The sequence below is a fragment of the Brevibacterium sp. HMSC07C04 genome (assembly GCF_001815905.1).
Taxonomy (GTDB): domain Bacteria; phylum Actinomycetota; class Actinomycetes; order Actinomycetales; family Brevibacteriaceae; genus Brevibacterium.
In genome coordinates, this window is the sequence record NZ_KV823255.1 from 57,672 (window position 1) to 161,187 (window position 103,516).

At 62.8% G+C, this 103,516-nt stretch carries 100 protein-coding genes (1 of these 100 running past the window's edge); 79 read left to right on the forward strand and 21 right to left on the reverse strand.

Going from position 1 to position 103,516, the window contains the following annotated elements; genetic code table 11:
- Positions 1-202 carry the end of an ABC transporter ATP-binding protein gene (locus tag HMPREF3162_RS05220; RefSeq protein ID WP_070777128.1) on the forward strand. It extends 1,295 nt beyond the left edge of the window, so only the last 202 of its 1,497 coding nucleotides appear in the window; its start codon lies off the left edge, out of view; its stop codon occupies positions 200-202.
- Positions 192-929: an alpha/beta fold hydrolase gene (locus tag HMPREF3162_RS05225; protein ID WP_070777129.1), complete on the forward strand. Its 738-nt coding sequence runs from the start codon at positions 192-194 to the stop codon at positions 927-929. Before HMPREF3162_RS05220 ends, HMPREF3162_RS05225 begins: the two co-directional genes overlap by 11 nt.
- A 184-nt stretch (positions 930-1,113) precedes the next feature.
- Here HMPREF3162_RS05225 and HMPREF3162_RS05230 read toward each other — a convergent pair whose 3' ends face one another.
- Positions 1,114-2,580, reverse strand: coding sequence for a salicylate synthase (locus HMPREF3162_RS05230; protein WP_371089264.1), 1,467 nt, complete (start codon positions 2,578-2,580; stop codon positions 1,114-1,116).
- A 629-nt stretch (positions 2,581-3,209) separates the two neighbouring features.
- Between HMPREF3162_RS05230 and HMPREF3162_RS11355 the strand changes: the two genes are divergently transcribed.
- Genes HMPREF3162_RS11355 through HMPREF3162_RS05245 form a run of 3 tightly spaced genes read left to right on the forward strand, consistent with a single transcriptional unit; the run spans position 3,210 to position 6,020 of the window.
- On the forward strand, positions 3,210-3,830 hold the full coding sequence (locus tag HMPREF3162_RS11355; protein WP_371089263.1) for an ATP-binding protein: 621 nt from the start codon (positions 3,210-3,212) through the stop codon (positions 3,828-3,830).
- Positions 3,827-5,035, forward strand: coding sequence for a DNA-processing protein DprA (dprA, locus tag HMPREF3162_RS05240; protein WP_070777131.1), 1,209 nt, complete (start codon positions 3,827-3,829; stop codon positions 5,033-5,035). Before HMPREF3162_RS11355 ends, dprA begins: the two co-directional genes overlap by 4 nt.
- A 22-nt stretch (positions 5,036-5,057) precedes the next feature.
- Positions 5,058-6,020 (forward strand): tyrosine recombinase XerC, encoded by a 963-nt coding sequence (locus HMPREF3162_RS05245; protein WP_070777132.1) that lies wholly within the window; start codon positions 5,058-5,060, stop codon positions 6,018-6,020.
- Between the two features lie 20 nt (positions 6,021-6,040).
- On the opposite strand, the gene HMPREF3162_RS05250 is transcribed toward HMPREF3162_RS05245, so the two are convergent.
- Positions 6,041-7,051 (reverse strand): peptidoglycan DD-metalloendopeptidase family protein, encoded by a 1,011-nt coding sequence (locus tag HMPREF3162_RS05250; protein WP_070777133.1) that lies wholly within the window; start codon positions 7,049-7,051, stop codon positions 6,041-6,043.
- 393 nt (positions 7,052-7,444) lie between these two features.
- Between HMPREF3162_RS05250 and rpsB the strand changes: the two genes are divergently transcribed.
- Positions 7,445-8,302: a 30S ribosomal protein S2 gene (gene rpsB, locus HMPREF3162_RS05255; RefSeq protein ID WP_070777134.1), complete on the forward strand. Its 858-nt coding sequence runs from the start codon at positions 7,445-7,447 to the stop codon at positions 8,300-8,302.
- A 41-nt stretch (positions 8,303-8,343) separates the two neighbouring features.
- A complete protein-coding gene (gene tsf / locus HMPREF3162_RS05260; protein WP_070574257.1) occupies positions 8,344-9,171 on the forward strand; it encodes a translation elongation factor Ts in 828 nt (275 codons plus the stop codon).
- 148 nt (positions 9,172-9,319) lie between these two features.
- On the opposite strand, the gene HMPREF3162_RS05265 is transcribed toward tsf, so the two are convergent.
- Entirely contained in the window at positions 9,320-10,342 is a 1,023-nt protein-coding gene (locus tag HMPREF3162_RS05265) for a YeiH family protein (protein WP_070777135.1), read from the reverse strand.
- Positions 10,343-10,507: 165 nt separating this feature from the next.
- Here HMPREF3162_RS05265 and pyrH point away from each other — a divergent pair, with 165 nt between their 5' ends.
- From pyrH to HMPREF3162_RS05295, 6 genes are all read left to right on the forward strand, one after another.
- Positions 10,508-11,251 carry a UMP kinase gene (pyrH, locus tag HMPREF3162_RS05270; RefSeq protein ID WP_070574261.1) on the forward strand — a complete coding sequence of 248 codons (744 nt, stop codon included), beginning with the start codon at positions 10,508-10,510 and terminating at the stop codon, positions 11,249-11,251.
- Positions 11,252-11,278: 27 nt separating this feature from the next.
- Complete coding sequence (gene frr / locus HMPREF3162_RS05275; protein ID WP_070574263.1) at positions 11,279-11,836, forward strand: ribosome recycling factor; 558 nt, start codon at positions 11,279-11,281, stop codon at positions 11,834-11,836.
- Position 11,837: 1 nt separating this feature from the next.
- A complete protein-coding gene (locus tag HMPREF3162_RS05280) occupies positions 11,838-12,755 on the forward strand; it encodes a phosphatidate cytidylyltransferase (RefSeq protein ID WP_070777136.1) in 918 nt (305 codons plus the stop codon).
- A gap of 66 nt (positions 12,756-12,821) precedes the next feature.
- Positions 12,822-14,150 carry a 23S rRNA (adenine(2503)-C(2))-methyltransferase RlmN gene (gene rlmN / locus HMPREF3162_RS05285; protein ID WP_070777137.1) on the forward strand — a complete coding sequence of 443 codons (1,329 nt, stop codon included), beginning with the start codon at positions 12,822-12,824 and terminating at the stop codon, positions 14,148-14,150.
- A 41-nt stretch (positions 14,151-14,191) separates the two neighbouring features.
- A complete protein-coding gene (locus HMPREF3162_RS05290) occupies positions 14,192-14,749 on the forward strand; it encodes a DivIVA domain-containing protein (RefSeq protein ID WP_070574268.1) in 558 nt (185 codons plus the stop codon).
- Between the two features lie 10 nt (positions 14,750-14,759).
- On the forward strand, positions 14,760-15,410 hold the full coding sequence (locus HMPREF3162_RS05295) for an acyl-CoA synthetase family protein (protein WP_070777138.1): 651 nt from the start codon (positions 14,760-14,762) through the stop codon (positions 15,408-15,410).
- Between the two features lie 126 nt (positions 15,411-15,536).
- Here HMPREF3162_RS05295 and HMPREF3162_RS05300 read toward each other — a convergent pair whose 3' ends face one another.
- On the reverse strand, positions 15,537-16,733 hold the full coding sequence (locus HMPREF3162_RS05300) for an acyl-CoA dehydrogenase family protein (protein ID WP_070574272.1): 1,197 nt from the start codon (positions 16,731-16,733) through the stop codon (positions 15,537-15,539).
- 130 nt (positions 16,734-16,863) lie between these two features.
- Here HMPREF3162_RS05300 and dxr point away from each other — a divergent pair, with 130 nt between their 5' ends.
- The 6 genes from dxr (at position 16,864) to HMPREF3162_RS05330 (ending at position 24,931) form a co-directional block, all read left to right on the forward strand.
- Positions 16,864-18,069 (forward strand): 1-deoxy-D-xylulose-5-phosphate reductoisomerase, encoded by a 1,206-nt coding sequence (gene dxr, locus HMPREF3162_RS05305; RefSeq protein ID WP_070777139.1) that lies wholly within the window; start codon positions 16,864-16,866, stop codon positions 18,067-18,069.
- Positions 18,066-19,499, forward strand: coding sequence for a M50 family metallopeptidase (locus HMPREF3162_RS05310; RefSeq protein ID WP_070777140.1), 1,434 nt, complete (start codon positions 18,066-18,068; stop codon positions 19,497-19,499). Before dxr ends, HMPREF3162_RS05310 begins: the two co-directional genes overlap by 4 nt.
- A 171-nt stretch (positions 19,500-19,670) precedes the next feature.
- Positions 19,671-20,675, forward strand: a complete 1,005-nt coding sequence (locus HMPREF3162_RS05315) for a TAXI family TRAP transporter solute-binding subunit (protein WP_070777141.1) — start codon at positions 19,671-19,673, stop codon at positions 20,673-20,675.
- 94 nt (positions 20,676-20,769) lie between these two features.
- Positions 20,770-22,821, forward strand: a complete 2,052-nt coding sequence (locus HMPREF3162_RS05320; protein WP_083318918.1) for a TRAP transporter permease — start codon at positions 20,770-20,772, stop codon at positions 22,819-22,821.
- Between the two features lie 83 nt (positions 22,822-22,904).
- Positions 22,905-24,053, forward strand: coding sequence for a flavodoxin-dependent (E)-4-hydroxy-3-methylbut-2-enyl-diphosphate synthase (gene ispG, locus HMPREF3162_RS05325; protein WP_070574448.1), 1,149 nt, complete (start codon positions 22,905-22,907; stop codon positions 24,051-24,053).
- The gene (locus HMPREF3162_RS05330; RefSeq protein ID WP_070574280.1) at positions 24,050-24,931 is read left to right on the forward strand and encodes a GNAT family N-acetyltransferase; all 882 of its coding nucleotides are present in this window, start codon (positions 24,050-24,052) and stop codon (positions 24,929-24,931) included. Before ispG ends, HMPREF3162_RS05330 begins: the two co-directional genes overlap by 4 nt.
- A 76-nt stretch (positions 24,932-25,007) precedes the next feature.
- On the opposite strand, the gene HMPREF3162_RS05335 is transcribed toward HMPREF3162_RS05330, so the two are convergent.
- Entirely contained in the window at positions 25,008-25,400 is a 393-nt protein-coding gene (locus HMPREF3162_RS05335; RefSeq protein WP_070574282.1) for an RNA-binding S4 domain-containing protein, read from the reverse strand.
- 102 nt (positions 25,401-25,502) lie between these two features.
- Here HMPREF3162_RS05335 and HMPREF3162_RS05340 point away from each other — a divergent pair, with 102 nt between their 5' ends.
- Positions 25,503-27,326: a proline--tRNA ligase gene (locus tag HMPREF3162_RS05340; protein ID WP_070574283.1), complete on the forward strand. Its 1,824-nt coding sequence runs from the start codon at positions 25,503-25,505 to the stop codon at positions 27,324-27,326.
- A 97-nt stretch (positions 27,327-27,423) separates the two neighbouring features.
- Here HMPREF3162_RS05340 and HMPREF3162_RS05345 read toward each other — a convergent pair whose 3' ends face one another.
- Positions 27,424-28,443: an aminoglycoside phosphotransferase family protein gene (locus tag HMPREF3162_RS05345; protein ID WP_070574285.1), complete on the reverse strand. Its 1,020-nt coding sequence runs from the start codon at positions 28,441-28,443 to the stop codon at positions 27,424-27,426.
- Positions 28,440-29,327, reverse strand: coding sequence for a DUF4439 domain-containing protein (locus HMPREF3162_RS05350; protein WP_070777142.1), 888 nt, complete (start codon positions 29,325-29,327; stop codon positions 28,440-28,442). The genes HMPREF3162_RS05345 and HMPREF3162_RS05350 overlap by 4 nt, the downstream gene beginning before the upstream one ends.
- Before the next feature lie 107 nt (positions 29,328-29,434).
- Here HMPREF3162_RS05350 and rimP point away from each other — a divergent pair, with 107 nt between their 5' ends.
- The 10 genes from rimP (at position 29,435) to HMPREF3162_RS05400 (ending at position 38,667) form a co-directional block, all read left to right on the forward strand.
- Positions 29,435-29,902: a ribosome maturation factor RimP gene (rimP, locus tag HMPREF3162_RS05355; protein ID WP_070574289.1), complete on the forward strand. Its 468-nt coding sequence runs from the start codon at positions 29,435-29,437 to the stop codon at positions 29,900-29,902.
- 64 nt (positions 29,903-29,966) lie between these two features.
- Positions 29,967-30,926, forward strand: coding sequence for a transcription termination factor NusA (gene nusA / locus HMPREF3162_RS05360; RefSeq protein WP_070574291.1), 960 nt, complete (start codon positions 29,967-29,969; stop codon positions 30,924-30,926).
- A gap of 71 nt (positions 30,927-30,997) precedes the next feature.
- Positions 30,998-31,249 carry a YlxR family protein gene (locus tag HMPREF3162_RS12125; protein ID WP_226829380.1) on the forward strand — a complete coding sequence of 84 codons (252 nt, stop codon included), beginning with the start codon at positions 30,998-31,000 and terminating at the stop codon, positions 31,247-31,249.
- Between the two features lie 110 nt (positions 31,250-31,359).
- Entirely contained in the window at positions 31,360-34,266 is a 2,907-nt protein-coding gene (infB, locus tag HMPREF3162_RS05370) for a translation initiation factor IF-2 (protein WP_070777143.1), read from the forward strand.
- Between the two features lie 23 nt (positions 34,267-34,289).
- A complete protein-coding gene (gene rbfA / locus HMPREF3162_RS05375) occupies positions 34,290-34,745 on the forward strand; it encodes a 30S ribosome-binding factor RbfA (protein WP_070574297.1) in 456 nt (151 codons plus the stop codon).
- A gap of 103 nt (positions 34,746-34,848) precedes the next feature.
- Positions 34,849-35,685: a VldE C-terminal domain-containing protein gene (locus HMPREF3162_RS12005; protein ID WP_070777144.1), complete on the forward strand. Its 837-nt coding sequence runs from the start codon at positions 34,849-34,851 to the stop codon at positions 35,683-35,685.
- Positions 35,682-36,614, forward strand: a complete 933-nt coding sequence (gene truB / locus HMPREF3162_RS05385; protein ID WP_070777145.1) for a tRNA pseudouridine(55) synthase TruB — start codon at positions 35,682-35,684, stop codon at positions 36,612-36,614. The genes HMPREF3162_RS12005 and truB overlap by 4 nt, the downstream gene beginning before the upstream one ends.
- 67 nt (positions 36,615-36,681) lie before the next feature.
- Entirely contained in the window at positions 36,682-37,263 is a 582-nt protein-coding gene (locus HMPREF3162_RS05390) for a hypothetical protein (protein ID WP_070574303.1), read from the forward strand.
- The gene (locus tag HMPREF3162_RS05395; RefSeq protein WP_070574305.1) at positions 37,256-37,654 is read left to right on the forward strand and encodes a hypothetical protein; all 399 of its coding nucleotides are present in this window, start codon (positions 37,256-37,258) and stop codon (positions 37,652-37,654) included. The genes HMPREF3162_RS05390 and HMPREF3162_RS05395 overlap by 8 nt, the downstream gene beginning before the upstream one ends.
- Before the next feature lie 29 nt (positions 37,655-37,683).
- Complete coding sequence (locus HMPREF3162_RS05400; RefSeq protein WP_370919388.1) at positions 37,684-38,667, forward strand: bifunctional riboflavin kinase/FAD synthetase; 984 nt, start codon at positions 37,684-37,686, stop codon at positions 38,665-38,667.
- Here the strand turns inward: HMPREF3162_RS05400 and mtnN are convergent.
- Positions 38,596-39,339, reverse strand: a complete 744-nt coding sequence (gene mtnN / locus HMPREF3162_RS05405; protein WP_070777146.1) for a 5'-methylthioadenosine/S-adenosylhomocysteine nucleosidase — start codon at positions 39,337-39,339, stop codon at positions 38,596-38,598. The genes HMPREF3162_RS05400 and mtnN overlap by 72 nt on opposite strands.
- Positions 39,339-39,797, reverse strand: a complete 459-nt coding sequence (locus tag HMPREF3162_RS05410; RefSeq protein WP_070574308.1) for an S-ribosylhomocysteine lyase — start codon at positions 39,795-39,797, stop codon at positions 39,339-39,341. The genes mtnN and HMPREF3162_RS05410 overlap by 1 nt, the downstream gene beginning before the upstream one ends.
- A 124-nt stretch (positions 39,798-39,921) precedes the next feature.
- On the opposite strand from HMPREF3162_RS05410, the gene rpsO reads away from it, so the two are divergent.
- The 5 genes from rpsO (at position 39,922) to HMPREF3162_RS05435 (ending at position 46,334) form a co-directional block, all read left to right on the forward strand.
- Positions 39,922-40,191, forward strand: coding sequence for a 30S ribosomal protein S15 (rpsO, locus tag HMPREF3162_RS05415; RefSeq protein ID WP_070777147.1), 270 nt, complete (start codon positions 39,922-39,924; stop codon positions 40,189-40,191).
- 192 nt (positions 40,192-40,383) lie between these two features.
- The gene (locus HMPREF3162_RS05420; protein WP_070777148.1) at positions 40,384-42,597 is read left to right on the forward strand and encodes a polyribonucleotide nucleotidyltransferase; all 2,214 of its coding nucleotides are present in this window, start codon (positions 40,384-40,386) and stop codon (positions 42,595-42,597) included.
- 8 nt (positions 42,598-42,605) lie between these two features.
- A complete protein-coding gene (locus HMPREF3162_RS05425) occupies positions 42,606-43,886 on the forward strand; it encodes a M16 family metallopeptidase (protein ID WP_070777149.1) in 1,281 nt (426 codons plus the stop codon).
- 66 nt (positions 43,887-43,952) lie between these two features.
- Positions 43,953-45,611: a thiamine pyrophosphate-binding protein gene (locus HMPREF3162_RS05430; protein WP_070777150.1), complete on the forward strand. Its 1,659-nt coding sequence runs from the start codon at positions 43,953-43,955 to the stop codon at positions 45,609-45,611.
- A 96-nt stretch (positions 45,612-45,707) separates the two neighbouring features.
- Positions 45,708-46,334, forward strand: coding sequence for a superoxide dismutase (locus HMPREF3162_RS05435; protein WP_070574318.1), 627 nt, complete (start codon positions 45,708-45,710; stop codon positions 46,332-46,334).
- Between the two features lie 116 nt (positions 46,335-46,450).
- Here HMPREF3162_RS05435 and HMPREF3162_RS05440 read toward each other — a convergent pair whose 3' ends face one another.
- Positions 46,451-47,944 (reverse strand): DUF1846 domain-containing protein, encoded by a 1,494-nt coding sequence (locus tag HMPREF3162_RS05440; RefSeq protein WP_070574320.1) that lies wholly within the window; start codon positions 47,942-47,944, stop codon positions 46,451-46,453.
- Between the two features lie 63 nt (positions 47,945-48,007).
- On the opposite strand from HMPREF3162_RS05440, the gene dapB reads away from it, so the two are divergent.
- Together dapB and HMPREF3162_RS05450 are read left to right on the forward strand one after the other, a co-directional pair.
- Positions 48,008-48,748: a 4-hydroxy-tetrahydrodipicolinate reductase gene (dapB, locus tag HMPREF3162_RS05445; RefSeq protein WP_083304137.1), complete on the forward strand. Its 741-nt coding sequence runs from the start codon at positions 48,008-48,010 to the stop codon at positions 48,746-48,748.
- Complete coding sequence (locus HMPREF3162_RS05450) at positions 48,748-49,197, forward strand: hypothetical protein (RefSeq protein ID WP_070574321.1); 450 nt, start codon at positions 48,748-48,750, stop codon at positions 49,195-49,197. Before dapB ends, HMPREF3162_RS05450 begins: the two co-directional genes overlap by 1 nt.
- A 66-nt stretch (positions 49,198-49,263) precedes the next feature.
- Here the strand turns inward: HMPREF3162_RS05450 and HMPREF3162_RS05455 are convergent, their stop codons facing one another.
- Complete coding sequence (locus HMPREF3162_RS05455; RefSeq protein ID WP_070777172.1) at positions 49,264-50,403, reverse strand: heparan-alpha-glucosaminide N-acetyltransferase domain-containing protein; 1,140 nt, start codon at positions 50,401-50,403, stop codon at positions 49,264-49,266.
- Between the two features lie 73 nt (positions 50,404-50,476).
- Between HMPREF3162_RS05455 and dapA the strand changes: the two genes are divergently transcribed.
- Positions 50,477-51,394 carry a 4-hydroxy-tetrahydrodipicolinate synthase gene (gene dapA, locus HMPREF3162_RS05460; RefSeq protein ID WP_070574325.1) on the forward strand — a complete coding sequence of 306 codons (918 nt, stop codon included), beginning with the start codon at positions 50,477-50,479 and terminating at the stop codon, positions 51,392-51,394.
- Complete coding sequence (locus HMPREF3162_RS05465; protein ID WP_070574326.1) at positions 51,391-53,091, forward strand: ribonuclease J; 1,701 nt, start codon at positions 51,391-51,393, stop codon at positions 53,089-53,091. The genes dapA and HMPREF3162_RS05465 overlap by 4 nt, the downstream gene beginning before the upstream one ends.
- A gap of 82 nt (positions 53,092-53,173) precedes the next feature.
- Here HMPREF3162_RS05465 and HMPREF3162_RS05470 read toward each other — a convergent pair whose 3' ends face one another.
- Positions 53,174-53,902, reverse strand: a complete 729-nt coding sequence (locus HMPREF3162_RS05470) for an IclR family transcriptional regulator (protein ID WP_070777151.1) — start codon at positions 53,900-53,902, stop codon at positions 53,174-53,176.
- Positions 53,903-54,047: 145 nt separating this feature from the next.
- Here HMPREF3162_RS05470 and HMPREF3162_RS05475 point away from each other — a divergent pair, with 145 nt between their 5' ends.
- A complete protein-coding gene (locus HMPREF3162_RS05475) occupies positions 54,048-55,433 on the forward strand; it encodes an FAD-binding oxidoreductase (RefSeq protein ID WP_070574330.1) in 1,386 nt (461 codons plus the stop codon).
- Positions 55,434-55,553: 120 nt separating this feature from the next.
- On the forward strand, positions 55,554-57,152 hold the full coding sequence (gene aceB, locus HMPREF3162_RS05480; RefSeq protein WP_070574331.1) for a malate synthase A: 1,599 nt from the start codon (positions 55,554-55,556) through the stop codon (positions 57,150-57,152).
- Positions 57,153-57,269: 117 nt separating this feature from the next.
- Here the strand turns inward: aceB and HMPREF3162_RS05485 are convergent, their stop codons facing one another.
- Together HMPREF3162_RS05485 and HMPREF3162_RS05490 are read right to left on the reverse strand one after the other, a co-directional pair.
- Positions 57,270-58,040, reverse strand: coding sequence for a fructosamine kinase family protein (locus HMPREF3162_RS05485; protein ID WP_070574333.1), 771 nt, complete (start codon positions 58,038-58,040; stop codon positions 57,270-57,272).
- A 21-nt stretch (positions 58,041-58,061) separates the two neighbouring features.
- Entirely contained in the window at positions 58,062-58,478 is a 417-nt protein-coding gene (locus tag HMPREF3162_RS05490; RefSeq protein ID WP_070777152.1) for a hypothetical protein, read from the reverse strand.
- A gap of 49 nt (positions 58,479-58,527) precedes the next feature.
- On the opposite strand from HMPREF3162_RS05490, the gene HMPREF3162_RS12010 reads away from it, so the two are divergent.
- From HMPREF3162_RS12010 to HMPREF3162_RS05535, 10 genes are all read left to right on the forward strand, one after another.
- Entirely contained in the window at positions 58,528-58,653 is a 126-nt protein-coding gene (locus HMPREF3162_RS12010; protein WP_256278278.1) for a hypothetical protein, read from the forward strand.
- Positions 58,654-58,846: 193 nt separating this feature from the next.
- Positions 58,847-61,576: an FtsK/SpoIIIE family DNA translocase gene (locus tag HMPREF3162_RS05495; RefSeq protein ID WP_070777173.1), complete on the forward strand. Its 2,730-nt coding sequence runs from the start codon at positions 58,847-58,849 to the stop codon at positions 61,574-61,576.
- Between the two features lie 17 nt (positions 61,577-61,593).
- Entirely contained in the window at positions 61,594-62,202 is a 609-nt protein-coding gene (gene pgsA / locus HMPREF3162_RS05500) for a CDP-diacylglycerol--glycerol-3-phosphate 3-phosphatidyltransferase (protein ID WP_070574458.1), read from the forward strand.
- A 5-nt stretch (positions 62,203-62,207) separates the two neighbouring features.
- Positions 62,208-62,819 carry a CinA family protein gene (locus tag HMPREF3162_RS05505; RefSeq protein WP_083304140.1) on the forward strand — a complete coding sequence of 204 codons (612 nt, stop codon included), beginning with the start codon at positions 62,208-62,210 and terminating at the stop codon, positions 62,817-62,819.
- A 163-nt stretch (positions 62,820-62,982) separates the two neighbouring features.
- On the forward strand, positions 62,983-63,297 hold the full coding sequence (locus tag HMPREF3162_RS05510) for a helix-turn-helix domain-containing protein (RefSeq protein ID WP_070574337.1): 315 nt from the start codon (positions 62,983-62,985) through the stop codon (positions 63,295-63,297).
- 10 nt (positions 63,298-63,307) lie between these two features.
- The gene (locus tag HMPREF3162_RS05515; RefSeq protein ID WP_070574339.1) at positions 63,308-63,535 is read left to right on the forward strand and encodes a DUF3046 domain-containing protein; all 228 of its coding nucleotides are present in this window, start codon (positions 63,308-63,310) and stop codon (positions 63,533-63,535) included.
- 292 nt (positions 63,536-63,827) lie between these two features.
- The gene (locus tag HMPREF3162_RS05520; protein WP_141759550.1) at positions 63,828-64,412 is read left to right on the forward strand and encodes a hypothetical protein; all 585 of its coding nucleotides are present in this window, start codon (positions 63,828-63,830) and stop codon (positions 64,410-64,412) included.
- Between the two features lie 461 nt (positions 64,413-64,873).
- Complete coding sequence (locus HMPREF3162_RS05525) at positions 64,874-65,299, forward strand: PKD domain-containing protein (RefSeq protein WP_070574344.1); 426 nt, start codon at positions 64,874-64,876, stop codon at positions 65,297-65,299.
- Positions 65,300-65,544: 245 nt separating this feature from the next.
- Entirely contained in the window at positions 65,545-66,621 is a 1,077-nt protein-coding gene (gene recA / locus HMPREF3162_RS05530; RefSeq protein ID WP_070777154.1) for a recombinase RecA, read from the forward strand.
- On the forward strand, positions 66,614-67,183 hold the full coding sequence (locus tag HMPREF3162_RS05535) for a regulatory protein RecX (RefSeq protein ID WP_070777155.1): 570 nt from the start codon (positions 66,614-66,616) through the stop codon (positions 67,181-67,183). Before recA ends, HMPREF3162_RS05535 begins: the two co-directional genes overlap by 8 nt.
- Before the next feature lie 40 nt (positions 67,184-67,223).
- On the opposite strand, the gene HMPREF3162_RS11360 is transcribed toward HMPREF3162_RS05535, so the two are convergent.
- On the reverse strand, positions 67,224-68,738 hold the full coding sequence (locus HMPREF3162_RS11360; protein ID WP_083318921.1) for a phytoene desaturase family protein: 1,515 nt from the start codon (positions 68,736-68,738) through the stop codon (positions 67,224-67,226).
- An 86-nt stretch (positions 68,739-68,824) separates the two neighbouring features.
- Between HMPREF3162_RS11360 and miaB the strand changes: the two genes are divergently transcribed.
- The 4 genes from miaB to dapF are packed head-to-tail and all read left to right on the forward strand — an operon-like array spanning position 68,825 to position 72,790.
- The gene (gene miaB / locus HMPREF3162_RS05545) at positions 68,825-70,315 is read left to right on the forward strand and encodes a tRNA (N6-isopentenyl adenosine(37)-C2)-methylthiotransferase MiaB (protein WP_070777157.1); all 1,491 of its coding nucleotides are present in this window, start codon (positions 68,825-68,827) and stop codon (positions 70,313-70,315) included.
- A 47-nt stretch (positions 70,316-70,362) separates the two neighbouring features.
- Positions 70,363-70,965, forward strand: a complete 603-nt coding sequence (locus HMPREF3162_RS05550) for a hypothetical protein (protein WP_141759551.1) — start codon at positions 70,363-70,365, stop codon at positions 70,963-70,965.
- Entirely contained in the window at positions 70,962-71,885 is a 924-nt protein-coding gene (miaA, locus tag HMPREF3162_RS05555; RefSeq protein WP_070777159.1) for a tRNA (adenosine(37)-N6)-dimethylallyltransferase MiaA, read from the forward strand. Before HMPREF3162_RS05550 ends, miaA begins: the two co-directional genes overlap by 4 nt.
- Complete coding sequence (dapF, locus tag HMPREF3162_RS05560) at positions 71,882-72,790, forward strand: diaminopimelate epimerase (protein ID WP_070777160.1); 909 nt, start codon at positions 71,882-71,884, stop codon at positions 72,788-72,790. Before miaA ends, dapF begins: the two co-directional genes overlap by 4 nt.
- Before the next feature lie 44 nt (positions 72,791-72,834).
- Here dapF and HMPREF3162_RS05565 read toward each other — a convergent pair whose 3' ends face one another.
- Positions 72,835-73,452 (reverse strand): class I SAM-dependent methyltransferase, encoded by a 618-nt coding sequence (locus tag HMPREF3162_RS05565; protein ID WP_070777161.1) that lies wholly within the window; start codon positions 73,450-73,452, stop codon positions 72,835-72,837.
- Between the two features lie 61 nt (positions 73,453-73,513).
- Here HMPREF3162_RS05565 and hflX point away from each other — a divergent pair, with 61 nt between their 5' ends.
- Together hflX and HMPREF3162_RS05575 are read left to right on the forward strand one after the other, a co-directional pair.
- Entirely contained in the window at positions 73,514-75,202 is a 1,689-nt protein-coding gene (gene hflX / locus HMPREF3162_RS05570) for a GTPase HflX (RefSeq protein WP_070777162.1), read from the forward strand.
- Positions 75,199-77,166, forward strand: a complete 1,968-nt coding sequence (locus HMPREF3162_RS05575) for an ATP-dependent DNA helicase (protein WP_083318922.1) — start codon at positions 75,199-75,201, stop codon at positions 77,164-77,166. The genes hflX and HMPREF3162_RS05575 overlap by 4 nt, the downstream gene beginning before the upstream one ends.
- Here HMPREF3162_RS05575 and lexA read toward each other — a convergent pair.
- The gene (gene lexA, locus HMPREF3162_RS05580) at positions 77,163-77,915 is read right to left on the reverse strand and encodes a transcriptional repressor LexA (protein WP_070574365.1); all 753 of its coding nucleotides are present in this window, start codon (positions 77,913-77,915) and stop codon (positions 77,163-77,165) included. The two genes, HMPREF3162_RS05575 and lexA, sit on opposite strands and share 4 nt — an antisense overlap.
- A gap of 269 nt (positions 77,916-78,184) precedes the next feature.
- Between lexA and HMPREF3162_RS05585 the strand changes: the two genes are divergently transcribed.
- The 6 genes from HMPREF3162_RS05585 to HMPREF3162_RS05610 are packed head-to-tail and all read left to right on the forward strand — an operon-like array spanning position 78,185 to position 81,990.
- The gene (locus HMPREF3162_RS05585) at positions 78,185-78,517 is read left to right on the forward strand and encodes a LysM peptidoglycan-binding domain-containing protein (RefSeq protein WP_070574367.1); all 333 of its coding nucleotides are present in this window, start codon (positions 78,185-78,187) and stop codon (positions 78,515-78,517) included.
- A 54-nt stretch (positions 78,518-78,571) separates the two neighbouring features.
- A complete protein-coding gene (hisB, locus tag HMPREF3162_RS05590) occupies positions 78,572-79,177 on the forward strand; it encodes an imidazoleglycerol-phosphate dehydratase HisB (protein ID WP_070574369.1) in 606 nt (201 codons plus the stop codon).
- A complete protein-coding gene (locus HMPREF3162_RS05595) occupies positions 79,174-79,770 on the forward strand; it encodes a hypothetical protein (RefSeq protein ID WP_070574371.1) in 597 nt (198 codons plus the stop codon). Before hisB ends, HMPREF3162_RS05595 begins: the two co-directional genes overlap by 4 nt.
- Positions 79,767-80,387 (forward strand): imidazole glycerol phosphate synthase subunit HisH, encoded by a 621-nt coding sequence (gene hisH / locus HMPREF3162_RS05600; protein ID WP_070574373.1) that lies wholly within the window; start codon positions 79,767-79,769, stop codon positions 80,385-80,387. Before HMPREF3162_RS05595 ends, hisH begins: the two co-directional genes overlap by 4 nt.
- An 8-nt stretch (positions 80,388-80,395) precedes the next feature.
- Positions 80,396-81,133 carry a bifunctional 1-(5-phosphoribosyl)-5-((5-phosphoribosylamino)methylideneamino)imidazole-4-carboxamide isomerase/phosphoribosylanthranilate isomerase PriA gene (gene priA / locus HMPREF3162_RS05605; protein ID WP_070574375.1) on the forward strand — a complete coding sequence of 246 codons (738 nt, stop codon included), beginning with the start codon at positions 80,396-80,398 and terminating at the stop codon, positions 81,131-81,133.
- Positions 81,130-81,990 carry an SseB family protein gene (locus HMPREF3162_RS05610; RefSeq protein ID WP_070574377.1) on the forward strand — a complete coding sequence of 287 codons (861 nt, stop codon included), beginning with the start codon at positions 81,130-81,132 and terminating at the stop codon, positions 81,988-81,990. The genes priA and HMPREF3162_RS05610 overlap by 4 nt, the downstream gene beginning before the upstream one ends.
- A gap of 520 nt (positions 81,991-82,510) precedes the next feature.
- Here the strand turns inward: HMPREF3162_RS05610 and HMPREF3162_RS05615 are convergent.
- From HMPREF3162_RS05615 to HMPREF3162_RS05625, 3 genes are all read right to left on the reverse strand, one after another.
- Positions 82,511-84,010: a catalase gene (locus HMPREF3162_RS05615; protein ID WP_070574379.1), complete on the reverse strand. Its 1,500-nt coding sequence runs from the start codon at positions 84,008-84,010 to the stop codon at positions 82,511-82,513.
- A gap of 22 nt (positions 84,011-84,032) precedes the next feature.
- The gene (locus tag HMPREF3162_RS05620; RefSeq protein ID WP_070574381.1) at positions 84,033-84,464 is read right to left on the reverse strand and encodes a Fur family transcriptional regulator; all 432 of its coding nucleotides are present in this window, start codon (positions 84,462-84,464) and stop codon (positions 84,033-84,035) included.
- A gap of 133 nt (positions 84,465-84,597) precedes the next feature.
- Positions 84,598-84,996, reverse strand: coding sequence for a DUF1844 domain-containing protein (locus HMPREF3162_RS05625; RefSeq protein WP_070574383.1), 399 nt, complete (start codon positions 84,994-84,996; stop codon positions 84,598-84,600).
- A 272-nt stretch (positions 84,997-85,268) separates the two neighbouring features.
- Between HMPREF3162_RS05625 and infC the strand changes: the two genes are divergently transcribed.
- The 7 genes from infC to HMPREF3162_RS05660 all read left to right on the forward strand — a co-directional run bounded on the left by infC (position 85,269) and on the right by HMPREF3162_RS05660 (position 92,078).
- Entirely contained in the window at positions 85,269-85,904 is a 636-nt protein-coding gene (infC, locus tag HMPREF3162_RS05630) for a translation initiation factor IF-3 (RefSeq protein ID WP_070574385.1), read from the forward strand.
- 82 nt (positions 85,905-85,986) lie between these two features.
- Entirely contained in the window at positions 85,987-86,187 is a 201-nt protein-coding gene (gene rpmI / locus HMPREF3162_RS05635; protein ID WP_019174918.1) for a 50S ribosomal protein L35, read from the forward strand.
- 51 nt (positions 86,188-86,238) lie between these two features.
- The gene (rplT, locus tag HMPREF3162_RS05640) at positions 86,239-86,628 is read left to right on the forward strand and encodes a 50S ribosomal protein L20 (protein ID WP_070574386.1); all 390 of its coding nucleotides are present in this window, start codon (positions 86,239-86,241) and stop codon (positions 86,626-86,628) included.
- Between the two features lie 96 nt (positions 86,629-86,724).
- Positions 86,725-87,636 carry a TrmH family RNA methyltransferase gene (locus HMPREF3162_RS05645; RefSeq protein WP_070574387.1) on the forward strand — a complete coding sequence of 304 codons (912 nt, stop codon included), beginning with the start codon at positions 86,725-86,727 and terminating at the stop codon, positions 87,634-87,636.
- A 50-nt stretch (positions 87,637-87,686) separates the two neighbouring features.
- Positions 87,687-88,727, forward strand: coding sequence for a phenylalanine--tRNA ligase subunit alpha (gene pheS, locus HMPREF3162_RS05650; RefSeq protein WP_070574388.1), 1,041 nt, complete (start codon positions 87,687-87,689; stop codon positions 88,725-88,727).
- Positions 88,727-91,255 (forward strand): phenylalanine--tRNA ligase subunit beta, encoded by a 2,529-nt coding sequence (pheT, locus tag HMPREF3162_RS05655; protein ID WP_070777163.1) that lies wholly within the window; start codon positions 88,727-88,729, stop codon positions 91,253-91,255. Before pheS ends, pheT begins: the two co-directional genes overlap by 1 nt.
- 10 nt (positions 91,256-91,265) lie before the next feature.
- Positions 91,266-92,078, forward strand: coding sequence for an SDR family NAD(P)-dependent oxidoreductase (locus HMPREF3162_RS05660; RefSeq protein WP_070777164.1), 813 nt, complete (start codon positions 91,266-91,268; stop codon positions 92,076-92,078).
- Positions 92,079-92,147: 69 nt separating this feature from the next.
- Here HMPREF3162_RS05660 and HMPREF3162_RS05665 read toward each other — a convergent pair whose 3' ends face one another.
- Positions 92,148-93,119 carry a quinone oxidoreductase family protein gene (locus tag HMPREF3162_RS05665; RefSeq protein ID WP_070777165.1) on the reverse strand — a complete coding sequence of 324 codons (972 nt, stop codon included), beginning with the start codon at positions 93,117-93,119 and terminating at the stop codon, positions 92,148-92,150.
- A 73-nt stretch (positions 93,120-93,192) separates the two neighbouring features.
- Between HMPREF3162_RS05665 and argC the strand changes: the two genes are divergently transcribed.
- The 9 genes from argC (at position 93,193) to tyrS (ending at position 103,158) form a co-directional block, all read left to right on the forward strand.
- Positions 93,193-94,290, forward strand: coding sequence for an N-acetyl-gamma-glutamyl-phosphate reductase (gene argC, locus HMPREF3162_RS05670; protein ID WP_083318924.1), 1,098 nt, complete (start codon positions 93,193-93,195; stop codon positions 94,288-94,290).
- Entirely contained in the window at positions 94,287-95,438 is a 1,152-nt protein-coding gene (argJ, locus tag HMPREF3162_RS05675; RefSeq protein WP_070574397.1) for a bifunctional glutamate N-acetyltransferase/amino-acid acetyltransferase ArgJ, read from the forward strand. Before argC ends, argJ begins: the two co-directional genes overlap by 4 nt.
- The gene (gene argB / locus HMPREF3162_RS11365; protein WP_083304143.1) at positions 95,435-96,370 is read left to right on the forward strand and encodes an acetylglutamate kinase; all 936 of its coding nucleotides are present in this window, start codon (positions 95,435-95,437) and stop codon (positions 96,368-96,370) included. The genes argJ and argB overlap by 4 nt, the downstream gene beginning before the upstream one ends.
- Positions 96,363-97,559: an acetylornithine transaminase gene (locus HMPREF3162_RS05680; protein ID WP_083304144.1), complete on the forward strand. Its 1,197-nt coding sequence runs from the start codon at positions 96,363-96,365 to the stop codon at positions 97,557-97,559. Before argB ends, HMPREF3162_RS05680 begins: the two co-directional genes overlap by 8 nt.
- Positions 97,556-98,494: an ornithine carbamoyltransferase gene (argF, locus tag HMPREF3162_RS05685; RefSeq protein WP_070574401.1), complete on the forward strand. Its 939-nt coding sequence runs from the start codon at positions 97,556-97,558 to the stop codon at positions 98,492-98,494. The genes HMPREF3162_RS05680 and argF overlap by 4 nt, the downstream gene beginning before the upstream one ends.
- Positions 98,491-99,012, forward strand: a complete 522-nt coding sequence (locus HMPREF3162_RS05690) for an arginine repressor (RefSeq protein ID WP_070574403.1) — start codon at positions 98,491-98,493, stop codon at positions 99,010-99,012. Before argF ends, HMPREF3162_RS05690 begins: the two co-directional genes overlap by 4 nt.
- 44 nt (positions 99,013-99,056) lie before the next feature.
- Entirely contained in the window at positions 99,057-100,265 is a 1,209-nt protein-coding gene (locus HMPREF3162_RS05695) for an argininosuccinate synthase (protein WP_070777167.1), read from the forward strand.
- An 83-nt stretch (positions 100,266-100,348) separates the two neighbouring features.
- Positions 100,349-101,758: an argininosuccinate lyase gene (argH, locus tag HMPREF3162_RS05700; protein ID WP_070777168.1), complete on the forward strand. Its 1,410-nt coding sequence runs from the start codon at positions 100,349-100,351 to the stop codon at positions 101,756-101,758.
- Between the two features lie 110 nt (positions 101,759-101,868).
- A complete protein-coding gene (gene tyrS / locus HMPREF3162_RS05705) occupies positions 101,869-103,158 on the forward strand; it encodes a tyrosine--tRNA ligase (protein WP_070777169.1) in 1,290 nt (429 codons plus the stop codon).
- Positions 103,159-103,516 lie beyond the last annotated feature (358 nt).

Here is a 103,516-nt window from a genome sequence, read left to right on the forward strand (position 1 = left end):
CGTCGACTGCATCACCGAACAGGCCGAGCGCGATAAAACGATCCTGGTGATCACTCACGACCCGGAATTCATCCGGAAGGCCTGCACCAGAATGCTCCTGGTCCGAGATCAAACCCTCGCAGCAGACATCCCAATCGAACCAGACAAATTTGGACTCGTCTTAGACCATCTCACAGGGAAGACGGCCAGACATGACGAGTAGTTTCGCTCTGCTCCTTCACGGCGGCATGCACGGGGCTTGGTGCTGGGAGAGGGTGATCCCACATCTGCGGCATCGGACGATTGCCATCGACTTGCCTGGCCGACCCGGGGCCGGAAAGCAACCACCGACACTAGACGGATTTGCCGAAACCGTCGTCGACGCCATCAACGATGAACCAGGAGACGCTGTTATCGTTGCCCATTCACTGGCCGGGATAGTCGCATTGGCGGCCGCCGAACGGGCTCCGGGGAAGATCAGGAAGATCATCTTCGTTTCTGCAGTAGTTCCGCCATCGGGCTCGTGCTTCTGGGATATGCTGCCTGCGCCTCTGCGGTGGTTCGGCAGGTTCCTTCTTAGCGGAGATAGAACATCGATAATGCCCCGCTGGATGGCTCGAGCAGTGTTCTGCAATGACTTGTCGCGCGAGGACCAAGACCGATTGCTTGATCGTCTTGTTCCTGAACCAGTAAAGATACTCGATACTGAACTGCACTACAAGATTCCAGAGAATATCGGAGTCAGCTATGTTCTCACGACCCGCGATCGAGCTATCCGACCGCGAACGCAAGAAGAATACATGAACTCGCTCCCCAAGCGGACGCGTCACTTCACCTTAGATAGTGGCCACAGCGCTTGGTACTCCCGTCCGACCGAGCTTGCCGAAATCATCAATGCAGAGATTGAAGACGATGATTCTTCAATCCCACCCGGGTTCATGCGAAGCTGAAATAGGCCGATCGTGTGGTGCTGTCGAGCCGCGGAGCTTGAAAATCACCGGGTCCACGGACGGATGCTGCACAGCGAATGGTCGCTCAGGGGTCCGGTGCTGTGGATGTATGCGAGTGCCGGCGACGGTACGCGTCCGGGGCCCAGCCACCAACGTTCTTCGCCGCGCCGAGGAGGATCTGGACTCACATTCGGGGTCCACGAAGATAGGGAGCGATACTGCGCAGCTTTTCGCAGGTTTCTTCCCACTCGCGTTCGGGCGTGGACTGGCCCATGACACCCGCACCGGCACGAAGCCAGCTTCGTCCGTCGCGCTGGAAGACGGTGCGAAGTGTCAGCGCGGCATCCAGTTGACCCTGGGTGTCGGCCATGATGACCGCTCCGCCATAAAGGCCGCGTTCCTCGCCCTCGAGCTCTCGGATGACTCGCAACGCGGCCGCCTTGGGCACCCCGGTAACGGTCACGGCCGGGAAGAGCGCTGCGAAGGCCGACCAAGACGACATGTTCTCTTGCAGCTGTCCCGTGACGCGAGAGGCGATATGCTGCACCGACCCACGTTCCTCCACGTCCATGAACTCTGTAACGGCCACCGAGCCCGGTATGCTCACCGATCGGGTTTCGTCGAGAGCGAGCCGGACAGAGATCGCGTGTTCATGCACTTCCTTCGCGTCACTGAGTAACTCTGAACGCAAGCGACTATCCGTTTCGCGATGGTGGTGCAGTGCGCGAGTACCAGCCAACGGCTGTGTGCGGACACGGCCAGTGGGGTCAACCTCTACAATGGTCTCAGGACTGAATCCAGTTGCCTTCCACCCGCCGACGTTAAGAAGGAATGAACGCGCTGGCGTGTTCGCGCGGCGACCTGACAGATAAGTCTGCGGCAAGTCGATCTCGGGCCCAGCGGGAAGGGGCACAACCCTCGAGAGAACTACCTTGTCCAAGGCACGACTCTTGATCTCACCGATTGCCTTATTGACCATTTTCTGATATCTGGCAAAATCGGGTTCCTCGATCGAGATCGGGGTGGCGTCGGACGTAATAGGTTCGGCGCGAAGCAACGCTGTGATCCGAGCAAGTATTCCCGGAATTGAGGTGCGGGTATGAACTGCATTTCCGTCGAGCTGCACTTCGACCTCAGGCAACATGAGATGGATGAGTGTGTCCGATCCTGTGTTGGTCCGGTCCTCGTACAGTAAGAACGCCAACTCGAAAGTAGCCCACCCGTAGCACCGTGATGGTCCATGCCTGCTAAGGGATGCTAGTGCCGTTGCGACAGCTTCAACGGGATCGTCTACAGGGACACTCCGGTGCCATTGGCCGACCCGCAGGTGTAGTGTGTCGCTGCTGACGCTCACCTCAGCAGCAGGTCCGGCGGCAAAATACCATGTTCCCGCTCTCTCGTAGACGAGATACTGTTCCCCAATGCCTCCTTGTGCGAGCTTGATCGCAGCACTTGCTGGATCGAATCTCAGGGCAGTGTGCGCCTCGTGGGCGAGTTTCGGTGTTCGCGAAGCCCAGTCCTCAAGGGCTTCGGCGAGTCCGTCACCGAGGGTGTCGTCAAGTCGTTGATCGTTGGCCAGTGGGTCTCTCATCGGGCTTGGACCTTCCCTCCAGTGTCCGCTCATCGAACGGTCTGCGCAGCACCTGGCCATGCGGAAGAGGCCCGTCTGTGCGGCGCACAAATATGAGGTAAGTATAGCCTTACCCGGTTCGTCCGTTCAATCGGCAGCGGGTCCCAGCCCGGAATCGGCTCCGGCTTCTATGAGGCGGGCCCTTGTGATCGAGCGCCGCGTTCTCCTTGCGGGATCGAGTGTCACGCGGCTGTTCGTGCTGACCATACAAATTCTTGGGTTCGATCACCTGGTCGGTGACCGTCAATCGCCCAAGGCGAGGTCGCGTGAGAGTGCTTGTGTGGTTCCCGTCGCCGGGCCACGGGAGGTGGCGGTACGGCCCTGCGACAGCAGCTATCGCACTGACGATGAAACAAGGCCGGAGAACGCCCTGGTCGGGCATGGCCGTGCCCGACCAGGTACGCTACCAAGCTGCACCATAGCCCGTTATTCAGTTTTCGGCTGGTGACTGGGGCTTAAGTCATCTAACCCCCAGTTAGACGAGGTCAATGGTGCAGGCCTTGCCGGAGCGTAGCTGCGTCACGTGGGTCTCCTCGGGCCAGGGTGGCGTGCCATGCCGGTGATGCCACGACCGCATTGAGGCTGGTCAGAACCTGGAGGGTGTCAGCCGGGCGGTGCCAGCGCTACACTGGAAGTCCACACCAACGTAGGTGTACTTTCCATTCCTCGACGAAGCGCCCGAGTTCAGCCGCGATGTCCTTGAAGCCATGCGACAGCCTTTGGAAAGCGGGGTGTGCAGTATTCACAGGGCGTGGGGTTCGGTTGATCTTCCGGCACAGTTTCAGCTAGTTCTGGCAGCCAATCCGTGTCCGTGCGGAGGCTCGACGGGCAGGCAGTGCATGTGCAGTCCCACTGAGAAAAGGCGCTACCGGGCCAAGCTGTCCGGGCCGCTGATGGACCGTGTGGATATTCAGCTGACGGTCCAGCCGATCAGTCCGGCGGACCTGCACAGAAAAGAAAAGCGAGAAGGCTCGGCAGAAGTCGCGCGGCGGGTAGCTGAAGCACGGCGGGTGCAGGCGCAGCGGTATCGCGATGACGGCTTTGCACTCAATGCGCGCGCTCCCGGCAGTCGGCTCCGTGAGATCTTCCGCTTTACCCCGCAGGAAACAGCACACCTGGACACCGCTTTGGAACGCGGAACGCTCTCCATGCGCGGCTATGACCGGGTGCTGCGCATCGCCGCGACAATTGCCGACTTGCGCAGCATTGATCGGCCGGGCCGTGATGAGCTCATGGCGGCAGCCGCGCTGAGAACCCAGGAGCAGCTATGACCGACCCAGCCGAACTGAGAGCCGCGGCCAATCTCATGCGCACCGCTGAACCGACTGACCGGATGCTCGCGGTGTGCATACGCGCGGAAGGACTGACCGAAACGTGGCGCGCCCTCAGCAGCACCGCCCGCGACGACGGTCCCGATAACAGCAGGGCACGAAGCTTCATAGCAAGCTGCGCGGCCGACTTCGGCATCACCGTGAGCACAGAAGCGGTGACGAAAGCCGCCGAGCGGTGGAAAACCAGAATCACCGGACAGGACTGTGATGCTGACCGCGACCTGCGGATTATGGAACGGCTGGGCGCTCGCCTCATTGCACCGGGCTGTGCCGAATGGCCACAACAGCTGGACGATCTCGGCCTGGACGCTCCCACGGCCCTGTGGGCGCGGGGGCCGGGAAACCTGAACGACCTGACTTCTGTTTCGTGTGCCCTCGTTGGTGCGCGCGCGGCGACCGGCTACGGAACCGCGCTTGCCAAGAACACGGCGTTCGAACTGGCCCGTGACCGGGCGACCGTCATTTCCGGCGGTGCCTTCGGCATCGACGCGGCAGCCCACGCCGGAGCCCTTGCCGCATCGGCCGGGCGGTCCTCAACAATTGCGCTTATGGCCGGGGGAGTGGACCGCATGTACCCGCGCGGCAATGCCGATCTGCTGGAAGAACTGTGCCGCAATCACCTGGTGGTCTCAGAGTGCCCGCCGGGTGCGACTCCCATGCGGCACAGGTTCCTTGCCCGCAACAGGCTGATAGCAGCCCTGTCAACTGCGGTTGTGGTTGTTGAAGCGGGGTGGCGTTCCGGTGCGATCAACACCGCGCACCATGCGGCTGAACTCTGTCGACCCCTGGGTGCTTTTCCCGGACGGGCCTCCGATGCTGAGTCCGCCGGATGCCACAGGCTCATTCGGGAAGGAGGCGCTGTGCTCGTGGCCGAACCAGACCACGTGCGCGAACTGCTCGGCACCGCAGATGTTGCAGAACTGTTCAGTCGCGAAAGTGCCCGAGCGCAGCGCGAACCGGCTGACGGGCTGAGCGATGCTGAGCTCAAAGTGTTCTCCGCGCTTCCCGTACAGCGCGGAGTCGACTGCTCAACCCTCGCGGTACGCGCAGGGCTGGACCCGCAGAGCACACGGGCTGCGCTCGCCGCACTCGAACTTGCCGGACTGGCACACCGCAGCGGTGACGCGTGGCAGAAGGGTCGCTGACCCAAGCCGCTATCCTGGGCCTATGACCTCGAACCTTCCCCACGAGGCACTGCCGACCGAGTACGCCTCGGCGCTGGAGGACTACGAATCCGAACTCACGGTCCACCAGACAGTGTCCGAGCACACGCGGCGTGCTTACTGTGCAGATGCGCGTTCCGTTCTCGAATTCCTTGTGCGCGCAGCCGGCGGTCAGCCGATCGCCCTGTGTGACGTCGAACTGGCAAACCTGCGCCAGTGGCTCATGGAGATCCACGAACACGGAGCTTCTGCCAGCACAGCGGCACGCCGCATAGCGGGAGTCAGGTCGTTCTTCACCTTTTTGCGCCGCAGTGGCCGCATCGAAGCATCGCCCGCCGAGCGCCTGCAGGCACCCAAGAAGCCCGGCCGCCTGCCGGCGGTGCTCAAACAGCGCGCTGCGGAAACCGTACTTGCCAACACTGGGCAGACAGCTGGTGAAGACTCGGAGCAGGCATCGGATCTGAACCCGGTTCAGCTGCGTGACCGTGCCATGGTCGAACTGCTCTATGCCACGGGCATGCGCGTATCTGAGCTGACGAGCCTCAACCTGGACTCCGTTGACTTCGCAAACAAGCTCATCACGGTGCTCGGCAAGGGCCGCAAAGAACGCCGGGTGCCTTTCGGCGGTCCATCAGAAGCAGCGCTGAACGCATGGCTGGACGAGGGGCGGGAAGCTCTGGCTGCAGAGCCTGAAGCCCTGTTCGTCGGTGTGCGCGGAAAGCGCATTGACCCGCGCCAAGTTCGCGAAGTCGTGAGCAGGGCAACGGCCGGCTACAGTGATTCCCCGCGGCTGTCACCACACGGACTGCGGCACTCTGCGGCCACGCACATGGTGGAAAACGGAGCTGACATTCGCCAAGTGCAGGAAATGCTGGGGCACGCCAGTCTGAGCTCCACCCAGATCTATACCCACGTTTCCCTGCAGCGGCTCAAAGACACCTACCGGCAGGCCCACCCGCGCGCATAAGAACCGGAACCAGGTGGAGGTCAGCCCGCGCGGAACTCCCAATGCCACGGTTCAGGCAGCGAACCCGACGGCTGGGCCCAGGGCGGGTGCACCCACCCGAACCGGGATGCGTTCGCCTTCATCCACTTATGCTGCGCGGTGCCGAAGCTGTTGATGCCTGAGCCTAGGTCCACAGCCAATGCCCACCCGTGGTTGGAACGCCCAGGGGTTGCCGCCCACTTGCCCTTGCGTGCTTTCAGCGTCACCTGTGTCTGGTAGTCGCGGTAGGAATCTGTCACCGAAATCGGATGGCCGAACCTCTGGGCAAATGCCGCAGAGAGTGCATCGAAGCCTTTTGCGGCATCACACCGCAGGCGGTGGCCGGGCGCTGACCGCAGCGGGCACAGAGCCACAGTGGGAATGCGGCCGTTGCTGTAGCCGCCCCACGCGCCGGCCCCTGACTTTGCGACCGAGCCTCCCGGCGCCGCGGCAGGCAGGCGGTCAGGTGCTTGCGCCTCGGGCAGCAAGATTGAGGCATCGGAAACAAAGAAACCAGCCGGATTCACATAGTCCTTAGCCCGGTCCGCCTTCCAGACCCCGACGTGCACACAGCCGTCAGCGCAGTGTGACGTATCCGCAACAGTGCCGATCACCTGCCCTGCAGCAACCTGATCGCCCTTGCGCACAGTGCCCGCGACGGGTTCGAACGACACTGCGTAGCCGCCCACCTCGAGACTGATAACCGGTTTGTCCGCGACTTTCCCGACAAACCGGACTGTGCCGGCAGCGGGGGAGCGGATCGACTCACCGACTGCTGCGGCAACATCGATCCCACGGTGGCCCGCATTCCAGTTCTGTGCGGGCTTGTCAAAAGCCCGCACAATCTGCAGACCCGGAACGGGGGTCAGCCAACGGTGCGCAGCGTCGACTTCGGCGCCGTCGGTGTTCTGCGCGTAGGCAGAATGTGGCCCACCCACCACGATCAGTGCGGCAAACACAGAAGCTATGGCAACAGAAACAGCAGCAGATAGAGCAGAGGTGATGACTTTCATGCGGACAGTTCAGCGCGCATCATGCCCTACCCGCGAGACCCGGAAGACAGCTGTGGGAAACCCCGCCGCAATCCCCAGACACGAGAACGGGAGTCACATTCACCTCTGAATTCCCCCTCGCGAGCCTCTGCACTCAGCAGCCCGTTTTGCCCAGGTTGAGCGACACCGTAGAATAGAACCAGCAGAAGCGTGTCTGCTTCTGACTTCGCGCATCCGATTGAACCGATCTGCCGCAGGTGCGCGCTGTCCACACCCAATGGATTCCAAGTCCAGTGGAAAGCGCGTCGGCAGGTCCGCGGGTGCCAGGACCAACCGAAACCCGTTCCGCGATCGAGTCCCAAAGCTCACCGCAGGAACCCTAGGCGCGCAAGCGCACAGAAAGGAGACCACGGCATGGCCGTCGTCACCGTTCGCCAGCTGCTCGAATCCGGCGTTCACTTTGGTCACCAGACCCGCCGGTGGAACCCGAAGATGAAGCGCTTCATCTTCACCGAGCGCAACGGCATCTACATCATCGACCTGCAGAAGTCGCTGGGCTACATCGACACCGCCTACGACTTCGTGAAGGAAACCGTCGCCCACGGCGGTTCGATCCTCTTCGTCGGCACGAAGAAGCAGGCCCAGGAAGCAATCGCAGAACAGGCAGCGCGCGTGGGCCAGCCCTACGTCAACCAGCGCTGGCTCGGCGGTATGCTCACCAACTTCCAGACGATCGCCGGTCGTCTGCGCCGCCTGAAAGAACTCGAAGAAATCGACTTCGAGGACGCCGCGGGCGAAGGCCGCACCAAGAAGGAACTGCTCATCCTGTCCCGCGAAAAGGACAAGCTCGAGCGCACCCTCGGCGGCATCCGCGACATGCAGCGCACCCCGTCAGCAGTGTGGGTTGTCGACACCAAGAAGGAACAGCTGGCCGTTGACGAAGCTCGCAAGCTCGGCATTCCGGTCATCGCCATCCTCGACACCAACTGCGACCCCGACGTTGTCGACTACCCGATCCCGGGCAACGACGACTCGATCCGCTCCGTCAAGCTGCTGACCCGCGTGGTTGCAGACGCAGTCGCCGAAGGCCTCATCAAGCGCCACGGCGGCAGCGAAGAGGGCGAAAAGAACGTTTCCGCCGTCGAACCGATGCCCGAATGGGAGCGCGAACTCCTTGAAGGCAAGTCCGAGGGCGCCGCAGACAAGGCCGAAGCTGACAAGGCTGAAGCTGAAAAGTCCGAAGACAAGGCCGCTGACAAGCCCGAAGCCTGACCCCACGTCCCTTCGACCCCGTATCTTCCAAAGGAGATTCCATGGCGAACTACACCACAGCTGACATCAAGGAGCTGCGCGAAAAGACCGGCGCAGGCATGATGGACGTCAAGAAGGCACTCGACGAAGCCGAAGGCGACAAGGCCAAGGCCGTTGAGATCCTCCGCGTCAAGGGCCTGCAGGGCGCTGCCAAGCGCGAAGGCCGTTCCACCTCGGACGGCGTTGTGTTGGCCCGCGTTGAAAACGGCGTCGGCACCATGATCGAGTTCAACTCCGAAACCGACTTCGTCGCCAAGTCCGACACCTTCAGCAAGCTCGCTGAAGAGGTTCTCGACCTGGCCGTGTCGAACAACGCCGACAACGCTGAGACCCTGCTGAACACCGAAATCGACGGCAAGCCGGTTTCGCAGATCATCACCGAAGGCGGGGCATCGCTCGGCGAGAAGGTCGACCTGCGCCGCGTGGGCCGTATCGAAGCTCCTTCGATCGCGCAGTACATGCACCGCACCAACAAGGACCTGCCCCCGCAGGTCGGCGTTCTCTTCGCCTACGAAGGCGGAGACGACCAGGTTGCACACGATGTCGCAGTGCACATCGCAGCCATGTCGCCGAAGTACTTCTCGCGCGAAGACGTCCCGGCTGAGATTGTCGAAAAGGAGCGCGAAGTCGCCCTGGAGACCGCCAAGAACGAAGGCAAGCCGGAACGGGCCATCCCGAACATCGTGGAAGGCCGCGTGAACGCATTCTTCAAGGACAACTGCCTGCTGGACCAGGGCTTTGCCAAGGAGCCCAAGACTCCGGTCTCGGCTGTTCTGAAGGACGCCGGTATCGACGCTCAGGGCTTCCTGCGCTTCCGCGTGGGCGTCTGATCGTCTGAACTGCTGAAGAAATGCCCCTCGGCTGACTGCCGAGGGGCATTTCTGCGTCTGCGGTTCTTCTGTCCGGTGGTCGGCAGGATAAGCGGGGAAGACTCACGAGGTGCCGCTTGCCTGCCGCTGCTTCTTCCCGCAGTACCTCTCAGGCCACGAGAAGCGCGCCGCCCAGCGCGGCTGAGGCGACCCCCAGGGTCACGAGGGCTGCCAGAATCAGAGGACGCAGGCCCATGCGAACAAGGGACCGGAAATGAACACCGAGGCCCAAACCAAACATGGCCGCGGTCAGAAAGATCTTCTGGACCCAGTCGGCGCCGGTGAGGAACCATCCGGGCAGAGGCAGGAACGTTGTCGTGACAGCCGCGACGATGAACAGCGCGACCCACAGCGGAACGAGAGGGGGACGTTCGGAAGATTCCCTGCTGTCGGAAGCTCCGCCTCGCACCATCCAGCGGCCCAGGAAGAACACGACCGGAGCGAGCATGAGCACCCGGGCGAGTTTGACGATGACCGCGGGTTCAAGGGCTGCCGGCCCCAGAATGCCGCCGATCGCAGCGACCTGCGCGACTTCGTGCACACCGGCCCCCGTCCAAATGCCCGCTGTGCGAGGGGCAAGGTCCCACAGACCGACAAGCGGGGGCACCACACCGATCATGATGGTTCCGAACAGAACCACGAGCGCGACGGCAGCCGCCGTGTCTTCTTTCCGAGAGCGCAGAGTGCTCTGCGCGCCGGCGACTGCTGCTGCACCGCAGATCGAGAAACCGCAGCCTATCAGCATTGACAGGTCACGGCCCACTCCCAGCAGTCGGCCCAAGCCGACGCTTAAGAAGAAGCCTCCCGCAACAAGCACTATGACCAGCACGATCACGAGAGGGCCCAAGGCTGCGATGTCCTTCAGCGACAGCTGAAAGCCCAGGGCGATGATTGCCGCGCGCAGCAGCGGTTTCGACGCAAAGGCAACCCCGGGGTCAAAGCGCGCCGGCAGCGCAGGCAGCAGGTTGCGCACCAGCACGCCCAGAACAATGGCCATGAGAACCGAACCCGTGTGCGGAATTGCAGCGGCTAATGCGAAAGCAATACCTGCGGCAAGGCCGCACAGCAGAAGACCCGGCAGCAGCTTCAACAGCGCGGACGGTGAGGGGAGTGAGTCGACGGATGTATTCACGCCCTCTACTATGCTCCCCGCGGGTGTCGGCACCGCACTCGGCCCGGTGGATTCGGACGCTGAGAGCGGCTGCGGGGCGCCTGTCTGCGTGCCACAAGGCGGAATGCAGAATCGGCAGGCGCGGATGGGTAGACTGGGAGCGATCCAAACGAAGGAAGGAAGCAGATGCCGCACACCGTGAGTGAGAGTCCGAAGCCCGAAGCCACACATCGGCGCAGGGTCCTGCTCAAACTCTCCGGCGAAGTGTTCGGCGGCGGCTCGGTCGGCGTGAACCCCGATGTCGTCGCATCTGTCGCTCGTGAAATCGCGCCCACTGTCGGCGAAGTCGAAATGTCGATTGTCGTCGGCGGCGGCAACTTCTTCCGCGGGGCCGAACTGCAGAACGGCGGCATGGACCGCACGCGCGCTGACTACATGGGCATGCTCGGCACCGTCATGAACTGCCTCGCACTGCAGGACTTCCTGGAACAGCTCGATGTGGACACCCGCGTGCAGACGGCGATCCCCATGCCGCAGGTCGCTGAAAGCTACATTCCGCGCCGAGCCATGCGACACATGCAGAAAGATCGCGTCGTCATCTTCGGCGCCGGTGCGGGCCTGCCGTTCTTCTCAACCGACACCGTCGCCGCTCAGCGCGCGCTGGAAATCCACGCGGACGAAGTTCTCGTGGCCAAGAACGGAGTCGACGGCGTCTACACGGCCGATCCCAAATCAGATCCGACGGCGCAGAAGCTCGACAGCATCTCCTACCAGGACGCTCTGCAGCGCGGGCTCAAAGTCGTCGACGCGACAGCTTTCAGCCTGTGCATGGACAACAACGTCGCTATGCGCGTCTTCGGTATGGAAGGCGAAGGAAATCTGCGCTCGGCCATCATGGGCGAGAACATCGGCACCGTGCTCTCTGCCTGAGAGCCAGCACTATTCATAGGAGACACAATGATCGATTCTGAGCTCAAGGACGCACGCGGCCGCATGGACGGCGCCGTAGAGGCCACCCAGGAGAACTTCGGTTCCGTGCGCACCGGCCGCGCGAACCCGCAGCTGTTCGCCAATATTCAGGTTGAGTACTACGGAGTGCCGACCCCGCTGCAGCAGCTGGCCTCCTTCCAGGTGCCCGAAGCCCGCACCCTCCTGATTTCACCGTTCGACCAGTCGGCACTGGGCAACATCGAGACCGCCCTGCGCAACTCCGATATCGGCGCCAACCCCGCCAACGACGGCAACGTCATCCGCGTGGTCCTGCCGGAGCTGACCGAAGAACGCCGCCGCGAGTACGTCAAGATTGTGCGCGGCTACGCGGAAGACGGCAAAGTCGCCATCCGCAATGTCCGCCGCCGCACCAAGGACACCCTCGAGAAGTTCCAGAAAGACGGCGACCTCGGCGAAGACGAAGTCCGGGCGGGCCTGGCCGAACTCGACGAGCTCACGAAGCGCAAGACCGACGAAATCGACACGCTTCTTGCGGCCAAAGAAAAAGACCTGATGGAAGTCTGACTTGACTGCTCAATCACCCTTGACTTCCTCAGACGACAGCGCGGAAGCACAGCAGACGCCGTCGCCTGAGGAAGTCACCCCTCCGGCGGAAAAAGACTACGGAAAAGCAGGACGGAACCTGCCTGCCGCAATCGGGGTCGGCGTGGGCATCGGCGGGACCGTGCTGGTCAGCCTCCTCGTCTACCCTCCGGCGTTCCTTGCCATCGCCATCATCGGGGTTCTCGCCGCCACGTGGGAACTGTCCACCGCGCTGTCTCGCTCCGGGGCAGATGTCTACCGGCCGCTGACCATGACCGCAGCTGCCGGCCTCGTGCTGTCGAGCTGGTTCGGCGGGCGCGAAGCCGTATGGGTCGCATTCACCCTTTCAACGGGCATCATCATGCTCGTCTCGCTTATGACCGGGCGGCCCAATCCGGTCAAAGAAGTGTCCCTGTCGCTGTTCGCCCTGACCTATGTCGGGCTCATGGCGGCGTTCATCGTCTACATCCTCCACCAGCCGCAGGGCAATCTTCTGCTCATCACGTTCCTGGCCCTGGCCGTGTCCTCTGACACCGGGGGATACGTGTTCGGCGTGCTGTGGGGCAAGCACCCCATCGCCCCGAAGATCTCACCGAAGAAATCCTGGGAGGGGTATGCAGGTTCGACCGTGTTCGCCGTGACCGTCGGAATCTGCATGGCCGTTTTCGCCTTCCACGTGCCCTGGTGGGAAGGTGCTGTTCTCGGTCTGGTGATCCCAGCCTTCGCAACGCTCGGGGACTTTTCGGAATCCATGATCAAACGCGATCTGGACCTCAAAGACATGGGCAATCTGCTGCCGGGCCACGGTGGTGTCATGGACCGATTGGACTCGATCCTGCCCAGCGCCCCCGTCGTTCTCGTGCTCTACACAATTCTGCCGGGGTTCATCACCACAGGCTGATGAGGACGACGATCACACGCTCCCCTCGGGCCACTGGCGCGGGAGCTTTGGAATAATAGGGGAGTCATGAGCAACACGCGTCGCAAACAGGTCCGCCCCGTCGTCGAACACGAAGACGGCTCAACATCCAAGACGCCTACCCGCGATGGCCGCCCGCTGCTGAACTTTCGCGCACCGCGCGTGACCCAGCCGCCGCGGCACTTCGCCGACATGTCGATGGAGGAACGACAGGACGCCGTGCGCGAACTCGGTCTGCCTGCCTTCCGCGCCAAGCAGCTGTCCAATCACTACTTCCAGCGCAACATCACCGATCCTGCGCTCATGACAGACATCCCGGCCGATAAGCGCGATGCTCTTGCCGAAGCCTTCTTCCCACCGCTGCTGAGCGAGGTCCACCGGCTGAAGACCAAGAACGGCGACACCATCAAATTCCTGTGGCGTCTGTTTGACGGCGCACTCGTCGAATCCGTTCTCATGCGCTACCGCAATCGCATCACCCTGTGTGTGTCGTCCCAGTGCGGCTGCGGTATGAACTGCCCGTTCTGCGCCACCGGCCAGCAGGGGCTCACCCGCAACATGTCAACAGCCGAAATCGTCGAACAGGTCATCCGAGCCAACCAGGCCATCGCCGCAGGGGAACTCGCACCGACCGCGGAGCCGGACATCAACATGCTCGGCGAACAGGCAGCCGCGGTCGGCGACGAATCCGGCGAATCCGACGCAGGCGCTCAGCCCGGTGCGCACACCAGCGCTGGCGCCAAACCCTCTGCCACCCAAACACCCGCTGGCCAAGAGCGGGTGACGAACATCGTGTTCATGGGAATGGGCGAACCCCTAGCCAACTACAAACGCGTCATGAACGCCATCCGCCGCTTCACCGACGCCGCCCCGCACGGCCTGGGAATGTCGCCGCGGCGCATAACGGTTTCAACGGTGGGGTTGGTGCCGGGCATCCGCAAACTCATGAGCGAAGACATTCCCGTCACATTCGCCCTGAGCCTGCACGCACCCGATGACGGCCTGCGCAATGAGATGATTCCGGTCAACACACGCTGGAATGCCGACGAGGCGATTGACGCCGCCTATGACTACTACCGCACAACGGGCCGCAGGGTGTCGATTGAATATGCCCTCATCAAAGACATGAACGACCACGCGTGGCGGGCAGACCTTTTGGCAAAGAAGCTCAATGCCCGAGGCCGGGGCTGGGTGCACGTCAACCCGATTCCCCTCAACCCCACTCCGGGCTCGGTGTGGACCGCATCTGAACCGCAGGTTGCCCAGGAATTTGTAGACCGCCTGGTTTCGGCCGGAATTCCCACCACCATTCGCGACACCCGCGGACAGGACATCGACGGTGCCTGCGGTCAGCTGGCAGCGTCCGGCGAGGACTGAGACAAGCCGAACACAGCACGCATCACCTAAGAGGAGACCACATGGAGAAGAGCTTCCCCAGGATGTCGGGGTGGAAGTCCGGCTATGATCCCGGACAGGTTGACAGCTTCTTCAAGCGAGCCCGCGAATCCTATGAGCGCGAACAGCCCGGCCCGGGTGATCTCGATGCTCGCGCAGTGCGCACCGTTGGCTTCGATTTGGTGCGCCGCGGCTACCACGTCGGTGTTGTCGACGCGGCTCTCGACCGTTTGGAGGACGCTTTTGCCAAATCGTCTCGCGAACGGCTGATTGCCGAAGAGGGCGAAAAGGCGTGGATGGACAGACTGTCTTCTGCAGCCGGGTCGCTGCAGGCCCGTTTGGAGCGTCCTCGCGGTGAGCGGTTCGAACTTGCCGCCGACCGCACCATCGGCTATGACCTCGCTGAGGTCGACGAACTGTGCGACAAGATCAGCGCCTACTTCACACAGGGCCGGGCGATGAGCGTCGACGAGGTGCGCCGAGTTCTGTTCCGCACCCGCCGCGGTGAGCGAGCCTACGATGAAGACGAGGTCGATGCGTTCATCGACCGTGTCGTGGAAGTCATGGCCTCTGTCGACTGAGGGGATCTCTGTGAACGCCGATCTGCATTGGTTCCGCAAGCCTGCGACCAACGGTCCACAGGACAAGGGGACGTTCAACCCTGTCGTCGAACTGCTTGACCACCCGATTGCTTTGGGCCGCGGTGGGGAGGCATTTGCCTCTGGCGAGTGCGAACTGAGCTATGAGGACGCATTGGATCGCGCTGCGAAGTTCGCCGGGATTTTGCGCGCTGTGTCCGAACCGGCCCCGCAGATGCTCATTGTTGAAGACGGGCTGAAGCCGACAGCTCTGATGCTGGCTGTTCTCGGGGCAATGCGCGTGGGCACGTGCGCTGTCATCGGTTCAAAGGGACTGACTCCGCGGCAGAAAGCAGAAGCGCCGATTCTGCGGTCGGCATCTTCTGCAGCCGTGCAGCATCAGGCGCAGACCGCCGCTGAATCGCAGGCGCGCGCTGGAATGCACACTGCCACTCGGTCACTCGATACGCACTTTGAGGGTGCGGAGCTGCTGGCCGATGGGCCGGACAGCGCACCGTCTGCCGTAGACACGCTCATGAAGCAGGCGGCCTTCAAACACGCGGCCGCCGAGCCGCTGGGACCCGGACGTACGCTCATGCTCCTTGACGGCATTGAGGTCACGGCCTTGGAAAGCCTCGAAGCAGTGCGCACTCTGCTGCGCTGATCAGAGCGAACCGAACTCACAGCAGGCGGCCTGGCTGTCGCCGCATCAGCCCGCACAACCGCGAGAAGGCCCCGCTCCCTGTTTGGAAGTGGGGCCTTCTCGCGTTAGCAGTGCCTCAGCTGTGGATCAGGCGAAGGCGTTGATGCCGGTGAGCGCACGGCCCAGCGTGAGCTGGTGAACTTCGTGTGTGCCTTCGTAGGTCAGCACGGTTTCGAGGTTGATGGCGTGGCGCAGCGGCGAGTATTCGCTGGTGATGCCCGAACCGCCGAAGAGTGCGCGCAGGTCGCGGGCGATGTTCATAGCGGTGTCGACGTTGTTCATCTTGCCAAGCGAAATCTGCTCGGGGCGCACGCCGTCCTTCGAGTCCTTGAGATCGCCGAGGTGTGACGCAAGCAGGGTGATGTTCGAGTACTGGCCGAAGGCCTTCGCCAGTTTCTGCTGCGAAATCTGGAAAGCGGCCAGCGGCTTGTCGAACTGGATGCGGCTGCCGGTGTACATGAGTGCCTGTTCCAGGGAGTCGCGAGCAGCACCGGTGACACCCCAGACGATGCCGTAGCGGGCTTCTGAAAGGCAGGACAGGGGTCCCTTGAGTCCCTCTGCCTTCGGCATGACGGCCGAACCGGGCAGGCGGACGTTGTCCAGGACGATTTCACCGGTGATGGAGGCCCGCAGTGACAGCTTGCGCTGGACGGTGGGGGTTTCCACGCCGGGGGTGTCGGTGGGAACCACGAAGCCGCGGATCATGGGACGGCCCTTGGCATCGGTTTCGTCGGTCTTGGCCCACACGACGGCGACGTCTGCGACGGGGGAGTTGGTGATCCACATCTTAGCGCCGTTGAGGATCCAGTCGTCGCCGTCGCGCTTGGCGGTGGTGCGCATGTTCGACGGGTCCGATCCGACATCCGGTTCGGTCAGGCCGAAGCATCCGATGGCCTTGCCTTCGCCCATGCGGGGCAGCCATTCTTCCTTCTGCTCTTCCGAGCCCCAGTGGTGAATGGCGAACATCGCCAGCGAACCCTGGACTGAGACGAGCGAGCGCAGGCCCGAGTCGACTGCTTCGAGTTCACGGCAGGCGATGCCGTACATGCGGGCAGAAGCGCCTGGCAGCGTGTAGCCGTCCAGGTGCATGCCGAGCAGGCCGAGCTCACCGAGGCCTTCAGCGAGTTCACGCGCGGGAATGGTGCCTTCGAGGTACCAGTCGCCGATTTTTTCGCGCACGTTTTCATCCAGCCAGCTGCGGACGATGCCAGCCCATTCGCGCTCTTCTTTCGAGAAGAGGTGATTGAGTCCGAGGATTTCGTCCGGGTGTGAGGTCTTGGCCATTTCACTCCTTTGTTCAGAGGGCTCAGGGAGGACTTCCAAAAAAGAGTATAGCCGAGATATGTATTTTCTGTGACGAATATCCCCTGGTCCCTCTGAGCGCGGGTTCAGCGACGTCTGCCAAGATAGCCGGGTGCTTCACATCTCAGTTCTCGGCTCGACCGGTTCCGTTGGGACGCAGACCCTCGACGTCGTCAGCGCCCACCCTGACCGCTTTCAGGTAGTCGGTCTCGTCTGCCACACGAATATTGCCGCCGCAGCCGCGCAGGCCGTTCGCTTTCGCGCAACTGCCCTGGGTGCTGTCGGTGCCGCATCGGCTGACGAGGTGGAGCGGGCCGTCGCATCTGCCGCGGCCGCCGCTGGGGTTGCGAACCCCGTGGAGCGGGTGTTCGTCGGGCCGCGGGCAGCTGACGATGTTGCGAAGCTCGAAGCCGATACGGTCCTCAACGCCATCACGGGTGCCGCCGGTCTGACGGCGACTCTGGCTGCCCTTGAGCGCGGCACAGATGTCGCGCTGGCAAACAAAGAGTCGCTCATCATCGGCGGCGATGTCGTCATGGAAGTCGCTGCGCGAACGGGTGCGCGCCTGCTTCCGGTCGATTCTGAGCACTCTGCCGTGTGGCAGGCCCTACGGTCTGGCCGCCGCGAAGAAGTCAGCCGTTTGGTGATCACGGCAAGCGGGGGGCCCTTCCGCGGGATGACGGAGTCTGAACTTGAGGCGGTCACACCGCAGCAGGCGCTGCAACACCCCACGTGGGACATGGGCAAGGTCATCACGACGAATTCGGCAACGCTTGTCAATAAGGGTTTGGAGGTCATTGAGGCGCATCTGCTCTTCGACATTCCCTACGAACAGATCAGTGTGGTCGTCCACCCGCAGTCGCAGATTCACTCCATGGTCGAATATGTCGACGGCTCCACGATCGCGCAGGTCAGCCCGCCGGATATGAAGCTGCCGATCGCCTACGCCCTCGGCTATGAGGAACGGCTGTCGAACATCACGGCACCCAACCGCTGGGACGAGCCGACACAGTGGACATTCGAACCGGTTGACCACGATGCGTTCCCCGCCTTGCGCTTGGCCGTGCGCGCCGGCCGGATCGGCAGCACCGCACCGGCGGTCTACAACGCGGCAAACGAAATCCTGGTGGATGCCTTCCACGATGGGAAGGTCTCCTTTCTCGACATCAGCAGGGGGCTGAGTGCAGCACTCGATGCGCACACACCGCACAACGGGAAGCTGACGGCCGAGCTTGTCTTGGCGGCTGATGGCGAGGCCCGCACGTTCGCCCAGCAGTGGGTGGCCGAACGGGCAGCGCACGGGGGAGAGCATTCATGACCGCCCTGCTGTACGCATTGGGAATCGTCTTCATGCTCGCAGTCGTCGGGCTGTCCATTGGGCTGCACGAACTGGGACACCTGGTGCCCGCCAAGCGCTTTGGGGTGAAGGTCACCCACTTCATGATCGGCTTCGGGCCGACCCTGTTTTCGTTTAAGCGCGGTGAAACCCGCTACGGCATCAAACTGCTGCCGCTGGGCGGCTTCATCGCCATGCCGGGCATGTATCCGCCGAAGCAGGCGGTTCACGCTCGGGCTGAGGAGCTGCGCGGGGTCGAATCAGCACACGACATTGTGGAGGCCGACGCCCAGCGCCGGGCGGTTGAAGGCGTCTGCGGGCAACAGGGCGCCGGACGAAAACGCCTGTTCGAACAGAGCGCGGAGGACGCCCGAGAATTCTCCAATCGAGGAATCGCACCGGGAGAAGAAGGCCGCACCTTCTACGCCCTGTCGGTTCCCAAGCGCTTGACCGTCATGTTCGGCGGGCCCGCCGTCAACCTCGTCCTCGGGATCGTCTTCTTGGGCATTGTGCTCATGGGCATCGGCGTTCCGGGACTGTCCACCCAGCTGTCCGGGGTTGTTGAATGTGCCGTCGACGCCGAAACCGCACAGAAGCGCGGGCCCGATGCCGAATGCCAGCCGGGTGATACTCCCGCCCCGGCAAAGGCTGTCGGTCTCAAACCGGGAGACACGATAACCGCCGTCGACGGTACGCGGGTAGACACCTGGGAGCAGGTGCAGAAGATCATTGCCGACAGCGCCGGCAGAACCGTCACCGTGGCTTACGAACGCGGCGGCGGTGAGCACACTGTGCAGGTGCCCATCATCGAAACTGAGCGCGCGGTCTACGACGACAATGGAAAACAGAAGTTCACTGCCGACGGAAAGCCGGAAACCGCCACCGTCGGCTTCTTGGGGGTCTCACCGCAGAAGAAGCACTACCCGCTGTCACCGGCGCGGTTCCCGGCCGAAGCGGGCAAGGCACTCGGGCAGACCTTCACCGCGCTGGCGACTCTGCCGGTCAAACTCGTTCAGATCGGGAATGTCGCTCTCGGGGGAGCGGAGCGCGACCCCAACGGGCCGATGGGCATGGTCGGTGTGGGCCGAGTTGCCGGCGAAATCGTGTCGGCAGACGCTTTCGCGGTGGTCGACAAGGTGCAGCTGGGCCTGAGCCTGGCCGCATCGCTCAATCTGTTCCTGTTCGCGTTCAACATGGTTCCGCTTCTTCCTCTGGACGGCGGGCACATCGCGGTCGCCCTCTACGAAGGAGCTCGCCGCAGGACCAACCTCTCTCGCGGTCGAGGACTCATCGGCCCGTTCGACACCGCAAAGCTGCTTCCCCTGACCTACGGGGTCGTGGGAATTCTGCTGTGCATGACAGCACTGCTCGTCTACGTCGACATCGTCAAGCCCGTCAGGCTGTTCGGCTGACACCTGCGGCTGAGCCCCGGGGCTGGAGAACTACCGGCAGAAAGCTTGTCTGAGCGCCCGCTGAGGGATTTCTGGCAGTGCGCCCAGAAGATGCGCTATTCTTCTCACAGCCATTTGGACGTATGACCTGCCGCACGTTTCTGCGTCGGCGGGCCCAGACATAGGAGCCTCATGAAGAAGAGCGTTCTTCTCAAGATTGCAGCTGCCGCAAGCGCAGCCGCTCTCGTACTCACCGGATGTGAGCGCGGCGGAGCCGAGGGCGGCTCGGCGGCACCGGAAGAGAACTTCACCAAGGACCTGACGTTCGGCACCGGCGGCACCGCGGGCGTCTACTACCCGCTGGGCAACGAATACGCCCGCCTCCTGCAGGACACGGACGCAGACCTGAAGGTCAACGCCGTCGAAACCGACGGTTCTGTCGACAACCTGGGCCGCATTGCCAAGGGCGACGCTCAGCTGGGCTTCACCCAGTCGAACACCGCAAACGACGCCGTGCGCGGAACCGGCGATTTCGAAGAGGTCGGCAAGCTCAGCAACGTCGGCTGGATGGGCCAGCTGTACCCGGAAGCCGCCCAGATCATCACGCTTGAGAAGAGCGGCTTCGACTCGGTTGAAGACCTCAAGGGCAAGAAGATCGCCGTCGGCGCACCCGGTTCCGGCACCGCCGCGGTTGCCAAGCTCATCCTCGACGCCTACGGCTTCAAGGAAGGCGACTACGAACCCTACGAAGAGAGCTTCGCGGATGCCCGCTCCAAGGTGCAGGACGGCAACATCGACGCCTCTATCGAAATCCTCGGCGTCCCGGCTGCCGCGCTGTCGGAACTGTCTGCCAACGCCGACGTCAAGCTCCTTCCCATCGACAAGGACAAAGCCGAGAAGATCGCAGCTGAATCCGAATACGAAAGCTACGAAATCCCCGGCGGCTCCTACGACTTCGCCAAGGACCCGGTCCAGACGGTGACCGTGTTCGCAACGATCGTCGGCTCGACCAACCAGATCAGCGAAGAAGACGGCTACGCCATCACCAAGTCGCTGTACGAAGACGCCGGCAAGATCTCGCTGGCGCAGGGCAAGCTCATCAAAGCCGAAGACGCTCTGCTCGGCCGCGGCGATGTCCCGCTTCACCCCGGCGCTAAGAAGTACTTCGAAGAAGAGGGCATCGAGGACCAGAACTGATCCCCTCACCCTCGGCTGACAACCGCGGCGACGGCGCGCTGAGCGCCGTCGCCGCGTGGGCCGTCTAGACCATCCCCACGACAGGCAGAAGATCATGACTCCCTCCGATACCGCCAAAAACCCGGACCCAAGTCCCGTCGCTGACACGGCGCCCATGGACCAGAAACAAGCGCAGGACCTCGCAGACAAGGTCATGCGCGACCTGGACAGCGCTTCGCGTCACCGCATCAACTCCGACATGGGGCCGTGGCGCATTGCCGTCTTCGTCCTGTCTGTCGCACTGACCGTCTTTCAGCTGTACACAGCGCTCTTCGGCACTCGACCCACACTGATCCAGGGCTCGATCCACGTCGGCGGGGCCATGGGCATCATCTTCCTGCTGTACCCGCTGCACAGGAGCCTGTGCCTGAAATCTGATAAGAACCGCAAGGCCTACTACACGGCTCTCTCCGTTGACACTGTGCTGTCGCTGCTGGCAATGGGAACCTCCGTTTACCTGCTTGCCAACTACACCTATCTGACGGGTGTCGGCGTGCAGATCCACGGCTATTCGACTCTCGACACGATCGTCGCGCTTGTTGCGATCCTCCTGATCCTCGAAGCCACCCGCCGCTGCGTGGGCCTGCCGATCGTGATCATCGCCGTTGTTGCGCTGCTGTACTTCTGGCTGGGCAACTACTCGCCGATCATGCGCTACCACGGCACCACGTGGCAGAACATGGTGCAGCAGACCTACTATTCGTCGCGCTCGATCTTCGGCGTGCCGATCCAGGTGTCCTCGAGCTTCATCTTCCTGTTCCTGTTCTTCGGCGTCATTCTGGTGCGCACCGACATCGGCGCCTACTTCAATTCGCTTGCATTCCGCCTGACCGGCCGCTTCGCCGGCGGCCCGGCAAAGGCTGCAGTCGTCGCCTCGGCAATGCAGGGAACCGTGACCGGCTCATCGGTCGCCAACGCTGTGACGTCCGGTTCTTTCACGATTCCGCTGATGAAGAAGGTCGGCTTCAGCCCGAAGTTTGCCGCTGCGGTCGAAGCAACCGCGTCGACCGGTGGTCAGATCATGCCGCCCGTTATGGGTGCGGCCGTGTTCATCATGGCCGAGTACACGGGTGTTCCCTACTCGCACATCATCCTCATTGCGATTGTCCCGGCGTTCCTCTACTTTGCCGGCGTGATGCTTGCGGTGCACTTCGAAGCGCGCCGTCTGCGCATCGAAGGCTACTCAAAGGACGAACTGCCGCGCTGGAAGATGCTGCTCAAGCGCCTTGACCAGCTGCTGCCGCTGGGCGTGATCATCGTGACGCTTCTGGCTGGCACCACGCCGCAGAAAGCCGCACTGTGGGGCATTCTCATTGCCTTCGTCATCAGCCTTCTGCGCGCCAGCACTCGCCTGGGCTTCAAGGACACGATCCTGCTGCTGGAAGAGGGCGCAAAGACCGCTCTGCCCGTCATTGCCGCCTGTGCGACTGCGGGTATGGTCGCAGGCATTGTGACCGCCACCGGTCTGGGCGGCCGTCTGGCCGACGGCATCCTCACCGCCGCGGGCGAGAACTTCTTCCTCGTCATGTTCTTCACCATGATCGCCTGCCTGGTGCTCGGCATGGGCTTGCCGACCACCGCCAACTATGTCGTCACGGCCACCGTGGCAGCGCCGATCCTCATTTCGAATTTCGATGTGCCGATTCTGGCTGCGCACCTGTTCGTGTTCTACTTCGGTCTGCTTGCCGATGTGACCCCGCCGGTCTGCCTTGCTGCCTACGCGGCTTCGGGCATTGCCGGTTCGAACCCGCTGAAGTCCGGTGTCACGGCGCTCAAGGTGGCTGTCGCCGGCTTCCTCGTGCCCTATGTCTTCGTGATGGAGCCGGTGCTGCTGTTCCAGGGCGACCAGAATCCGCTCATGTTCATCCCGGTGTTTGCGACAGCGCTGCTGGGCATGGCTGTGCTTTCAGCGGCTGTCGCAGGGTTCTACTTCCGCAAACTCGTTGCGTGGGAATCCGTCATCCTGGCACTTGCAGGCCTTCTCCTTGTCTACCCGGTCATCGCAATGTCGCTTCTCGGCCTGGCCATTGCGGTCGTCATGGCCATCTACCAGCGGATGACCGAGCGAAAGAAGACTCTCGGCGCATCCACAGGAGCCGGGGTCTAGAATCGTTCTGCGGGCCGCAGGCTACGGTCCCGGCCCGCAGAACTGTGCACATCCCCGCAGCCTCGTTCGAAAGGGAACCGCCTGTGACATCGGTCAATCTGGGAATGCCGAAACCACCCCCGCCTGTTCTGGCTCCCCGCCGCAAGACCCGGCAGATCAAGGTCGGAAGCGTCGGAGTGGGATCGGAATCCCCGGTCAGCATCCAGTCGATGACGACCACCAAGACCACTGACATCAACGGCACGCTGCAGCAGATCGCTGAGCTCACCGCTGCCGGCTGCGACATTGTGCGCGTAGCCTGCCCGTCTGCTGATGACGCCGAAGCGCTTCCCGCGATCGCCCAGAAGTCGAAGATCCCGGTCATCGCCGACATCCACTTCCAGCCGAAGTACGTCTACGCGGCCATCGACGCTGGCTGTGCCGGTGTGCGCGTCAATCCCGGCAACATCCGCAAGTTCGATGACCAGGTCAAGGAGATCTCCAAAGCCGCCGCGGACGCCGGAGTGTCGCTGCGCATCGGCGTCAACGCCGGTTCGCTCGATAAGCGGATCATGGAAAAGTACGGTTCGGCCACCCCGGAAGCCCTCGTTGAGTCCGCAGTGTGGGAAGCGAGCCTTTTCGAAGAGCACGATTTCCACGACTTCAAGATCTCGGTCAAGCACCACGACCCCGTCGTCATGGTGCAGGCCTACGAAATGCTCGCCGAGCGCGGCGACTGGCCGCTGCACCTGGGCGTGACCGAAGCCGGTCCGGCATTCCAGGGCACGATTAAGTCTGCAACCGCCTTCGGCGCCCTGCTCTCCAAGGGCATCGGCGACACCATCCGCGTGTCGCTGTCCGCACCGCCGGTTGAAGAGGTCAAGGTCGGCGAACAGATTCTGCAGTCGCTCAATCTGCGTCCGCGCAAGCTTGAAATCGTGTCGTGTCCGTCCTGTGGGCGCGCTCAGGTTGATGTTTTCGAACTTGCAGAAAAGGTCACGGCCGGCCTTGAGGGCATGGAGATTCCGCTGCGCGTGGCCGTTATGGGCTGTGTTGTCAACGGCCCGGGCGAGGCTCGCGAAGCCGACCTCGGTGTTGCCTCCGGCAACGGCAAAGGCCAGATTTTCGTCAAGGGCGAAGTCATCCGCACCGTACCGGAATCGAAGATCGTCGAAACGCTCATCGAAGAGGCCCACCGCATTGCCGAAGAGTCCGATCAGCCTTCCGGTCCGCCCGAGGTCATCGTCGGGTGACGACGCTTGCAGCCCCGCTGCTGCATGAGCACACCGACTGGTTCGCCGCGGAGATCGCCCGTGATCCCGCGGCGAACGTCTTCCTGCAGGCACTGCTGGAACGCTCGCGCACAGTGGAGATAGCCAGTCCCGCGGGCCGGATGGTGGGGTGTTTTCGCGACGGACGGCCGGTTGCCGCCTACTGGCTGGGCAACACGATAGTTCCCCTGGGCGCGGATCCTGAGAGCAATTGCGTTATGGCTGGAATCCTCAACCATGAGGGGCGCAGGCCGTCGTCTTTTGTCGGGCCCGCCGAGCAGATTCTGGATCTGACCTCCCGGCTGAACTGGGGCCCGCCCCGGGACCGCAGGCCCAACCAGCCGCTGCTCAGTGCGCTTGCCGCCCCGACCGCTGTGCCGGACCCCCTGGTCCGGCAGTTCTCCCCGTACGAGGCGGAGGTCGTGTTTCCGGCGTCTGTCGCCATGTACGAAGAAGAGGTGGGTCACTCACCTCTGGAAGGCGGAAGCACGGGCTATCGCAGGCGGGTCGAGTCTCTCATTGCCGGGGGTCTGTCGCTTGGCTACACGGCACGCACCGGGCCCACCGGGCAGCCTATGCCTCTGTGGCCCAACCGAATGTCTGACGAACAGGTCGTCTTCAAGGCCGATATCGGGATCGGCTCGGGTGTGTCAGTTCAGGTGCAGGGTGTGTGGGTGCACCCCGAGTATCGCGGCAGGGGACTCGCTTCGCGCGCCATGGCTGCTGCAACCGCTCTCATTCGGCGTCGCTTTGCTCCGACAGTCACGCTGTACGCCAACAGCCACAACGTGCCGGCCCTGCGCGCATATGCAAAAGCCGGGTTCGTTCCCGTGGGCACATTCGCGACAGTCAACTACTGAGATCCAAGCGGGTCTGCTTTCGTGAGAAGCCGGTGCAGGCGAGCAGACAGCGGGACCGGGGCGGCACCTCGTGAGTTCAGCGGGAAGTGCGGCCGCGCAGCCGGTCCCAGGCCCGGCGGTCTTTTTTCGTGGGTCGACCGGCGCCCTTTTCGCGCTTGGGCACCGGGGCGCGCAGCAGGGGGTTCGGCGGGGGAGACGTGTCGATGTAGCAGGCCGCGGCCATAGAAGCCGGTCCTCGAGTGTCGAGAAAGCCCTGCACCGTGAGCACTCGCTCAGCGCCCGGTCTGCGGATGACGACAACTTGGCCGATCTTAACCTTGTCCGCGGGTTTGGCGCGGTCGCCGTCAATGCGCACGTGCCCGGATTTGATCTGCTTCTGCGCCAAAGACCGGGTTTTGAACGCGCGGACGGCCCAGAGCCACACATCGATCCGCTGGCTTGCACCGGCGTCAAAGTTCAGCTCGGGCATAGGCCTCCTTCCGCTGTGGTCGACCGGGTGGTGAAGATGCTGCGAACAACTGTAGCGCCGGTGATAATCTTGCCCCGATACCTGCCCGATAAAGGAGCCCACATGACCCTGCGGCTGTCGAATCTGTTCGTCCGGACACTGAAAGAAGATCCGGCCGATGCCGAAATCAAAAGCCACAAACTGCTGCACCGCGCCGGCTATATTCGCCGAACCTCGCCCGGTATCTTCTCGTGGCTGCCGCTGGGCCTGAAAGTCCTTGAACGCGTCGAAGCGATTGTCCGTGAAGAAATGGAGCGGGCAGGAAGCCAGGAAGTCCACTTCCCGGCGCTGCTGCCGGCTGAACCCTATGAACAGTCCGGCCGCTGGTCCGCGTTCGGCGAGGGCATATTCCGGCTCAAGGACCGCCGTGAGCACGACTACCTCCTGGCTCCGACCCACGAAGAGGTGTTCACCATGCTGGTGTCCGACCTCTACTCGTCCTACAAGGACCTCCCGTTGAGCCTGTACCAGGTTCAGACTAAGTACCGCGATGAAGCTCGCCCGCGAGCGGGCCTGCTGCGCGGGCGCGAATTCATCATGAAGGATGCCTACTCCTTCGACATCGACGACGCAGGCCTCGACGTTTCCTACGAAGCCATGCGCCGGGCCTACATCAACGTCTTCACGCGTCTGGGACTGCCCTACGTCGTGGTTGAAGCAACCCCGGGTGCGATGGGCGGTTCCGGCACTCACGAATTCCTCTACCCGACGGAGGTCGGTGAAGACACCTACGTCCGCTCTGAAGGCGGCTACACCGCCAATGTCGAGGCTGTCACCACGCCGCTGGCCGCCCCGGTGCCCTTTGACGGTCTGCCAGAAGCGCAGGTCATCGAAACGCCGGATTCGCGCACCATCGAAACTCTCGTTGCAAGTGCGAACGAAGTCTTCCCGCGCGCCGAGGGCCCGTGGACGGCGGCGGATACGCTCAAGAACGTCGTGTGCGCTCTCATCCACCCCGACGGCGAACGCGAAGTCATCGTCATCGGCCTGCCCGGCGACCGTGCGGTCGACCTCGACCGCGCTGCCGGAACCGGTCTACTCGGCGATGGTGAAATCGACCTTGAACCGGCAACCGAAGACGATCTCAAAAAGCATCCGGGCCTCGTGGCCGGGTACATTGGCCCCGGAAACTCGCTGGACGCCGCTGTTCTGGGTGCGGAGAGCTCGACGGGCATCCGCTACTTCCTCGACCCCCGGGTCTCCGAGGGCACGCAGTGGATCACCGGAGCGAACGAAGACCGCAAGCATGTCTTCAACCTCACCGCCGGCCGCGACTTCACCGCAGACGGCTATATCGAGGCGGCTGAGATTCGCGAGGGCGACCCCGCCCCGGACGGCTCGGGTCCGCTGCAGTTGGCCCGCGGTGTTGAAATCGGCCAGATCTTCAAACTGGGCACCCGCTACGCAGAAGCTCTCGGCTTGAACGTGCTTGATGAAAACGGCAAGTCCCGTGTTGTCACAATGGGCAGCTACGGCATCGGCGTCACCCGTGTTCTCGCCTGTCTGGTCGAAGAGTTCGCCGATGACAAGGGTCTGCTGTGGCCGGTGCACTTGGCTCCGGCGGACGTTCACATTGTTGCCACCGGCAAGGGCGACGAACCCCTGGAAGCTGCTGAGAAGCTCACCGCGGCCATCGAAGAAGCCGGTTTCCGGGTTCTGCTCGATGACCGTCCGAAGGTTTCACCGGGCATGAAGTTCGGCGACGCCGAACTGCTGGGCGTGCCGAACGTGCTCGTCGCAGGCCGCGGCCTGGCAGAAGGGCTCGTAGAGCTGCGCGATCGCTTCACGGGCGAATCGACCGAACTGCCTGTTGACCAGGCAGCCGACGCAGTCATCGCCCGTCTGCGGCAGCAGTACGCCGAACAGGACGCCATCGAACTTCTGTAGCCGTCACGTGCTGGCACTCGAAGCGTCAGCTGCAGGCCAACGCCCGCGCCCCACGCGAAAAGGCTGGGCCACCGGCGTTGGCTCTGTGATCGGCGGCTCAGCCCAGCGGTTTGAGCTGCTGAGCGGTGATTCCCTGCACGCTGACTCCGGTGAGCGCGCGGGCAACCCACAGCGAGCGCTCTGCGTCTTCGAGCAGCCGGGGACTGCCCTCTGAGGCAGCGCGCAGATACCAGAACATGTTCTGGACTTCGCGAGCGACGGACGCGCCCATCGCCCCGCTGGGATTGATCTGTGCGCAGTGCGATAGCTCTGCAGCGAAGCCGCGCAGCCAATCAGCCTGCCCTTCGGGATCTGCCCCTGGGATTTCGCCCAGCCGGTTCCACATGAGCGGAGCAAGCATGTATTCGGTGGGGCCTGTCAGCGGCTGAGGGTCGATGGCCTTCCACGTGGCGATTCCGGCGGCATCGGGATTGCCTGCAAGGATGTTGTAGTAGTGCAGGTCGGCGTGCAGCAGCCAGCTGTCGGCAGCGCCGGCGAGCTCTTTGGTCCACGACAGGGCCGTAGCGATCACCTGTTGGTCGGCGGGTGTGAAGGCGGGGAAGTCCTCAACCAGGCGGACATCGACATCAAAGCGCTTGAGCCACGCCGCGGCAATGTCCTGCACGCGCACGAATCCGCTGGTGCCGGGCACCCGCAGCGCCTGCACAAGCTGGCCCCAGATGGGTGCTACGGCGTGCAGCGGTTCTGTCGACAGATTGACTTCGGTGCGCAGCCTTTCCTGCAGGGTGGCGCGCAGGGACGGGTCGTCTTCGATGATGCGCACGGCACCGTGTCCGCCCCAGGCGCGCAGCGCCCGAATGGTCTGTTCGTGCACGGTCGGATTGTCGGCGTTCGGGGCGGCTATGCGCAGTGCGGCGGGAAAGCCGTCGTGCAGCCGAACCGGAATGACGAGGCTTTCAGCGCCCGCCCAGGGTGAGCCTGGCTGGGGGTCCGCCGTGAGCTTCCACCGGTCGAACAGCTCGAACACGATGTGGTCCAGCGCCGCAGCCCAGGCCTGTGCGCGTTCTTCGCCTTGGGTCTGCGTTGCCGAATTGAGCAGCACTGCGGGCACTTTCACTGGGCTTCTCCTTCGTAGCGCAGCAGCTGGGAGCCGCCGAAGCCGATGCGAGCGTCAGCACTCGCTTTGAGTTCGCGGCTGGCCAGGGACACCGCAGCGGGGTCTTCGAACACCCCGAACAGCGCGGCAGCGACGGTGTCTTCCAGTTGTTGGGCGAGTTTCCGCGCTGATGCCGGATCAGACGGATTGTGCGGCAGGCGCCACGCGGGCCGGTTTGCGGCTTCTTCGCGTTCGGCCTGCTTCAGGAGCGTGTTGGCGTCTGCGGCGGCGTTGGCCAGTGCTTCCATGCGGGTGGTTGCCAATGTGCGCTCGCGGCTGTCGGGTTTCACTGCAAGGGCCGCCTGGGAATAGCCGTAGGAGGCTTTGAACGCGGCCTTGGCGAATTCGCGCAGGGGGTCGGTGCCGCCGTCGGGGCGGTATGTCGGTCGGTTTGAGAGTTCCGGGAAGCCCTGTGCGGGAAGCTTGGCGAAGCGCTCCTGGATTGGCTTCCATTCCGGTACGAGGTTCGATGCGCCGACTGCCACGTCGATGATGATTGCCGTCTGCGGGCCGCCGAGTGTGTGAATGTCGCGCAGCACGAGGTCGACGATGGAGTGCATGGCTGAAACAAAGCTCTGCGGCTGTGGAGTCTCTGCGGAATCGGCTCTGTCTGAAGACCACGGCGGACCGATCGCGGCGGTGAGCCTGGTGCGCTCTTCTTGGTGGTCGTGGTCGTCTATGGAGGACAGCACTGCGGCAATCCGGCCGCGGGAGGACTCTTCGGCTTCTGCCTGCATGCGGTCTTCTGGCGAGCCCAGGCGCAGGCCGCATCCCGACAGCGCAGCAGTCGCGCTGAGCACGAGGAATGCGCGCCTGCTGGTGTGCTTTGGACGGGTGTTGGCCATCTGCTCATCCTACTCGCCGCGCGTGCCCAGCTGTGAAGTGAAAGCCCGTCCGCGGCCTGTCGGAGGGTGCGTTGTCCCTGTGTTCGGCGTGCAGCAAGAATAGGGGCATGGCTTATTCAGAAGACGACATCGCCCAGGCAGCCGCGGGCCCCCTGGAAGAACTGGGCTTGTTGGTGGAAGAAGTGAAAATGCACGCCGCGGGTGTTCACCGGCGATTGACGGTCACAGTGGATCTTGCAGGCGACACGACTGAGGCCGTCTCTTCGGATCTCATCGAACAGGCCACTCGCGCCATTTCCGATGTGATCGATCCGCTCCCGCTGTTCAACGACAAGCCCTATGAACTCGAAGTGTCGTCCCCGGGCGCGCTGCGACCCCTGACCGAACCGCGTCACTTTCGCCGCAACGTCGGACGCACCATCGAAGTAAGGCCTGTTGGTGGAAGGAAAACAGCCGGTGTTCTGACCGCGGTGACCGGATTGGGCATTGTGCTCGAACCCGGTTCGGGCCGTGAACCGGTGGAGTTCTCATTCGACGGAATTGAAAAAGCCCAGGTGGTTCTCAAGTTCCGCTGATGCGGCACTGCGCCAGCATGAACTAGGGTTGAACAGGACCGACAGGACAGAAGAGGAGCGGGCAGTGGACATCGATCTTGGCGCACTGAGGCTGATTGAAAGCGAGCGCGAAATCCCGATGACGACGCTGGTGGGCCTGATTGAGCAGGCTCTGCTGAGCGCGTACCACAACATGGAGGGCCACTACCCGGACTCCCGTGCGGACATCGACCTGACAACCGGCAAAGCCACCATCTGGGCCACGGAGTTCGACGCTGATGACAACCCCATCGGAGAGTTTGACGACACACCTGAGGACTTCGGTCGGATTGCCGCTATGACGGCCCGCAATGTTATCCACCAGCGTCTGCGGGCAGTTGAAGACGAAGGCGTGCTCGGATCGTTCCGCGACAAAGAGGGCGAAATCGCCTCCGGCATCATCCAACAGGGACGCAACGCCGCCATGATCCAGGTGGACCTGGGTGAAGTCGAAGCTCTGCTGCCGCCGCACGAACAGGTTCCGGGCGAAGACTATCCGCACGGACGGCGCATCCGCGTGTTCATCGCTGACGTTCGCCCTGGAAACAAGGGGCCGTCGATTACGGTTTCGCGTACGCACCCGAACCTGGTGCGCAAGCTGTTCGCCCACGAAGTTCCCCAGATCGCCGACGGTTCGGTGGAGATCGTCTCGGTTGCGCGCGAAGCCGGGCATCGCACCAAACTCGCCGTGCGGGCGACCGTGCCGGGGCTGAACGCCAAAGGCGCCTGCATCGGGGAAATGGGCACTCGAGTGCGCGCGGTGATGAATGAGCTCGGTGCAGAGAAGATCGACATCGTCGACTACAGCGAAGACCCGTGCGCCTTCATCGCCAACGCTTTGAGCCCGGCAGAAGTCGAGCGGGTCGAAGTCCTGGACGCCGACTCGAAGATGGCACGAGCCTATGTGCGGCCGGACCTTCTGTCGCTTGCAATCGGCAAGGAAGGACAGAACGCCCGCCTGGCCGCCAAGCTGACAGGGTGGAAGATCGACATCGTCGAAGCCTAGTGCCCACAGGCTGGCCGAGCCCGTGCTGTAGACTGAACGACGTGGTCTCTTCAAACAGCGCGCCCGAACGCATGTGCATCGGGTGCCGTGCAAGAGCACCGCAGAACGACCTCCTCCGTCTGGTGCTGCAAACCGAGCCCCTTCGGATTGCAGTCGATGAAGACCGAGCGCTTCCCGGTAGGGGCGCTTGGATTCATCCGCAGGCAGACTGCCTTGAAAAGGCAGTGAAGAAGAGCGCATTCGCAGCTGCCTTCAAGCAGAGAATCCCGCGCAGCGCATACGAAGATCACGGAAAGTGGTTGCAGAAGATGGATAACAAGTAGTGAGTGCTCAGAAATGACACCCAAGACTTACGGACGTGGACAGTGAAATGAGCACTGTTCCGACTCGATGAGGTTCTCTCCTGTCTGGAGGGGACCCGGACAGGAGAAAAGTGGCTAAGCCCCGTGTTCACCAGCTTGCAAAAGAGCTGGGAACGACAAGCAAAGAAGTGCTTGCGAAGCTTCAGGAAATGGGCGAGTTCGTAACATCGGCATCGTCAACCCTGGAAGCTCCCGTCGTGCGCAAGGTCCGCGAGGCCTTTGACGGTGCAGACAAGCCCGCAGCCGACGCAGCGTCGGCTGCTGAGAAACCGGCGGCGAAGAAGCCCGCCGCGAAGTCGGCCAGCACAAAATCGACGGCAGGCAAAAAGCCGGCAGCCAAGCCGACCCCAGCAAAGGCGACAACTGCTGAATCGACGGCCGCTGAGAAGCCGGCAGCGAAGTCGACCGCCGCGAAACCGGCTGCCCCCAAACCCGCACCCAAGTCGGCAGCTCCCAAGCCCGCCGCACCCAAGCCGTCGGCCCCGGCTGCCAAGAAGCCCGCGGCTCCCAAACCAGCTCCCAAGCCCGCAGCGAAGCCCGCTTCCAAGTCGGCGGCAAAGAGCGAAGAAGCCCCGGCACCTCGTCCGGCAGCACCTCGGCCCGGTGGCTCACGCCCCGGCAACAACCCCTTCGCTCCCAAGCAGGGCATGCCCACGCCCGGTCCTCGTCCGGGGGGTCCCCGCCCTGGCCCGCGGCCCGGTGGCTCACGCCCCGGCAACAACCCCTTCGCTCCCAAGCAGGGAATGCCGAAGGGCGACCAGCGTCCCGGCGGGCAGGGCGGCAAGCCCGGACCGAAGCCCGGCGGCGGTCGCCCCGGTCCTCGTCCCGGTGCTCCTCGCCCCAACCCGGCGATGCTCAAAAACTCAGCGCTCAACCAGCCCGCACCCGGTCGCGGCCGCGGCGGGCAGGGCGGTCCCGGAGGCCCCGGCGGTCCCGGTGCACCCGGTGCTGGTCGTCCGGGCGGTCCTCCGCGCGGCGGCGGTCGTCCCGGCGGCGGTCGTCCCGGCGGAGGCCGTCGCGGTCCCGGCCGCGGTGGAACACAGGGTGCTTTCGGACGCGGTGGCCCCTCCGGTCGCCGGCGCAAGTCCAAGAGGGCTAAGCGTCAGGAAATGGAGGAAATGCAGGCGCCGTCAGTCGGCGGCGTCAAGGTTCCCCGCGGTGACGGCTCCACACCGCTGCGTCTGCGCCGCGGTGCGTCGCTGGCGGACTTCGCCGAGCGCATCGAAACCGATCCCACAAACCTGGTGACGATTCTGTTCCACCTGGGTGAGATGGCGACTATCACGCAGTCGCTGGATGAAGACACCTTCAAGGTGCTGGGCGAAGAGCTCGGCTACAGGATCGAAATCGTCTCGCCCGAAGACGAAGACCGCGAACTGCTCGAAAGCTTCGGCTATGACCTCGAAGCAGAAGAGGCTGAAGACGAAGACGACGACCTCCTGCAGCCTCGCCCGCCGGTGGTCACCGTCATGGGTCACGTCGACCACGGTAAGACGCGCACGCTGGATGCGATCCGCAAGACGAACGTCATTGACCGTGAGTCCGGCGGCATCACCCAGCACATCGGCGCCTACCAGGTTACGGTCGAACACGAAGGCGAAGAGCGCAAGATGACCTTCCTCGACACCCCGGGCCACGAAGCCTTCACGGCTATGCGTGCTCGCGGTGCGAAGGCCACCGACGTCGCGGTCCTCGTTGTGGCAGCCGACGACGGCGTTATGCCGCAGACCATCGAAGCGCTCAACCACGCGCAGTCCGCCGGTGTGCCGATTGTCGTGGCGGTCAACAAGGTCGACAAGCCCGAGGCCAACCCGGACAAGGTCATGCAGCAGCTGACCGAGTACAACCTCATTGCCGAAGAGTACGGCGGTGACACCATGTTCGTGAAGATCTCGGCAAAGCAGGGCACCGGGATCGACGAACTGCTCGAATCCGTGCTGCTGACCACCGACGCCGCCTTGGACCTGCAGGCCAACCCGGACCGGGAAGCACGTGGTGTCGCCATCGAAGCGAAGCTCGACCGCGGTCGCGGTGCTGTCGCAACCGTGCTCGTCGACTCCGGAACCCTGCGCCAGGGCGATGCGATCGTCTGCGGATCCAGCCACGGCCGCGTTCGGGCCATGTTCGATGAAAACGGCAACACGGTAGAAGAAGCCGGTCCGTCGCGTCCCGTGCAGGTGCTCGGTCTGTCGAGCGTGCCGCGGGCAGGCGATTCGTTCATGGTCGTCGGCGATGACCGCACGGCGCGTCAGATTGCTGAGAAGCGCGACGCTCTTGAGCGCAACGCGGCAGCTGCGCGCAGCCGCAAGCGCATCAGCCTCGAAGACTTCACGAAGGCGATCGAAGAGGGCAAGATCGACATGCTCAACCTCATCCTCAAGGGTGATGTGTCGGGTGCTGTCGAAGCTCTCGAAGACTCGCTGATGAACATCGAGGTCGGCGACGGCGATGAAGTCGGCCTGCGAATCATCCACCGCGGTGTCGGTGCAATCACCGAAAACGACATCAACCTCGCAACGGTCGACAACGCAATCGTCATCGGCTTCAATGTCCGCCCCGAAGCCAACGCTCGCGACCTCGCAGATGCCGAAGGCGTTGACGTTCGCTACTACTCGGTGATCTACGACGCGATCGATGACATCGAAGCAGCACTCAAGGGCATGCTCAAGCCGGAATACGAAGAGGTGCACATCGGTTCTGCCGAGATCCGCGAAGTGTTCCGCTCCTCGAAGTTCGGCAACATCGCCGGTTCGATCATTCGCGACGGCTCCATCAAGCGCAACGCAAAGGTTCGTCTGACCCGCGACGGTGTCGTCATCGGCGACAACCTCTCCGTCGAATCGCTGCGCCGCTTCAAGGATGACGTCACGGAAGTCCGCGAGGGCTACGAATGCGGTATCGGTTTGGGCAAGTTCAATGACATCCGCGAAGGTGACATCCTCGAAGCCTTCGAGATGCAGGAAAAGCCCCGCGACTGAGACTGGAATAAGGAGCCTCTGACATGAGTGATCCCACACGCGCCCGCAAGATTGCCGACCGGATCAAAGTCATCGTGGCTGAAACTCTCGAAACCCGGGTGAAGGATCCGCGGTTGGGCTTCATCACGATTACGGACGTCCGCGTAACCGGCGACCTGCAGAATGCAACCGTGTTCTACACCGTCTTCGGGGACGACGAGCAGCTGGCATCAACGCAGGCGGCGCTGGAATCAGCACGCGGTCTTATCCGCTCGGCAGTGGGCAAGGGGCTGGGCATTCGCCTGACCCCGACTCTCGAGTTCACTGCCGACGCGGTTCCGCAGGCCGCCGAGGACATTGAAAATCTCCTGGCGAAAGCCCAGGCTCGCGATGCCGAAATCGCTGCCGCATCGAAGGGCGCTGTTCCGGCGGGAGACGAAGACCCCTACCGCAAGCCCAGGGAACGCCAGCCGAAAGACGAATTCGATTTCGACGGCTGACCGAGTGTGACGAAACTCGTAGGGGGCGGCTTTGCATTGTGCAAAGTCGCCCCCTATGCTTTTATAAAGCTTCGGTAACGTTGATAAAGGATTGGAAACATCAGTGGGTAAACACTCGGCACCTAAGAAGAGCGCTTTCGCTGACGTCGCTGATCTTTTCGGAGCGCTTCGCCCCTCCAAGCCCGGCCGTCGATCGGCCCGTCATGACACAGAGCCCCTGACGTCCGCCGGAATTCTCAGCAAGATCAACCGCCGGCCAGTGCTCTCGGCCATCGCCGTCCCTGTTGCAGCCAGCGCCGCAATTGCAACATCCGCGGCCGTTATGACTTCCAAGGGCTCCGGCGAAGACAATCCGGCCGCGTTTGCGTCGAAGCTCGCGCCGGAAGCTGAGACCGTTTCTGCCGAGGCTCCCAAGGACGCCGACAAGGACGTAGGGCCCGGCGCGGTCTCCATTGCCGAACCGGTCCAGGAGAGTTCTGACGAGCCCGCGGGCTCCAACGGCGAAACCTCGAGCAGTGCATCCTCCGGCAGCAAGGGTTCCTCCGGCAAAGCCTCATCCGGTGGTTCCGCTGCGGCTTCGGGCAGCGTGTCCGGCGAGAAGTGCTCCGTGTCCTCGTCGATTGAAGGTGGACTCACTCCCAACGCGATTTCCGTCTACCGTGCTGTCTGCGCCGAGTTCCCGCAGGTGAAGTCCTACGGCGGTCGCCGCAATGACCCCGGTTCGGACCACAACTCCGGTAACGCCGTTGACATTATGATCACCGGTTCGACCGGCGACGCCATTTCCGACTACCTCATCAAGAACTCCTCTAAGCTCAACGTCAAGTACATCATCTGGGAGCAGCGCATCTGGATGCCCGGCCGCGGCTGGAAGCAGATGGAAGACCGCGGCGGAGCGACCGCGAACCACTTCGATCACGTTCACGTTTCGGTGAAGTGACGAAACCCGCTTCTGGTCCCACCGGCCTTCTGCTGATTGACAAGCCCGGCGGGATCACCAGCCACGACGCGGTTGCGCGCACTCGTCGCTGGTATGGCACCCGCAAGGTAGGCCACGCCGGAACTCTTGACCCGATGGCCACGGGCCTTCTCGTGCTGGGCTTGGGGCAGGGGACCAAACTGCTGACCTATGTTGTCGGGGCTGACAAAACGTATACCGCGACTGTGCGCTTGGGCTCTTCGACGCCCAGCGACGATGCCGATTCTTCACCCGACCGCTTCGCGGACCCCGCAGTTCTGGCTGCGGTGACCGAGGCAGACGTCAAGGAAGCAGTTGCCAGGCAGACCGGGTCTGTTCAGCAGGTGCCATCGGCCGTTTCGGCTGTGAAGATTGCGGGCAGAAAAGCCTATGAGCTTGTGCGAGCCGGCGAAGAGGTCGAACTCAAAGCCCGCTCTGTGACGGTTTCGCGCTTTGATATTCACGATGTCCGGCGAAGTGAGTCGCACATTGACGTTGATGTTTCCGTGGACTGCTCCACGGGAACCTATGTTCGCGCTTTGGCCCGCGATATCGGCGAGGACCTTGGCGTCTACGGTCACCTGACCGCGTTGCGCCGGACGCGGATCGGCCCTTTCTCTGTTGAGGACGCTCATCGCCTGCCGGACCGCGACCGGGTTGACGAGGTGCCTCCGCCGCAGCTGATTGACCTCGGTTCGGGTGCGTCTGCACTTATGCCCGCGGTGACGATTGATGCGGCAGCGGCCCGGGGGCTGCTGCAGGGGCGCTTTCTGCCGATTGCGGGGGCTGATTCGTCTGTGGAGAGGTGTGCGGCGATCGCTGACGGGAGACTTGTGGGAATTGTCGAGCCTCGGCAGGGCCTCTGGAAGATTGCGGTGGGCACAGCATCTCTCGATGAGTACAAGCGCTAACAGCTTGTAAAAGCATAAACAAGTTATTTCGCTTGTTCGTTCAGCTCCCTATTGCAATACTGTAGGTATGTTCGTCATCAACGCCGACCAACGCAGCTCTCGCACTGAAGCAGACCGTGTTCCGCAGCTGCTTACGGCCGCTGCGGACTGTGCGGCTGCTTTGCCCTTTGAGCGGACAGTCGGCGACGAGGTCCAGGGTGTGTTCGCCAGCGGAGCGGACGTACTGGCCGCCTTGGAGATCATTCTTCGCAGCGGTCGCTGGTCTGTCGGGATCGGCATCGGCGCCGCGCAGCTTGCTGATCGGCCTTCAGCTTCCAGGGGAAGCGCTTTCATCGCTGCACGTGATGCAGTTGAAATCGCAAAGAACCGCTGGCAGGAAATCGCCGTGTGCTCACCGAATGGCACTGTGGAGCCAGCGCAGACGCTTGCCTGCTTGACCGGTCATTGGATCGAGAGGGCCAGTGAAAGGCAGTGGTCCGTTCTGCGCTTGGCTCGAAACCACACTCAGAGGCAAGTCGCCGCACAGCTGCAGATTTCGCAGCAGGCTGTATCCGACTCTCTGCGAGCTTCAAAGGCTGCGGCGATCGACGAGGGGATGACGCAGCTGGAGGTGCTTCTCGACCGAGAGGACGGACGCTGTGATGTATGAACTGCTCGCCGCTTTGGCTGCGGGTGTTGCCGCGTCGCTTATCGGCTGGCCGGTGACATCGCTCATTCTGCGGGCTGCTGCAAGCAGGCGGGAGCAGCCGGGCCTGGACATCAGGGAAGAGCCGACACTGCAGGACACACCGGCTATTGACTCTCCGGGCCTGCTGCGAGGGGGACTGTGGATTGGCCTGCTTGAAAGGTTCACTGCGGCAGTCGCCATTGCGCTGGGCCAGCCCGAGATTCTCGCCGTTATCGTCGCGCTCAAGGGGCTCGGGCGCTTTCCCGAACTGCGTGCATCCCGCGCCGCCGGGGAGCGGTTCATCATCGGCAGCCTGGCATCGCTGGCGGTGGCCGGTGTGCTGGGTGAAACAGCCCGCTTTCTCGTGCGCTAGGCTTAGCCCGTCCCAAAGAAAGGAGCGTCGTGGAGATTTTCCGGTCGACAGCAGAATTTGCTGCCGGGCCCAAGCGCCTGCAGACGGCTAATGCCGTGACGATCGGCAATTTCGACGGTGTTCACCGAGGTCACCGGTTGGTGCTGGGCGAACTGGCCGCCGCGGCTGAACGACTTGACGTTCCCTCCGTCGTGCTGACTTTCGATCCGCACCCGGCGGCCGTGCACAGTCCCGAACACGCTCCGAAGCTCATTATGGGACTGCACGAGAAGCTTGAGAAGATTGCCGAAACAGGCGTTGATGCGGTTCTCGTCCAGCACTATACGCTCGACTTCGCGCAGGCGAGCCCTGAGGAGTTCATCCGCGACTATCTGGTCGGGCAGCTGCACGCCAGCGCTGTTGTCGTCGGCAGCGACGTGCGCTTCGGCCAAGGAAACTCGGGCGACCTCGAAACACTGCGCACCTACGGAAGACAGTGCGGAATCGACACCGTCATCGGCCTTGACGACCTCGGCGATGACGGTGGGCGGTACTCCTCGACGGAGATCCGCGCGCTCATCGACGCAGGCGATGTCGAAGCTGCAGCCGGCATCCTGGGTGAGCCGCATTCGGTGACGGGAACGGTCGTCCACGGCAATGCCCGCGGGCGCGAACTCGGCTTTCCCACGGCCAACCTGGGTTTGGTCGACGGCATGATTCCCGCAGACGGGGTCTATGCGGGCTGGACTCGCTTCAACGGCGGCGAGCGCATGCCCACGGCAATATCTGTGGGATCGAACCCCACGTTCTACGGTGACGACCGGCGGGTGGAAGCGCACATCATCGGCGTGGACTTCGCAGACCTGGATGTCTACGGCGAAGAGGCCGAAGTCGAATTCACCCATCGCATTCGCGGCCAGGTTGTCTTCAGCGGTCTGGATCAGCTGATCGAGCAGATTGCCCTAGACGTCCGCGATATCTGTACAGCGCTGGGAATTGAATGCCCGCAGCAGGCCGAGAGTCGCTTGGGCTGATATGCGGGCAGCCTCGTCGAGGCTGAGAGAAAAGTCCTGGCCGGCCTTGGGTCCGCACAGATCAGAAACCGCCCGCACCCCGGCAAAGGGAATGCCGAAGGTGTGGGCCGTCTGCGCTATGGCAGCTGTTTCCATGTCCGTGCTCAGTGCTGCGGGGAACGTGGTGCGCATATGGCCGATATTGGCTTCCGTGATGAACGACGCGCCGGATAGGGCTTCGCCGAACTTCACATGGCCTTTGCCGTCAGCCCACTGCCGAGCCGCGGTCAGCAGGCGGGCATCTGCCGGATAGTCGGTCGGCATATTCGGCACCTGGCCGGGTGCGTAGCCGAAAGCCGTCGCATCAGAATCGTGGAAGCGAACGCTGTCGGCCACCACGACATCGCCCACAGAAGTGTCTTCTCCGACCCCGCCTGCCGAACCGGCTGAAAGAACAGCGCTGGGTCGGTAGAGCATGGCGGCCTGGGTCGTCGCGGTCGCCGCATTTGCAAGGCCGATGCCGCTGCGAACGAGCACGGCCGTTCCGAAGTCAAAGCCCAGCAGCTGAAAATCTGCTGGGCCCTGCGTGCGCAGATGCTCGTGGGATTCTGCCGCAGCCAAAAAAGGTACGGCCTCTTGGTCCATGGCCACCTGAATGACAAAAGCGTCGTTCGGCGACTGGCGTGAGATCATCAGGCAAACACCCGGTCCCAATCGCTGCGCTTGGCGAGGAAGTCCCGCACTGCGGTCTTAGCGCCGTCAAGAGAATGGCTGGCTGCCCAACCGCACTGCTTTTCATTTGCAGCCGGCACCGAATCGGCTTCGAGGAGGTCGTCGAACGCCTTTTCGAGGATGGGAAGGAACGCATCCGGTTCGAGGCCGTTGGTCAGCGCGTAGAAGCCGGTCTGGCAGCCCATGGGGGAGAAGTCAACGAGCGCGTCGGTGTGATTGCGCATGTGGTGGGCCGTCATGTGCTCAATCGAGTGAATCGTCGCCATGTCCAGGTGTTCCCTGTTGGGCTGGCAGAATCGGACGTCGTATTTGATGAGTTCGACTCCGCCGGGAAATTCCGAGCGGTCGGCAACGCGCACATAGGGTGCGGCGACGGCGGTGTGATCGAGGCTGAAGGATTCTACGTTCGTGGTGTCCATGGCTCGATTATCGCAGAGGGGAGCGAACGTGTTAAGGTGGACTCCGCCGTTTTGCCGGCCGCGGTCTGATAGGGCATTCGCACCAGGCGAGTGCGCCGCGCAGCGATTTCTGAAGGAGAACCGCATGGCACTTGACAAGTCCGTTAAGCAGGAAATCATCAAGGAATACGCGACCCACGAAGGCGACACCGGTTCCCCGGAAGTTCAGATCGCCGTCATGAGCCGCCGCATCAAAGACCTCACCGAACACTTCAAGGAGCACAAGCACGACCACCACTCGCGTCGCGGTCTGCTCCTGCTGGTCGGTCAGCGCCGTCGTATGCTCAAGTACCTCGCTGAAACCGACATCGAGCGCTACCGTACGCTCATCGCGAAGCTCGGTCTTCGCCGCTGATCATCTGATCTTCAACCGCCAGCCCGCCTGCATCCCGCAGGCGGGCTGGTGTGCTTGATACACTAAACAGTGTCCAAGCCCGCATGTTGCCGGTGATCGACAGTGGCCTCCGCAACTGAGAGTGTGCGTGGGCTTCGATCGAGCACCGGGTGCGGGGACACTTCAAGTCATCCCCTATGAACGGAGACTCTTTTGGGTATTCACCCTTATTCTTCAGTTGCCCACATTGACAACGGGCGCTTCGGATCGCACACCGTGCGCTTCGAAACGGGTCGCCTGGCCCAGCAGGCCAACGGTTCGGCCGTTGCCTACCTCGACGACGACACCATGCTGCTGTCGACCACGACCGCCAGCAAGAACCCGCGCGAAGGCTTTGACTTCTTCCCGCTGACCGTCGACGTCGAAGAGCGCCAGTACGCAGCCGGCAAGATCCCCGGTTCGTTCTTCCGCCGCGAAGGACGCCCCACCACCGACGCGATCCTCACGTGCCGCCTGATCGACCGTCCGCTGCGCCCGTCCTTCGTCAAGGGCCTGCGCAATGAAGTCCAGGTGGTCGTCACGGTCATGTCGATCAACCCCGACCACATCTACGACACGCTGGCCATCAACGCCGCCTCGATGTCCACCCAGCTGGGCGGACTGCCGTTCTCCGGCCCCATCGGCGGTGTGCGCATCGCACTCATCGAAGACCAGTGGGTTGCATTCCCCAACCACTCCCAGCTGAAAGACGCTGTCTTCAACATGGCGGTTGCCGGTCGGGTCGTCGACGGCGACGTGGCCATCATGATGGTCGAAGCCGAAGCCGGCGACCAGGCGTGGGACCTCATCAAGGCAGGCGGCCAGAAGCCCACGGAAGAAGTCGTAGCCGGCGGCCTGGAAGCCGCTAAGCCCTTCATCCGCGAACTGGTTCGCGCACAGGAAGAACTCGCCGAGAAGGCTGCCAAGCCGGTCGCTGAGTTCCCCATCTTCAAATCCTATGAAGACGATGTCTACGAAGCCGTGAAAGAAGCCGCCTACGACAAGCAGGCAAAGAACTTCCAGATCGGCGACAAGCAGGAGCGCGAAGCCGCCGCTGACGCTCTGCTGGACGAACTCTACGAGCAGCTGGGTGAGAAGTTCGACGGCCGCGAAGCTGAAATCGCCGGTGCCCTCAACGCCATCACGAAGGACATCATCCGCCAGCGCATCCTCACCGAACAGGTGCGCATCGACGGACGCGGCCTGAAGGACATCCGTCCGCTGTCGGCCAATGTCGACGTTCTGCCCCGCGTTCACGGCTCGGCCCTGTTTGAGCGCGGCGAAACCCAGATTCTCGGCGTTTCGACCCTCAACATGCTCAAGATGGAGCAGCAGATCGATTCGCTGGCGCCGGAAACCTCCAAGCGCTACATGCACCACTACAACTTCCCGCCCTACTCGACGGGTGAAACCGGTCGTGTGGGAAGTCCCAAGCGCCGCGAAATCGGCCACGGTGCTCTCGCTGAGCGCGCCCTCGTTCCCGTTCTGCCCAGCCGTGAAGAGTTCCCGTATGCCATCCGCCAGGTGTCGGAGGCCCTCGGTTCGAACGGTTCGACCTCGATGGGGTCCGTGTGTGCTTCGACCCTGTCGCTGCAGGCAGCCGGTGTGCCGCTGCGCGCACCCGTAGCGGGCATCGCCATGGGCCTTGTCTCGGACATCATCGAAACCGAATCCGGACCGCAGCGCGCCTACGCCGCGCTGACCGACATCCTCGGCGCAGAAGACGCTTTCGGCGACATGGACTTCAAGGTCGCGGGAACGGAAGACTTCATCACTGCAATCCAGCTGGACACCAAGCTCGACGGCCTGCCGGCCTCCGTGCTGGGTGCCGCCCTGAAGCAGGCAAAGGAAGCCCGCCACGCCATCCTCGAAGTCATGCACGAGGCCATTGACGGTCCCGCCGCAGAAATGGCGCCCACTGCTCCGCGCATCCTCTCGGTCGTCATCCCTGTTGACAAGATCGGCGAGGTCATCGGCCCCAAGGGCAAGATGATCAACCAGATCCAGGAAGACACCGGCGCGGAGATCTCGGTCGAAGACGACGGCACCGTCCTGATCGGCTCGACCGACGGCCCGTCGGCCGAAGCTGCTCGCGATGCCATCAACGCGATCGCCAACCCGCAGGTTCCGGAAGTCGGCGAACGCTACCTGGGCACCGTTGTGAAGCTCATGAGCTTCGGTGCTTTTGTGTCGCTGAGCCCCGGCAAGGACGGTCTGCTGCACATCTCTGAGCTGCGCAAGCTCAACGGCGGCAAGCGCGTTGACGATGTCGAAGACGTCATCGGCGTCGGCCAGCCCATCCAGGTTGAGATCTCGAAGATCGACGACCGCGGCAAGCTGTCGCTGGTACCGGTCATCGACGAAGAACAGTCCTCCGACGAAGACTGACTCCGGTCTTGACTGAACCTCTTCACCGGGAGGACAGTGCGGTTGCCCGCACTGTCCTCCCGTCTGGTATCCGCGTCATTACGGAGACGATGCCGGGCCTGGGCTCGGAGACCATCGGCATCTGGGTTGGCTCGGGTTCGCGCAGCGAAACAGAACCTACTGCCGGTTCCACTCACTTCCTCGAGCACATGCTGTTCAAGGGAACCCGACAGCGCACGGCAAGGGACATAGCGCGGGAATTCGACAGGCTCGGCGGGGAAGCCAATGCGGTGACCGCAAAGGAGTACACCGCCTACTATTCTCGCTGTCTCATCGACGACCTCGACCGTGCAGCTGAAGTGCTCTGCGACATGGTGTTCAATTCGCTTCTGGACCCAGTGGAGTTCGAACGCGAGCGCAAAGTCATCATCGATGAACTGGCAATGGCGGCTGATGATCCGGTCGATGTTCTCTACGAACACTACGATTCGATCATCTACCGCGGTTCCGGCCTCGGCCGGCCCGTGGGAGCCACGAAACAGCGGATCGAACAGCTGGACCAACGCGAACTCGTCGAACACTACGCGCACGCCTATACCGGTCCGCGCATTGTCATTGCCGCCGCCGGAGGAGCAGGGCACGAAGCCGTAGTTCAGGCGTGCCGGCGGGCAGCGGAGCATCTGCCCGCCCCGGTGGGCGGCACCTCGGCAGCTGTGCACGCAGGCGAACCGGCACCTGTCTTCCACGCCGATCGCAGCGCCTTGGTCAAGCCGACCGAACAGCAGGTGCTGCTGGCAGGGGTTGAGGGCCTGCACCTGGGCCACCCGGACCGCTTCACTCTTGCGGTTCTGCAGATGCTTTTGGGAGGGGGAATGTCCTCGCGGCTGTTTCAGAGCATCCGCGAAGAGCGCGGCCTTGCCTATTCGGTGCACTGCGCGGGCTCCCAGTTCAGCGATATCGGTGACTTCGGCATCTACGCCGGCTGTGCCCCGGAAGATGCCCCAGAGGTCCTGCGGCTGATCCGAGCGGAATGCGCCGAACTGGCCGAAAACGGGCCGACCCCTGCCGAGGTGGCAGACACCGCCTCTACCAGCGCGGCTTCGGCTGTGCTCGCCATGGAGAGTTCGGCGGTTCGGATGAACCGTTTGGGCCGCAGTGAGCTGACCGGACAGCCGCTGCTGACGACTGACGAAATCGTCGGGCGGACCCGCTCGGTGACCCCGGAGGACGTGCGGGAACTCGCCGCGCGTCTTTTCAGCAGCGAGTGGGCCCTGGCGACGGTCGGTCCGCGTGACGACCTCGACTTCTGATACTTCGAACACCCTTCCCCATCAACAGCTTCTGCGCACTCGATGCCACTGAGCGAAAGGACGACGATGAACACCACCGGCGGACGCCAGCTTGCCGCGGCCCTCAAAGCACACGGCATTGAACAGGTATACGGCATTCCCGGCACGCACAACCTTGAGATCTTCGCGGGCCTGCACAGTGAGGGAATACGCGTCATCACGCCTCGGCACGAACAGGGCGGCGGCTATGCGGCCGATGGTTCGGCACGGGTTTCAGGCAAGCCGTCTGTGCTCATCACAACCACCGGACCAGCTGCGCTCAACGCTGCGGCAGCCATGCTGCAGGCGCACTCGGATTCGGTTCCGGTGCTGTTGATCAGCCCGGGTGTTCCCGTGCGCCACCCCGGTCTGGGCAATGGCCTGCTGCACGAGGTCCGCTCGCAGTCGGGTGTTTTCGATTCGATTGTGGAATCGTCGGTGCGTGTGACATCGCCCGGCGAAATCCCACAGGCGGTCGCTTATGCGTTTGCGACGATGACCACGGGCCGGAACAAGCCCGTCTACTTGGAAATCCCACTGGATGTCATCGAGGAGGACGGGCCGCACACACCCGTGCAGCCGGTGTCCGCAGATGTGCGGCTGCCGCTGGACGAAGCTGCCCTGGACTCTGCTGCCGCGTCACTTGAAGCCGCAAAGAAGCCGCTGCTGATCGCAGGGGGAGGTTCACGAGGCGCCGGTCGGGCAACCGCGCAGCTGGCGGAAGCGCTGGGCGCTCCAATTGTGGAAACGACCGCGGGCATGGGAGTTCTCGAATCGCCCAACCGGATCGGCGCCATCGGCGGCCTGGCAGCCTTCCACACGTTGCTGGGGGAATCGGATGCGCTCATCGCGGTGGGCACGGAGCTCGCTCCGAGTGAATTCTGGGACCCCGGCATGCGGCTGCCGGAAACCGTTGTGCGCATCGACATCGACCAGCGCGCCATGATCACCAACGCCGCACCGTCACATCAGCTTCTGGCCCGTGCCGAGGAGGCTGTGGCCGGTCTTGTCGACAGGCTCACCGGGCAGCCTGCGGAAGGCGAGCTGTGGTCGCAACCGCTGACACAGGAAATCGAAGCTGAACGCTCTGAGTGGCACAAACCGTTTAAGGCCCTGACTGAAGCACTCAACATTCACCGGCAGACGATTGACGGTTCGCTGACTTTGGTGGGCGATTCGTCCATGTCGTGCTATTACGGTCTGCAGCTGGGTGTCCGACTGCGTGAAGGTGACCGCTATCTGTACCCGGCAGGCGGCGGAACTCTGGGCTATAGCCTGCCGGCCGGCATCGGCGCCAAGTTCGGCCGTCCGAGTGATGAGGTCATCGCGGTTGCAGGCGACGGCGGGGCGATGTTCACTATCCAGGAGCTCATGGCAGCGGTGGAGCACCGGCTGGCAGTGTCGTTCATCATCATCGACAATGGCGGCTATGGCGAAATCGCCCGCGAAATGCTCGAACGCGGTGATGCGCCGACAGCCGTTGCGCTGGGCAGGCCGGACTTCGTTGCCCTGGCGAACGCGCTGGGTATGCAAGCGCAGAAAGTCACCGACGCCTCGCAGTTGGCGACAGGTTTGGCCGAGGCGCGCGAAGCACAAGCACCCCGCCTGTTCGTCATGGACGAACATTCGCCCACAGCCGAGTATCTGGTCAACAATCCGCAGTTCGGCAAGTCAAAACCGTCGGCGCGTCCGGTGCATATGGAATAACGGGCCGGACAGGCGCCGTTGTAGCAGGTGACGAGCTTCGATAGGCTCGAAAGCGATAGCGACAGACGTCGCTCGTTGACTTCTTAGGAGGAAGACATGACCGTCAAGTACGAACTTCCCGATCTTTCCTACGACTACGCAGCTCTGGAGCCGCACATTTCGGCACAGATCATGGAGCTGCACCACAGCAAGCACCACCAGACCTACGTCAACGGTGCGAACACTGCACTTGAGAAGCAGGCCGAAGCACGCGACAAGGGCGACTTCGCAGCCGCTGCCAAGGCATCGAAGGACCTCTCCTTCAACCTCGGCGGCCACGTCAACCACTCCATCTTCTGGAACAACATGTCCCCGGACGGCGGCGACAAGCCGACCGGCGAACTCGCTTCGGCTCTCGATGACGCCTTCGGCGATTTCGACAAGTTCCGCGGTCACTTCGAAGCTGTTGCCACCAGCATCCAGGGCTCCGGCTGGGCTGTTCTCGGTTGGGACCTGCTGGGCCAGGCTCTCACCATCGAGCAGCTGTATGACCAGCAGGGCAATGTGCAGATGGGCTACGTCCCGCTGCTGCAGCTGGACATGTGGGAGCACGCTTTCTACCTCGACTACAAGAATGTCAAGGCCGACTACGTCAAGGCCTGGTGGAACGTTGTGAACTGGGAAGACGTACAGGCTCGCTTCGAGCGCGCACGCAAGCAGGGCGAAGGCCTCCTGCTGGGCTGATAGCTCCACGCACAGAAGGCGGGGAACAGTCTCACTGTTCCCCGCCTTTTCTGTGTCTGTCCGTCTCGTGTGCTGGGCACGGCGGCTGCACTGCCGCTGCGCCAGCCCGCTCAGATTCAGCGCTTGTGGTAGAGGGACTTTCGCTGGTATTTGGGGTCTGAGGTCACGCGCATCTGCAGATTGCGGAACACCTCTTGGTCGACCGAGCCGAGCAGAGTTGTTGTGTGCACATCGCAGCTGCGCAGCTCTTTGAGCCTATCCAGCGCAGCGGCGGCGTGGTGGTCAGCCGTTGCCGAGGCAGACAGCGCAATGAGGACTTCGTCCATGTGCAGACGGGGGTTGCGGCTGCCCAAATGCTGGGTCTTGAGCGTCTGTATGGGCTCAATGTTCTCCGGCTGCAGCAGGTGGACGTCCGCGTCGATGCCCGCCAGGTGCTTCAGAGCGTTGAGCAGCATCGCCGCGGAACACCCCAGCAGTTCGGAGGTTTTGCCGGTGATGATCGTGCCGTCGTGCAGCTGCATGGCCGATGCGGGCTGACCGGTTGATGCTTCGAGGTTCTGGGCAATGCCGATGATCGGCCGGTCCGCCTCAGTGATGTGTGCTTTGCGCATGATCACGGCAATCCGCTCAGAAACGGTGTCGTCGAGGTTTTCTCGGCGCTCGTCGGCGAGTGCGGTGAAGTAGCGGCGGATGATCTCCTGCTCGGCGGCCTGGCGGACGATGTCGTCATCGCTGATGCACATGCCCGCCATGTTGACGCCCATGTCGGTGGGGGACTGGTAGGGAGATTCCCCGTAGAGCTCTTCGAGGGTGGCTTTCAGCAGCGGGAACACTTCAATATCGCGGTTGTAGCTCGTAGCTTCCCTGCCGTGGGCGCGGAGGTGGTAGGCATCGATGACGTTGATGTCGTCGAGATCAGCCGTCGCGGCCTCGTAGGCGAGATTGACCGGGTGGTCCAGGGGAAGGTTCCAGATGGGAAAAGTTTCGAACTTCGCGTAGCCGGAGGTGATGCCGCGGCGGCTGTCGAGGTAGAGCTGCGACAGGCACGTGGCGAGCTTGCCCGATCCCGGGCCGGGGCCGGTGACGACGATGAGGTCCCGGGTGGTTTCGACCCAGTCGTTTTGGCCGAAGCCGTCTTCGCTCATGATGAGCGAGGTGTTGCTCGGGTATCCGGGAATGGTCACGTGCCGGGCAACGGTGAGCCCCAGCCGTTCGAGCTTGGTGATGAATTCGCGGGCTTTGAGGTTGCCTTCGTCCAGCTGCGTCATGACGATGTTGTCCACGGTGAAGCCCTCTTCGCGGAAGGCGTCGATCAGGCGGAGAACGTCGTCCTCGTAGCTGATTCCCAAATCAGCGCGCATTTTGTGGCGGTCCAGATCGCGGGCGCTGACGCAGACGAGGATTTCGAGTTCGTCTTTCAGTTCGGCAAGCATGGCCAGTTTGTTGTTCGGGGTGAAGCCCGGCAGAACCCGTGAGGCGTGATGGTCGTCGAAGAGCTTGCCGCCCATTTCGAGGTAGAGCTTGCCGCCGATGTCCCGGCGTCGCTGGGCAATGTGTGCTGACTGTTGGCGGATGTATTCTGCGCTGTCGAATCCGAGGGGAGCCTGCATGGTCTTTGATATTAACACCGCGGTGGGATGACAAAATGGGTCTGACCAACAGAAAGGAATCACGTGGCAGTCAAAGTCGGAGTCATCGGAGCATCAGGACGTATGGGCTCGCACGCCGTCGAAGCAGTGAAGGCAGCCGACGGCATGGAGTTGGTGGCGACGATCGGCCGTGAAGACGATCTTTCGTCCGTCGTAGAAGCCGGGGCTGAAGTCGCTGTTGAACTCACCGTGCCCAAATCAACGGAGGACAATGTTCACTTTCTGGTCAGCCGCGGCATTCACTGTGTTGTCGGCACGACCGGGTGGAGTGAGGAACGTCTGCAGCGCCTGGCAGAGCTTGCGCAGCAGCATCCGGACGTCGGTGTTCTCATCGCCCCGAACTTTTCAATCGGTGCGGTCTTGGCCATGCAGTTCGCTGAACTTGCCGCGCCCTATTTCGAATCCGCGGAGGTCATCGAAATACACCACACGCGGAAACTCGATGCCCCCTCCGGCACAGCAGTCTCAACAGCCCAGCGGATTGCCGCGGTGCGCAGCGATGTAGGCCTGCCGGACGTTCCCGATGCAACCGAAGAAGACCCTCACGGTGCCCGTGGGGCCGTGGTCGACGGCATTCATGTTCACGCCGTCCGCCAGCTGGGGATGAACGCCTCAGAGGAGATCCACTTCGGCTCGGCACATGAAGCGCTGACCATCCGCACCGATTCGCACTCGACCGAGGCCTTTATGCCGGGAATCATCACGGCTGTCAGAAAGGTTGATCAGCACCCCGGTCTGACGGTGGGGCTCGAAAAGTACCTCTGATGTCCAAGGCGAAGATCGGGGCGACAGTCATTTCGGCGCTGCTGGCCCTCTACCTCATCTTCATGGTGCAGCGAGGCGCCATCATGCTGCGTGAACCCAGCATCGTCGCGAAGGTGCTTGCCGTGGCACTGCTCGCGCTGCCGATCATCGGCGCGTGGGCGCTCATCGTCGAGCTCCTCTTCGGTGCTCGCATTGAGCGCCTGGGCAGGCAGCTTGCCGCGGAAGGCGGTCTGCCGCCCGACGATCTTCCTCGCACGCCGGGCGGGCGGATTGTTCGCGAAGCCGCTGACGAGCAGTTTGAACTCTTCGCCCGCGAAGCAGAAGAAGCCCCCGGCGACTGGCGCTCGTGGTTCCGCCTGTCGATGGCCTATGACGCGGCGGGGGATCGTCGGCGCGCCCGCAGCACCATGCGCAAAGCCATCAGCATGGAGCGAACCACCCGCGGCTGACTACGGCGGCTGCCTGAAATCTGACCGCAGCCAGTCTCAGCTCAGGCGGTCCCGCATTATTCGACTTCAGCGCACCGTCAGACGCACAGCCGCGGATGCAGCTGCCTCCAGCGGTCCGCGCCGTGAGATGACAGCCTTCCACACCACGGCAATGCCGATGAGCACGACCGCGTGGACGGCGTACTCCGCGGTGGGGTCCATGCCCTTCGTCAGTTCAAGCAGAACGACGTGCAGCGAATATACGGTGAGTGTCATTGAGCCCGGTGCGTGCAGCGGCAGCAGCAGCCGCGCGGCGGCCACGGGGAAGCTGATGAACAGCAGGCAGAACACGCCGATGGCCGCCGCCGCTGCCCCCGCTGTGCCGATGAGGTCCAGGGGAGTGCCGGTGTGCGGTCCGCTTACTGCTAGCCACCACGGGGTGTCGGTGGGGACGGTTCCCCAGTTGCCGTAGAGCGTGGCCTGTTCGAGAAGGCCCGGTTTCTCGGCTGCCGAAGCCGAAAGCACCTCCCAGCCGTGCCACACCATCAGCAGGCTCGAGACGGCTGGAGCCATGACGGCTGCTCCCAAGCCCGCGGCTGTCGCTGTTATCGCGGACTGCCGTGACCAGCGGACGTGCGCTAAGGCCATGCCCACGAGGATGTAGCTCATCCACTGCAGCGCCGGATAGTAGCCGGTGAGGACAATTGACTGCAGAAGGCCCACCGGATCGAAAAGCGAATAGAGGCTTGGGACCGCGAGGTCCTGTTCGAGCTGCCAATGCGCACGGATGGCGTGGGAGGCGAAGGGGGAAGCCACAAGCCACACGGCAGCCAGTGCTGCCAGCGTGCGCCCGCGCAGGGGCAGCAGGACAGAGGCTGCGATGAACAGGAAACCGTAGACGGTCAGAATGATTGCCAGGCGAGTGCTGATGGTGCCGAGCAACAGACCTACCGTGAAGATGATGACCCCGCGAACAACCGCGGCTGCGATGGCTTTGCCCGGGGTGGACAGTGATCGTGACTGTGAGGCCAGAACGAGCGAAAACCCGGCCAGAACAGCAAACAGGGCGCTTGAACGACCGGCGAACATCACGGCCCAGGTCGGTTCGAAGTCGTCAGTATTGAGACGGTAGACATGGGTGACGACCATGCCGAAGAGAGCTGAGCCGCGGGCCGCATCAATCCAGAGCAGACGCCCCTGCGGAAAGACCCTGTCAATCGGGTTCATGCTTGTGATTGTGCCACGGTCCGCCGCCGAGTGAGGAAGCACAGCCCCAGCCGCTGACGGTACAGTAGGAGGCATGGCTACACAGGGAGATTCACAAGCAGCGCAGGCGACCGCCGCTTTCGGTCGCGTTGGTACGGCTATGCTGACGCCCTTCAAGGGCGAAGACGTCGACTTCGATGCGGCGCAGGCGGTGGCCGAACACCTGGTGAACACGGGCAACGACATGCTGGTCGTCTCCGGCACCACTGGCGAATCTCCAACAACGTCATTTGACGAAAAGGGCGACCTGCTGCGCGCGGTGAAAGAAGCTGTTCCCGAGCACGTGCGCATTGTCGCGGGCATCGGCACAAACGACACGCGCAGCAGTATCGCCAATGTCGAACAGGCCGTCGAAGCCGGAGCCCACGGACTTCTGGCCGTCACCCCGTACTACTCCAAGCCATCGCAGGCGGCGATCGCTGCGCACATGCGGGCAGTCGCCGGGGCTTCGGACCTGCCGCTGATGCTCTATGACATTCCAGGCCGTTCGGGTGTTCCCATTGAAGCCGAAACGCTGATCGAGCTTGCCGATTGTCCTACAATCCTGGCGGTCAAAGATGCCAAGGGCGATATCGCATCGTCTATCGAGGTCATGGCGAAAACCGACCTCGTCTACTACTCGGGCGAAGACGCCCTCAACCTGCCGCTGCTTGCCGCCGGCGCCGTCGGCGTAGTGTCGGTCGCCGGGCACGTAGTCGCCCGTCCTCTGTCTGAAATGGTGGATCTGGTCGCTGCGAATGACATCGCCTCGGCTCGCCGCCTGGCCCTGGACCTTGTTCCTGTGGTCGACGCAATCATGAATCACATGCCCGGGGTGGTTTCCGCTAAGGCCTGTCTTGAACTCATGGGCGTGATTCCCTCCCGCGCAGTGCGCATGCCTCTTCTGCCGGCCACGCCAGAACAGGTCGACTTCCTGCGCCGAACATTGGAAGGACACGGTTTTCTTCAGTGATTGAACTGCCAACCGACCTCGGAACACCCCCGAAGGTCGACACCAACGCCCTGCGGATCGTAGCTCTCGGCGGTCTCGGTGAGGTTGGGCGCAACATGACGGTCTTCGAGACCGGCGGCAAGCTCCTCATCATCGATGCCGGTGTGCTCTTTCCCGAAGAAGAACAGCCGGGAGTCGATCTCATCCTGCCGGACTTCTCGTACCTCGACGGGCGGGAAAAAGACGTTGTCGGCATTGCGCTGACCCACGGCCACGAAGATCACATCGGTGCTGTGCCGTATTTGCTGCGCAAGCTGGGCCGCGACGTCCCGATCCTCGGCTCGACTCTGACACTGGCTCTCGTGGAGCCGAAGCTCAAAGAGCACCGTGTGAGGGCCAGAACGAAAGTCGTGTCCGAAGGCGACCGCGAAAAGCTCGGTCCGTTCGACCTTGAATTCATTGCCGTCAACCATTCGATTCCTGATGCTCTTGCCGTTTTCCTGCGCACAGACGCGGGAACCATCCTGCACACCGGCGACTTCAAAATGGACCAGCTGCCGCTGGATGGGCGGATAACAGACCTGCGCTCTTTCGCCAGGGTCGGAGAAGAAGGTGTTGACCTTTTCCTCACTGATTCCACGAATGCGGAAGTTCCCGGCTTCACCGCTCATGAGCGCAATATCGGGCGGGTCCTCGAACAGCAGTTCAGCCACGCATCGCGCCGGGTGATCGTGGCGTCCTTTGCATCGCACGTCCACCGCGTGCAGCAGGTTCTCGAAGCCGCAGTCGCCCACGGTCGCAAAGTGGCCTTTGTCGGCCGCTCCATGGTGCGGAATATGAAGATCGCCCAGGAGCTCGGCTATCTCAAAGCGCCCGCGGGCTCCATCATCGATCTCAAACAGGTTGACGATCTTCCCGAAGACCAGGTTGTGCTCATGTGCACCGGTTCTCAGGGCGAGCCCATGGCCGCACTGTCGCGCATGGCCAACGGCACCCACCAGATCGACCTCAACGAAGACGACACCGTCATCTTGGCAAGTTCGCTTATCCCCGGGAACGAAAACTCAGTGTCCCGCGTGATCAACGGTCTGATGCGCTTGGGCGCAACCGTCATCCACAAGGGCAACGCCGCGGTTCACGTCTCCGGCCACGCTTCGGCAGGTGAGCTCCTGTACGCCTATAACATCGTCAAACCCAGAGGCGTTATGCCGGTGCACGGCGAATGGCGCCACATGCTGGCCAACGCCAAACTGGCGATGGACACCGGGGTGCCCAAGGAGAAGGTCGTCGTGGCTGATGACGGCTGGGTTGTCGACCTCAAGAACGGGCAGGCCTCAATTGTCGGGGCCGTGCCGTGTGAGTACGTCTTCGTTGACGGCAAATCGGTCGGCTATGTCACGGAAGACGATCTGCGCGACCGCCGCGTGCTTGCCGGCGAGGGCTTTGTGTCGATCTTCATGACGATCGATGTGAAGAACCGCGAAATCGTTGCCGGACCGGAAATCCACACGCGGGGTGTCGCTGAGCACGACCGCGTGTTCGACACCATCAAGCCGAAGATCGCCAAGGCGGTGGAGGACGCTCTGGACGACGGAGTGAAGAATCAGCACCGTCTGCAGCAGATCATCCGCCGCACCATTGGCCGCTGGCTGTCGACCAAGCTGCGCCGCGGCCCCATGATCGTGCCGATGGTGGTGCTTGTCGGCGGCGAGGACTGAGCACCGAAGCCAAGACCTGCTGGCTGGGCGAGGGAAGTACCCCTCGCCCAGCCTGTTTATATGAGGCATGTTGGAGCGTGCTTCAGTGCCGAGAAGCCCACACTGCGGTCAGCTTTGCCGCGGCGGTGTGCAGCGCCTTGGCCACAGAATCGTAGACGTCTTCTGTCAGGCGGGAAGTCGGCGATGATGTTGACAGCGCGGCTGGCACCGGTGCGCCGGGCACATGAACGGCCAGGCAGCGAACGCCCACTTCCTGCTCTTCGTCATCAAGGGCGAATCCGCGTTCTCGGCTCAGAGTGAGCTCCGCGCGCAACGCCTGGTCATCAGCTGCCGAGGCGGAGCCGAGTATCGCGTCCACTTCACCGGGTTGCAGGTGGGCCAGTGTCGCTTTGCCCACGCCCGAACTGTGCATGGGAACCCGGGCGCCGACTTCTGTGAACATTCGCATGGATCGGCGGGACGCGGCCTGGGCAACGTAGGTCATGGTCGTGCCCTGCATAAAAGCGAGGTTGACGGTCTCTCCGAGTTCTTCGGCCAGGCGGTCGAGGATCGGCTGGAGGTCATAGCCGACCTGGGACGCTGCCTGCGCTCCCAGTCGAATGAGGGCTGCTCCCAGGGAATAGCGCTTGTCGGGAAGCTGGCCCACATAGCCTCGGGCTGACAGGGTCGCAAGGATTCGGTGAACTGTCGGGGCGGGCAGGTTCAGCTGTTCTGCAAGGTCGATCGAGCGGGCGGCCCCGCCCATGGAGCCGAGCGCTTCGAGTACGTCGAGGGTGCGGTCAACCGATTGGACTCGCGACGTCGGTGCCATTGTGCCTCCTTGCTGCACGCACAAACCGGTGCGATGTATAACACATCTAGGGTAGTATATTGATTTCGCTAGATGGAAATGAAAATTCATTTTCAGACTCTGCTGCCTATACGCAAAATGCCGCTGATAGTCAAAAGGTGGGCCGATGCTCGAAGAACTGATCTCCTCCCTGCCCGACGGTGTTGTCACCGTCAATCCAGACCAGATGGAGGCGTACCGTCGCGACCGCGCGAACGATCCCAATGCCGGAATGCCGCTGGCCGTTGTGCGGGCTCGCAGTGCCGAACACGTGCAGACTGCAGTTCGCTGGGCCGCCGAGCATGACGTTCCCGTCATTCCCCGTGGTGCCGGTTCCGGTCTGTCCGGCGGTTCGACCGCGCAGGACGGCGCCATCGTCATCTCCCTGGACAAGATGCGCGACATCACCATCGACGTCGCAACCCGCACGGCCGTCGTGCAGCCCGGCGCGTACAACGGGGAGGTCAATGCTGCGGCGCAGGCAGAGGGGCTGTGGTACCCGCCGGACCCTGCTTCGCGCGAGTTCTGTTCGATCGGCGGCAATATTTCGACCAACGCCGGCGGTCTGTGCTGCGTGAAGTACGGTGTCACAACGGACTACGTTCTGGGTCTGAAGGTGGTGCTGGCCGACGGCAAGCTCATCACCCTGGGCGGTCCGCGCGTGAAGGACGTGGCGGGCTTTTCGCTGACCAAGCTGTTCATCGGCTCCGAAGGTGCGCTCGGCATCGTCGTGGAGATCACCCTGCGGCTGGTTCCCAAGCAGCGCACCCCCTCGACCCTCGTGGCTGTCTTCCCCAGTCTCGAGTGCTCCTCGAAGGCGGTGCTCGACATCACCCGCGGCATGCAGCCGTCCATGCTCGAATTCATGGACAATGCGACCATCAACGCGGTTGAAGATGACCTGCGCATGGGGTTGGATCGCGCTGCGGCGGCCATGCTCATCATCCAGTCGGATGAACCTGCAGAGTTTGCCGCATTCGAAATGCAGCGGATGGAAGACATCTGCAACGCGGCCGGGGCCACCGAGTGCCTGTCGACAACCGACCCGGATGAAGGTGAGCAGTTCGCCTTTGCCCGCCGTCATGCAATTCCGGCCATCGAGAAGACCGGCTCCATCCTTCTGGAGGACGTCGGTGTCCCCATTCCCAAGCTGGGTGACCTCGTTGTGGGCATTGCCGAGATCGCAGAGCGCAATGGTGTGCGCATTCCCGTTATGGCCCACGCCGGTGACGGCAACACCCACCCGCTCGTCGTCTTCGACCCCACTGTTGAAGGCGAAGAGGAGCGGGCCAACAAGGCCTACGGTGAGGTTATGAGCCTGGCCATCAACCTGGGCGGAACCATCACGGGTGAGCACGGCGTCGGCAAGCTCAAGCAGCCGTGGCTGAAGGACTACCTGGGCGACGATGTGTACGAACTCAACGAGCGCATCAAAAAGGCACTGGATCCCCAGGGCATTCTCAATCCCGGGACGATGGTTGTCGTAGGACCGCACGCTAAGCCCAACGCCTGATTCTGGCTATGCGGAGGCCTGTTGGGGCGGCTGTTGACTCCAGCGGGACCTTCCGCCTAATCTTTCAATGTGTGAATCAAAGATTTCACAATGTGGAATCACACGAATAGGAGACAGACAATGACCACTGCCGATCTGCAGCTTCCTGAAGGCATGGAAATCACCGCTGAGCTCAAACCCGAATACTCCAAGGTCCTCACCGCTGAGGCCCTGCAGCTCATCGCCGACCTCCACCGCAAGTACGAAGGCGAACGCCAGGAGCGCCTGGCGGCGCGCATCGAGCGTCAGAAGTTCTTGGACGAAGGCGGCGAGCTCGACTTCCTTGAAGAGACCAAGGCCATTCGCGAAGACGATTCGTGGCAGGTGGCACCTCCGGCCCCCGGTCTGGAGGACCGCCGTGTTGAGGTCACCGGCCCCACCTACCGCAAGATGACGATCAACGCGCTGAACTCCGGCGCCAAGGCGTGGCTGGCCGACCAGGAAGACGCCAACACCCCCGCCTGGGATTCCGTCATCGGCGGGCAGATCAACCTGCTTGACGCGACCAACCGTGAAATCGACTTCGTTGCCGAAGAGACCGGCAAGGAATACAAGCTGCGTCCAGATGAAGAGCTGCCCACCATCATCGTCCGCCCCCGCGGCTGGCACATGACCGAAAAGCACATCCTCGTGGACGGCAACCCCGTCTCCGGTTCGATCGTCGACTTCGTTCTGTACTTCGCAAGTGCAGGCCGCAAGCAGATCGAAAAGGGCCGCGGCCCGTACTTCTATCTGCCGAAGATGGAATCGCACCTGGAAGCGCGCCTGTGGAACAACATCTTCGTTGATGCCCAGGAAGCTCTCGGTGTTCCGCGCGGCACCATCCGCGCCACCTGCCTCATCGAGACCTACCCGGCGGCATTCGAAATGGAGGAGATCCTCTACGAACTGCGCGAACACTCCTCGGGTCTGAACGCCGGTCGCTGGGACTACATCTTCTCGGTCATCAAGACCCACAGGAATAAGGGCGAAGACTGGATCACCCCGGACCGCGCCCAGGTCACCATGACCGTTCCGTTCATGCGCGCCTACACCGAACTTCTGGTGCGCACCTGCCACAAGCGCGGCGCGCACGCCATCGGCGGTATGTCGGCCTTCATTCCCTCGAAGGATGAAGAAGCCAACAAGAAGGCCTACGACCAGGTCACGAACGACAAGTCGCGTGAGGCCGGCGACGGCTTCGACGGTTCGTGGGTTGCCCACCCCGGAATGGTGGAAACCTGTAAGGAAGCCTTCACCAAGGTTCTGGGCGAGCGCCCCAACCAGATCGACAAGAAGCGCGAAGACGTCAGCGTTTCCGCGACTGACCTGCTCAGTGTGAAGGACACTCCCGGCCAGATCACTGAAGGCGGGCTGCGCACCAACATCTCGGTGGGCATCCAGTACGTCCAGTCGTGGCTCAACGGCAACGGCGCAGCCGCCATCAACGGTCTGATGGAGGACGCCGCGACCGCAGAAATCTCGCGCAGCCAGGTGTGGCAGTGGGTGAAGGAAGGCGTGAAGCTCGACGACTCCGGCGAGCAGATCACGAAGGACTTCGTCCAGAAGCTCATCGACGAAGAGACTGCCAAGCTCTCGGGTGACAACCTCGAGCAGGCAACCAAGCTCTTCACCGAAATGGCGCTGGATGAGGAATACCACGACTTTCTCACCCTTCCCGCCTATGAACTGCTGGGCTGATGGAGCCCTGAGCTGAAGGCCTTCCGCCTGACGCTCGCACACTGTGGCCCTCGCGAAGTATTCGCGGGGGCCACAGTGTGTTCTGGCTTCTGCCGGAGAGCAGTTGCCAGGTGGCAGCTACTTGCCGCGCAGAACCTCTGCCGCGGCAGAAACCGTGTCCGGGGTGTACATCGACCCGAACAGGTGAACGTGGGCCAGAAGGCCGAAAAGCTGGTGGGCGGGAATGTCGTTCCGCCACTTCTTCGGCATGGCGTGCTCGGACTCATAGCCGGCATAGATCTCATCGAGGTGAGGCGCACCGAACATGGCGAGCATCGCCAAATCCTCTAATCGGTGGCCGCCGTGGGCCGCCGGGTCGATGAGCACCGCACCGTCGACCGTCCACATGAGGTTCCCGCTCCACAGATCCCCGTGGACGCGTGCCGGATCTTCGGCGGGCCCACCGGCTATCCCGTCGTAGGCCCCATCAGCGATGAGGTTGACAGCGTCTTCAACCGTGCTTGCGCCCCGGTCGCCCAGCTGCCCACGGGTCCGTTCCAACAGCGGGCGCAGACGATCTTCCGCCCAGAACTCACCAAAGGATTCACGAGGTGCCGTCGGCACCTCGAACGGCTGACTCAGGGGACCGAAGTAGGCGGGGGAGTGGGGCGCCCAGCCGAACCCGGATGCTCCGCTGTTGTGCAGGAGGGCCAGCTGCGCACCAAAGGTGCGCGCCGCCTCGGGAGTCGATGGGGCAGGCTCCAGTCGTTGAAGCTCCAGCCGGTCATCTGCCACGCCGAGTACGCGAACCACCGGAATGACTCCCGGTTCAGCAAGCCACCGCAGACCGGCGGCCTCGGCTTCGAAGAAACCGGCAGGTGTACCGTTGCGCTGCTTTGTGAAAGTCATGTCTTCAGTCTATGAGCAGCCTTATGACCTCGACCCGCTGCCGCGGATTTCGACGTACAGCCATCTGGTTGTAGCCGCAATAGCGTAAATGAGTGTGGTGGATGCTGTGGTGGGCAAAGCGACATAAAGAAGAGTAAGAAAGACGCTCTCTATTGACCATTTCGGGCCAGAAGGATAAAGAGCCATTCCAGCCAGCGTGCAGAGCACAGTGAACAAGAGCAGTGACAGAATCACAGCCCACATTGTCCGCATGGCCCTCGTCGCAATAATAAAACCGGCGGCGACGATAGCAGGAACAGTTGTGACCCCTACGTAATATTGATTATATTCGCGTGGGCCATAGGGTCCGAACGGAAAATTAGAATAAAAGCAAAAGCAGGCTGCGGCACTGATCAAGATGCTCACTGCAAGCGCAATTCGATGGAAGCTCAAAGCCATATCCTTAGTGTAAATCTATTGCCGGGGTCGATGCAGAGCTGGCCGATTCATGGCTCGCACCACGGATCTTCGCGATGGCCCGCATGAGGTGGTAGATGCCGCGGAAGAGCACCGTGATGAACAGGAGCGCAGCGACCAGATGCGGTTCATGATTCTCCTCGTGTTGGCCAATTGACGCGCTACACGCCGCAGAGCGCAGAATACGCGGCGCGGGCCGCCAGCGGGCCTAATATGGTTCCATGGCGACCAGTACGACTTCCCCCGCTGCTGGTAAGCGCAAAAGGCGCGCGAGCAGAGCACCTGCCGAACCCGAAGCGGGGCCCAAAAAAGCAAACCCGGTGACCGGGGCATGGATGGGAGTTTCCCGCATGGCAGGCGATCGAACCCGCAAGGTGTTCTCAGAAGAACCCCAAGATGACCCATCGCCGACCCGCCGTGACGGCACCGGCTTCTTCCTCATCGGATTGGCTCTCGTCATTGCGGCGTTTGAATGGTGGAACATTCCCGGCGCCATTGGCGGAGCTGTGCGAGCTGTCGTCGAAGGCACCGCCGGCCGTGTTGCTCTTGCCCTGCCGATCATCTGTGCGGGCTACGCCGTGCGCCTGTTCATGCGCGGGGCGGACACGCGCGGCAACAACCGCATTCTGTTCGGCATCATCGGTTTCATTGCTGCAGCAGCCGGTCTTGCGCACATCTACGCCGGGGTGCCCACATTCGCCAATTCGCAGGAGGCGATGGCCAACGGGGGAGGCGCCATCGGCTTCCTCATTGCAACTCCTCTCGTGGCTGCTGTCACCGAATTCGTTGCAGTTCCGCTGCTTATCCTGTTGGGGCTGTTCTCGGTGCTCGTCATCACCGCAACCCCGGTGCAGGAAATACCGTCGCGCCTCATGGACGCCTACGACCGGCTGACCGGGGGGCGTTCACCGCGCTCAGAAGACGATGAGCACGGCAATGTGGATCTGGTTGCCGAGGGTCGGCGCACGTCGACTTTGAAGCCGATGGGAGCCAAGCGCCGCAGTCGGAAGAAGCAGGATGATGACGACGCCGAAAAATCGCGGGCCTATGACAAGGCGGTGATCGAAGAGTCTGAACTTCCGCCGTCGCAGCAGCAGACCACCGTTATGCCCACAGCCGGTGCTCCGACAGCCGGGAACGCCGACGATGCCGCGACAGAAGTCTTTGATGTGGACGCACCCAAACCGGGTCAGCGCCGTCAGACGAAGGCCGAAAAAGAACGTGCTGAGCTTAAGAAGAGCCTGGGCATGGACGATTCGGCTGACGCGGGAGCCTCGGGTGGGGCGGGGGCTGTCGGCGCGGCCAAAGCCGGAGATGTTGTTCCCGCTGTTTCCACACCGGCCCCGCACCCGACGGGCGAACTTCCTGAGCGGGTCACTCAGCTGTCGCTTGACGGGGATGTCACCTACACACTGCCGAGCACCGACCTGCTGACGGCCGGACCGCCGGCTAAAGAGCGCTCCGAAGCCAACGACCGCGTGGTCGCGGCGCTGCGCGATGTCTTCCACGAATTCAAGATCAATGCCGAAGTGACCGGCTTCAGCCGTGGCCCAACGGTCACCCGCTACGAGGTTGAACTGGGGCCGGGCACAAAGGTTGAGAAGATCACCAACCTGTCGAAGAACATCGCCTACGCGGTGGCCAGTGCAGAAGTGCGCATCCTTTCTCCGATTCCCGGCAAGTCCGCCATCGGCATCGAAATTCCCAACAGCGATCGCGAAACCGTGGTCCTCGGCGATGTTCTGCGCTCCGGAGCTGCCCGTCAAACTGAGCACCCGATGGTCGTCGGAGTCGGCAAGGACGTCGAAGGCGGCTTTGTCGTTGCCGACCTGTCGAAGATGCCGCACATGCTCGTAGCAGGTGCCACGGGCTCCGGTAAGTCGAGCTTCATCAACTCCATGATCACCTCGATCATGATGCGGGCAACCCCGGATGACGTGCGCATGATCCTCGTGGACCCCAAGCGGGTGGAGCTGACGATCTACGACGGCATCCCGCACCTCATCACGCCCATCATCACCAATCCGAAGAAGGCAGCAGAAGCTCTCGAATGGGTCGTGAAGGAAATGGACGCCCGCTACGACGACCTCGCCTACTTCGGCTTCAAGCACGTGCGCGAGTTCAACAAAGCCGTCCGCGAAGGCAAGCTCACACCCCCGGCCGGTTCAGAGCGCAAACTCCAGCCGTACCCCTACCTGCTGGTGGTCGTAGACGAACTCGCCGACCTCATGATGGTCGCTCCGCGAGACGTTGAAGCCTCCATTCAGCGCATCACCCAGCTGGCCCGCGCAGCCGGCATCCACCTGGTCCTGGCAACCCAGCGGCCCTCGGTGGATGTTGTCACCGGCCTCATCAAGGCAAACGTGCCCTCCCGCCTGGCATTTGCGACCTCGTCGCTTGCCGACTCCCGCGTGGTCCTCGACCAGCCGGGTGCTGAAAAGCTCATCGGCCAGGGTGACGCGCTGTTCCTGCCGATGGGAGCATCGCGGCCCATGCGCGTGCAGGGGGCGTGGATCAACGAATCTGAAATCGAAAAGGTCGTTGAACACGTCAAGGGGCAGCTTTCGCCGAATTACCGCGAAGACGTCCAGCAGGCCAGCCCGCAGAAGCAGATCGACGAAGAGATCGGCGACGACATGGACGACCTGCTGCAGGCGGTCGAACTCGTTGTCACAACCCAGTTCGGTTCGACCTCAATGCTGCAGCGCAAGCTGCGCGTGGGATTCGCGCGTGCGGGACGGCTCATGGACCTTATGGAGTCCCGCGGAATCGTCGGTCCCTCCGAAGGCTCGAAAGCCCGCGACGTGTTGGTCAAACCGGAAGACCTTCCGTCCACACTCGCCTACATCAAGGGTGAAACACCGCCGGCAGAAGAATCTGACACCGGCAGCGCAGCGGCGGCCGACCCAGCCGCATCCAGCGCTGCTGCAGCCAGCGGACCGCAGGTGAGCTCCACCTCGTCAGATCCGCTCAGCCATTCCGACTACACGGATGCGAGCGGGCGGACCTACGACGCCGAAACCGGGCTCGAGGTCGTTGAAGCCGGCGGGGAGGACGCCTGGGACCTCACCGGCCGCTGAGCGGTACAGTGAGCATGATGGAAACTTCGACTCAGGCACCCAGTTCGTGGAATGTGCCCAACGCTTTGACGGTCCTGCGGATCCTCATGGTTCCGCTGTTCTTGTGGCTTCTGCTGGCCCAGGGCGGGCAGGACCCGGTCTTACGACTGTGGGCTTTCGGCATTTTCTGCCTGGCGATGATCACGGATTGGATTGACGGGACTATTGCCCGCAAGTACGGGCTGATCACCGACTTCGGAAAGATCGCCGACCCGATTGCCGACAAGGCGCTCATGTCTGCGGCGTTCATCGGCCTGGCGATCATCGGCGGGCCCGGCGGTCTGCCGTGGTGGGTGCCGGTCATCATCCTTGTGCGCGAATACGGCATTACCGCAATGCGCCTGATTGTGGTCAAGAAGATCGTGCTGCCGGCTTCGAAGGGCGGCAAGATCAAGACTGTTCTGCAGACTGTGGCCGTGGGCCTGCTGCTCCTGGTGGTTCCAGTTGGGCATTTGGGCATTTCCGGACTGACCGTGGGACTGCTCGTTGTGGCGTGGGTGATTCTCGTCGCCGCGATTGTGCAGACCCTGTGGTCGGGTATGCAGTACGTGGTCGATGTCGGCAAAGCGCTGAAGCAGGCGGGCTGACAGCCATGAGTGGACCGGGCGCGGTCGATACCGTCGAAGGCGGCGGGCCGCAGTCTGCTGAGCTGTCGTCTGCTGAGCCGGGGCCAGTGGAGCCGCGGTCTGCTGATCCGCGGCCCGGTGCCCGCGAAGTGATTGCGGCGGCATCACAGCGGGGTCTTACAATCGCAGCCTGCGAATCGCTGACCGCGGGCCTGCTTGCGGCTTCGCTGGCCGATGTGCCTGGCGCTTCGGCCGTTCTGCGCGGCGGATTGGTCACTTATGCCACCGAACTCAAGCACACGCTGGCCGGGGTTGACGCCGATCTTCTTGCGCAGCGCGGTGCGGTTGATCCTGATGTTGCACTGTCAATGGCCCGAGGCGCCGCCCAAGTCTGCGGTGCCGAGCTCGGGATCTCCTGTACGGGGGTTGCCGGACCGGATCCGCAGGACGGCAAACCCGTGGGACGGGTGTACATCGGGCTGTGGCAAACCGGTGGGGCCGGTCGACCTGGGGACAGTGGAGCCGACGCCGAAGGGTGCGGACACGTTCAGCGGTACGACTTTTCGGGCAGTCGAGCACAGATTCGCAGTCAGGTTGTCGACGCTGGTTTGGACCTGCTGGCTCGCGCTCTCGGCTGAGCACACTGGGGTGCCGGCAGATGGGAGCCGGGCAAGCTGAATGGTTCATCTGTGCTTGTGTCTGAGCCTGCCTGTAGTCTTGGGAACAAATCTTTGCCAGTCGTGGTTGTCTGTTAAGAATGAATGATCAACTGTTTACGAGTCGCCTAGAGGGAGGCCACCTATGACTCTCGTCCGCACGGAAATCGGCGACACCCTGCGCTCGGCGCGACGCCGTCAGAACCGCACCCTGCGGGACGTTTCTACCGGTGCGCGCGTGTCACTCGGCTACCTCAGCGAAATTGAACGCGGGCAGAAGGAAGCCTCGTCGGAGCTTCTGGCTTCTATCTGCTCTGCTCTCGACGTCCCGCTGTCCGCTGTTCTGCGGGAAGTCAGCGACCGCATCGCTCTGGCTGAAAGCGTCGAAATTCCGGACACCGTGCCAGCTGAAATGTCTGAAAGCTACTTGGGTGGGGACGCCCTGGCGCCCCAGCGATGATTGGCAGCTGATGCAGCACACGGTCTACTGGGAGCTCATGGAAGACGAATTCGGTGCGATGCGCGCCCGTTCGCTGCATACCGACCTCGCACTGAGTTCGCTTGACTCCCGCACGCCGGCCGAAGCTTTCGATGCCGGTTTTGAACCACGCGAAATCTGGGAAGCCGTCTGTGACAGCACAGGGGTTCCATTTGAACGCCGTTTGGGCAAAGACAAACCACTGTCGACACCGTTCTGAATCGCGTCGGGTTCTGGCGGAGCATGGTTTGCACCGGAGGAACATTCTGCAGATGAGGGCACAAACCGAGGCGAAAATACACGGATCGCCTCTGTTTGTGCCCTCATCTGCGCACTGATCGAAGCCTCAGCGGGTTTTATCCACAGATTCTCGGTGAGGTCTGGTAATGCGGGTCTCGAATCAATAGCCTGGAGACAGTTCACAAAGGTGTGGCGAACAGGAATTGATCATGTTCTCTCTGTCTGGACAGTCTCGTAGTGGCGGCTCGTGCATGCGAAAAGTGCGTCGTGGAGTGGCTGCGGCGCTTGTTGGGTGTTTGGCTTTATCGGGGTGTTCGGGCGGAAAGCCCGAAGGCCAAGGCGCGGACGGGTCTGAATCTGGTTCGCCGTTCGCGGCTCCGGAGGACTCGACCCCGACTGTTCCTGAGTACAAGGTCGAAGACGGACTTGTGCTGTCAGCTGATGACAAACGGCTAGCCGACGAAGCGGTTGTCTTCTTCACGGAGTACATGGCCGCAGCGAACCGAGCTTACAAAGACGGCGGTGTCTACTGGGACAAGTACATCGACATGTCTGCCGAGGATCTTAAAAAGGCAAATGAACAGACCCGGGAGGACCAGGACACTAAGGGTTACAGGGCCGTGAACGACCTAAAGCATCAAACCCCAAAAATCCTAGATTTTGGGGCTGATGAGGACGCTGTCATCGTAGCCGCATGTTTGGATCTCAGGAATTGGGAGCGGGTATCGAATGAGGGGGCGTTTCGTCCAGAGGGTGAACGCGACTTGCCTGCAATGGGTTTCTATCTGCGGAAAGATAACGGCGTTTGGAAAGCAGCTGAGATGTACATAGAGAGTCCGTCATGCAATATCGACTGACACAAGCCGTGCTAATCGCTGCATTGTTTGCGGCGATATCTCTGGTGATGTGGCCACAACATGCTGTGGCAAGCGCGAACTGCGGTCTCTTCGACAGGACAATCAGTTGTTCCAACTCGTTGACGAAGAAAAGCAAAGTTTCTCGCAAACCGACACGTTCCAAGTCAGGGTCGGGATACACAAAAAAGCGTCCGAGCAGGCCCGCGGGCAATAAGTCGGGCGCTGGTTCGGCTGAGCCTCCTCCTCCGGTTGTTCGGTGGCACAACAAGTGTGGTGCGAGGCCGATTGCTGTTGATGGCGGTCATTGCTGGGTGCGGCATGAGCAGCCCCGGCAGCCAGCCGCCCCGAGTCCTCCCTCCCGCGGGCAGGCCCCGGTTCAAGAAGCGCCTGCGCTTCCCGCGGTTCCTGTTGTTACGCAGAGGGATTTTCAGTCTGTTCCTCTGTCCGCAGGGGTGGTTCACGTGTGGCCGAACGGCTGGGGTGTAGCTGGGAAGCGGACCGCGTTTTGGACCGAGGACACCACCCAGACGAAGACGCTGACGATGTTGGGCCAGCAGGTCACCGTCGAGGCCGTCCCGGTGTCGTGGCGGTGGGATTTTGGTGACGGAACGGTGAAGTGGACGCATTCACCGTGGCGCAAGCCGGTGAGCTTGGAGCGCGCTGGTTTCTATCATGTGTACAGCAAGGCTGAGCGCGTAAAGGTGACTGTCACGGTCAGGTATGAGGGCCGATACCGTGTGGGTGACGGTCCGTGGACGGATATTGATGGGACAGCTGAGAAGACAAGCCCACCGCGGGATGTCACTGTCTATCGGTATGAGAAGTATGTGGTCAGTGAGCACTGCAAGCGCCGCAATTGCCTAGAGGAAAATCGGGCCAACCGCTGAATTCCACCACTCGCACAGGCGGCTGCTGCAGCGCGCCATGGAGGCCTCCCAGGCAGGCTGTGGAGCAGCAAGAAGTTTCGCTGCGACCAGTCGAGCAGACACACCGGAAGCAATATAGAACACGTGTTCGGGTGCGTGTATTGTTGTCCTGCCAGCGAAAAAGTTATCCACAGCTTTTGAATTGGCGTTCTCTATGTCAGTGCCTCGGTCTACAGTCAGAGCACAACGTCCAATGAGGAGGATCCATGGCAAGCAAGCCAGCATCGCGCACCGCTGAAGAACGGGCAGCGGAACAGAAGACCAAAGCTCTTGACTCAGCGCTGGGGCAGATTGACCGGCAGTTCGGCAAAGGCGCCGTTATGCGTTTGGGTGACGAAGAGCGCCCGCCCATTGAAGCAATTCCCACTGGTTCGCTCGCGCTGGACGTAGCACTAGGCGTCGGCGGTCTGCCGCGCGGTCGCGTCATTGAAGTCTACGGCCCGGAATCATCCGGTAAAACCACCGTTGCGCTGCATGCTGTCGCCAGCGCTCAGCAGGCCGGCGGTCTAGCAGCGTTCATTGACGCCGAACACGCACTTGACCCGGTGTACGCCAAAGCGCTCGGCGTCGACACCGACAACCTTCTCGTGTCGCAGCCGGACACCGGTGAACAGGCTCTGGAAATTGCCGACATGCTGATTCGCTCCGGCGCTCTCGACATCATCGTCATCGACTCCGTCGCAGCTCTCGTGCCCAAGGCTGAAATCGAAGGCGAAATGGGCGACTCCCACGTGGGTCTGCAGGCGCGGCTGATGTCGCAGGCGCTTCGCAAGATCACCGGTGCGCTGGCCAACTCCAAGACCACCGCCATCTTCATCAACCAGCTGCGTGAAAAGGTCGGCGTCTTCTTCGGCTCACCCGAAGTCACCTCCGGTGGTAAAGCACTGAAGTTCTACGCCTCCGTGCGCATTGATGTTCGCCGCATTGAAACACTCAAAGAAGGCGCAGACGCCGTCGGCAACAAGACCCGCGCCAAAGTGGTCAAGAACAAGGTGGCTCCGCCCTTCAAGCAGGCTGAATTCGACATCATCTACGGCAAGGGAATTTCCCGCGAGGGCAGCATCATCGACATGGGCGTAGACAACGGCATCATCCGCAAATCCGGTTCCTGGTTCACCTATGACGGTGATCAACTGGGCCAGGGCAAAGAGAACGTGCGCCGCTTCCTAGCGGACAATCCTCAGCTGCGTGACGAAATCGAACTGAAGATCCTGACCAAGCTGGGCATTGTCGGCGCTGACGAATCAGCAGAAGAACAGGAGGAGACTCCGGCCAATGCCTGACACAGCTGGCACGGTGCGTCAGCTGCAGGAACAAATCGACGCGATCTCCGCGGAACATTCCGCGGAGAGACGCGACGATTACCGCATCCCCTCAGACGACCCTGAGTACAAGCGGGCGAAAAAGCGGGCACTCAACATCCTCAGTGCCCGCGACCATTCCTCAGCTGAACTGCGCGACAAACTGCTGAAGAAAGAACACCCCGAAGACGTCGTTGAGACCCTGATCGACAAACTCACCAACGCAAACCTGCTTGATGACAGGGCCTACGCTCACGGCTATGTGCGCGCCCAAAGACAGAGCCGCAGCCTGTCGAAGAAAGCTCTGCGCATGCAGATGCGCAAAAAGGGCCTACCTGACGGTGCGGTGGCAGAAGCACTCGAAGACGTCCATGCGGAAGACGAACACGAACTCGCGTTCTCTGTGGCAATGAAAAAGGCACACAGCACCCGCGGGCTTCCTCGAGAAGTCCGCGAACGCAGAATCCTCGGCATGCTCGCTCGTCGCGGATTCCCCACGGGCATCTGCCTCGACGTCACACGCCGAGCACTCGACGAAGTCTGACCTCAGCGGCTGGGCGGGCGCTCGGGTTAGTCCCCAGCTGTCAGCCGCCGGACCGCGGACTCAAGCTGACGGGCTCGTTTATGCCGAAGGTCTTGCGCAACACCGTGCGCATAGCCTCATAACCGCAAACACCATGCACACCGGGGCCCGGCACGGCAGCCGCTGAACACAGAGCAACCCGTGCCGTAGTCCCATCGACAGTGCGAACCAAACCAAAAGAATAGGGATCCCACGCAGGCCGAGGCCGGGCCACAAGGCGATACGCGTTAACACTGCCAGCCGCAATGTCACCGCCAACATAGTTCGCGTTGTGCTCACTCATCCTTGACGCAGGAACACAGCGCGAGGCAACAACAACATCGCGGAAGCCAGGAGCAAATCGCTCAATCTGCCGGACCACATGCTCCGTAACGTCAACGGAACACCCCAAGGGAACGTGTGCATAGGTCCACAGCGGGCGCAAACCGCTCGTCTCACGTGATGGATCAGCAACCGTCGGATCACTCGCGAGAACCAGCGGCAACGGCGGCATCACACCTTGGGAGACCGCATGCTGTGATGCAGCGATTTCCGACCACGTGCCGCCCAGGTGAACCGTGCCGGCCAGGCCTACATTCGGATCGCGCCACGGAACAGGGCCTGACAGAACAAGGTCAACCTTGGCAACACCACTGTGATGCCCAAGAGAGCGCAAGCTCCTCGTCACTGAGCCGGGTAAGTGCTCGGCAAAGATTCCTGCCGCAGCTTCCGCCGTCGTATCGCACAGATACGCTCGCGCAGGCGGCAACTGGGAAGAATCGGAAATATGAGCACCGGTGACAAATGACCCGCCATGGGCCTCAATGTCCGTCACAAGAGCATCCACAATCGTCTGAGACCCACCTCGCGGAATGGGCCAACCATCCCGGTGACCCGTCATCGCGAGCATGAGTCCCACGCCCGCAGACGACAGCGTTCCCAGACGACCAGGGGAGTGAGCTGCAACCCCACCCAACAGCGCACGCGCCCGAGCCTTAGAAAACAACCCCGCACCACCGGCCCGCGCGACCTTGACCACCGAACCAACAAAACGTGCAGCCGCGGCGGCACCTCGGGCCTTCAGAACCTCACGCGGCACGCTCCGCTTCGACCCCAGACCCAGCGCGACCACCGCCTCGGGAGCCTCAAGCAAAGGCAAGAACAGATCACGCCAACGCGAACCGTCGACACCCAGTTCGGCAGCTGTCCGATCCAGGCTGTGCCACGCAACCGCGGAAGGCTCATCCTCAAGAGGGTGCGCGTAGGAGGCTTCTGGCAGAAGCAGGTCGACACCTCGGGAAGGGAGATCAAAAGCAGAAAAGAAAGGCGAAGCAACAGCAAGGGGATGAACAGCCGAACACAGATCGTGCACAATCCCGTCAGCCAAACCCAGGTCCGCAGTGCGCGCCCCACCGCCCAGCGTTGGCTGAGCCTCGTACACGACAACCCGCAGACCCGCCCGAGCAGCCGTCACACCAGCCGCCAAACCATTCGGGCCCGAACCGATGACAACAACGTCAGGATGTGGGTCGCTCATGGTGCGCAGTATTCCACAGCGACAACAGCACCACCGGCCACACGACACTGCAGAACCCGCAAACCCAACGGCTAGAATGACGCCTGATGACTGAGGCAACGACGATGACTGACACAACCACAGCACGCCCTCGCACCTACGAGGTCAAAACCTACGGGTGCCAGATGAACGTGCACGACTCCGAAAGACTCTCGGGGCTTCTTGACGACGCCGGATACTCCCCAGCGCAGACCGGCGAACAGGCAGACATCGTCGTCTTCAACACCTGCGCGGTACGCGAAAACGCCGACAACCGCCTGTACGGAAATCTGGGCCGCTTAGCCGAGGTCAAAGAACAGCGCCCCGGCATGCAGATTGCCGTCGGCGGCTGTATGGCCCAAAAAGACCGCGATACCATCGTCAAACGCGCCCCATGGGTCGACGTGGTCTTCGGCACCCACAACATGGGATCACTGCCTGTGCTGCTCGAACGCGCACGCCACAACCAGGAAGCCCAAGTCGAGATCAAAGAAAGCCTCGACGTCTTCCCCTCGACCCTGCCCACCCGCCGCGAATCCACCCACTCCGGGTGGGTGTCGATTTCTGTGGGCTGCAACAACACGTGCACGTTCTGCATCGTCCCGGCTCTGCGCGGCAAAGAAAAAGACCGTCGCCCCGGCGACATCCTCGCCGAAGTCGAAGCACTCGCAGCCGAAGGCGTTGTCGAAGTGACCCTGTTGGGTCAGAACGTCAATTCCTACGGCACCGAATTCCGCGACAGGGGCGCATTCGCAAAACTGCTGCGCGCTGTCGGCCAGGTACCGCGCATTGAGCGCGTGCGCTTCACCAGTCCGCACCCGGCGGCATTCTCCGACGATGTCATCGACGCTATGGCCGAAACCCCCACCGTCATGCCGCAGCTGCACATGCCGCTGCAGTCCGGATCGGACAAAGTGCTCAAAGACATGCGGCGCTCCTATCGCACCAAACGGTTCATGGGCATCCTCGACAAAGTGCGCGAACGCATTCCGGGTGCCGCCATCACCACCGACATCATCGTCGGCTTCCCCGGAGAAACCGAAGAAGACTTCCAAGACACGATGGATATCGTCGAACAGGCCCGCTTCGCCCAAGCCTTCACGTTCCAGTACTCCATCCGCCCGGGCACCCCGGCGGCAGACATGGACAACCAGATCCCCAAGGACGTCGTCCAGGAGCGTTTCGAGCGCCTGACCGCTCTGCAAGACCGGATCTCCTTGGAAGAGAACGAGGCGCTGCTCGGCTCTGAAGCCGAAATCCTCGTGACCGGACTTCCCGATGCACTGCACGGCCGGTTCTCAGGCCGCGCCCGGGACAACCGGCTGGTTCATGTCAATGCCGACCCGGACACTCCCGTCCGCCCGGGCGACTTCGTGACCACCACGCTGACGGAGGCCAAGCCCTACTTCCTCATCGCGGATGCCCCATACACACTGCGCACATCCCCAGCCGGTGACGCGTGGGACCTCGCACAGGCAGACAGCTGTGGTGCAGGCTCCGGCTCAGCAGGTCCTGCTGGTCCCACTGTCCTGGGCATGCCGACCATCCGCACGCGATGACCTTCCGCGCCGCCGTTGTCCCAGCCGCGCCGGTGTACACGGCCGGCGTGACACGCACCCGGACACCAGCGGAAGACACGCTGCGCCAGTCCATGCTCACCGCGATCGCGTGGGCCGCGGGCGGCAGCACAGAAATCGGCATTGACGCTGACACCCCGATCGTCGGTCTCGGCGCGTACGGCATCGACCGAGGCGTCGACATGCACACGGGCGAGCTCCTCACCGGTAGCGCATGGCAGGCCGCGGTCGCTGAACTGCCCGATGAGGCCGCCCGTCAGGCTGTTCAGGACGCGTGCGCCCGCGCTGGATCGGCCGCCCTGCTGGCGGTCGAGGCGGGGCTGACCCCGGTCCCACTGGACCGCGCACAAGCCGCACTCATCACCTTCGACTTCTCTGCCACCTCGACCCCCGATGGGCCCCTGGCCCCCGTCGACGGCGCGGCAGAACACGACCGGGCCCTCATGGAAGCCATCAAAGCCGGTCAAGTTCAAGCCCTGGCACAAGCAGCGCAGGATTCCCGCACCTTTGCGTCGAACACCGAGTCGCTGCAGCGGCTGCTCAGCGCACACCGCCAGCCCGACGTCCACGTTGACTATGACGCAGAAACTCTCAGCACCCGCACCGCTGTGCTGCGGATGGAGTTTCCGTGACAGCGCACACCCGTCCGGTCATCAACATCGTCGGAGCAACGGCAACCGGCAAATCCGACCTCGCAGTCCGCCTAGCCGAACACTATGGCGGCGAAATCATCAACGCCGACGCCATGCAGTTCTATCGGGGAATGAACATCGGCACGGCAAAGATCACGCAGGCCGAAACCAGGGGAGTGCCGCACCACCTGCTCGACGTTCTCGACGTGACCCAAGACGCAAGCGTCAGCGAGTTCCAACAGCAAGCCCGCGCTCTCATCGCCGATATGCGAGCCCGAGGCGTGCAGCCCATCCTGGTGGGCGGGTCTGGCCTCTACGTGCGGGCGGCAACAGATGTCATGAACTTTCCGGGAACCGACCCGCACCTGCGCTCACGCCTGGAGCGAATAGCGCAGCTTGGCGGCACACACGACCTCCACGGGCTGCTGACGGAACTCGACCCGGAAGCCGGCGCGAAGATCAAGATCGAAGACACCCGGCGCATCGTGCGTGCCGTGGAAGTCATAGCGCTTACTGGTGAGACCTTCACATCGCACCTTCCCGAATACACCTACGTCATGCCGACCGTGCAGATCGGCCTGCGCATGAATCGCGATGACCTGCGTGAGCGCATCAGCACCCGCGTCCACTGCATGATTGAAAACGGCTGGGTTGACGAGGTTCGTGCGCTCATCGCCGCGGGCATAGAAGAATCGACAACCGCTTCTGCCGCAATCGGCTATCGACAGCTGATCGCCTATGTGCGCGGCACCATGACACTCGAAGAGGCCATCGAACAGACCATCATCCGCACGGGCCAGTTCGCCAAGCGGCAGGAAACCTGGTTCAAACGCGACCCGCGCATTCATTGGCTGCCTGCAGACGGCCCTGAGCTCTTCGACCAGGCGCTGGCCATCATCGACAGGCAGGAGACCGCATGAAACTCACCAAGGGCCACGGAACTGAAAACGACTTCCTCCTGTACGCCGACGACACTGTAAGGCTCGACTCGCACGCGATCGCCGCGATCTGCGACCGGCGCACAGGCATCGGCGCCGACGGCGTTATCCGTGCGGCGACCATCGGCTCAGTTGATGCACCAACAGCCCGCGTTGCCGAGGAAGCCGGCGCCCAGTGGTACATGGACTACCGCAACGCAGACGGCTCACCAGCGGAAATGTGCGGAAACGGGGTGAGGGTCTTCACTCATTTCCTACGCGAAACCGGGCTGCAGATGACCGAAAAGCTCATCATCGGAACAGCTGTCGGGCCCGTAACGGTGGAAACGACCACGAGCCCCTTCGCCAACGCTGCAGGCTCTGCTCACAACGCCGACTCAGCCACGTGGTACCGCGTTCGCCTGCCGCGCGGGCCCAAGCCGATAGCCGATGACGCCTTCGCCGCTGTTGCAAACCTCCGCCCGCCCAGACCCGCGGCGAGCGTCGACATGGAGAATCCCCACACCGTCGTCGCTGTGGCCCAAGCCGCCGAACTCGAAGCGCTCGACCTGCGCAAACCACCCGAAGTCCAGCCCGTACCGCCAGACGGCACGAACGTCGAGTTCATCGTCATCGAACAGGGCCCGCTGCCCGAAGTCACCAACCCCCGCCTGCAGAACGCAGGGCGTTTGAGCATGCGCGTATACGAACGAGGTGTCGGGGAGACCCGCGCGTGCGGCACCGGGGCGTGCGCGGCGGCGCTGGCCGCCAGCCACTGGGCCGGGAAGGCGGCACCTCGAGAATGGTTCGTCACTCAACCGGGCGGAACAGTGCTCGTCGAGGTGGAAGATGATGTCGCGATTCTGTCCGGTCCCGCTGTTCTTACAGCAGAAGCGGCTCTTCTATGAGCGCCGCCGCCGTGGCGCTGTCACGCTGCCGGTATAGGCGGTCGTCACTTCGGCGCGACAGCTGAAAGGACCCGAAACCCCTTGGACGATGCGGCGCGGGAAACGGTGAAGCCTTCCGGCAGGTTTTCCTGCATCCATATCTGCAGCGAGTCTGAACCGAGTTTTTTGGCTACTGCGAGGAGTGCTTGCCCGCCGGGCTTCAGTCGGGGCAGCCAGGTCAGCAGAAGTTCGTGCAGCACGTCTTTGCCCACGCGGATCGGCGGGTTGGACCAGATCGCGTCAAAGCGCACATCGTCTGGAATCTGTTCGGCGGTGACGGGGCGGATTGAGTTAAGTCCCGCCTCGGCGGCATTCTTCTTTGTCAGCTGAAGTGAGCGTTCGTTGACATCGAGTGCCCAGACGCGCGTGGACGTCCCGGCATCGCGGGCGCTGAGACCGGCGTGCAGCGCTATCGGGCCCCAACCGCACCCAAGGTCCAGCACATTGCCGCAGGGAACCTCGGGCAGGTGGTCGAGCAGAACGGCGGTGCCTTTGTCAACGCGGCCGGGGGAGAACACGCCGGAGTCAGTGGTCACTGTCAGGTCGTGACCGGCCAGGCACACCTGCAGTGACCGTGGTCGTGACTGTGCGTTCGGGGTGGAAGAAAAATAGTGCTCGCTCACAGCCCTCAAGCCTACGCGCTCATGGCGCCGAAGGCTGTGCCCTGTGGGACAATAGGCCGCAATGCGAGAAGAAAACGAACTTTCAGCCCCCGGTGCCTCGAGTGCTGAAGACAGCACCCCCGGCAGCTCGGGTGAAGCCCCCGAGGAACCCCGCTCCGGCACCTCAACAGGCGAGTCCAGCCGCGAAGACGACATCATCAACCGTGTACTGTCGCGGGCGGACTCATCGCTGACCGCAGCGGAGCTCGCCGCTGACGACGACACCAACTTCGACGTCCAGGAGCGTGCCGCACTGCGCCGTGTGGCCGGGCTGTCGACGGAACTCGAAGATGTCACGGAAGTCGAATACCGTGACGTCCGCCTGGAAAACGTGGTGCTCGCAGGCGTGTACACCGACGGTACCGCCGAAGCTGCTGAAGACTCCCTGCGGGAACTTGCCGCCCTTGCCGAAACAGCTGGATCGACTGTCCTCGACGGTGTGATTCAGCGGCGCGACACTCCGGACCCGGCCACCTACTTGGGCCGCGGCAAAACGCGCGAACTCGCCGAAATCGTGGCCGCCGTCGGCGCTGACACCGTCATCTTCGACTCCGAACTCGCCCCTTCCCAGCGTCGTGCCCTCGAAGACGTCGTCAAGGTCAAAGTCGTCGACCGTGTGGCGCTCATCCTCGACATCTTCGCTCAGCACGCCAAGAGCCGCGAAGGCAAGGCACAGGTCGAACTCGCACAGCTGGAGTACCTGCTGCCGCGTCTGCGCGGCTGGGGTGAATCCATGTCGCGGCAGGCCGGTGGACAGGTGGCCGGCGGCGCGGGAATCGGTTCGCGCGGTCCCGGTGAGACCCAGATCGAACTCGACCGGCGGCGCATCCGCAAGCGCATGGCGAAACTGCGCCGCGATATCGCCAAAATGACGCCTGCCCGCGAAGTCAAACGGTCTTCGCGCAAACGCAATCGCATCCCGTCGGTCGCGATCGTCGGCTACACCAACGCGGGCAAGTCGAGCCTGCTCAACCGGCTGACCGATGCCGGGGTCATGGTGCAGAACGTCCTGTTCGCCACCCTCGACCCCACCGTGCGGGCAGCCGAGGCGGAAGACGGACGCACCTACACGCTGACCGACACGGTCGGCTTCGTGCGCAATCTGCCGCACCAGCTGGTCGAAGCGTTCCGCTCCAGCCTGGAAGAGGCCGGGCAGGCGGATGTGCTTCTCCACGTGGTCGACGGTTCGCACCCCGACCCGGAGGGACAGATCGCGGCCGTCCACGATGTCCTCGCCGATGTCGTCGAGCCTTCCGTGCCGGAACTCATTGTCATCAACAAGGCCGACATCGCCAAGCCCGATGCGGTTGCACGGCTTATGCGCCGCCACCCAGGGGCCGTGGCGGTCTCCGCCCACACCGGTGAGGGCCTGGACATTCTGCGCACGACAATCGCCGATGCGCTGCCGCACCCCGAATTTGAGCTCACCGCCCTCATTCCCTACAGCCGCGGCGATCTGCTGTCTGCAGTTCACGAAGACGGCGAAATCGAGCGGATCGAGCACATTGACGAAGGTACTGTCGTTCACGCATTCGTCAACGGCGAACTCGCCGCCCAGCTCGAACCTTTCCGGCGGCCCGACATGTTCGCGGGCGCTTCATCTGAACCCAGCTCGCACGAACTGCCGATTCCCACAGCCGCGCCCACCTCGCCCGAGCCCGTCACACCCGATCCCACCTCGCGTGATGAACCCGCGGGGGAGCGCGCGTGAAGGACGCTGCCGAGATGCTGGAGACGGCCGTCGCCGCACTGCACGGCAGTCCCCGCGAAGGCCAACAGCAGATGGCCGAGGCTGTGAACTCGGCGTTGGAAAGCGAAACGCACCTGCTGGTGCAGGCCGGGACAGGCACGGGAAAGTCCTTGGGCTACCTCGTGCCCGCGGTGCGCTATGCCGTCGGCTCCGGCGAGCGGGTGATCGTCTCAACCGCAACGCTGGCGCTGCAGGCACAGATCATCGACCGCGACATCCCGCGGCTGGCAAAAGCCCTGCGCGAAGACCTCGGACGTCGACCGAGTGCGGCCGTACTCAAGGGACGCCGCAACTACCTGTGCAAACACAAACTCGCCGGCGGATACCCAGATGACGAGGCGGGGCTCCTGTTCGACACGGGAGCTGACGATGCGGCACACCGGGGCGGATCCATGAGCGCCCTAGAATCTGAGATCGCCCGCATCCGCTCGTGGGAACAGTCCACAGATACGGGCGACCGCGACGATTTGGTGCCCGGAGTCTCCGACCGCACGTGGTCCCACGTGTCCGTCAACGCCTACGACTGCCTGGGCCAAAAGTGCCCCATGGTCGAAGAATGCTGGGCTGAACTTGCACGCACAAAAGCCTCTGGTGCTGACGTCGTGGTCACCAATCACGCCCTGCTGGCAATTGATGCCTTCGGCGAAAACTCAGTGCTGCCGTCCCATGCGGCAGTAATCATTGACGAAGCCCACGAACTGCGCGACCGCGTGACATCGGCCCTTACCGGCAGTCTGACCGACACGATGCTCTCGGCAGCCCACTCGGCGGCGCGGAAGCACTCGGGGGCAACACCGGCGGCTCTCAGCGATTTCGACACTGCCCGCACGTCGCTGTCTGATGCGCTGGCGCAGGCGGAAGCGGGTCTGCTGCGGATGTGGCCCGAACCCCTGCAGGACGCGGTCGTGGCTGTGCGTGACAGTGCTCGCACACTGCTGAGCGCCTGCGGTGAGGCCGAGCGGGGCAAAGAGGCCGATTCGGGCTTGACGGTTGCGCGCGCTCGCATTCAGGAGGTTTTCGATCTTGCGGAGCGCATGACCGACGGCAACGCCAACGACGTCGTCTGGGTCAGCCGCAGTTCGTTTCGGGGTACGGAGACCGTCAGCCTCGTGATCGCTCCGCTGTCGGTTGCCGGCACCATGCGCCGCGGCCTGTTTGAAGAAGCAACCGTTGTCGCAACATCTGCAACCCTGGCGCTGGGCGGCCGATTCGAACCGGTCGCAGCGTCACTCGGTCTGGCGGGCCCTGACAGTCCGCGCTATGACAGCCTCGACGTGGGCTCGCCGTTTGACTACCCCAAGCAGGGCATCCTCTATGTTGCCGGCCATCTGCCCAAACCCGGCCGCGGAGGCCTCAATGTCGAACAGCTCGAAGAGCTGCGCGAACTCATAGAATCCTCCCGCGGGGGAGCGCTCGGACTGTTCTCGTCGAAAGCCGCGGCCGAGCAGGCAGCCGAATACATGCGCGAGTACACCGATCTGCCGATTCTGCTGCAGGGCGAAGACGGCCTGGGCAGCCTGGTGCGGTCCTTCAGCTCCGATGCTGACTCCAGCCTGTTCGGCACCATCTCCCTGTGGCAGGGAGTCGACGTTCCAGGTGATGCCTGCCGCCTGGTCCTCATCGATCGGATTCCCTTTCCCCGCCCGGACGATCCTCTCTCCACCGCCCGCACGGAAGCCGCCGCCCGCCGAGGTGCCAACGGCTTCATGGCCGTCTCCGCAACTCACGCTGCTCTCAAGCTGGCACAGGGGGCCGGCAGACTCATCCGCTCAACATCGGATCGCGGTGTCGTCGCGGTGCTTGATTCGCGCTTGCGAACGGCTCGCTACGCGAACTTCCTCATGGCAACACTGCCGCCCATGTGGAGAACAGAGAGCCCCGCGGTGGTCCGCGGGGCTCTCGAAAGGCTCAAACCGGAAGATTAGATGCGCCGGATGACCGCGGTCACAACACCCATGATGGTGGCAAAGGTGCCGTCAATGGGGGCGTAGTCAGGGTTCTGCGGCAGCAGCCACTGTTTGCCGTCCTTGCGCTTGAGCGTCTTGACCGTGGCTTCGTCATCCAGAAGGGCGGCGACTATTTCACCGTTCTCGGCGGTCGGCTGGCTGCGCACCACAACCCAGTCGCCGTGGCAGATGGCCGCATCGATCATCGAGTCTCCGACGACGTTGAGCAGGAACAGATTGTCGCCGGCGCCGACTAGCTGGCGCGGCAGCACGAACACGTCGTCCACGTTCTGCTCTGCCGTAATGGGACCGCCGGCGGCAATGCGGCCGACCACTGGAACGGCGGCCGCGTTCGAGGAGCTCTCCACCGCTGGGGCTTCGGCGACCTCAGCGGGGTTGACAACCTCGATTGCCCGCGGACGCTTGGGGTCGCGCCGCAGATAGCCGAGCTTCTCAAGCTGATTGAGCTGGTGTGCAACAGACGACAGTGAGGCCAGCCCCACCGACTTTCCGATCTCGCGCATGCTCGGCGGATAGCCGTTGCTGTGCACTGACGCTTCGATGGTCTCCAGCACCTGCCGCTGACGGGCAGACAGTGAACGGTCGTCCGCGGCAGCTGAAGCGACCGGCAGGGAAGACTCGCTGTCACGGTGCCTGCGGAACGTGCTGACCTCCTTGGCCACATCGGTGTCGCGCGGGCGGCCGCGAGTTCGACGCGACTGAGTCATGACTCTGTCCTCTCAGCCCAAACCCTGACGTTTCTGCCGGTCAGAAGTGTGGAGCAGGTTATGTCAGTGCCTCGTGGGAGGCTCTGAAGCGTGGGAATCGGATGCAGTGTTCGAATCCATTTTCACATAGATGTTCGACAAACAGCGGATTCTGTTCTAATGTGTGTCTTAGAACATCAGTTCGAATAATGCGAATGGCCGTGGGGCAAGCGGCCGTCCGCGCCATCGCATTGTCGGGGTCGAAGGCTTCGGCTGTGTTAGGAGGAAGAATGCACACGCTCGCTCGCGCATCGCACCGTTCGGTAAGGGAAGGCCGGATCTTTTGGGTGCGCCGCATGGTGGCTCTCGCCGTCATTGCAGTGGTTGCTCTGTGTGCTGTCCTCCTCATCCGGCCGGAGGCTTCGGCTTCGAATGCGGAACCGGCTTTTGCTGATGACACCCGGGTGGTCGTCGTAGAAGAGGGCCAATCACTGTGGGAAATCGCCCGCGAAGCAGCCGGCTCGGAAGATGTTCGCGACGTCCTTACCGTCATCGTCGACATGAACGGGCTTGACTCATCGACGGTTCACCCTGGTCAGCGTATTCTCGTGCCCTCCCGATAGGATTGGGGCGACCGCGCCGCGCGGTCGGTCGCAGCCGAACGGAAACGAGGATTGATGCCCCAGAGGATCGGGACGGCGTCACGTCATACCAGCGAATCAAAGGTCGACGTCACAATTGATCTTGACGGAACAGGGAAGTCCGAGATCTCCACGGGCGTGCCTTTCTATGACCACATGCTTGACGCTCTGGCCCGCCACTCTCTGTGCGACCTGACGGTCAAGGCCGAAGGCGACATCGATATCGACGTCCACCACACTGTCGAAGACACCGCCATCACCATCGGTTGGGCGCTGAAAGACGCGGTCGGAGACAAAGCGGGCATTCGACGCTACGGCGACGCTGCCGTTCCCCTTGACGAAGCCCTCGCACAGGCCGTTGTCGACATCAGCGGTCGCCCGTACTTCGTCCACACCGGTGAACCCGAGGGCTTCCAGTACGCCATGATCGGCGGTCACTTCACCGGCTCTATGGTCAGCCACGCTTTGGAATCTCTGTCCATCAACGCGGGGCTGACCGTCCATCTCGCGCTCGTCGCCGGCCGGGACCCCCACCACATAGCGGAAGCAGAATTCAAAGCCTTCGCTCGCGCCCTTCGCATGGCACTTGAAGCCGACCCGCGCACCGGTGGGGCCATCCCCTCCACAAAGGGGGCCCTGTGAACACGGCGCTCGTAGTCACACCCTTCGGCGATCCCAAGCAGCTCGCTGCGGCTTGCGTGCTCAGCGACATTCGCGGCTCCGTCGTGCCCGTCGGCGGCTTCTCGGCCATTGTTCTTGACAACGCCAGCCGCGAACACGCCACGGAAGTCACCCAGAAGCTGTCGAAAATGGCAGGCCGCTACGAAGTCCTGCTGCTCGTCCGCGAAGACGACGCCATCGCGTCCGGGCATTACCGCGCCGGCAAACGGCAATCGGAAGTTCCCGCGGGGCTGGCCCTGCAGAATCTGCCCGAGGACGTTGAACGCCTGCTGCTGGGGCAAGCTGAGCCTGCCGACATCGAAGGCGCCCAGCACACAGCCGACATCAGCAAAATGCAGGCAAGCGCACTGACCATGACGGGTGCCCGCGCTGCAATTGCGCGCACCGCAATCGTCTGGATGATCGTGGCCGCGGCTGCGTTCATCGCGCTGGTCATCGGCGCCGTTGTCGCCCTCAGCGGCCCCTGGTACATGTGGATTGCCACGGCACTGGCCGCGGGTGTGTTCGGATTCAGCCTCTTCCGCATCAACAAGCTGCTTGGTCGCAGACAATGACCACGGTAGCCGTTCTCGATGCCGGGTCGGGCAATGTGCGCTCTGCGGTGCGGGCGCTCGAAGCCGCCGGCGCTGAGGTCCAGCTGACCGCCCAGCCGCAGTACCTGCTTTCGGCTGACGGGCTCGTAGTGCCGGGCGTCGGGGCCTTCGCATCCGTCATGGACGAACTGCGAGCCGTTGGCGCGCCCGCCATTATCCGCGAAAGGATTGAACGCGGGATGCCGGTCTTGGGCATCTGCGTGGGCCTGCAGGTCATGTTCGACCAGGGCACCGAACACGGTCTGACTGCCGAAGGCCTCGGCTTGTGGAATGGGTCTGTGACAAAGCTTTCAGCCCCCGTTGTTCCCCACATGGGGTGGACCACGGTGCGGCCACCGCAAGGTTCGCTGCTGTTCAACGGAATCACCGAAGAACACTTCTACTTCGTCCACTCCTATGCGGCACACACAGCGCCCAGCACAGGGGAAGCAACGTACGCAGAGCACGGCGAAAAGTTCATTGCCGCGGTTGAGGACGGCCCTCTGAGCGCTGTGCAGTTCCATCCGGAAAAATCTGGTTCGGCAGGGCTGAAGCTTCTTGCCAACTGGATCGCAGGCCTCGACGATTCCCACACCTAGGAGAAACAGTGACCGAAGCAGACCGCCTTGTGCTCTTTCCCGCAGTCGACATTGTCGGGGGCAAGGCCGTTCGCCTGCACCAGGGCGAGGCCGGCACCGAAACCGACTACGGGCAGCCGTTGGAAAACGCTGTGAAGTTTCAGGAGGCCGGAGCGGAATGGCTCCATCTGGTCGACCTCGACGCTGCTTTCGGTCGCGGTGACAACCGCGAGCTCATCCAGGAGCTCATCGCCTCGGTTGATCTCAAGGTCGAACTCTCCGGCGGAATTCGCGATTCAGCGGCACTCGAAGCCGCTCTCGAAATCGGCGCGGCCCGCGTCAACATCGGCACTGCCGCAATTGAAAACCCCACATGGACTGCCGACGTCATCCGCCAGCACGGTGACGCCGTTGCGGTTGGACTCGACGTGCGCGGTGATGTGCTCGCCGGCCGCGGCTGGACGAAAGAAGGCCGAAGCCTGTGGGATGTCCTCGAAGAACTCGAAGCCGCGGGCTGTTCTCGCTACGTCGTCACCGACATCAACACTGACGGCACCCTCAGCGGCCCCAACACGGAGCTTCTGCAGAAAATCGCAACGACCACGGGCACGCCGATCACCGCATCCGGCGGCATCTCCTCACTTGATGACCTTGTTGCCCTGCGCAAGCTCGTTCCAGCGGGCGTGGACTCCGCAATCATCGGCAAGGCTCTCTACGCCGGTCGATTCACCATGAGCGAAGCACTCGAAGTCGCCGGGCGTCCATGACAGACAGCACGCCAGACGAGCCTCAGCTGCCCGAACACCTGAAAGCTATGTTCGGAGGTGCCGTGAGGCCAGATGGTTCTGCGTCGCCTGACGGTCATGCTGACTTCGACTCAGCCCGGACGGGCCATCAGGCTGACTCAGCGGGTACTGCGTGGAAGGGTCGTGAACTCAAGCCGAATCCCTTCGCCGGTGACACCGGCGAAGCTGACCCGCAGGTGACTGCGGCCCTCGACAATGCAACGGCCAATCCTTTTGACCCGACGGCCCACATCGGCGTAGTCGAGGCGCTCAAAGACTCGCGTGTTTACGCCCCCATTCTTCCGGAAGCGCTCAGCAAGTCCGTGGGGGAACACGGGCTCATGGTCGACAACAGCTCGGATATGGCTATGGTGCGTCTGTCATCCGAAGACGGCCGCGAGGTCACACCGTGCTTCACTGCCATTCCGCTTCTCACCCAGTGGGGGACTCAGGCTAGGCCCGTGCCGATCGAGGCCGAGCGCCTGGGCCTGGGTGCAGTTGACGAAGGCTCCCAACTGGTCATCATCGACCCTGGCAGTGATCACGCATTTTTGCTGCGCAGGCCGGCACTGTGGGCTTTTGTGCAAGGGCACGCCTGGACGCCATCGTGGGCCGACCGGGAAGTCGCGCAGGCCATTGGAGAAGCCGCAGCGCAGTTTCCATGGATCGCATCGGTCGGCGCAGGACCAGGCAGCAGAAGGATAGTGACGGGAGGTCCCGAACTGGCAATCATCCTCACACTGGAGGGTGAACCAGATTTCAGTGCCTTCCAGGCCCGCCTGGCAGAGCACCCCGTCATCGTCGACCGCGTCGATTCTCTGACCATCACCGTCCGCTGAGCTCAAAGGCCATAGCCCACACCCTTTGCCCCAAGGGCATCAGCCACGTCCGAACCCCGCGGCTGCAAGCCGCACCTGACTCCAAAGGCTTTAAGCCGCACGCGCACCTGACCTGAAGAGCCATAAGCAGTACAGGCGGATAGCCGCGGGTGCCGCACAACCGCCCTCCACCTCGGCACCCAGCCTGACTTGGGCACCCAGGCGCCATCTGCGCCTACGCTTTAGCAACAGAAACTCCCGTTAGCAGTGGTTGTCTTCGGGTGGATCCGTTGCTAAGGGGAGTTTGTGTGCGGCTAAAGCGCAGATTCCGGCTCAGGGGTGCTTCCGTACGGTCTGAACTCGCCAGAAGGGCATGTGCGAGAAACCGCAAGCGCTGCAACGCCCCCGCCCACCAAAACAACACCCAAACGCAAAAACACGAACGCCCCGACAGAGAATCTGCCGGGGCGCCCGTGTTTTCAGCCAAAGCCGCGCCAAGCTAACGCATAACGCGCAGCGCAGCTAACGCAGCTGAAGAAGATCAGGCCTGTTCCTGCTTCTTCTTAGCTTCGGTGACAACAGTTTCGATGCGGTTGCCGAGCTCTTCGTCGACGTTCTTCCAGTACTGGAAGACCTTGGGCAACAGCTCCTTGTCCCATACGCCCATGACGTGACCGGAGATGTTGTGAACCAGGCGGTCGCGAGCAGCGTCGTCGAGCACGTTGCGCACAAGCTCGCCGGCCTGGTTGAAATCACCGTCGTTTTCGCGCAGCGTCTGAGCGGCGCGAACGACGTCCGACTGCGGAACGTCAACCAGGTTGACGTCGGTAGCGGCGGACTCATCCGCATGCGGGCCGTCGTACGAGTTCGGTGCGTACTCAGGCTGGTCGGCCGGGTACAGTTCGTAGCGCATCTGGCCGTCGCGGCTGTAGTTGTGCTTGGGCGACTTCGGACGGTTCACCGGCAGCTGGGCGTAGTTCGGCCCAATGCGGTGACGGTGGGTGTCCGGGTAGGAGAACAGGCGGCCCATGAGCATCTTGTCAGGCGACAGTCCGGTGCCCGGAACGAGCGAAGCCGGGTTGAATGCGGCCTGCTCGATCTGTGCGAAGAAGTCTTCCGGGTTGCGGTTGAGCTCCATCTTGCCGACCTCGATCAGCGGGTAGTCCTTGTGGGACACCGTCTTGGTGACGTCGAAGATGTTGGTGCCGTAGGTGAAGCCCTCTTCGTAGGGGATGACCTGAACGGACAGGGTCCACGTGGGGAAGTTGCCTTCCTTGATGGCTTCGAACAGGTCGCGGCGGTGGAAGTCAGCGTCGATGCCGGCCATTTCGTCGGCGTCATCAGCGGAGAAGCCTTCGTGGCCGTACTTGTCGATGAATTCCTGCTTCTGGTCCGAGTGGAAGTGGTACTTGACCCAGAAGCGTTCGCCGGCTTCGTTGATCCACTGGAAGGTGTGGGATGCGTAGCCGTTCATTTCACGCCACGAGCGCGGGATGCCGCGGTCGCCCATGAGGTAGGTGACCTGGTGGGCCGATGCGGGTTCGTTGACCCAGAAGTCCCACTGCATGTTGTGATCGCGCAGGCCGGTCTGCGAGCTGCGCTTCTGCGAGTGGATGAAGTCGGGGAACTGGATGGCGTCGCGGATGAAGAAGATCGGGGTGTTGTTGCCCACGATGTCGAGGTTGCCCTCTTCGGTGTAGAACTTCAGTGCGAAGCCGCGGGGGTCGCGCCAGGTGTCGGGCGAGCCCTGTTCGCCGGCGACGGTCGAGAAGCGGGCGAGCATTTCGGTTTCGGCACCGGGCTGGAAGACCTTGGCCTTGGTGTACTTGGAAACATCGCCGGTGACGGTGAACGTGCCGAAAGCTCCGCCGCCCTTGGCGTGGACGACGCGCTCGGGAACGCGTTCGCGGTCAAACTGTGCGAGCTTCTCAACCAGGTAGTAGTCCTGCAGAAGCGTGGGGCCGTCAGCGCCGAGCGTCAGCGAGTGAACGTCGCTGCCGACTGGGATGCCGAAGTTGTCGGTTGTGCGGTTGGTTGCCATGAGTCCTCCTGGGTTGTCGGAGTTACAGAGAGTTCCTGAGCTCGCACTGGGGGCACTGCCCCCAGTAGACGACTTCGGCTTCGTCGATTGTGAAGCCGAAGTCCTCGGCGGGGCTCAGGCACGGAGCGCTGCCGGGTGCGCAGGCGACATCGCGGATGTCACCGCATGTTCGGCACACGAGGTGATGGTGATTGTCGTTGCGGTTGATTTCGTATCTGGCCGACGCGAAGCCGGCCGGATCGATGACCCTGACAAGCTGTGTGCGCGCGAACGCGCTGAGCACGTCGTACACCGTCTGCACTGACACCGTGCCGAGTTTTTCGCGCACTGCGCGGAAGACCTTGTCGGCGTCTGCGTGGGTGTGGTCGTGTTCCAACACGTCATAGACCGCCAGACGGGGCGCAGTCACGCGCAGTCCGGCGGCTCTGATCGTGTCGGCAGCACTCGTGGTCACAACTCAACCGTAGGCGTTTTCTGGAATGAGTCCAAGAAAGGGGAGCCTAACTCGCCAAAAGGCCGCTCGGCACCACGAGGTGCCGGCTGGGAATGCGTGCTTCGTTTGGAAGTGTCGGGCCGTGCGGGGGAGCTCAGGAAACGGGGCCGGTGTACTTTTCGCCCGGGCCTGAACCGGGAACGTCGGGGAAGGGGGAGGCTTCGCGGAAGGCCAGCTGCAGGCTGCGCAGGCCGTCTCGCAGGGGCCGGGCGTGCTGGTCGCCGAGGTCGACTGCGGACGAGGTGACAAGACCCGCCAGTGCGTTGATGAGCTTGCGCGCCTCATCGAGGTCCTGTAGGTCTTTGCCATTGGACTCTTCAGTGTCTTCGGCCAGTCCGCACTTCACGGCAGCGGCACTCATCAGGTGGATGGCCGCAGATGAAATGACCTCGACAGCAGGTACGTCGGCAATATCTCGCAGCGCCTGCTGCTCTGCGCGCGCGTGGTCGGCGGCAGTGTGATCATCGGAAAAAGTGTGGCGGTTTTCTGTCATGTCCCCAAGCTTCCCACATCCGAGTGTGAAAAACGCCTGAGTGTCGTGTAAGCTGGAGGGCGTGCAAAGTGGAGATTGACTCCCACCTGGATTGCCAAGGGCAATCGGGTCAGCGAAAACAGCTGGCACAAGCGGGCTTCAGGATCTGCTTTCCGGCTGTTGGGCACTGAGGTGAAGAATGTTCACCGGCAGCGTTTCAAGCTCCCTTTGCGTGTTCAAAGGGAGCTTTTCTGTTCCCTTGAACACCGTGATCACCATCTGAGTTAAGGAGCATGCACATCAGCGAGCCGCGCATCAACGATCGGATTCGAGTACCTGAGGTCCGTCTGGTCGGGCCCAACGGAGAGCAGGTCGGGATCGTCGCCATCCGCAAGGCACTCGACCTGGCACGCGAAGCCGATCTTGACCTCGTCGAGGTTGCGCCCAAGGCGAAGCCTCCGGTGGTCAAACTCATGGACTACGGCAAGTTCAAGTACGAAACTGCCCAGAAGGCACGCGAAGCACGGAAGAATCAGGCCAACACGGCCCTGAAGGAAATCCGGTTCCGACTCAAGATCGACGACCACGACTACGAAACCAAGAAGGGCCACGTCGTCCGCTTCCTCAACGGCGGAGACAAGGTCAAGGTCATGATCATGTTCCGCGGACGCGAACAGTCCCGCCCGGAAATGGGCATGCGGCTGCTTGAGAAGCTGGCCGAGGAGGTTGCCGAATACGGCACCGTTGAATCCTCACCTCGGCTTGATGGACGCAACATGGTCATGGTGCTCGCACCGACGCGTTCGAAGTCAGACGCCCGCGCAGAATCGCGCAGGGAGACCGCGGGTGCCAAGGGCACATACACCGAAGTCAAGTCGCGTCGCGACCGCGCTGCTCAGGCCAAGGCCGAGCAGCGAAACCAGAACTGACATCGGTTCAGGAGCGCCCAGCGCCCCAGAGCCACTACCCTCGGGACGGGTTTCCGAGGGCCGACTGAAGGAGAACGGCACAATGCCGAAGCAGAAGACCCACAGCGGTACGAAGAAGCGCATCCGCGTCACCGGCAGCGGCAAGCTCATGCGCGAAGGTGTCGGCAACCGCCACCTCGCAGAAGTCAAGAGCTCGCGCCGTAAGCGCCGCATCAGCGGCACCGACAAAGTCATGACCGGCGGCGACGCCGCCAAGGCCCGCAAGCTGCTGGGCAAGGCCTGACCAAAGCGCACCACAGCCCTACCGCTGTGACATTCATCTGAAGGAGTACACGTGGCACGTGTCAAGAGGGCTCTCAATGCCCACAAAAAGCGCCGGGTCATCCTCGACCGGGCGAGCGGCTACCGCGGACAGCGTTCGCGCCTGTACCGCAAGGCCAAAGAACAGGTCATCCACTCGCTGGTCTACAACTACCGCGACCGCCGCAAGCGCAAGGGCGATTTCCGTCGCCTCTGGATCCAGCGCATCAACGCTGGCGCCCGCGCCAACGGCATGACCTACAACCGCTTCATCCAGGGTCTCAAAGCCGCTGGTGTTGAAGTCGACCGTCGTATGCTCGCCGAACTGGCCGTCAACGACGCAGCCGTGTTCACCAAGCTTGTGGAAGTCGCCAAGAACGCACTTCCGTCAGACGTGAACGCGCCGAAGACGCCTGCTGCCTGAGTGCAGCTGTGAAAACGCGGGGGCTGTTTGGCCCCCGCGTTTTCGTTTCCCGACAGCTGAGGCTGCGCATACCGTCCAGAAGAACTGAGTGAGGTTATGGAAAGCGACATCCATCCCGGTCTGCACGGGCCGGAAGTGACGTCCCCGAAATCCCGCCGACTGCGCGAAGCCGCGAAGCTCGACCGCAAACAGGGTCGGGCCAAGTCGGGAAGATTCCTCGTAGAAGGTCCGCAGGGCATCCGCGAGGCCTTACGCCACCAGGCCGAAAACCGCCCCAAGGCCGTGACGCTGCACGTTGAGCCCGGTCAGGCGGCACCGCGGGGGACAGGGGCCGTCCTCGATGTGTGGGCGACCGTCGAAGCGGCCGAGCGCAACCCCGACATCATCGAGGCCGCACGCAAAGCCGGCATCAAAATCAAGCAGACGGCTCCGGAAGCGCTGGCTTCGGTGGCTGAGACTGTCAACAGCCAGGGAATGATCGCCGTCGTCGAACAGCTTCACGCTGACTTGACCTCGGTGGTGACCAAGGAGGCAAAGCTCCTTGTCGTGCTCAGCCAAGTGCGGGATCCCGGCAACGCCGGAACCGTCCTGCGCGCAGCGGATGCCGCCGGTGCCGACGGTGTCATCATCACCTCCTCGAGTGTTGACGTCTACAACCCGAAGGCCGTGCGATCGACCGCCGGATCGATCTTTCACCTGCCGGTGGTGACCGGGGTCGGCCTTCCAGAAGTCACCGAACTGGCGCGCGCCCGCGGCCTGCAGATCCTCGCCGCTGACGGCCATCCGCCGGCTCACGACCTTCACGTTCCGTGGGATACCGGCCTTGACCTCGCCCGTCCAACCGCGTGGGTGTTCGGCAACGAAGCCTGGGGACTTCCAGAAGCTGATCGAGCGCAGGCCGACGCCGCCGTGGCCATCCCCATCTACGGAAAAGCAGAAAGCCTCAATCTGGCCACCGCCGCCTCGATTGCCGTCTATGAATCCGCCAAGCACGTCCGCATGATCTGACGGTTCGCTAGACTGCAGAACGTTGTCCAACCATCTGAGAAAGAAGGCAGATGTCCGTCATTGACCCGCTTGACGAGGCTGCCGTCACCGCTGCAATGGAGGAAGCGCTGACGGCTTTTGCCGCAGCCGACGACCTCGACGAACTCAAGACGGTTCGCATTGCGCACATGGGTGATAAAGCCCCGCTGGCCCTTGCCAACCGCGAAATCGGAAAGCTCGACAAATCCCAGAAGGCCCAGGCCGGAAAGCTTGTGGGCACATCACGCGGACGGATCGCCCAGGCCTTTAAAGCCCGCCAGGAAGAACTCGAAGCCGAACGCGACGCCCGCGTGCTCGTCGCCGAGGCCATTGACGTCACCGGACCCTCCACCCGTCGGCCGGTCGGCGCCCGCCACCCGCTGCAGCTGCTGCAGGAGAAGATTGCCGACCACTTCGTCGGCCACGGCTGGGAAGTTGCGGAAGGCCCCGAAGTCGAACACGAATGGCTCAACTTCGATTCGCTCAACTTCGGTCCCGACCATCCGGCCCGCCAGATGCAGGACACGTTCTTCGTCGAGCCCGCATCGGCCCACCTGGTCATGCGCACCCACACTTCGCCGGTGCAGTCGCGTTCGCTGCTGAACCGCGGTGTTCCTCTCTACGTGGTCTGCCCCGGCAAGACCTTCCGCACTGACGAACTCGATGCCACGCACACCCCGGTGTTCCATCAGGTTGAGGGCATCGCCATTGACAAGGGCCTGACAATGGCACACCTGAAGGGCACGCTCGATGCTTTTGCCCGCGCCATGTTCGGTCCGGAAGCATACACGCGCCTGCGCCCCAGCTTCTTCCCGTTCACCGAGCCGAGTGCCGAAATCGACTTCTGGTTCCCCCAGAAGAAAGGCGGCCCCGGCTGGATCGAATGGGGTGGCTGCGGCATGGTCCACCCCAACGTGCTGCGCGCATCCGGCATTGACCCGGATGTCTACCAGGGCTTTGCCTTCGGCATGGGCATCGAACGCACGCTCATGCTGGGTGAGGGAATCAACGACATGCACGACATGGTGGAAGGCGATATCCGCTTCTCGAAGGCTTTCGGAGTGATGAACTGATGCTCGTACCCTTGGAATGGCTGGCCGAATACGTCGACCTGCCTAAGAACCTCGACGCTCACGAACTCGCTGCTGAACTTGCTGGCATCGGCTTGGAAGAAGAGGACTACATCGGTCCGGCAGTCACCGGCCCGCTGGTGGTCGGCCGAGTCCTGACCTGCGAACCCGAAAAGCACTCCAACGGCAAAACCATCAACTGGTGCACCGTCGACGTCGGCCGCGAAGAACCGCAGGGCATTGTGTGCGGTGCACACAACTTCGGCGTCGGCGACTACGTTGTCGCAGCGCTGCCCGGTGCTGTTCTGCCCGGTGATTTCGCGATTGCGGCACGCAAAACCTACGGCCACATCTCTGACGGCATGATCTGCTCGGCGCGCGAACTGGGCTTGGGTGATGATCACGACGGCATCATCGTGCTCACCGAGTTCGGCTTTGCCGATCTGACCGCAGGCCAAGACGCCGCGGAACTGCTGGGTCTGAACCACGAAGTCCTCGACGTCAACATCACGCCCGACCGCGGATATCAGATGTCGATGCGCGGCATCGGCCGCGAATACGCTCTTCTGAAAGAGCAGAACTACGCCGACCCCGCCCTGGCGGTCGCCCCGGTCGTTGCCGGTGAGGGACACCCGGTCGAGCTCACCGACGACGCCCCCATTCACGGCAACGACGGCTGCACCCGCTTCACAGCCCTGCGCGTGCGCGGCATCGACCCGACAGCACAGACCCCGTTCTGGATGGCCAAGCGCCTGCTGGAGGCTGGCATGCGTCCCATTTCGCTGGTCGTGGACATCACCAACTACGTCATGCTCGAACTCGGCCAGCCGCTGCACGCCTACGATCTCGCCAACGTCGGCGAGCGGATCGTCGTACGCCGCGGTCGCAAGGGCGACAAGCTCACCACGCTCGACGACGTCGAACGGAGCATTCACCCAGAAGACGTGGTGGTCACCGGAATCAGCGCCGACGGCAGCGAAGAGCTTCTCGGCCTGGCCGGTGTCATGGGCGGGGCAGATTCCGAAGTCAGCGACACGACCGTCGATGTGCTCATCGAAGGCGCTCACTGGGACCCCGTGTCGATTGCCCGCACAGCCCGCAGGCACCGCCTGCCGAGCGAAGCCGCCAAGCGCTTCGAACGCGGAGTCGACCCGGCGCTGGGCCCGGCCGCAGTCGCCCGCGCCGCACAGCTGCTCACCCAGATGGCAGGTGGCCAGGCAGACGCAACAGCATCGGTCCCCGGCAGTTTTCCGGCGCCTCGTGAGGTGAGCCTGCCGAAGACCCGCACGGCAGAACTCGTGGGCATTGACTACACCGATGACCAAGTGATCGGCGCCCTGCGCGCCGTCGGCTGCGAAGTCGACGACAGCGGTGCCGACTACAGCGTGACAGTGCCGTCGTGGCGCCCGGACCTGACCGACGCGGAAGACCTCGTTGAGGAAATCGCGCGAGTCAACGGCTACGACCAGATCCCGTCAATTGTTCCGCAGGCCCCTGGCGGAGAAGGGCTCACCCGCCGCCAGACATCCCGCCGCGCGGTGTCGAACCTGCTTGCCGACCTCGGCCTGACAGAAGTGCTGACCTACCCGTTCACGTCAGAAGCACGGCAGGACGCCCTCCGGATTCCGCAGGACGATCCGCGACGGAACAACCTGCGCTTGGCCAACCCGCTCAGCGACGACCAGCCGCTGCTGCGCACCGAGCTGCTGCCGACACTCGTCGACGCGCAGCTGCGCAACCAGGGACGCGGTTTCAAGGACACCGCACTGTTCGAAATCGGGCTGGTCACCCAGCCTGAAACTGCCCAGCTGCCGGCCAGTGAAACCTTCGCACCGGGGTACTACCCCACGGAAGAAGAGCGCGCAGCGATCTTTGACGCTGTTCCCCACCAGCCGCTGCACGCGGCTGGGATCGTGTCGGGCAACTGGGACCTCGAAGGCGTGTGGGGCAACGGCCGCAGGGCCGAAGCGATGGACGTGATCGAGATCGTCAAGCGAATCGCAGCGGCTCTCGGCCAGAGCGTGACGCCGACGGCGTCTGACCGCGCACCGTTCCACCCCGGCCGCTGCGCTGAATTCCGCCTGGCAGACGGCACGCTGTTCGGCCACGCCGGTGAGCTGCACCCCAAGGTCGTCGAAACGCTCGGACTGCCGGCCCGCACGGTTGCATTCGAGGTCGTTCTCGATTCTGTACTGGACGCTCCGGCAGAGCGCCGCTGGTCGGGTGCCCTGTCCACCTATCCGGTGTCCAGGCAGGACGTGGCGCTCATCGTGGATGACAGCATCGTGATCGGCGACCTTGTAGACACCATGCGTGAAGCCATCGGCAGCGATCTCGAAGGGCTTGAACTGTTCGACGAGTACCGGGGCGAACAGGTGGGGGAAGGTAAAAAGTCGCTTGCATTCCGCATGACCTTCCGGGCAGCCGACCGCACTATGACAAGCGACGAGGCCTCGGCCCTGCGCGAAGCCGCAACCGCCGCAGTCGAAAAGGCATACGGCGCGGTAGCCCGCACCGGCGGGGAGGCGTGAGCGCAGAGTCATGAGCACCGTCCTCATCACCGGAGGTTCGCGAGGCATCGGCCGTCACCTGGCCGATGGCTTCGCGGCCGACGGGTGGAACGTCATCCTCACGGCAACTGACGAAGCCCGTGCGGCCGCTGCGGCCCAGCAGATCGCCCAGGCTCGCGGCACCCGGGTCATTGGTGTGCAGCTCCAAGCGACAGACCCCACATCAGTTGAGGCTCTTGCCCAGCGCACCGCAGAAATCGAAGAGCAGCTGGGCGAGCCCATTACGACGGTCATCAACAACGCCGGCGTGGTGGAAAGCCCAGAAGGCCCCGTGTGGAATGTTCCCGCCGAGCAGCTGATGCGCACGCTTGATACGAACATTCGCGGGCCGTTCCTTGTTGTTCGCGCCTTCGCCGAGCGCCTGCTGGAAACAGCCGACACAACGGGCCGGGCGTGCCGGATCATCGATCTCAATTCCGGTTCCGGCGCGCAGGGAACACCCGCTTACGCTGCCTACTCGGCATCCAAGGCAGCCCTGTTCCGCCTGGCTGATTCGGTACACGTCTACGGCTATGACAAGGGCCTGCGGATCTTCGAAATGGCCCCGGGGGTCATCGAATCCGACATGACCGGCTCGATGGCAATGCACGACTGGCGGGGCAGTTCCGACTGGACTGATCCCGAAGACGTCGCAGCTTTGGCCCTCGCGCTCGCCTCGGGCGACCTCGACGCCTATTCCGGCCGCTTTGTGCGCGCAGGCCTTGACACCCCGGATTCGCTTGCCGAGACCGCCGCGGCTGGTCTTGCCGACGACTTCCGTCGGCTGGCCGTGCGCATGGACTGACCCAGCAGAAGAACGAGGCGGAGCTCACCGATCTCGGTGACCTCCGCCTCGTTCTCTGTGTCGACTGAATCAGACCGTCAGCACGACCTTGCCGGTGGTCGTGCGGCCCTCGAGGGCTTCGTGGGCTTGGCGGGCCTGTTCGAGCGGGAAGGTCTGGCCGACGCGGAATTTCAGCCATCCCTCGTCGAGTCCCGCAAAGAGCTGCCCCGCGCGCTTGTGCAGTTCTTCGGGGGAGTCGATGAACCACTTCGTGGAAGGCCGGGACAAGAAGATTCCGCCGCTGGAGTTCAGCCGCTGAATGTCGAACGGCGGAACAGCACCGGAAGCTGCGCCGAAGAGCACCATGGATCCGCGCGGGCGGATAGAGGCCAGCGAGGCGTCGAAAGTGTCTTTGCCGACCCCGTCATAGGCGACGTCAACGCCCTTGCCGTCGGTGAAGGCCATGACTTCTTCGCGGATGTCGACACCGTCCCCGTAGAGGAAAACGTGATCGGCTCCCGCCGCGCGGGCCAGTTCGGCCTTTTCTTCTGTTGACACCGTGCCGATGACCCGGCCGCCCAGGTGTTTGATGAACTGGGTCAGCAGCAGGCCGACACCGCCGGCGGTCGCGTGGACGAGAGCCGTCTGGCCGGGCTTGATTTCGTGGGAGTCCGTCACCAGGTACTGCGCGGTCATCCCCTGCAGGGGCACGGCGGCAGCGGTTTCGAAGTCCACGCCATCGGGCAGGGGCAGAAGCTCTTCGGCCTTGACCACGATGTTCTGCGCGTAGGAGCCGTGAACGTCTGTCCAGGCCACGCGCTGACCGACGTCAATGCCCTCAACGCCCTCGCCGAGTTCGGCAACGACCCCGGAGCCTTCAACGCCGACGATGTGAGGAAAGGGCATGGGGTACATGCCGCCGCGCCGATAAGTGTCGATGAAGTTCACGCCGGCGGCTTTGACGTCGACGAGGACTTCGCCGGGACCGGGGGAGGGTGTTTCGACTTCGGTGTACTCAAGAACTTCGGGTCCGCCTTGTCGGACTGCCTGAACTGCGTACATGTTCCTCCTTGAAATGCTGGCAACAGCAGGATCACTGATGAATAATTTATCTTGTCAATGTATGCTTATGCATATGGTTTATTCAGTCGCGGTATCGGGAGCCACGGGATACGCGGGCGGGGAAGTCCTCCGCCTGCTGGCAGGCAACCCGAACTTCACGGTGACAACCGTCTGCGGACACTCCACAGTCGGTCATCTCCTAGGCGAACAACAGCCGCACCTGCGCGCCTATTCCGACATGACGATCGCGGACTCTTCGGCCGCGACTCTGGCTGGGCACGATGTTGTGTTCCTGGCCCTGCCGCACGGCCAGTCCGGTGCCATCGCCGCTGAGCTTGAAAAGCTCAGCCCCGCAACCCTCATCGTGGACCTCGCTGCCGATCACCGGCTCATCGACCCGGACGCGTGGAGAAGCTACTACGGTTCGGAACATCCCGGCACGTGGACCTACGGTCTGCCCGAGCTCATGCTCGCTGGCCCCGGCAGCACGGACCACACCACCCAGCGGAGGCAGCTGGAAGGTGCCACGCGCATCGCCGTGCCCGGATGCAATGTCACGGCGGTGACCCTCGGAGTGCAGCCGCTCGTGCACGCGGGACTTATCGACCACACCCGGCTGACAGCCGTTTTGGCCAACGGCGTATCAGGTGCGGGCAAGGCTCTCAAACCGCACCTGCTGGCCTCCGAGATCCTCGGCGGGGCCAGCCCGTACGCGGTCGGCGGAACCCATCGCCACATCCCCGAAATCGAACAGAACCTCGCTCTTGCGGCGGGTGAAGACCCCCTTGCAGGCTCCGCCCGCATCACTTTCACCCCGACGCTCGTGCCGATGTCCCGCGGAATCCTGGCAACCGTCTCGGCGCCTCTTGCGGCCGGTGCTGATGTCGGCCAGGCACAGGAGAAGATCAGCGCGGCTTTCGCCTCGGCCTATGATTCCGAACCCTTTGTCACCGTGCTGCCGCACGGCCAGTGGCCCAACACGTCGGCGACCGCGGGATCTAACCAGGCCCACCTGCAGTGGGCCCTCGATGGCCGCGCCGCGACCGTCACGGTCTGCATTGCCATTGACAACCTCGTCCGCGGCACCGCAGGCCAAGCGGTGCAGTCGGCGCACATTGCGCTCGGACTCGAAGAAACATCACATCTTCCACACGAAGGAGTTGCACCGTGAGCGTCACCGCAGCACCGGGCTTTCGCGCCGCCGGAACCACCGTCGGCATCAAGCCGAGCGGCAAAAAGGACTTCGCCGTAGTCATCAACGACGGTCCCAGCACAAACGCCGCCGTCGTCTACACCTCCAACAAGTGCAAAGCGAACCCCGTGAAGTGGTCACAGCCGCGCACGCGCGACGGCCAGGTCCGTGCGGCCATCATCAACTCTGGCTGCGCCAACTGCTTCACGGGTGACTTCGGCTTCGAAACGACGAAGCTGACCGCGCACGCGGTTGCGGATGCTGTCGGATGCAGTGCTGACGACGTCCTCGTGTGCTCCACCGGGCTCATCGGCACCGGGGGAGAGGACTTCCGCACCCGGCTGGTCGGGGGAGTTCCGGGTCTGGTCGAATCTGCGTCCGCGTCCGGTGGCGCCGATGCCGCACAGGCCATCCTCACCACGGACTCTGTTTCCAAAGAAGCGCTCGCGGAAGGCTCCGGCTACACCATCGGCGCAATGGCCAAGGGTGCAGGCATGCTCGCACCGTCACTTGCGACGATGATCGTCGTCATCACAACCGATGCCAAGCTCAGCCCAGAACAGCTCGACCGGGCGCTGCGCAGTGCAACGGCCAAAAGCTTCGACCGGCTGGACTCCGACGGCTGCCGGTCGACTAACGACACCGTCGCACTGCTGTCGTCGGGGGCCGGAGCAGAAGCGGACGAAGCCGAATTCACAGCCCTGCTGACCGAGGTGTGCACTGACCTTGCCCGCCAGCTCATGGCCGATGCCGAAGGTGCCGCCCACGACGTTGAAATCACCGTTACAGGAGCCGCGAGCGAAGACGACGCCGTCGAAGTCGGCCGCACCGTGTCGCGCTCAAACCTTGTCAAGACAGCACTTATGGGGGAGGACCCCAACTGGGGTCGCGTTCTCGCGCAAGTCGGCACAGCGCAGGCGGAGTTTGATCCCGAAAACCTCGACGTCAGCTTCAACGGAGTTCAGGTGTGCCGGGCAACTGCACCGCACGAAGACCCCGCGAAGGTGAAGTTCGGCCGCAAGATCAACATTGAGATCAACCTCAACAGCGGCCAGGCCGAAGCGACGATCTTCACCAACGATCTCACCCACGAATACGTCACCGAGAACAGCTCTGCAGCATCATGACCGACAAACTCTCACCCGCCCAGCGCCTGGTCAAAGCGCAGACCAAAGCGGAGATCCTCACGGAGGCTCTGCCGTGGATCAAGACTTTCGCGGGCGCCACCATAGTCATCAAATACGGCGGCAACGCCATGGTCTCCCCGGAGCTGCAGCAGACTTTTGCGGATGACATCTCGTTTCTGCGCTTTGCCGGCATCCGCCCGATCGTCGTCCACGGCGGTGGGCCGCAGATCAGCACGATGCTCGACCGGCTGGGAATCGAAAGCGAATTCGTCGCCGGTCAGCGCGTGACCTCTGAAGAAGCCATTGACGTCATCCGCATGGTGCTCTCCGGTCACGTGAACCGCAGCATTGTGTCGCGCATCAACGAACACGGCTCGGCAGCTGTCGGCCTGTCGGGTGAGGACGGCGATCTCCTGCTGGCTGCCCCCGCGTCTGTCGAGGTGGATGGCGAGCTCACGAGTCTCGGCCGCGTCGGCAACATCACGTCTGTCAATACACAGCTGCTGCACGACCTGCTGGATTCCGGGCGCGTTCCGGTGGTGTGCTCTATTGCTGCCGAGCTGGGCGCCAGCGGCGACAATCCGCTCAACGTCAACGCGGACCTGGCCGCTGCGGCAATTGCCCGGGAGATGCGGGCCGATAAGTTCATCATGCTCACCGACGTCCCCGGACTCTACGCTGACTGGCCTGACACCGACAGTCTCATCAGCGAAATCGCTCCGGCTGAGCTGCGCGAACTGCTGCCGAAGCTCGACTCCGGCATGATCCCGAAGATGACTGCCGCACTCGATGCGGTGGATGCCGGTGTCAAACAGGTGCACGTTGTCGACGGCCGCACCGCGCACTCGGTCCTTCTGGAAATCTTCACGGACATGGGAATCGGCACGCTCATCGCCGACGTCAAACCCGCCAAGGGAGGAACCAATGGCTGAATGGCTGGATGATTATCGCGGCAGTCTGCTGCCGGTGTACGGAGATCCGCAGAAGAAGCTCGTCACGGGCAAAGGCGCGGTAGTCGAAGATTCCGATGGCAGGCGCTATGTCGACTTCCTCGGCGGCATTGCGGTGAACAGCCTGGGACACGCTCACCCGGCAGTTGTCGAAGCCGTCAGTCGGCAGACCGCCGAACTGGGGCAGATCTCAAACTTCTACACCTCGGACCAGCAGATTCGTTTGGCCCAGCGCATTCTCAGCACAGCGCAGGCGCCGGCCGGTTCGAAGGTGTTCCTGTGCAATTCCGGCAGTGAAGCAAACGAGGCCGCCGTCAAACTCACCCGCCGCGCCAAGCCCGGCCGCACCGGGATCATCGCGGTGGATGGCGCTTTTCACGGCCGCACTATGGGTGCGCTGTCGCTGACGGCAAAAGAGGCCTACCGCCAGCCTTTCGCTCCGCTGGTGCCAGGAGCCCAGCATGTTCCCTTCGGTGACGTCCAGGCGCTTCAGAACGCGGTGGATGAGAACACCTCGGCAATCATCATCGAACCCATTCAGGGGGAAGCGGGGGTGCGCCCCCACCCCCGGGGCTATCTCACGGCGGCACGTGAAGCAGCCGATTCCGTGGGTGCCCTGCTCATCTTCGATGAAGTGCAGACCGGTGTCGGCAGGACCGGCAGCTGGTACGCGTTCCAGCACCCGGCGATCGGCGAGGGTGTGCGGCCCGACGCAATGACCTTGGCCAAGGGTCTGGGCGGGGGCCTGCCGATCGGCGCGCTCGTGACCTTCGGAGAAGAAGTCTCTTCCCTTCTCACGGCCGGCCAGCACGGCACAACGTTCGGAGGCAATCCCATTGCGTGCGCGGCAGCCAACGCGGTTCTCGATGTCATCGAAGCAGACGCCGTCCTCGACCACGTCCGCGAAGCCGGGCTGCTGCTGCGCCGGGGCCTCGACTCCATTCCGGGAGTCACCGATGTCCGCGGTGAGGGTCTGCTGCTGTCCTTCGACATTGCGCCGGTCTCAGCGAAGAAGTTCACCGCGGCCGCACTCGAGGCCGGTTTCCTCGTCAACGCCGTGGGCCCGAACCGTATCCGCCTGGCACCGCCGCTCATCATCAGCCCCGATGAGATCCGCGCTTTTCTTTCCGCCGTGCCGGATATCCTCAAGAAAGGAGGACAGAGCGAATGACCCGACATTTCCTCAAAGACACGGACCTGACACCGGGAGAACTGGGTGAAGTCCTTGACCTCGCCCAGAGGATGAAAGCCGAGCCCTACGCTTTCCAACCGTTGGCAGGACCGCAGACGGTGGCCGTTGTGTTCGACAAGACGTCGACGCGCACCCGCGTATCGTTTGCCGCAGGAATCGCTTCCCTCGGGGGCAGTCCGCTCATCATCAACCCCGGTGAGTCTCAGATGGGCCACAAGGAGTCGATTGCCGATTCGGCGCGAGTGTTCTCTCGCATGGTGTCTGCCATTGTGTGGCGCACCTTCGACCACGCGGGGCTGGAGGAAATGGCCGCGCATTCGAGCGTGCCGGTCATCAACTCGCTGTCGGATGACTTCCACCCGTGCCAGCTGCTGGCCGACCTGCTGACCATCCGCGAGCACCGCGGCACGGGTGAAGGCAATGGCCTTGCCGGGCTCAAACTCGCCTATTTCGGCGACGGAGCGAACAACATGGCGCACTCCTACCTTTTGGCCTGCGCGAATGCTGGAATGGACGTTGCCGTTGCCGCACCCGCTTCGGCACACCCGGCTGTCCACATCGTGGAAGAAGCGCGCTGCCTGGGCGAAACGACCGGCAGTTCGGTGCTCGTCACGGAAGACCCCGCCGCAGCCGCGCACGCCGCCGACGTCCTCGTAACCGACACGTGGATCTCCATGGGGCAGGAAGACGACGGCCGATCCGGCGAGGACTCGCCGTTCGTGCCGTATCGAGTCACTCAGGATCTCATGGACCTGGGACGGAACCCGATCTTCATGCACTGCCTGCCCGCCTACCGGGGGCACGAGGTGGATGCCGAAGTCATCGACGGTCCCGCTTCCGTTGTCTTCGACGAGGCTGAGAACAGGCTGCACGCGCAGAAAGCGCTTCTCGCGTGGCTGGTGGGGCGCTCATGACAGCGCCTCAACAGAGCGCATCCGTTCCCAGCACAAAAACTGCCCGCCATTCGCATATCGCGGACATCATCCGCAGGCACCGAGTGCGCTCGCAGTCGGAACTGGCCGGCAGACTCGCCGATGCGGGCATCCTCGTCACTCAGGCCACGCTGTCGCGCGACCTGGTGGAACTCGGAGCGGTCAAGGTCCGCACGAGTGCCGGAGCGGTCTACGCCGTTCCGGGAGAAGGCGGTGACCGCTCCCTAGAACAGGGTGTGGGAGGCGAACTCATCGACGCGAAGCTTCAGCGGCTTCTCGAAGAGCTGCTGGTTTCAGCGGAAGCCTCCGGCAACCTCGTCCTGCTGCGCACCCCGGCCGGTGCCGCCCAGTACCTGGCCAGCGCCCTCGACCGTTCGTCGCTGCCGAACGTGCTGGGCACCATTGCAGGTGACGACACCGTTATGGTCATCGCCCGCAAACCGGACGGGGGAGAAGAAGTCGCCCGCTTCATGCTCGACCTGGCCGCAGACAGCGTGTGACCACAGACATTCAGAACTCAGATACCAGAAGAAAGGAGAACACAATGACTGATCGCATTGTTCTCGCATACTCCGGCGGCCTCGACACCTCTGTCGCCATCGGTTGGATCCAGGAAGCCACCGGCAAGGAAGTCGTCGCAATGGCCGTCGACGTAGGCCAGGGCGGGGAAGACCTCGAAACCGTCCGCCAGCGCGCCCTGGACTGCGGTGCCGTCGAAGCCTATGTTGCAGACGCGCGCGACGAATTCGCCGCCGAGTACTGCATGCCGGGACTGCAGGCGAACACCATGTACATGGACGCCTACCCGAACGTCTCCGCTCTGTCGCGGCCGCTGATCGCCAAGCACCTCGTCGCAGCCGCCCGCCAGTACGGTGCGAGCACCGTCGCCCACGGCTGCACCGGCAAGGGCAATGACCAGGTGCGCTTTGAAGTCGCGATCACGACCCTGGCTCCCGACCTCGACTGCATCGCACCCGTCCGCGACCTTGCGCTGACGCGCGAAGCGGCAATCGAATACGCCGAAAAGAACGACCTTCCGATCATCACGACCAAGTCCAACCCGTTCTCCATCGACCAGAACGTGTGGGGGCGCGCTGTTGAGACCGGCTTCCTCGAAGACATCTGGAACGGCCCCACCAAGGACGTCTACGACTACACCGACGACCCGGCGTTCCCACCGGCTCCCGATGAGGTCGTCATCACCTTCCAACAGGGCGTTCCGGTTGCCATTGACGGTGAGGCCGTGACACCTCTGCAGGCGATTGAGAAGCTCAACCACCGCGCAGGTCAGCACGGCATCGGCCGGATCGACATCGTCGAAGACCGTCTGGTGGGCATCAAGAGCCGTGAAATCTACGAAGCTCCCGGAGCGATCACGCTGATCGAAGCTCACCGTGAACTCGAGCGCATCACGCTGGAACGCGAGCAGCTGCGCTTTAAGCGCTCCGTGGAGCAGCGCTGGACCGAACTCGTCTACGACGGCCAGTGGTTCTCCGAGCTCAAGGGCTCGCTCGACGCGTTCATCCTCGATACGCAGAAGCACGTCAACGGCGATATCCGCATGACCCTGCACGGTGGCCGCGCTGTCGTCACCGGACGGAAGTCCCCGAACTCGCTGTACGACTTCGGGCTGGCCACTTACGACGAGGGCCAGACCTTTGACCAGTCGGCTGCCCGCGGCTTCATCGACATCTACGGTCTTTCGGCCCGCACGGCCAGCGACCGCAACCAGCGGGTTCAGAACCAGGCGTGATGAGTGCCCGACTCAGCCCGGCCGGTCAGAATGGACTGGTCGGGTCGAGCCGGGGCTTTACGGTGTGCAGAAAGGATTGTGACGTGACAGAACGAGTAAGCCTGTGGGGCGGGCGGTTCGGCTCCGGTCCCGCCGACGATTTGGCAAAGCTTTCGAAATCGACGCATTTTGACTGGCGTCTGGCACAGTATGACCTGGCCGGTTCGCGTGCTCACGCTCGCGTTCTGCACAGGGCTGGGCTGCTTGACGAAGCCGAACTCGAGGGGATGCTCAAGGCCCTCGACGAACTGGGCCGTCGGGTGGCATCGGGAGAGTTCGCTCCCGTTGAATCCGACGAGGACGTCCACTCTGCTCTTGAACGCGGTCTGCTTGAGATTGCCGGAACCGAGCTCGGCGGCAAGCTGCGAGCCGGCCGCAGCCGCAACGATCAGATCGCCACAATGGGCCGGATGTACGTTCGCGACTCTTCGCGCGTCATTGCCCAGCAGGTTCTTGCTGTTGTCGAAGCGCTCGTGACCCAGGCGGCAGCCCACCCGGATGCTCCCATGCCCGGCCGCACGCACCTTCAGCACGCTCAGCCGGTTCTCCTTGCCCACCACCTGCTGGCCCACGCGTGGCCGCTCATGCGTGACGTTGAAAGGCTCATCGACCTTGACAAGCGAGCCGCGGTGTCCGCCTATGGTTCGGGCGCTCTGGCTGGTTCTTCACTCGGTCTGGACCCGCAGGCGGTGGCGGAAGACCTCGGCTTCCCCACCTCGACGGAGAACTCGATCGACGGCACCGCCAGCCGCGACATCTTCGCCGAGTTCGCGTGGGTGACGGCGATGATCGGCGTGGACCTTTCTCGTCTGTCCGAAGAGATCATCCTCTGGAACACCAATGAGTTCTCCTTCATAAAACTGTCGGACAACTACTCGACTGGATCGTCGATCATGCCGCAGAAGAAGAACCCAGACGTCGCCGAGCTCACCCGCGGAAAGGCGGGACGGCTCATCGGCGATCTGACCAGCCTGCTGGTCACACTGAAAGCTCAGCCTCTGGCGTACAACCGCGACCTGCAGGAGGACAAAGAGCCGATCTTCGACGCGGTTGACACGCTCACACTCCTGCTGCCGGCGTTTGCCGGCATGATCGCGACGGCGGAGTTCAACACTGAGCGCATGGCGCAGCTTGCTCCGCGCGGTTTTGCGCTGGCAACCGATATTGCCGAATGGCTGGTCCGTGAGGGTGTGCCGTTCCGCGTGGCGCACGAACTTTCCGGTGCTGCCGTGAAGAAAGCCGAAGACCGCGGTGTTGAACTGTGGGATCTCAGCGATGCCGACTACGCCGAAATCTCCGAGCACTTCACCCCGCAGATGCGCGAAGTGCTCAGCACCCTGGGCTCTGTCGATTCGCGCAATGCCAAGGGCGGAACCGCTCGCAGCGCCGTGCAGACTCAGCTGGAAAACGCGCGGGCCCAGCTTCGCCTGCTCAGCGAGTTCGCCCAGAACTGACCAAACTCGACACGGCGGCCGCGTGCACCTTGGGCACGCGGCCGTGTCTGTACACGTAGAATGCCCTGTGGAGCTCAAGCTCCCACAGAGCAGAAACAGAAAGGCCAAAAGTGACCGACGTCCTCAGCGATCTCCAGGCTCGCGCAATTGCCGCGCAGACGACCGACGAAGACGCTCTTCGAGCAGCTCTCACCGGCGGGTCGCTGACGTTCTATGTTGGCTTCGACCCGACTGCGCCCAGTATTCACATGGGCAATCTGGTGCAGGTGCTCGTTGCCCGCCGCCTGCAGATGGCAGGCCACTACCCGCTCATGCTCGTCGGCGGTGCGACCGGTCTGATCGGCGACCCGCGGATGTCGGGGGAGCGGACCCTCAATGAACGCGATGTCGTTGAGGGCTGGGTTGAGAAGATTCGCTCCCAGATTGAACGCTTCCTGGACTTCGACGGTCCGCACGCGGCTCGCATGGTCAACAATCTCGACTGGACCAAGGACATTTCCGCACTGGACTTCCTGCGTGATGTTGGCAAGCACTTCTCCGTTAACCGCATGCTGGCCAAGGAAGCCGTTGCCGCGCGTCTGAAGTCTGAAGACGGCATCTCGTTTACCGAGTTCGCCTACCAGCTGCTGCAGGGCAATGACTACCTCGAGCTCAACCGCCGCTACGGTGTGACGCTGCAGACCGGCGGTTCGGATCAGTGGGGCAATCTCACCAGCGGTGTTGATCTCATTCGCCGGGTTGAGCGCAAATCGGTGCACGCCATGTCCACGCGCTTGATCACCAAGGCTGACGGCACCAAGTTCGGCAAGACCGAATCCGGCACCGTGTGGTTGGATCCCTCGCTCACCTCGCCGTACGCTTTCAGCCAGTTCTGGCTCAACACGGCAGATGCCGATGCGCCGGGCTACCTCCGCGTGTTCTCGCTGCGTCCGCTGGAGGAAATCGAAGACATCATCGAGCAGTTCCAGGCTGAACCGCACAAGCGCTTGGTGCAGCGAACCCTCGCCGAGGACGTCACGACTCTCGTACACGGCAAGGAAGAATCCGATCAGGCGTTCGCCGCCGCGGCTGCGCTGTTCGGCACTGGTGACCTGCGCGAACTCCAGCCTTCCACGCTGGGTTCGGCAGTTGCTTCGCTGCCGAGTCTGGAAGTCGACAGCTCTGCGATCCCGGCGGGACTGTCGGTTGCTGACGCTTTTGCGGGATCGGGGATCGTAAAATCGAAGGGCGACGCCCGTCGTGCTGTGAAGGAAGGCGGCGCCTACATCAACAACGAGCGGGTCACGGATGCCGAGGCGCCGCTCACCGGTCAGCAGCTCCTTCCGATTGACGGGGGATCGGCTGTTCTGCTGCGTCGCGGCAAGCGAACGCTGGGTGCTGTGATCGTGCGCGATAACTGACCGAAGTCGGTCCGCGAAGACGGAAGAAGGGAGCGGATTTGCGTCCGCTCCCTTCTGTGTACTAAGTTAGCCCTCGCTGCCGAAAACGGGCGGGTGCGAGTCCGCCGGTGATGTAGATGCTGATTCAGGCAACTGGATCAGGCAGCAGACTCGGAACGGAGTTCTTCGAGTGACTGGCTTCACACGGAAGCAAGTTGCAAAGAGAAAATCCGCAGGGTAGAGTAGAGATCCGGTCGCAGGGAAACCTGAGATTAACGGATTGAAACCTCGGCCTGAACATAGCAATTCTGGAAGGTTCGCTGTTGCGGACTGAAAGGTTTTGGCGTCTGTTCTTTGTCAACTCAATAGCGTGTTTGTT

Excerpts from the sequence above, each read along its gene's own strand:
- HMPREF3162_RS05690 (WP_070574403.1), top strand. The coding sequence starts at position 98,491 with ATGACAGCGCCTCAACAGAGCGCATCCGTTCCCAGCACAAAAACTGCC.
- frr (WP_070574263.1), top strand. The coding sequence starts at position 11,279 with ATGATCGATTCTGAGCTCAAGGACGCACGCGGCCGCATGGACGGCGCC.
- rpsB (WP_070777134.1), top strand. The coding sequence starts at position 7,445 with ATGGCCGTCGTCACCGTTCGCCAGCTGCTCGAATCCGGCGTTCACTTT.
- hisH (WP_070574373.1), top strand. The coding sequence starts at position 79,767 with ATGACCACGGTAGCCGTTCTCGATGCCGGGTCGGGCAATGTGCGCTCT.
- HMPREF3162_RS05290 (WP_070574268.1), top strand. The coding sequence starts at position 14,192 with ATGGAGAAGAGCTTCCCCAGGATGTCGGGGTGGAAGTCCGGCTATGAT.
- lexA (WP_070574365.1), bottom strand. The coding sequence starts at position 77,915 with ATGACTCAGTCGCGTCGAACTCGCGGCCGCCCGCGCGACACCGATGTG.
- HMPREF3162_RS05665 (WP_070777165.1), bottom strand. The coding sequence starts at position 93,119 with ATGTACGCAGTTCAGGCAGTCCGACAAGGCGGACCCGAAGTTCTTGAG.
- HMPREF3162_RS05660 (WP_070777164.1), top strand. The coding sequence starts at position 91,266 with ATGAGCACCGTCCTCATCACCGGAGGTTCGCGAGGCATCGGCCGTCAC.
- argF (WP_070574401.1), top strand. The coding sequence starts at position 97,556 with ATGACCCGACATTTCCTCAAAGACACGGACCTGACACCGGGAGAACTG.
- HMPREF3162_RS05315 (WP_070777141.1), top strand. The coding sequence starts at position 19,671 with ATGAAGAAGAGCGTTCTTCTCAAGATTGCAGCTGCCGCAAGCGCAGCC.
- pyrH (WP_070574261.1), top strand. The coding sequence starts at position 10,508 with ATGCCGCACACCGTGAGTGAGAGTCCGAAGCCCGAAGCCACACATCGG.
- HMPREF3162_RS05505 (WP_083304140.1), top strand. The coding sequence starts at position 62,208 with ATGAGTGGACCGGGCGCGGTCGATACCGTCGAAGGCGGCGGGCCGCAG.
- HMPREF3162_RS05300 (WP_070574272.1), bottom strand. The coding sequence starts at position 16,733 with ATGGCCAAGACCTCACACCCGGACGAAATCCTCGGACTCAATCACCTC.
- HMPREF3162_RS05585 (WP_070574367.1), top strand. The coding sequence starts at position 78,185 with ATGCACACGCTCGCTCGCGCATCGCACCGTTCGGTAAGGGAAGGCCGG.
- HMPREF3162_RS05535 (WP_070777155.1), top strand. The coding sequence starts at position 66,614 with ATGCCTGACACAGCTGGCACGGTGCGTCAGCTGCAGGAACAAATCGAC.
- aceB (WP_070574331.1), top strand. The coding sequence starts at position 55,554 with ATGACCACTGCCGATCTGCAGCTTCCTGAAGGCATGGAAATCACCGCT.
- HMPREF3162_RS05625 (WP_070574383.1), bottom strand. The coding sequence starts at position 84,996 with ATGACAGAAAACCGCCACACTTTTTCCGATGATCACACTGCCGCCGAC.
- HMPREF3162_RS05475 (WP_070574330.1), top strand. The coding sequence starts at position 54,048 with ATGCTCGAAGAACTGATCTCCTCCCTGCCCGACGGTGTTGTCACCGTC.
- HMPREF3162_RS05515 (WP_070574339.1), top strand. The coding sequence starts at position 63,308 with ATGCAGCACACGGTCTACTGGGAGCTCATGGAAGACGAATTCGGTGCG.
- HMPREF3162_RS05310 (WP_070777140.1), top strand. The coding sequence starts at position 18,066 with ATGACCGCCCTGCTGTACGCATTGGGAATCGTCTTCATGCTCGCAGTC.
- HMPREF3162_RS12010 (WP_256278278.1), top strand. The coding sequence starts at position 58,528 with ATGGCTCGCACCACGGATCTTCGCGATGGCCCGCATGAGGTGGTAGAT.
- rimP (WP_070574289.1), top strand. The coding sequence starts at position 29,435 with ATGGCTTATTCAGAAGACGACATCGCCCAGGCAGCCGCGGGCCCCCTG.
- infC (WP_070574385.1), top strand. The coding sequence starts at position 85,269 with ATGCACATCAGCGAGCCGCGCATCAACGATCGGATTCGAGTACCTGAG.
- hisB (WP_070574369.1), top strand. The coding sequence starts at position 78,572 with ATGCCCCAGAGGATCGGGACGGCGTCACGTCATACCAGCGAATCAAAG.
- tsf (WP_070574257.1), top strand. The coding sequence starts at position 8,344 with ATGGCGAACTACACCACAGCTGACATCAAGGAGCTGCGCGAAAAGACC.
- HMPREF3162_RS05350 (WP_070777142.1), bottom strand. The coding sequence starts at position 29,327 with ATGGCCAACACCCGTCCAAAGCACACCAGCAGGCGCGCATTCCTCGTG.
- pheS (WP_070574388.1), top strand. The coding sequence starts at position 87,687 with ATGTCCGTCATTGACCCGCTTGACGAGGCTGCCGTCACCGCTGCAATG.
- rlmN (WP_070777137.1), top strand. The coding sequence starts at position 12,822 with ATGAGCAACACGCGTCGCAAACAGGTCCGCCCCGTCGTCGAACACGAA.
- HMPREF3162_RS05615 (WP_070574379.1), bottom strand. The coding sequence starts at position 84,010 with ATGGCAACCAACCGCACAACCGACAACTTCGGCATCCCAGTCGGCAGC.
- argC (WP_083318924.1), top strand. The coding sequence starts at position 93,193 with ATGGTTTATTCAGTCGCGGTATCGGGAGCCACGGGATACGCGGGCGGG.
- HMPREF3162_RS11360 (WP_083318921.1), bottom strand. The coding sequence starts at position 68,738 with ATGAGCGACCCACATCCTGACGTTGTTGTCATCGGTTCGGGCCCGAAT.
- dapF (WP_070777160.1), top strand. The coding sequence starts at position 71,882 with ATGAAACTCACCAAGGGCCACGGAACTGAAAACGACTTCCTCCTGTAC.
- HMPREF3162_RS05695 (WP_070777167.1), top strand. The coding sequence starts at position 99,057 with ATGACTGATCGCATTGTTCTCGCATACTCCGGCGGCCTCGACACCTCT.
- pheT (WP_070777163.1), top strand. The coding sequence starts at position 88,727 with ATGCTCGTACCCTTGGAATGGCTGGCCGAATACGTCGACCTGCCTAAG.
- HMPREF3162_RS05395 (WP_070574305.1), top strand. The coding sequence starts at position 37,256 with ATGTATGAACTGCTCGCCGCTTTGGCTGCGGGTGTTGCCGCGTCGCTT.
- HMPREF3162_RS05410 (WP_070574308.1), bottom strand. The coding sequence starts at position 39,797 with ATGGACACCACGAACGTAGAATCCTTCAGCCTCGATCACACCGCCGTC.
- HMPREF3162_RS05230 (WP_371089264.1), bottom strand. The coding sequence starts at position 2,580 with ATGGCCAGGTGCTGCGCAGACCGTTCGATGAGCGGACACTGGAGGGAA.
- HMPREF3162_RS05335 (WP_070574282.1), bottom strand. The coding sequence starts at position 25,400 with ATGCCCGAGCTGAACTTTGACGCCGGTGCAAGCCAGCGGATCGATGTG.
- dprA (WP_070777131.1), top strand. The coding sequence starts at position 3,827 with ATGACCGACCCAGCCGAACTGAGAGCCGCGGCCAATCTCATGCGCACC.
- HMPREF3162_RS05440 (WP_070574320.1), bottom strand. The coding sequence starts at position 47,944 with ATGCAGGCTCCCCTCGGATTCGACAGCGCAGAATACATCCGCCAACAG.
- recA (WP_070777154.1), top strand. The coding sequence starts at position 65,545 with ATGGCAAGCAAGCCAGCATCGCGCACCGCTGAAGAACGGGCAGCGGAA.
- HMPREF3162_RS05495 (WP_070777173.1), top strand. The coding sequence starts at position 58,847 with ATGGCAGGCGATCGAACCCGCAAGGTGTTCTCAGAAGAACCCCAAGAT.
- HMPREF3162_RS05390 (WP_070574303.1), top strand. The coding sequence starts at position 36,682 with ATGTTCGTCATCAACGCCGACCAACGCAGCTCTCGCACTGAAGCAGAC.
- rpsO (WP_070777147.1), top strand. The coding sequence starts at position 39,922 with ATGGCACTTGACAAGTCCGTTAAGCAGGAAATCATCAAGGAATACGCG.
- HMPREF3162_RS05320 (WP_083318918.1), top strand. The coding sequence starts at position 20,770 with ATGACTCCCTCCGATACCGCCAAAAACCCGGACCCAAGTCCCGTCGCT.
- argB (WP_083304143.1), top strand. The coding sequence starts at position 95,435 with ATGACCGACAAACTCTCACCCGCCCAGCGCCTGGTCAAAGCGCAGACC.
- HMPREF3162_RS05645 (WP_070574387.1), top strand. The coding sequence starts at position 86,725 with ATGGAAAGCGACATCCATCCCGGTCTGCACGGGCCGGAAGTGACGTCC.
- HMPREF3162_RS05680 (WP_083304144.1), top strand. The coding sequence starts at position 96,363 with ATGGCTGAATGGCTGGATGATTATCGCGGCAGTCTGCTGCCGGTGTAC.
- HMPREF3162_RS05225 (WP_070777129.1), top strand. The coding sequence starts at position 192 with ATGACGAGTAGTTTCGCTCTGCTCCTTCACGGCGGCATGCACGGGGCT.
- HMPREF3162_RS12125 (WP_226829380.1), top strand. The coding sequence starts at position 30,998 with ATGTGCATCGGGTGCCGTGCAAGAGCACCGCAGAACGACCTCCTCCGT.
- mtnN (WP_070777146.1), bottom strand. The coding sequence starts at position 39,339 with ATGATCTCACGCCAGTCGCCGAACGACGCTTTTGTCATTCAGGTGGCC.
- HMPREF3162_RS05250 (WP_070777133.1), bottom strand. The coding sequence starts at position 7,051 with ATGAAAGTCATCACCTCTGCTCTATCTGCTGCTGTTTCTGTTGCCATA.
- dapA (WP_070574325.1), top strand. The coding sequence starts at position 50,477 with ATGGCTACACAGGGAGATTCACAAGCAGCGCAGGCGACCGCCGCTTTC.
- HMPREF3162_RS05340 (WP_070574283.1), top strand. The coding sequence starts at position 25,503 with ATGACCCTGCGGCTGTCGAATCTGTTCGTCCGGACACTGAAAGAAGAT.
- HMPREF3162_RS05510 (WP_070574337.1), top strand. The coding sequence starts at position 62,983 with ATGACTCTCGTCCGCACGGAAATCGGCGACACCCTGCGCTCGGCGCGA.
- HMPREF3162_RS05610 (WP_070574377.1), top strand. The coding sequence starts at position 81,130 with ATGACAGACAGCACGCCAGACGAGCCTCAGCTGCCCGAACACCTGAAA.
- HMPREF3162_RS05485 (WP_070574333.1), bottom strand. The coding sequence starts at position 58,040 with ATGACTTTCACAAAGCAGCGCAACGGTACACCTGCCGGTTTCTTCGAA.
- HMPREF3162_RS05430 (WP_070777150.1), top strand. The coding sequence starts at position 43,953 with ATGAACACCACCGGCGGACGCCAGCTTGCCGCGGCCCTCAAAGCACAC.
- rbfA (WP_070574297.1), top strand. The coding sequence starts at position 34,290 with ATGAGTGATCCCACACGCGCCCGCAAGATTGCCGACCGGATCAAAGTC.
- HMPREF3162_RS05435 (WP_070574318.1), top strand. The coding sequence starts at position 45,708 with ATGACCGTCAAGTACGAACTTCCCGATCTTTCCTACGACTACGCAGCT.
- HMPREF3162_RS05470 (WP_070777151.1), bottom strand. The coding sequence starts at position 53,902 with ATGGCACCGACGTCGCGAGTCCAATCGGTTGACCGCACCCTCGACGTA.
- miaB (WP_070777157.1), top strand. The coding sequence starts at position 68,825 with ATGACTGAGGCAACGACGATGACTGACACAACCACAGCACGCCCTCGC.
- rpmI (WP_019174918.1), top strand. The coding sequence starts at position 85,987 with ATGCCGAAGCAGAAGACCCACAGCGGTACGAAGAAGCGCATCCGCGTC.
- pgsA (WP_070574458.1), top strand. The coding sequence starts at position 61,594 with ATGGAAACTTCGACTCAGGCACCCAGTTCGTGGAATGTGCCCAACGCT.
- hflX (WP_070777162.1), top strand. The coding sequence starts at position 73,514 with ATGCGAGAAGAAAACGAACTTTCAGCCCCCGGTGCCTCGAGTGCTGAA.
- HMPREF3162_RS05490 (WP_070777152.1), bottom strand. The coding sequence starts at position 58,478 with ATGGCTTTGAGCTTCCATCGAATTGCGCTTGCAGTGAGCATCTTGATC.
- HMPREF3162_RS05455 (WP_070777172.1), bottom strand. The coding sequence starts at position 50,403 with ATGAACCCGATTGACAGGGTCTTTCCGCAGGGGCGTCTGCTCTGGATT.
- HMPREF3162_RS05450 (WP_070574321.1), top strand. The coding sequence starts at position 48,748 with ATGTCCAAGGCGAAGATCGGGGCGACAGTCATTTCGGCGCTGCTGGCC.
- HMPREF3162_RS05245 (WP_070777132.1), top strand. The coding sequence starts at position 5,058 with ATGACCTCGAACCTTCCCCACGAGGCACTGCCGACCGAGTACGCCTCG.